The 93726-nt window shown below is 63.9% G+C and carries 70 protein-coding genes and 1 pseudogene; 49 read left to right on the top strand and 22 right to left on the bottom strand.

What is annotated here, in order from left to right:
- Positions 1-167: 167 nt before the first annotated feature.
- Positions 168-13121 carry a non-ribosomal peptide synthetase gene (locus MFF34_RS19935; RefSeq protein WP_238216017.1) on the top strand — a complete coding sequence of 4318 codons (12954 nt, stop codon included), beginning with the start codon at positions 168-170 and terminating at the stop codon, positions 13119-13121.
- A 127-nt stretch (positions 13122-13248) separates the two neighbouring features.
- Here MFF34_RS19935 and dsbG read toward each other — a convergent pair whose 3' ends face one another.
- Genes dsbG through dsbD form a run of 3 tightly spaced genes read right to left on the bottom strand, consistent with a single transcriptional unit; the run spans position 13249 to position 16560 of the window.
- Positions 13249-14010 carry a thiol:disulfide interchange protein DsbG gene (gene dsbG / locus MFF34_RS19930; RefSeq protein WP_099454857.1) on the bottom strand — a complete coding sequence of 254 codons (762 nt, stop codon included), beginning with the start codon at positions 14008-14010 and terminating at the stop codon, positions 13249-13251.
- Between the two features lies 1 nt (position 14011).
- Positions 14012-14848 (bottom strand): TlpA family protein disulfide reductase, encoded by an 837-nt coding sequence (locus MFF34_RS19925; protein WP_238216016.1) that lies wholly within the window; start codon positions 14846-14848, stop codon positions 14012-14014.
- Entirely contained in the window at positions 14848-16560 is a 1713-nt protein-coding gene (dsbD, locus tag MFF34_RS19920; protein ID WP_238216014.1) for a protein-disulfide reductase DsbD, read from the bottom strand. The genes MFF34_RS19925 and dsbD overlap by 1 nt, the downstream gene beginning before the upstream one ends.
- Positions 16561-16725: 165 nt before the next feature.
- On the opposite strand from dsbD, the gene MFF34_RS19915 reads away from it, so the two are divergent.
- The 3 genes from MFF34_RS19915 to MFF34_RS19905 all read left to right on the top strand — a co-directional run bounded on the left by MFF34_RS19915 (position 16726) and on the right by MFF34_RS19905 (position 20276).
- The gene (locus tag MFF34_RS19915; protein WP_027592904.1) at positions 16726-17409 is read left to right on the top strand and encodes a response regulator transcription factor; all 684 of its coding nucleotides are present in this window, start codon (positions 16726-16728) and stop codon (positions 17407-17409) included.
- Positions 17406-18728: an ATP-binding protein gene (locus tag MFF34_RS19910; protein ID WP_099454853.1), complete on the top strand. Its 1323-nt coding sequence runs from the start codon at positions 17406-17408 to the stop codon at positions 18726-18728. Before MFF34_RS19915 ends, MFF34_RS19910 begins: the two co-directional genes overlap by 4 nt.
- Before the next feature lie 156 nt (positions 18729-18884).
- Positions 18885-20276: an aspartate aminotransferase family protein gene (locus MFF34_RS19905; protein ID WP_238216012.1), complete on the top strand. Its 1392-nt coding sequence runs from the start codon at positions 18885-18887 to the stop codon at positions 20274-20276.
- Positions 20277-20316: 40 nt separating this feature from the next.
- On the opposite strand, the gene MFF34_RS19900 is transcribed toward MFF34_RS19905, so the two are convergent.
- Both MFF34_RS19900 and MFF34_RS19895 read right to left on the bottom strand, forming a co-directional pair.
- A complete protein-coding gene (locus MFF34_RS19900; RefSeq protein ID WP_238216010.1) occupies positions 20317-21285 on the bottom strand; it encodes a siderophore-interacting protein in 969 nt (322 codons plus the stop codon).
- Between the two features lie 72 nt (positions 21286-21357).
- Positions 21358-22479, bottom strand: coding sequence for a cupin-like domain-containing protein (locus MFF34_RS19895; RefSeq protein WP_238216008.1), 1122 nt, complete (start codon positions 22477-22479; stop codon positions 21358-21360).
- Positions 22480-22619: 140 nt separating this feature from the next.
- Between MFF34_RS19895 and MFF34_RS19890 the strand changes: the two genes are divergently transcribed.
- Positions 22620-23582 (top strand): alpha/beta hydrolase, encoded by a 963-nt coding sequence (locus MFF34_RS19890; protein WP_238216006.1) that lies wholly within the window; start codon positions 22620-22622, stop codon positions 23580-23582.
- A 158-nt stretch (positions 23583-23740) separates the two neighbouring features.
- On the opposite strand, the gene MFF34_RS19885 is transcribed toward MFF34_RS19890, so the two are convergent.
- Positions 23741-25024 (bottom strand): aminotransferase class V-fold PLP-dependent enzyme, encoded by a 1284-nt coding sequence (locus tag MFF34_RS19885; RefSeq protein ID WP_238216004.1) that lies wholly within the window; start codon positions 25022-25024, stop codon positions 23741-23743.
- A gap of 16 nt (positions 25025-25040) precedes the next feature.
- Entirely contained in the window at positions 25041-26387 is a 1347-nt protein-coding gene (gene pvdM, locus MFF34_RS19880; protein WP_085272556.1) for a pyoverdine-tailoring dipeptidase-like protein PvdM, read from the bottom strand.
- A 198-nt stretch (positions 26388-26585) separates the two neighbouring features.
- On the opposite strand from pvdM, the gene MFF34_RS19875 reads away from it, so the two are divergent.
- Positions 26586-28211, top strand: a complete 1626-nt coding sequence (locus MFF34_RS19875) for a PvdJ/PvdD/PvdP-like protein (protein ID WP_238216002.1) — start codon at positions 26586-26588, stop codon at positions 28209-28211.
- A gap of 106 nt (positions 28212-28317) precedes the next feature.
- On the opposite strand, the gene MFF34_RS19870 is transcribed toward MFF34_RS19875, so the two are convergent.
- The 3 genes from MFF34_RS19870 to MFF34_RS19860 are packed head-to-tail and all read right to left on the bottom strand — an operon-like array spanning position 28318 to position 32862.
- Positions 28318-29721: an efflux transporter outer membrane subunit gene (locus MFF34_RS19870; RefSeq protein ID WP_238216000.1), complete on the bottom strand. Its 1404-nt coding sequence runs from the start codon at positions 29719-29721 to the stop codon at positions 28318-28320.
- A gap of 3 nt (positions 29722-29724) precedes the next feature.
- Entirely contained in the window at positions 29725-31689 is a 1965-nt protein-coding gene (locus MFF34_RS19865) for a MacB family efflux pump subunit (protein ID WP_238215998.1), read from the bottom strand.
- Positions 31690-32862 carry an efflux RND transporter periplasmic adaptor subunit gene (locus MFF34_RS19860; RefSeq protein ID WP_238215996.1) on the bottom strand — a complete coding sequence of 391 codons (1173 nt, stop codon included), beginning with the start codon at positions 32860-32862 and terminating at the stop codon, positions 31690-31692.
- Between the two features lie 228 nt (positions 32863-33090).
- Between MFF34_RS19860 and MFF34_RS19855 the strand changes: the two genes are divergently transcribed.
- The 4 genes and pseudogenes from MFF34_RS19855 to MFF34_RS19840 all read left to right on the top strand — a co-directional run.
- Complete coding sequence (locus MFF34_RS19855) at positions 33091-33567, top strand: sigma-70 family RNA polymerase sigma factor (protein WP_027592893.1); 477 nt, start codon at positions 33091-33093, stop codon at positions 33565-33567.
- A 169-nt stretch (positions 33568-33736) separates the two neighbouring features.
- Positions 33737-34216 carry a histidine kinase gene (locus tag MFF34_RS19850; protein ID WP_238215994.1) on the top strand — a complete coding sequence of 160 codons (480 nt, stop codon included), beginning with the start codon at positions 33737-33739 and terminating at the stop codon, positions 34214-34216.
- Positions 34217-34288: 72 nt separating this feature from the next.
- A complete protein-coding gene (locus MFF34_RS19845) occupies positions 34289-35614 on the top strand; it encodes an MFS transporter (protein ID WP_238215992.1) in 1326 nt (441 codons plus the stop codon).
- 86 nt (positions 35615-35700) lie between these two features.
- Positions 35701-35961 (top strand): annotated as a pseudogene (locus tag MFF34_RS19840) (type II TA system antitoxin MqsA family protein); the annotation flags it as partial.
- Between the two features lie 72 nt (positions 35962-36033).
- Here MFF34_RS19840 and MFF34_RS19835 read toward each other — a convergent pair.
- Positions 36034-37716: an electron transfer flavoprotein-ubiquinone oxidoreductase gene (locus tag MFF34_RS19835; RefSeq protein ID WP_283236626.1), complete on the bottom strand. Its 1683-nt coding sequence runs from the start codon at positions 37714-37716 to the stop codon at positions 36034-36036.
- A 538-nt stretch (positions 37717-38254) separates the two neighbouring features.
- On the opposite strand from MFF34_RS19835, the gene MFF34_RS19830 reads away from it, so the two are divergent.
- The 9 genes from MFF34_RS19830 to MFF34_RS19790 all read left to right on the top strand — a co-directional run bounded on the left by MFF34_RS19830 (position 38255) and on the right by MFF34_RS19790 (position 45495).
- Positions 38255-39004, top strand: a complete 750-nt coding sequence (locus MFF34_RS19830) for an electron transfer flavoprotein subunit beta/FixA family protein (protein WP_027592887.1) — start codon at positions 38255-38257, stop codon at positions 39002-39004.
- Positions 39005-39934: an electron transfer flavoprotein subunit alpha/FixB family protein gene (locus MFF34_RS19825; protein WP_027592886.1), complete on the top strand. Its 930-nt coding sequence runs from the start codon at positions 39005-39007 to the stop codon at positions 39932-39934. It abuts the gene before it with no gap.
- 235 nt (positions 39935-40169) lie between these two features.
- Complete coding sequence (locus MFF34_RS19820) at positions 40170-40991, top strand: ABC transporter substrate-binding protein (RefSeq protein WP_238215988.1); 822 nt, start codon at positions 40170-40172, stop codon at positions 40989-40991.
- A 9-nt stretch (positions 40992-41000) separates the two neighbouring features.
- Positions 41001-41354 carry a DUF4398 domain-containing protein gene (locus MFF34_RS19815; protein ID WP_027592884.1) on the top strand — a complete coding sequence of 118 codons (354 nt, stop codon included), beginning with the start codon at positions 41001-41003 and terminating at the stop codon, positions 41352-41354.
- Entirely contained in the window at positions 41351-42163 is an 813-nt protein-coding gene (locus tag MFF34_RS19810) for an OmpA family protein (RefSeq protein ID WP_027592883.1), read from the top strand. The genes MFF34_RS19815 and MFF34_RS19810 overlap by 4 nt, the downstream gene beginning before the upstream one ends.
- Before the next feature lie 339 nt (positions 42164-42502).
- Complete coding sequence (locus MFF34_RS19805) at positions 42503-43945, top strand: PLP-dependent aminotransferase family protein (RefSeq protein ID WP_238215986.1); 1443 nt, start codon at positions 42503-42505, stop codon at positions 43943-43945.
- A 61-nt stretch (positions 43946-44006) separates the two neighbouring features.
- Entirely contained in the window at positions 44007-44471 is a 465-nt protein-coding gene (locus tag MFF34_RS19800; protein WP_238216018.1) for a hypothetical protein, read from the top strand.
- A gap of 130 nt (positions 44472-44601) precedes the next feature.
- Entirely contained in the window at positions 44602-44856 is a 255-nt protein-coding gene (locus MFF34_RS19795; protein ID WP_027592880.1) for a YkgJ family cysteine cluster protein, read from the top strand.
- A 30-nt stretch (positions 44857-44886) separates the two neighbouring features.
- The gene (locus MFF34_RS19790; protein ID WP_374707413.1) at positions 44887-45495 is read left to right on the top strand and encodes an START domain-containing protein; all 609 of its coding nucleotides are present in this window, start codon (positions 44887-44889) and stop codon (positions 45493-45495) included.
- Between the two features lie 233 nt (positions 45496-45728).
- On the opposite strand, the gene gltA is transcribed toward MFF34_RS19790, so the two are convergent.
- The gene (gltA, locus tag MFF34_RS19785) at positions 45729-47018 is read right to left on the bottom strand and encodes a citrate synthase (protein ID WP_027592878.1); all 1290 of its coding nucleotides are present in this window, start codon (positions 47016-47018) and stop codon (positions 45729-45731) included.
- Positions 47019-47369: 351 nt separating this feature from the next.
- Between gltA and sdhC the strand changes: the two genes are divergently transcribed.
- From sdhC to MFF34_RS19730, 11 genes are all read left to right on the top strand, one after another.
- Positions 47370-47756, top strand: a complete 387-nt coding sequence (gene sdhC / locus MFF34_RS19780; protein WP_077068487.1) for a succinate dehydrogenase, cytochrome b556 subunit — start codon at positions 47370-47372, stop codon at positions 47754-47756.
- On the top strand, positions 47750-48118 hold the full coding sequence (sdhD, locus tag MFF34_RS19775; RefSeq protein WP_027592876.1) for a succinate dehydrogenase, hydrophobic membrane anchor protein: 369 nt from the start codon (positions 47750-47752) through the stop codon (positions 48116-48118). The genes sdhC and sdhD overlap by 7 nt, the downstream gene beginning before the upstream one ends.
- A gap of 3 nt (positions 48119-48121) precedes the next feature.
- A complete protein-coding gene (sdhA, locus tag MFF34_RS19770) occupies positions 48122-49894 on the top strand; it encodes a succinate dehydrogenase flavoprotein subunit (protein WP_027592875.1) in 1773 nt (590 codons plus the stop codon).
- A gap of 11 nt (positions 49895-49905) precedes the next feature.
- Positions 49906-50610 carry a succinate dehydrogenase iron-sulfur subunit gene (locus MFF34_RS19765; RefSeq protein ID WP_008091906.1) on the top strand — a complete coding sequence of 235 codons (705 nt, stop codon included), beginning with the start codon at positions 49906-49908 and terminating at the stop codon, positions 50608-50610.
- A gap of 245 nt (positions 50611-50855) precedes the next feature.
- Positions 50856-53687, top strand: coding sequence for a 2-oxoglutarate dehydrogenase E1 component (locus MFF34_RS19760; RefSeq protein ID WP_027592874.1), 2832 nt, complete (start codon positions 50856-50858; stop codon positions 53685-53687).
- 42 nt (positions 53688-53729) lie between these two features.
- Positions 53730-54950 carry a 2-oxoglutarate dehydrogenase complex dihydrolipoyllysine-residue succinyltransferase gene (gene odhB / locus MFF34_RS19755; protein WP_027592873.1) on the top strand — a complete coding sequence of 407 codons (1221 nt, stop codon included), beginning with the start codon at positions 53730-53732 and terminating at the stop codon, positions 54948-54950.
- A gap of 93 nt (positions 54951-55043) precedes the next feature.
- Positions 55044-56480 carry a dihydrolipoyl dehydrogenase gene (lpdA, locus tag MFF34_RS19750; protein WP_027592872.1) on the top strand — a complete coding sequence of 479 codons (1437 nt, stop codon included), beginning with the start codon at positions 55044-55046 and terminating at the stop codon, positions 56478-56480.
- Between the two features lie 172 nt (positions 56481-56652).
- Positions 56653-57819 carry an ADP-forming succinate--CoA ligase subunit beta gene (gene sucC / locus MFF34_RS19745; protein ID WP_008091914.1) on the top strand — a complete coding sequence of 389 codons (1167 nt, stop codon included), beginning with the start codon at positions 56653-56655 and terminating at the stop codon, positions 57817-57819.
- Entirely contained in the window at positions 57819-58703 is an 885-nt protein-coding gene (gene sucD / locus MFF34_RS19740; protein WP_003254203.1) for a succinate--CoA ligase subunit alpha, read from the top strand. The genes sucC and sucD overlap by 1 nt, the downstream gene beginning before the upstream one ends.
- A 494-nt stretch (positions 58704-59197) precedes the next feature.
- Positions 59198-60511: a branched-chain amino acid transport system II carrier protein gene (gene brnQ / locus MFF34_RS19735; RefSeq protein ID WP_027592871.1), complete on the top strand. Its 1314-nt coding sequence runs from the start codon at positions 59198-59200 to the stop codon at positions 60509-60511.
- Positions 60512-60735: 224 nt separating this feature from the next.
- On the top strand, positions 60736-61485 hold the full coding sequence (locus MFF34_RS19730) for a DUF599 domain-containing protein (protein WP_099428721.1): 750 nt from the start codon (positions 60736-60738) through the stop codon (positions 61483-61485).
- Between the two features lie 67 nt (positions 61486-61552).
- Here MFF34_RS19730 and MFF34_RS19725 read toward each other — a convergent pair whose 3' ends face one another.
- Positions 61553-61828 carry a hypothetical protein gene (locus tag MFF34_RS19725; RefSeq protein WP_027592869.1) on the bottom strand — a complete coding sequence of 92 codons (276 nt, stop codon included), beginning with the start codon at positions 61826-61828 and terminating at the stop codon, positions 61553-61555.
- 153 nt (positions 61829-61981) lie between these two features.
- Here MFF34_RS19725 and MFF34_RS19720 point away from each other — a divergent pair, with 153 nt between their 5' ends.
- The 4 genes from MFF34_RS19720 to MFF34_RS19705 all read left to right on the top strand — a co-directional run bounded on the left by MFF34_RS19720 (position 61982) and on the right by MFF34_RS19705 (position 65702).
- On the top strand, positions 61982-62458 hold the full coding sequence (locus tag MFF34_RS19720) for a PaaI family thioesterase (protein WP_238215982.1): 477 nt from the start codon (positions 61982-61984) through the stop codon (positions 62456-62458).
- Positions 62455-62937, top strand: coding sequence for a PaaI family thioesterase (locus MFF34_RS19715; protein WP_238215980.1), 483 nt, complete (start codon positions 62455-62457; stop codon positions 62935-62937). The genes MFF34_RS19720 and MFF34_RS19715 overlap by 4 nt, the downstream gene beginning before the upstream one ends.
- 70 nt (positions 62938-63007) lie before the next feature.
- Positions 63008-64912: a molecular chaperone HtpG gene (gene htpG / locus MFF34_RS19710; RefSeq protein ID WP_027592866.1), complete on the top strand. Its 1905-nt coding sequence runs from the start codon at positions 63008-63010 to the stop codon at positions 64910-64912.
- 64 nt (positions 64913-64976) lie between these two features.
- Positions 64977-65702: a dienelactone hydrolase family protein gene (locus MFF34_RS19705; RefSeq protein ID WP_099454832.1), complete on the top strand. Its 726-nt coding sequence runs from the start codon at positions 64977-64979 to the stop codon at positions 65700-65702.
- A 133-nt stretch (positions 65703-65835) separates the two neighbouring features.
- Here the strand turns inward: MFF34_RS19705 and MFF34_RS19700 are convergent, their stop codons facing one another.
- Positions 65836-66699 (bottom strand): pirin family protein, encoded by an 864-nt coding sequence (locus MFF34_RS19700; protein ID WP_238215979.1) that lies wholly within the window; start codon positions 66697-66699, stop codon positions 65836-65838.
- Positions 66700-66814: 115 nt separating this feature from the next.
- On the opposite strand from MFF34_RS19700, the gene MFF34_RS19695 reads away from it, so the two are divergent.
- A complete protein-coding gene (locus MFF34_RS19695; RefSeq protein WP_186680723.1) occupies positions 66815-67819 on the top strand; it encodes an amidohydrolase family protein in 1005 nt (334 codons plus the stop codon).
- A 55-nt stretch (positions 67820-67874) separates the two neighbouring features.
- Here the strand turns inward: MFF34_RS19695 and fabB are convergent, their stop codons facing one another.
- The 5 genes from fabB to MFF34_RS19670 form a co-directional block, all read right to left on the bottom strand.
- A complete protein-coding gene (gene fabB / locus MFF34_RS19690; RefSeq protein ID WP_027592862.1) occupies positions 67875-69095 on the bottom strand; it encodes a beta-ketoacyl-ACP synthase I in 1221 nt (406 codons plus the stop codon).
- 11 nt (positions 69096-69106) lie between these two features.
- Positions 69107-69622: a 3-hydroxyacyl-[acyl-carrier-protein] dehydratase FabA gene (gene fabA / locus MFF34_RS19685; protein ID WP_027592861.1), complete on the bottom strand. Its 516-nt coding sequence runs from the start codon at positions 69620-69622 to the stop codon at positions 69107-69109.
- Positions 69623-69829: 207 nt separating this feature from the next.
- The gene (locus MFF34_RS19680) at positions 69830-71761 is read right to left on the bottom strand and encodes an ATP-binding protein (RefSeq protein ID WP_027592860.1); all 1932 of its coding nucleotides are present in this window, start codon (positions 71759-71761) and stop codon (positions 69830-69832) included.
- Positions 71758-72648, bottom strand: coding sequence for an ABC transporter substrate-binding protein (locus MFF34_RS19675; RefSeq protein WP_238215977.1), 891 nt, complete (start codon positions 72646-72648; stop codon positions 71758-71760). The genes MFF34_RS19680 and MFF34_RS19675 overlap by 4 nt, the downstream gene beginning before the upstream one ends.
- Complete coding sequence (locus MFF34_RS19670; protein ID WP_172960343.1) at positions 72648-74795, bottom strand: TonB-dependent siderophore receptor; 2148 nt, start codon at positions 74793-74795, stop codon at positions 72648-72650. Before MFF34_RS19670 ends, MFF34_RS19675 begins: the two co-directional genes overlap by 1 nt.
- Positions 74796-74932: 137 nt before the next feature.
- Here MFF34_RS19670 and MFF34_RS19665 point away from each other — a divergent pair, with 137 nt between their 5' ends.
- From MFF34_RS19665 to MFF34_RS19600, 14 genes are all read left to right on the top strand, one after another.
- Positions 74933-75958: an NAD(P)H-dependent glycerol-3-phosphate dehydrogenase gene (locus MFF34_RS19665; protein WP_238215974.1), complete on the top strand. Its 1026-nt coding sequence runs from the start codon at positions 74933-74935 to the stop codon at positions 75956-75958.
- A 36-nt stretch (positions 75959-75994) separates the two neighbouring features.
- Positions 75995-76342, top strand: coding sequence for a DUF4389 domain-containing protein (locus MFF34_RS19660; RefSeq protein ID WP_085272571.1), 348 nt, complete (start codon positions 75995-75997; stop codon positions 76340-76342).
- Positions 76339-76797, top strand: coding sequence for a phosphohistidine phosphatase SixA (sixA, locus tag MFF34_RS19655; RefSeq protein ID WP_186680727.1), 459 nt, complete (start codon positions 76339-76341; stop codon positions 76795-76797). Before MFF34_RS19660 ends, sixA begins: the two co-directional genes overlap by 4 nt.
- A 110-nt stretch (positions 76798-76907) precedes the next feature.
- Positions 76908-77249 carry a hypothetical protein gene (locus tag MFF34_RS19650; protein WP_374707414.1) on the top strand — a complete coding sequence of 114 codons (342 nt, stop codon included), beginning with the start codon at positions 76908-76910 and terminating at the stop codon, positions 77247-77249.
- A 94-nt stretch (positions 77250-77343) separates the two neighbouring features.
- A complete protein-coding gene (locus tag MFF34_RS19645; RefSeq protein ID WP_099454823.1) occupies positions 77344-78132 on the top strand; it encodes an alpha/beta fold hydrolase in 789 nt (262 codons plus the stop codon).
- Positions 78129-78983 (top strand): alpha/beta hydrolase, encoded by an 855-nt coding sequence (locus MFF34_RS19640; protein ID WP_238215970.1) that lies wholly within the window; start codon positions 78129-78131, stop codon positions 78981-78983. The genes MFF34_RS19645 and MFF34_RS19640 overlap by 4 nt, the downstream gene beginning before the upstream one ends.
- 109 nt (positions 78984-79092) lie before the next feature.
- Complete coding sequence (locus tag MFF34_RS19635; RefSeq protein ID WP_238215968.1) at positions 79093-79887, top strand: DUF4892 domain-containing protein; 795 nt, start codon at positions 79093-79095, stop codon at positions 79885-79887.
- A gap of 12 nt (positions 79888-79899) precedes the next feature.
- Positions 79900-80946, top strand: coding sequence for an AI-2E family transporter (locus MFF34_RS19630; protein ID WP_027592850.1), 1047 nt, complete (start codon positions 79900-79902; stop codon positions 80944-80946).
- 132 nt (positions 80947-81078) lie between these two features.
- Complete coding sequence (gene kdpF, locus MFF34_RS19625; RefSeq protein WP_033693985.1) at positions 81079-81168, top strand: K(+)-transporting ATPase subunit F; 90 nt, start codon at positions 81079-81081, stop codon at positions 81166-81168.
- A 9-nt stretch (positions 81169-81177) separates the two neighbouring features.
- The gene (gene kdpA, locus MFF34_RS19620) at positions 81178-82872 is read left to right on the top strand and encodes a potassium-transporting ATPase subunit KdpA (protein ID WP_238215966.1); all 1695 of its coding nucleotides are present in this window, start codon (positions 81178-81180) and stop codon (positions 82870-82872) included.
- 9 nt (positions 82873-82881) lie between these two features.
- Positions 82882-84936 (top strand): potassium-transporting ATPase subunit KdpB, encoded by a 2055-nt coding sequence (gene kdpB / locus MFF34_RS19615; RefSeq protein ID WP_238215964.1) that lies wholly within the window; start codon positions 82882-82884, stop codon positions 84934-84936.
- Positions 84937-84946: 10 nt separating this feature from the next.
- Positions 84947-85498, top strand: a complete 552-nt coding sequence (gene kdpC / locus MFF34_RS19610) for a potassium-transporting ATPase subunit KdpC (protein WP_238215960.1) — start codon at positions 84947-84949, stop codon at positions 85496-85498.
- Between the two features lie 158 nt (positions 85499-85656).
- Entirely contained in the window at positions 85657-88311 is a 2655-nt protein-coding gene (locus MFF34_RS19605; protein ID WP_238215958.1) for a sensor histidine kinase KdpD, read from the top strand.
- Positions 88308-89000 (top strand): response regulator, encoded by a 693-nt coding sequence (locus tag MFF34_RS19600; protein WP_027592845.1) that lies wholly within the window; start codon positions 88308-88310, stop codon positions 88998-89000. The genes MFF34_RS19605 and MFF34_RS19600 overlap by 4 nt, the downstream gene beginning before the upstream one ends.
- Before the next feature lie 15 nt (positions 89001-89015).
- On the opposite strand, the gene MFF34_RS19595 is transcribed toward MFF34_RS19600, so the two are convergent.
- The 3 genes from MFF34_RS19595 to MFF34_RS19585 all read right to left on the bottom strand — a co-directional run bounded on the left by MFF34_RS19595 (position 89016) and on the right by MFF34_RS19585 (position 93582).
- Positions 89016-89492, bottom strand: coding sequence for an ester cyclase (locus tag MFF34_RS19595; protein ID WP_238215956.1), 477 nt, complete (start codon positions 89490-89492; stop codon positions 89016-89018).
- 58 nt (positions 89493-89550) lie between these two features.
- Positions 89551-90456, bottom strand: coding sequence for a LysR family transcriptional regulator (locus tag MFF34_RS19590; protein WP_027592843.1), 906 nt, complete (start codon positions 90454-90456; stop codon positions 89551-89553).
- A gap of 195 nt (positions 90457-90651) precedes the next feature.
- Complete coding sequence (locus MFF34_RS19585; RefSeq protein ID WP_238215954.1) at positions 90652-93582, bottom strand: aminotransferase; 2931 nt, start codon at positions 93580-93582, stop codon at positions 90652-90654.
- Between the last annotated feature and the right edge of the window lie 144 nt (positions 93583-93726).

Here is a 93726-nt window from a genome sequence, read left to right as displayed (position 1 = left end):
GCGCGGGCGGCGCTCGGTCTCCCAAACGCCACACCTCTCAAGCCATACCCCGCTAATTTCTTCCCCCGCCCATCCGTTCCCCTGTGTACATCCGGCCGCCGAGTGCTGCCCGCCTACGTGCGCGGCGCAGCCGGCCCGACTTCACCAGACACTGGCAGGAACACCCCATGACGGACGCCTTCGAACTCCCGCTCTCGCTGGTCCAGGCCCTGGCGCAACGCGCCGCGCAGACCCCGGACAAGATAGCCCTGCGCTTTCTCGCCGACGCTCCTGGCGAGCAGGCCGTGCTCAGCTACCGGGACCTGGACCGCCGCGCGCGCACCATCGCCGCCGCCCTGCAGGCCCGGGCCGGGTTCGGTGACCGTGCGGTGCTGCTGTTCCCCAGTGGCCCGGACTATGTGGCGGCGTTCTTTGGTTGCCTCTACGCTGGCGTCATCGCCGTGCCAGCGTACCCACCGGAATCTACCCGTCACCATCACCAGGAGCGCCTGCTGTCGATCATCGACGACGCCGAACCGCGCCTGCTGCTGACCGTCGCGGCGCTGCACGACAGCTTGCAGGGCCTGGACGCGCTGGCGGCCCACAACGCCCCTGAACTGCTGGCCGTGGATGGCCTTGACCCGGGCCTGGCCGATGCCTGGCAGGCACCTGCCCTGGCCAGCGATGACATCGCCTTCCTGCAGTACACCTCGGGCTCCACCGCGCTGCCCAAGGGCGTGCAGGTCAGCCACGGCAACCTGGTGGCCAACGAGCAGTTGATCCGTCACGGTTTCGGCATCGATGTGAACCCCGACGATGTCATCGTCAGCTGGTTGCCGCTGTACCACGACATGGGGCTGATCGGCGGCTTGCTGCAGCCGATCTTCAGCGGCGTGCCGTGCGTGCTGATGTCGCCGGGCTACTTCCTCGCCCGGCCGCTGCGCTGGTTGCAGGCGATCAGCGAATACGGCGGCACCATCAGCGGTGGCCCCGACTTCGCCTACCGTTTGTGCAGCGAACGGGTCAGCGAAGCGTCCTTGGCCGGGCTCGACCTGAGCCGTTGGCGCGTGGCCTATTCCGGCTCCGAACCAATTCGCCAGGACAGCCTGGCAACCTTCGCCGACAAGTTCCAGGCCTGTGGCTTTGACCCGCAGAGCTTCTTTGCCAGCTATGGCCTGGCCGAAGCGACCCTGTTCGTCAGCGGCAGCCGCCGTGGTCAGGGCATCGGCGCCCTCGCGCTGGACGCCGAAGCCTTCGCCGCCAACCGCGCCGAAAACGGCAGCGGCGGCGTGCTGATGAGCTGTGGCTACCCGCAACCCGGGCATGCGGTGCGCATCGTCGAGCCGCAGCGCCTCGAAGCGCTGGGCGACAACCAGGTGGGTGAAATCTGGGCCGGTGGCCCGAGCATCGCCCTGGGCTACTGGCGCAACCCTGAGGCCAGCGCGCGCACGTTCGTCGAGCGCGATGGCCAGACCTGGCTGCGCACCGGCGACCTGGGCTTTATGCGCGAGGGTGAAGTCTTTGTCACCGGGCGCTTGAAAGACATGCTCATCGTCCGCGGCCAAAACCTTTACCCGCAAGACCTGGAAAAAACCCTGGAGCGCGAAGTCGACGTGCTGCGCAAAGGCCGCGTGGCGGTGTTTGCCGTGGACCACCAGGGCGAGGAGGGCATCGGCGTGGCGGTGGAGATCAGCCGCAACGTGCAAAAAGCCCTCGAGCCCCAGGCATTGATCAAGACCCTGCGCCAGGTCATCGCCGACGCCTGCCGCCAGGCGCCGGCCGTGGTGCTGTTGCTCAACCCGGGCGCGCTGCCCAAGACTTCCAGCGGCAAGCTGCAACGCTCGGCCTGCCGCCAGCGCATGGACGATGGCAGCCTCGACTGTTACGCGCGCTTCCCGCAGGCCAGCGAGCAACCCGCAAGCGGCGCGGTGGCAGATGATCTGCAGGCCCGTATCGCCGCCGTGTGGCGCGATGTGCTCAAGGTCGAAGCCGTGGCGGCGGACGACCACTTCCTGTTGCTGGGCGGCAACTCCATTGCAGCCACCCAGGCCACCGCGCGCCTGGCGGATGAGCTGGGCATCAACCTGAGCCTACGTACCTTGTTCGAAGCCCCGCTGTTGGGCGAGTACAGCGCTGCGGTCGCCGCGATCCTCGCTGAGGGTGGCGCCCAAGCGCAGGCCATCACCACCCTGGCACGCGACCAGTCGCTGCCGCAATCGCTGGCACAGAACCGCCTGTGGCTGCTGTGGCAACTGGAGCCACAATCGGCGGCCTACAACATTCCGGCCGGCCTGCGCCTGCGCGGTGAGCTGGACGTCGCCGCACTGGAGGCTGCGTTCCAGGCCCTGGTGGCGCGCCATGAATCGCTGCGCACAGTGTTCAGCGAAGTGGATGGCCAAGCCCTGCAGCGAATTCAGGCCCAGCAGCCGTTCAGCCTGCGTCGCCTGGACCTCGAAGGCCAGGCCCCCGAGCAAGTTGCCGCGCGCCGCGAGGAAGAGGCCCAGCAGCCGTTCGACTTGTGCCAAGGCCCACTGCTGCGCGTGACCCTGGCGCGCCTGGACGATGAAGACCACCAGCTGTGGGTGACGCTGCACCACATCGTTGCCGATGGCTGGTCGCTGAACATTTTGCTCGAAGAGTTCGCCAAACTGTACGCCGCGCACTGCCAGGGCCAAACGGCCACGCTGGCGCCGCTGCCCCTGGGTTACGCCGACTACGGCACCTGGCAACGGCAATGGCTGGCCGACGGCGAGGCCGAACGCCAGTTGCAGTACTGGAAAGCCAAGCTGGGTGATGAACTGCCGGTGCTCGACCTGTGCACCGACCAGCCGCGCGCCAGCCAGCGTGACAAACGCGCGGCGCGCTACACCCTGAAGGTGCCGGCCAAGCTGACCGAAGCGCTCAACGCCCTGGCCCGCGAGCAGCAGGCGAGCCTGTTCATGGTGCTGCTGGCCGGCTGGCAAGCGGTGCTGCACCGCTACAGCGGCCAGGCAGACCTGCGCATCGGCGTGCCCAATGCCAACCGCCCGCGCCTGGAAACCCAGGGCCTGGTCGGCTTCTTCATCAACAGCCAGGTGCTGCGTGCGCAACTGCATGGCCGCTTGCCCTTCGATCACCTGCTGGCCCAGGCCCGCCAGGCCACCCTTGAGGCCCAGGCCCACCAGGACCTGCCGTTCGAACAGCTGCTCGAAGCCCTGCCCGAGGCGCGCGAGCAGGGCCTGTTCCAGGTCATGTTCAACCACCAGCAGCGTGACCTTTCGGCGCTGCGCCGCTTGCCAGGTTTACTTGCCGAAGAGTTGCCGTGGCACAGCCGCGAAGCCAAGTTCGACCTGCAGCTGCACAGTGAAGAGGACCATCAAGGCCGCCTGACCTTGGCCTTCGACTATGCCGCCGAACTGTTCGAGGCCAGCACGGTAAAACGCCTGGCCGCGCACCTGTTGGCCTTGCTCGAGCAGGTTTGCGCCCGGCCGCAGCTGGCGCTGGGCGAGGTGCAGTTGCTCGATGAACAGCACCGCGCACAGCTGCTCGGCTGGGGCCAGGCACCGGCGGCGGCGCCCCAGCGCCTGCTGGTCGAACAGCTCAACGAGCAGGCCCGGCTGACCCCACAGCGAACCGCGCTGGCCTGGCAGGGCGGCAGCCTGGATTATGCCGAGTTGCACCAGCAAGCCAACCGCCTGGCCCATTACCTGCGTGACAAAGGCGTCGGTCCCGATACCTGCGTGGCCATCGCCGTCGAGCGTTCGCCGCAGTTGCTGGTTGGCCTGCTGGCCATCCTCAAGGCCGGCGGCGCCTACGTGCCGCTGGACGTGGACTACCCGGCCGAGCGCCTGGCCTACATGCTCGGCGACTGCAATGCCAGCCTGCTGCTGAGCCACAGCGGCCTGCTGGGCAAGCTGCCGCAGGTCGAAGGCGTCAGCGCCATCGCCCTCGACCAGTTGCACCTGGACAGCTGGCCCAGCCATGCCCCCGGCCTGCACCTGCACGGCGACAACCTGGCCTATGTGATCTACACCTCGGGCTCCACTGGCCAGCCCAAGGGCGTGGGCAACACCCATGCGGCCCTGGCCGAACGCCTGCAGTGGATGCAGGCCACCTATGCGCTGAACGACAGCGACGTGCTGATGCAAAAAGCGCCCATCAGTTTCGACGTTTCGGTGTGGGAGTGCTTCTGGCCGCTGGTCACCGGCTGCAAGTTGGTGCTGGCAGGCCCTGGCGAGCATCGCGACCCGCAGCGTATCGCTGCGCTGGTGCAAGCGCATGGCGTGACTACGCTGCACTTCGTGCCGCCGCTGTTGCAGGTGTTCGTGCAAGAGCCGCAGGCCGCCGCCTGCACCAGCCTGCGCCGGTTGTTCTCCGGCGGCGAAGCGTTGTCGGCCAACCTGCGTGACCGTGTGCTGCAACTGCTGCCCCAGGTGCAACTGCACAACCGTTATGGCCCGACCGAAACCGCGATCAACGTCACCCACTGGCACTGCCAGGCCGAAGACGGCGAGCGCTCGCCGATCGGCCGCCCGTTGGGCAACGTGCTGTGCCGCGTGCTGGACGATGAACTGGAACTCACCGCGCCCGGTGTGCCGGGTGAGCTGTACCTGGGCGGCGCAGGCTTGGCCCGAGGTTACCTGGGCCGCCCGGGCCTGACGGCCGAGCGTTTCGTGCCCCAGGCCGACGGCGACGGCCAGCGCCTGTACCGCAGTGGCGACCGTGCCCGCTGGCAAGTCCAGCTGGAAGCGCTGGAATACCTGGGGCGCCTCGACCAGCAGGTGAAGGTGCGCGGCTTCCGCGTCGAACCCGAAGAAGTGCAGGCCTGCCTGTTGGCGCAAGCGGGTGTCGAGCAGGCCCTGGTGCTGATCCACAAGGACGCTGTGGGCGCGCAATTGGTCGGCTACTACAGCGGTGCGGCCGAGCCGGCTGCACTGCTGGCCGCCTTGGCCGAGCAACTGCCGGCGTACATGGTGCCGGCGCAGTTGATCCCACTGGCACACCTGCCGTTGGGCCCAAGTGGCAAGGTCGATCGCAAGGCGCTGCCCGCCCCGGTGTGGCAACAGCGCGAGCATGTCGAGCCGCAAAGTGCCGTGCAGCAGCAGGTCGCGGCGATCTGGCGTGAAGTGCTCAACCTGCCGCGTGTCGGCCTGCAGGACGACTTCTTTGCCCTGGGTGGTCACTCGCTGCTCGCCACCCAGATCGTCTCGCGGGCCCGTCAGGCGTGCGATGTCGAGCTGCCGCTGAAAGTGCTGTTCGACGCCAGCGAGCTGGGCGCGTTCTGTGCCGAGATCACGCGCCTGCGGGAGGCCGGCGCGCATAACCTGCAAGGCGAAATCGCCCGCGTCGACCGCCGCCAGGCCGTGCCGTTGTCGTATTCGCAACAGCGCATGTGGTTCCTCTGGCAGATGGAGCCCGACAGCCCTGCCTACAACGTCGGCGGCATGGCCCGCTTGCGTGGCGCGCTGCACGTGGACGCGTTCGAGCGGGCGCTGCAGGCGCTGATCGTGCGTCACGAAACCCTGCGCACCACGTTCCCCAGCATCGACGGCGTGGCGTACCAGTGCGTGGCCGAAGACAGCGGCGTGCACCTCGACTGGCAAGACTTCAGCACCTTGCCCGCCGAGGCCCGCCAGCAACGCCTGCAACAGCTCGCCGACGACCAGGCGCACCAGCCGTTCGACCTCGAGCGTGGCCCACTGCTGCGCGCCTGCCTGGTCAAGGCCGAGGAACGTGAGCATTACTTCGTCCTGACCTTGCACCACATCGTCACCGAAGGCTGGGCCATGGACATCTTCGCCCGCGAGTTGGGCGAGCTGTACGAAGCCTTTGTCGATGATCGCGAATCACCACTGACGCCGCTGCCGGTGCAATACCTGGACTACAGCGTGTGGCAGCGGCAATGGCTGGAAAGCGGCGAAGGCGCGCGGCAGCTGGCCTACTGGAAAGCCCGCCTGGGCGATGAGCACCCGGTCTTGGCATTGCCGTCCGATCGCCCACGCCCAGCGGTGCAGAGCCACCGTGGCGAGTTGCACCGGTTCGAGCTCGCCCCGGCGTTGGTGGCGCGCGTGCATGCGTTCAACAGCCAGCGCGGGCTGACCCTGTTCATGACCATGACGGCAACCCTGGCGGCCTTGCTGCACCGCTACAGCGGCCAGCGTGACCTGCGCATCGGCGCACCGGTGGCCAACCGCATCCGCCCGGAAAGCGAGGGGCTGATTGGCGCCTTCCTCAACACCCAGGTACTGCGCTGCGAACTGGACGGCCAGATGACCGCCGCCGAGCTGCTGGAGCAGATGCGCCAGGCCGCCATCGAAGGCCAGTCGCACCAGGACCTGCCGTTCGACCAGCTGGTCGAAGCCCTGCAGCCACCGCGCAGCAGCGCCTATAACCCGCTGTTCCAAGTGATGTGCAACGTCCAGCGCTGGGCGTTCCAGCAAAGCCGTGAGCTGGTGGGCATGCAGGTCGACTACCTGGTCAACGACGCCAGCGCCACCAAGTTCGACCTGTACCTCGAAGTCACTGACCTAGATGGCCGCCTGGGCTGCTGCCTGACCTACAGCCGCGACCTGTTCGACGCGCCGCGCATTGCGCGCATGGCCGAACACTGGCAGCAGTTGCTGATCGGCCTGCTGGACGACCCACAACAGCGCCTGTGCGAGCTGCCGATGCTGAGCCCGGGCGAGCAGCACGTGCTGGTTGGGCAATTACAAGGCGAGCAGGATTTTGCACTCGACCAGACCTTGCACGGCCTGTTTGCCGCCCAAGCTTCGCGCACACCACAGGCCCCTGCGCTGACCTTCGCGGGCCAGCACCTGAGCTACGCCGAACTGGACCAGCAGGCCAACCGCCTGGCCCGCGCCCTGCGCGAGCGCGGTGTCGGCCCGCAGGTACGCGTCGGCCTGGCCCTGGAGCGTTCGCTGGAAATGGTCGTCGGCCTGCTGGCCATCCTCAAGGCGGGCGGTGCCTATGTGCCGCTCGATCCCGAGTACCCCCTCGACCGCTTGCGCTACATGATCGAAGACAGCCGCATCGGCTTGCTGCTCAGCCAACGTGCGCTGCTGGAAACCCTTGGCGAACTGCCAGACGGCGTGGCCCGCTGGAGCCTGGAAGACGATGCCGCAGGCTTGTCCGCCTTCAGCGATGCCCCGCTGGATAACCTCAACCTGCCGCAGCACCAGGCTTACCTGATCTACACCTCGGGCTCCACCGGCAAGCCCAAGGGCGTGGTGGTCAGCCATGGTGAAATCGCCATGCATTGCCAGGCTGTGATCGAGGCCTTCGGCATGCGCAGCGACGACTGCGAACTGCACTTCTACTCGATCAACTTCGACGCGGCCAGCGAGCGACTGCTGACCCCGCTGCTGTGTGGTGCCCGCGTGGTGATCCGTGCCCAAGGCCAGTGGGGCGCTGAAGAGATCTGCCAACTGGTGCGCGAGCAACAGGTAAGCATCCTTGGCTTCACCCCAAGCTATGGCAGCCAGTTGGCCCAGTACCTGGCCGGGCAGGGCGAGCAGTTGCCGGTGCGCCTGGTGATCACCGGCGGCGAGGCGCTGACCGGTGAGCACCTGCAGCGCATTCGCCAGGCGTTCACGCCGCAACAGTTCTTCAACGCCTACGGCCCGACCGAAACCGTGGTCATGCCGCTGGCCTGCCTGGCGCCACCCACGCTGCCGGCCGACCTGGGCAGTGTGCCGATCGGCCGCGTGATTGGCGCCCGCAGTGCGTACATCCTCGATGAGGACCTGGCCTTGCTGCCACAAGGCGGCATCGGCGAGCTGTACATCGGCGGTGCCGGCCTGGCCCAGGGGTATCACGACCGCCCGGGGCTGAGCGCCGAGCGCTTCGTTGCCGACCCGTTCAGCACACAGGGCGGGCGCCTGTACCGCACCGGTGACCTGGTGCGCCTGGGCGTCGATGGTTTGGTCGAGTACGTGGGCCGTGCCGACCAGCAGGTGAAAATTCGCGGCTTCCGTATCGAGTTGGGCGAAATCGAAAGCCGCCTGCAGGCGCATGCCGATGTCGACGAGGCGGTGGTCCTGGCCCTCGACTTGCCGGGCGGCAAACAACTGGTGGGTTACCTGGTGTGCAAGCAGGCCGGTGCCAACAGCGAGGCCCAGGCCGCGCTACGCGAATCAGTCAAGGCCGATGCCCGCCAGCATCTGCCGGACTACATGGTGCCCGCGCACCTGGTGCTGCTCGACAGCCTGCCGCTGATGGGCAACGGCAAGCTCGACCGCAAGGCGCTGCCGCTGCCGGACCTGGAGCAGGCGCACCAGCATTACCAGGCCCCAGGCAACGAAGTGGAAGCGCAGCTGGCGCAGATCTGGCGCGACGTGCTCAACGTTGCCCGCGTTGGCGTGCAGGACAACTTCTTCGAACTCGGTGGCGACTCGATTTTGTCGATCCAGGTGGTCAGCCGGGCCCGTCAGGTGGGCCTGCAGTTCACCCCGCGTGACCTGTTCCAGCACCAGACCATCCAGACCCTGGCCACGGTGGTCAGCCTGAGCGCCGCGCCAAGCGGTATCGAGCAGGGCCTGCGCGAGGGGCAAACCGGGCTGACGCCAATCCAGCACTGGTTCTTCGACAGCGAAGTGGCCCAGCCACAGCACTGGAACCAGGCTGTACTGTTGGCGGCGCGCCAGCCGCTGGACAGCGCGGCACTGGAGCAGGCCCTGGCTGCACTGGTGCAGCACCACGACAGCCTGCGCCTGCGTTTCCGCCAGGCCAATGGTCGCTGGCAGGCCGAGTATGCCCAGCCTGCGCCTCAGCAGTTGCTGTGGGCGGCCACGGTTGCCGACTTCGATGAGTGCCAGGCGCTGTACACCGACCTGCAGCGCAGCCTCGACCTGGAGCAAGGCCCGCTGCTACGCGCCTTGTTGGTGACGGACGGGCAGGGCAGCCAACGCCTGCTGCTGGCGATTCACCACCTGGTGGTCGATGGCGTGTCCTGGCGCGTGCTGCTCGAAGACTTGCAGGCGCTGTACCGTGGCCTGCCGCTGGCGGCCAAGACCCACACCCTGGGCGACTGGGCCGCACGCCTGGCCAGTTACGCCGGCAGCGACTCGCTGCGCGACGAGCTGGACTGGTGGCACGCCCAGCTCGGCACTGTGCGCCACGAACTGCCGTGTGATCACCCGCAGGGTGGCAACCTGCACCGCCACGCCCGCACCCTGGCCATCGGCCTCGATGCCGAGCAGACCCGCCAGTTGCTGCAACAGGCACCCGCGGCCTACCACACCCAGGTCAACGACCTGCTGCTGACAGCCCTGGCCCGGGCCTTGTGCCGGTGGAGCGGTGACAGTGAGGTGCTGGTACAGCTCGAAGGCCACGGCCGCGACGGGTTGTTCGAAGACATGGACCTGACCCGCAGCGTCGGCTGGTTCACCAATGCGTACCCGCTGAGCCTTTGCCCGGTGCTGGGTGATGACGATGCTGCGCGCGCCAGCTCGATCAAACGGGTCAAGGAGCAACTGCGTCAGGTGCCGCACAAAGGGCAGGGCTATGGCGTGCTGCGCTACCTGGCCGACGCGGCCGGGCGCGAGCGCATGGCCGCACTGCCACAGGCCCGCATCACCTTCAACTACCTGGGGCAGTTCGACCAGCAGTTTGACGCTGATGCGCTGTTCCAGCCGCTGGACGCACCGGCGGGCCTGGCCCATGACCTGGAGGCGCCGCTGCCCAACTGGCTGAGTGTCGACGGCCAGGTCTATGCCGGCGCCCTGCAATTGCGCTGGACCTACAGCACCGAGCGTTACGACGAGCAGACCATCGCCAACCTGGCCGAAGGCTACCGCCAGGAGCTGCTGGCACTGGTCGGCCACTGCCTGGCCGACGGCAACGGCAGCTTCACGCCGTCCGACTTCCCCTTGGCGCACCTGACCCAGGAGCAGATCGACAACTTGCCGGTCGCTGCCGCCGAGATCGACGATGTCTACCCGCTCACGCCGATGCAGGAAGGCATGCTGCTGCACACCCTGCTGGAGCCGGGCACCGGCATCTACTACATGCAGGACCGCTACCGCATCAACAGCGCGCTCGACGCCGAACGCTTCGCCCAAGCTTGGCAGGCGGTGGTGGCGCGCCATGAGGCCCTGCGGGCGTCGTTCAGTTGGAACGCCGGCGAGGCGATGCTGCAGATCATCCACAAACCCGGCAAGACGGCAGTGGATTATCAAGACTGGCGCGGCCTCGACGACGGTGCCCAGGAAGAGCGCCTGCAAGCCCTGCACAAACAGGAGCGCGAGGCCGGTTTCGAACTGCTGCGTGAAGCGCCGTTCCACCTGCGCCTGGTGCGCGTCGCCGATGAACGCTACTGGTTCATGATGAGCAACCACCACATCCTGATCGATGCCTGGTGCCGCTCGTTGCTGATGAACGACTTCTTCGAGGTCTACCAGGCACTTGGCGAAGGCCGCCCGGCCCAGTTGCCGGTGCCGCCACGCTACCGTGACTACATCGGCTGGCTGCAACGCCAGGACCTGAACGAAGCGCGCCAGTGGTGGCAGGCCAACCTGGCCGGCTTCGAACGGGCCACGGCGATCCCCAGCGACCGCCCGTTGCGCCACGACCATGCCGGTGACGGCATGATCGTCGGCGACTGCTACACCCGCCTGGACGTCACTGACGGTGTTCGTTTGCGCGAACTGGCCCAGGCCCATCAGCTGACCATCAACACCTTTGCCCAGGCGGCCTGGGCCCTGGTGCTGGCGCGCTACAGCGGCGAGCGTGACGTGGCCTTCGGCGTCACCGTGGCCGGGCGCCCGGTGAGCATGCCGCAGATGCAGCGCACCGTTGGCCTGTTCATCAACAGCATCGCCTTGCGCGTGCAACTGCCCGCTGCCGGCGAGCGCTGCAGCGTGCGCCAGTGGCTGCAAGGCGTGCTCGAGCACAATATGGAAGTGCGCGAGTACGAGTACCTGCCGCTGGTGGCGATCCAGGAATGCAGCGAACTGCCCAAGGGCCAGCCGCTGTTCAACAGCCTGTTCGTGTTCGAGAACGCGCCGGTGGAAACCGCAGTGCTGGACCACGCCCAGCACCTCAACGCCAGCTCCGACTCGGGCCGCACCCACACCAACTTCCCGTTGACGGCGGTGTGCTACCCGGGGGATGACCTGGGCCTGCACCTGTCGTTCGACCAACGTTACTTCGACACTTCGACCGTCGAACGCCTGCTGGCCGAGTTCAAGCGCCTGCTGTTGGCGCTGGTGCAGGGCTTCGAGGGCGAGGTAAGCGACTTGCCGCTGCTGGGTGCCGAAGAGCAACGCTTCCTGGTTGAAGACTGCAACCGCACCGAGCACGCCTATGCGCTGCAACAGAGCTATGTCGAGCAGTTCGAGGCGCAGGTCGCCGCGCACCCAGAACGCACGGTGGTGCGTTGCCTGGACGCGTCCTTTGACTACGCGGGCCTGAACCTTGCGGCCAACCGCCTGGGCCATGCCCTGATCGGCGCAGGCGTAACCGTCGATCAGCCGGTTGCGCTGTTGGCCGAGCGCGGTTTGCCATTGCTGGGGATGATCGTCGGCAGCTTCAAGGCCGGTGCCGGTTACCTGCCGCTGGACCCCGGCCTGCCAGGCGCGCGCCTGCAGCGCATCGTCGCGCTCAGCCGCACACCGGTGCTGGTATGCAGCGCGGCCTGTGCCGAGCAGGGGCGGCAGTTGCTGGACGCACTGGAGGGTGTGGCGCGGCCGCAATTGTTGGTGTGGGAAGACATCCAGGCCAGCAACATCGCCAGCCACAACCCGGGTATTCATAGCGGGCCCGACAACCTCGCGTATGTCATCTACACCTCGGGCTCCACCGGTTTGCCCAAAGGGGTGATGGTCGAGCAGCGCGGCATGCTCAACAACCAGCTCAGCAAGGTGCCTTACCTGGCCCTGAGCGAGCAGGACGTAATTGCCCAGACCGCTTCGCAGAGCTTCGATATCTCGGTCTGGCAGTTCCTGGCCGCGCCGTTGTTCGGCGCCAGGCTGGAGATCGTGCCCAATGCCATCGCCCATGATCCGCAAGGCCTGCTGGCGCATGTGCAGGCTACCGGCATCACCGTGCTGGAAAGCGTGCCGTCGCTGATCCAGGGCATGCTGGCCAACGATCACCAGGCCCTCAACGGCCTGCGCTGGATGCTGCCGACCGGCGAGGCGATGCCGCCAGAGCTGGCCGCGCAATGGCTGCAGCGTTACCCAGGCATTGGCCTGGTCAATGCCTACGGCCCGGCGGAGTGCTCGGACGATGTGGCGTTCTTCCGTGTCGATGTCGAGTCCACGCGCGGCAGTTACCTGCCGATTGGAACCCCGACCGACAACAACCGCCTGTACCTGTTCGGCGAGGACCAGGCCCTGGTGCCGTTGGGCGCGGTTGGCGAGCTGTGCGTTGCCGGTACCGGCGTCGGCCGTGGCTATGTTGGCGACCCCGTGCGTACCGCCCTGGCCTTTATCCCGCACCCCCATGGCGCGCCGGGTGAACGCCTGTACCGCACCGGCGACCTGGCGCGCCAGCGCCTGGACGGGGTGCTGGAGTATGTGGGCCGCATCGATCACCAGGTGAAGATTCGCGGGTATCGCATCGAACTGGGTGAGATCGAAGCGCGCCTGCACGAACAGGCCGAAATCCGTGATGCCGCGGTGGGCGTGCAGGAAGGCGCCAACGGCAAGCACCTGGTCGGCTACCTGGTGGCCCATCAGGGCGTAACCCCTGATGGGGCGTTGCTCGAACAGATCAAGCAGCACCTGCGCGCGGCATTGCCGGAGTACATGGTGCCGCTGCATTGGGGTTGGTTCGACAGCCTGCCGCACAACGCCAACGGCAAGCTCGACCGCAAGGCACTGCCGGCCATCGACATCGGCAGCCAGCACAGCCAGGCCTACCTGGCGCCGCGCAACGAGCTGGAAACGGTGTTGGCCGGTATCTGGGCCGATGTGCTCAAGGCCGAACGGGTGGGGGTACACGACAACTTCTTTGAGTTGGGCGGGCATTCGCTGCTGGCCACGCAGATCGCTTCGCGGGTGCAGAAGCAGTTGCAGTTGGATGTGCCGCTGCGGGCGATGTTCGAGTGCAGCACGGTGGAGGAACTGGCGGTGTATGTGGAGGGGTTGCAGGGGCGTGTGCTGGATGACGACAAGGTTGACCGGCTGAGTGACCTGATGGCGGAGCTTGAGGGGCTGTAGGGCGAAGGGGCTTCTCGGGGCTTTAGGGTATGCCGAGAGTTTTGCGGGGCGGCGGACATCGAGCGCCGCCCGCGCGGCGCTCGCGCGGCGCTCGATTTCTGCTCCATTGCAAAATTCAAGACATGCGCTAGCGTTTACCCAAAATCTTCCCCAGCAGCTCCGGCCGCGGCGCCCCTTGCTGGCTCTGCAAGTTGCCCTGCTCATCCTGATAGAAAATCGCCGGGGTTGCCTGCAGCCCCATTTCTTCCATCAACGCCATGTTCGCCGCCAGCTTCTGCTGCACGGCCTCTGGCACCTTCTCCAGCGGCTTGAGCGTACTGGCCTTGCCGGCCTTCTCGTGCTCTGCCAATGCTTTGGCCGGGTCTTTGGCCGCCAGCAATGCCGCCGACTTGGCGGGGCTGTCCTCGCGAATGATGCCAACCATGATGTGGCGCAGCTGCACCTTGCCCGACTCGACCCACGGCCGCGCCTGTTCCCAGAACATGTTGCAGTACGGGCAGTTGGGGTCGCTGAACAGGTACACCTTGCGCGGGGCGTCGGCCTTGCCGTCGGCGATCCAGGCGGTTTTCTCCATCTTCGCCCAGATTTCCTTGCTCATCGGCCCATACACCAGCTTGTCCAGCGGTGCGGCGCTGAGGTCTTGGCCTTGTTCGTCGAACAAGCTGCCGACCAGCACATGCTTGCCATCAGGCGTCAAGTACAGGGCGATGCCGTTGTTCTGGTATTCGGCGGCGTAGCCGCGCAGGCCGTCGGGGGCGTCGAAGCTGCCCTTGATCACGGCGCCCTTGGCTTGTAGTTGCTGGATCGCCTTGGGCAGCGCGTCTTCGGCGTGCAAGGGCGGGGCGGCCAGCAGGGCCAGGGACAGGGGCAGTAGTGCAGTCAATCGCATGTCAGTTTCCTTGTGCGGCAGGGGTGGGCGCGATGGCCCGGTCGAAAGGTTCCAGGGCATGGCGCAGGCTGGCCCGGGACAGCTCGCCAAGGTGGCTGCCGATCAGCCGCCCATCACTGTCGTAGAACAGCGTGGTGGGCAGGGCCATCGAGCCGACGCGCTGGGCCAGTTGCCCGGCGCCGTCGAACAGCACGTGGGTCAGGCTCAAGCCAGTGGTGGCGAGGAAGGTGCTGACGTTCTCGGGTGTTTCACCTTGGTTGACGAACAAGAAAGTCACGTGGGGATAGTCGCCCTGGGCCTGTTGCAGCACCGGCATCTCACGGCGGCACGGCGGGCACCAGGTGGCCCAGATGTTGATGACCAGTGGCTTGCCGCGGTAACTGTGCAACGCCACGGTCTGCCCGCCGGCGTTGCGCAGGCTCAGCTCAGGCAGCTCGGTGCCTTTGCTGTACAGGTGGCTGCCCAGGCTGCTCAGGCCCCAGAACAACGCGCCGCTGAACAATGCCCAGCCCAGCGGGCGGCGCAGGCCTGGTTGACGCCAGCCTTGCCAGAGCGCGGCCAGCACGATGCCGGCAAGGCCAGACCAGAACAGGAAGCCGCCGTCGCGAATGTCGATGACCTGCACCAGGTCATCCTGGTACATCGGCCAGTAGGCCACGACGAAGCCCAGGCGCGCGCACAGCACACCGATCAGAAACAGGTTGAACAGGGCCGACTCCGGGCTTTCGCCACCGCGTCGGGCGACCCACCAGCCGACCACGCTGGCGATCACCAAGGCGGTGAGTATCAGCAGGTGGTTCAGGGCCATGGTCAGTGGCCCGAGGGTTACGGTCAGCATCAGCCTTGGCTCCTGGTCTGGGTCCAGTGTTGCAGGAACGCGGCGGCATCCACTTCACCGGTGATGCGCCGTGCGCGGCGTTCGTCGCCTTCCGGGCCGACCCAGATGATGCTGGGCGGGCCGGGTACCTGGTAGCGTTGCAACAATGCCTTGCTCGCCGGGGTGTCGGCGGTCACGTCCAGGCGCAGCAGGTGCACGCCGGCCAGGCTGGCTTGCACGTCGGCGCGGGTGAAGACGTTTTTTTCCATGACCTTGCACGACACGCACCAGTCGGCATAGTAGTCGACCATCACCCACTGGCCACGGGCTTTGGCGGCCTCCAGTTCGCGTTGCAGGTCCTCGGGGCGGTTGACGGTGACAAAGGCATCCTCGGCGTGCTGCCCGGCCGCAGGCGCGGCACCCCCGGCGAACGGGCGCAGGGGTTGCCAGAGGTCATCCCCCCCGGCGGCCGCGCCGACCAGCAACAGGGCACCCCAGAGCGCGCCCAGCAACGGCACCGCGCGCAGTGCCGGCAACCGTTGCAGGGCCGGCCAGGCGGCCCAGGCCAAGGCGATCACCCAGGCGCCGCTCAGGGCCAGCAGCAGGCTTTCTGGCAGCAGGCTGCGCACGGTGTACAAGGCCATGGCCAGGAACACGAAGCCGAACACGCCCTTGACCCGATTCATCCATGCGCCGGGGCGTGGCAGGTAGCGATTGCCCAGGGTCACCAGCAACAGCAGCGGCACGCCCATGCCCAGGCCCAGGCTGAACAGCACCAGCGCACCCTGCAGCACGTCGCCGCTCTGGGCGATATACAACAGCGCGCCGGCCAGCGGTGCGGTCATGCACGGGCCGAGCAGCAAGCCAGAAAGCGCCCCGAGCAACGCCGCGCCGTAAAGGTTGCCGCCGCGGGTGCCTTGGCCGGCGCGGTCGAGGCGATCGCGCAGGGCAGCGGGCAACTGCAGCTCGAAGGCGCCGAACATCGGCAGCGCCAGCAACACGAACAGTACCGCCAGGCTGCCCAGCAGCCAGGGTTGCTGCAACCAGGCCTGCAGGCTGGCGCCGAGCAGCGCGGCCACTACCCCCAGGGCGGCGTACACCAACGCCATGCTCAGCACGTAGACCCCGGCCAGCAGCCAGCCGCGCCGGGCACTGGCGCCATTGCCCAGCACCAGCCCGGCAAGGATCGGCAGCATCGGCAGCGAGCAAGGGGTAAAGGCCAGCAGCAAACCGAGGCCGAAGAAGGCCAGCAGGCCCCAAGCCAGGTTGCCCTGTTGCAGGTTGCTGGCCAGGGCCTGGTCGCTGGCCTGATCGGCGGCGGGGGCCACGCTACCACCCAAGTCGATGGCGGTGGTCTGCGGTGGGTAGCACAGGCCGGCGTCGGCACAGCCTTGCCAGCCCAGGCGCAGTTGGCCTTGCGCACTGGCCGGAATCAGCAGTTCGAGCTGGTCGCGGTACACCGCGCTGTCGCCGAAAAATTCGTCATGGTGGTTGAGCGCGGGGGGCAGCTGTGGCTGCTGCTCGGGGCTCAGGCCGTCGAACTTCAGGCGCTTCTGGTACAGGTAGTAGCCTTGCTTGATCTGGAAGAACAGGCGCATCTGGCCGTCGGGTTGGCGGTCGTGGCTCAGGACAAAGGCCTGGTCGACCGGCAGGAAGTCGGATTTGACCTCGAACGGGTTGGCTTGCAGGGGGCCGGCCAGCAGAAGGGCCAGGAACAGAAAGAGGGCGCGCATGTCTTCGCCTTGGCTATACGATGAAGTGGGCCATGCTGGCCTGGGTCGATTAACCCAAGGTTAACCCGGTCCTACATCCCCCCTAAACGCACGCTCAAGGTCCATAATCCCCACTTAATCCACCCGTGGTGCAGTATCTGCCTCACTTACCCCGGAGCCCCCACCATGCACGTTCTGCTCTGCGAGGACGATGACCTGATCGCCAGCGGCATCTGCGCCGGCCTCACCGCCCAGGGCCTGACCGTGGACCGGGTAGCCAATGCCGCAGGTGCGCGGGCGATGCTCCAGGCCGCGCAGTTCGATGTGATGATCCTCGACCTCGGCCTGCCCGACGAGGATGGCCTCAAGCTGTTGCGGCGCTTGCGTCAGCAGGGCGAGACTCTGCCTGTGCTGGTGCTCACCGCCCGCGATGCGGTCACCGACCGGGTCGATGGCTTGCAAGCCGGTGCCGACGACTACCTGCTCAAGCCGTTCGACCTGCGCGAGCTGGCAGCGCGCCTGCACACCCTGCTGCGCCGGGTGGCCGGGCGCGCGGTGAATGTCATCGAGCATGGGCCGCTGCGTTATGACCCTAGCAGCTGCGAAGCCTTTCTGGCCGGGCAGCCGGTCGATCTGTCCCGTCGTGAGCAGGCGCTGCTCCAGGCATTGCTGCAGAACCCTGGGCGGGTGCTGTCCAGCGAGCAGTTGAAGGACTGCGTGTACGGCTTCAGCGATGAGGTCGAAAGCAACGCCCTCAACGTGCATATCCACCACCTGCGCCGCAAACTTGGCAACGGTATCGTCGAGACCGTGCGCGGCCTGGGCTACCGGCTCGGCCCGGCGCAAGCACCGGAAGAGGCTGCTTCATGAGCCTGCGGGTACGCCTGAGCCTGATCCTGGGCAGCGCCTTCGTGATTATCTGGGTACTGGCTGCCGCGTGGATGCTGCGCGACCTGCGCCAGCAGATGATGTTCTCCCTCGACCAGCGTCTAGTGGCCTCGGCACGCATGGTGGCCGGGTTGATCGACCAGTTGCCGCAGCCGCTGGCGGCGAAGGGCGAGGACGCGCACTTTTCCGCCGACCAGTTCAGCGTGCCGGATGGCATGGCGTGCCAGGTAAGCTCGCTGCGCGGCGAGATCCTGGCCAGCAACCACAAGCATGATGGCGCCATGGATGACCAGCGCAGCGGCTTCCGTGACCAGACCATCGACGGCGCGTTGTGGCGTACGTTCACCTACAACCACGGCGATGTGCGCATCACCACCGCCGACCGCCACATGGAGCGCGAGGCCCTCAACCAGTCGATCCTGCTGGCCGCCTCGGCGCCGGTGCTGATGGCTTTGCTCGGCAGCCTCGGCCTGTTGTGGATCGGCTTGGGCAAGGGCCTGGAGCCGCTCAACCGGATGCGCGACGCCTTGCGTCGAAGGCGCGCCGACAGCGTCGAGCCCCTGCAGGTGGCGGGCCTGCCCAGCGAGCTGCAGCCGCTGTTGGACACGCAGAACCAGTTGTTCCTGCGGATCGCCCAGACCATCGAGCGCGAACGGCGCCTGACCGATGACGCCGCCCACGAGCTGCGCAGCCCGCTGACGGCGATCAAGACTCACCTGCAGGTGGCGCGGATGACCGACGGCGCGGTGCGTGAACAGGCATTGGAGCATGCCGAGCAAGGTACCGACCGCATGCACCGCACGCTTGAGCAACTGCTGATGCTGGCGCGTGTGGAAGGCAGCCTGTCGTTCGAGGATGGCGTGCAGTGCAGTGCCGAGCAGGTCGCCCGGCAGGCGGTGCAGGATGCCGGCGGTGGCGATAACCGTCGCATCGTATTGCGCCTGCCCGAGGAGGCCACGCAAATCTACCTGGGCATGCCCGCGCCGCTGGCAGTTGCGGCCTTGCGCAACCTGCTGGACAACGCCCTGCGCCATGGTGGCGAAAGCGCGGTGGAGCTGGAGGTGCAGATGACTGACGGCCAGGTGGGGTTCATGGTGCGCGACCACGGGCCGGGCATTGCCGAGGCAGACCTGCAGCACCTGACCGAGCGTTTCTGGCGCAACGGCCAGAGTGGCGGGTGTGGGTTGGGCTTGGCGATCGTCCAGGCAATCGTGCAACGCTGTGCCGGCAGCCTGCGTTTCGACAGCCGTAGCGATGGCTTGCGGGTGCTGTTGCAGGTACCAGCGCGTTCGGGACGTTGATCTGGGCCGGTCTATTGGCCGGCCCAGGCTGTAAAAATCCCACAACAACCGCTAAATCCTCCTTGCGCTGAAGCGTTCTCCAAGCGACAACTACCCGCACACATCTGCTTACAGGGGCGTGGCGGGGCAATTTCGCTTGCTTGCGAGGATCTACCCATGTCGACCGCTTCCAGCCTTGCCCAGGTCTTGCCGGCCAGTGCGCCGCAACCCCTGTACGCGTTCACCGATTCGCCCTTGCTGCAACGCCAGCAGCAACAGGAATCCAACGCCCGCAGCTACCCGCGGCGCATCCCGCTGGCGCTCAAGCGCGCCCGTGGCATCCATGTCGAAGATGTCGAAGGCCGTCAGTTCATCGACTGCCTGGCCGGTGCCGGCACCTTGGCCCTGGGCCATAACCACCCGGTGGTGATCGAGGCGATCCAGCGTGTACTGGCCGACGAACTGCCGCTGCACACCCTCGACCTGACCACGCCGGTCAAGGACCGCTTTGTTCAGGACCTGTTCGGCGTGCTGCCCGAGGCGCTGCGCCGGGAAGCCAAGGTGCAGTTTTGCGGCCCGACCGGGACCGATGCCGTTGAGGCGGCGCTGAAACTGGTGCGCGGCGCCACGGGGCGCAGCACCGTGCTGGCCTTCCAAGGTGCCTACCATGGCATGAGCCAAGGTGCGCTGAGCCTGATGGGCAGCCACGGGCCCAAGCAGCCGTTGGGTGCCTTGTTGGGCAACGGTGTGCAGTTCATGCCGTACCCGTACGACTACCGTTGCCCGTTCGGCCTGGGTGGCGAAGCGGGGGTGAAGGCTAACCTGCATTACCTGGAAAACCTGCTGCTCGACCCAGAAAGCGGTGTGCCGCTGCCGGCTGCAGTGATTCTTGAAGTGGTGCAGGGCGAGGGCGGGGTGATCCCGGCCGATATCGAGTGGCTCAAGGGCGTGCGGCGGATCACCGAGCAAGCCGGGGTGGCGCTGATCGTCGACGAGATCCAGAGCGGCTTCGCCCGCACCGGGCGGATGTTCGCCTTCGAACATGCCGGAATCGTGCCGGACGTGGTGACCTTGTCCAAGGCAATCGGCGGCAGCCTGCCGCTGGCAGTGGTGGTGTACCGCGACTGGCTGGACACCTGGAAGCCGGGCGCCCATGCCGGTACCTTCCGTGGTAACCAGATGGCTATGGCCGCAGGTTCCGCAGTGATTAATTACCTGGTCGAACATCGCCTGGCCGAGCATGCCGAGGCCATGGGCCAGCGCCTGCGCCAGCATTTGCTTCACCTGCAGCGGGATTACCCACAACTGGGTGATATCCGTGGGCGTGGGCTGATGCTTGGGGTGGAGCTGGTCGACCCGCAGGGCCAGCGTGATGCCCTAGGTCACCCTGTGGCCAACCGTGAGCTTGCGCCGAAGGTGCAGCGTGAGTGCCTCAAGCGTGGCCTGATCCTGGAGCTGGGTGGGCGCCATGGCGCGGTGGTGCGCTTCCTGCCGCCGTTGATCATCAGTGGCGAGCAGATCGACGACGTGGCGCAGCGGTTTGCCGAAGCCCTCAGGGCAGCTGTCTGATCATTACCGGGGGCGCACAGCGCCCCCCGGCATTACTGCATCAGTCGAAAGTGCGCCCAGCCCGCCAATACCCCATCAGCGTCAGGCTGTCTCGCGGCAATCCGCGTTCCTTGATCAAGTACCGGCGAATATCCATCACCGTCGCCGACTCGCCCGCCACCCAGGCATGGAATGCGCTGTGGCGTGTGCTGGCCTGTTCCCACAAGATGCGCGTGTCGATGTCCACCTCTTCCAGTTTCAGCTGGGGTGCGGCGCTGCCATTGGGCAGGTCGGCCAGCTCGCGCACGGCATGCTGCATGGCCTGGCCATGCTCGCAATGCAGCAGCTCGCGGGGCAGCCAGTGCACGTGGGCGGCGGCGCTGTGGCGCAGCGCCAGGCAGTCGGCCTCCAAGGGCACCTCGATAAAGGCTTGCACCGCGAGCTCGGGCTGCAGGTTGACCAATTGTTCAAGTATGCCGGCGATGGCCGGTAGCGCCGTTTCATCGCCTACCAGCAAGACCTTACGTACGCCTTGGGGCGGCTTCCATTCATAACCGCCCGGGTCACCGGCATAGGCCAGATTGGGGGCAACCATTTGCAGGCCATCGCCCACCTGGGCGTGGGTGGCCCAGGCCGAGGCAGGCCCGTTGACGCCGTGCAACACGAAATCGACATCGACCTCCAGGGCTTCCCGGCGCAAGTCTCGAATGGTGTAGGTACGCATCGGCGGGCGTTGGGCTGGCGGCAGGGCGCTGTGCGCGGCCTTCCAGTGCAGCTCGTTCGGCAGGCTCGGCAGCGAGCCATCGGGGGCCGGGAAGAACAGCTTCACGCGCTGGTCAGGGGCCAAGGTGCACATTTGCGCAACATCGGGGCCAGTGAAGACCAGGCGCGTCAGCGACGGGCTGAGGCTGATGCGTCGGGCCAGCACCAGGTCGAACACACGGTAGGCGCTGGTGCTCGGCGAGCGGCCCTTGACTAGCCGGCGCAAGCCTTGCTGCAGCGCCTGGGACAGGCGGGTGGGGTTGGCCATGCGGGAGTCCTCTTGCAAGCGGTTTCTCTAGGAACGAGCCGACGCCACTGCAAATTAACCCCGCAGGTGCGGCTACCAGCCGCGCCCGGAATTCACCCAGAAGTTCACCGACAACGACGTGGACACAGACTGCACCTGGTGGAACCACCCTTCAGGCAGGAACAACAGGTCACCGGCCTGCAGCACCACGCGCAGGAACGGCACGTCACGCGCTGCTGGGAAGCGCTGGTAGTCCGGTGCGTCGGGGTTGAAATCGCAGCCGTCCAGGCCGCCCTTGGGGCTGGTCGACCAGGTGCCCAGCGCCGCACGGTGGTGGGGCGCAGCCAGGATGAACGACTTCTGCCCCCACACCTGGGCGAACAGGTTGTCAGTGTCGTCGCGGTGCAGGGGCGTCAGGGTGCCCTTGGGGCCGATCCAGATGCGTGGCGAGATGAAGCGCTGGCGCTCGAAGTAGTCCGGAAAGCGGATCAGCGTCAGGAGTTTCTCCGGGACGATGTTGTTGCCCATGTAGGCCGGCGTTTCGCCAGGCTTGGCCGGGGTGTCCAGCGAGGCGATGAAATCGGCCATGGAGGTCGAACGGAAGTCGCGGTCGGTGGAGAAGGTTTTCTTGACGTAGTCACCGTGCCGGGTAATGCCTTGCAGCTCGGCGAAATGCTCAAGTGACGCTTCGCGGCCCATGGTGAACAGCGGCCAGTCCTGCAGGGCATCGCTGAGCACCACCGGTATGCCGTGCGCCAGGTAGTCGCTTTGAAACCGTTGCAGGGGCATGTCTGCCCGGGCAATGCGCTGCACCTCGCGCTGCGCCGGCAGCGCGGCCGAGACCCGCTCGCTGAGGCGTGGCGGCGTTGGGTAGCGTTGGTTCATCGCCACTTTGGTTGCTGCGGCGCCTTTGCGGGCGTTGTTGATGATTTGCGGCAGCAAGGTGGCCAGGCCCATGTTGCCGGTGATCTTCAGGCGTGCGCTGGCGAACAGCTCCTCGACGTTGGCCGTGCCGCCCATGATGCCGAGGAAGTCGCGCTCGGCCACTTCGATGGTGACATCCGGGGTGCTGTGCCGGCCTGCGCCGGTGCGGCTGGTGTCGCGCACTTCCGACCAGAAGGCCCGGTCCTGGCCGAAGACGAACTGGAACACGCCTTCGATGCCGACGGCATGGGCGTTGGCGAACAGTTTGCTGAGGATGCTCTGAAGGTCCACGGTTAGCCTCTGACGGGATTTCGTTGTGCAGGGATAACGAGTGTGTCCGCCATCGATTTAGCGGCGCTTACGGCTAATTTTCGGTGCGCCTTCTACGTCCCGTAGGGACAGCAGTCATATTGTTCAAGCAAGGATCCGACATGGCATTGCACCCTGATCTGGCGGGATTTCTGGAACTGGTCGAATTTGGCCGGTTGACGGGCAGAAGCCTGCCCATGCACGCGATGGACGTGGCTCAGGCCCGGGCCGAGTTCGAGGGCAGTTCGCAGGTGCTCGACCCAAGCCCGCCCGGCAGCGTGGCGGTGAGCGAGCTGCAGGTCCCGGCGCGCGATGGCGCCAGCCTGCCAGCGCGTCTGTACCGCACGGGTGACGCAGGCGATGCCTTGCAGCCGGTGATCTTCTACCTGCACGGTGGTGGCTATGTGGTGGGCAGCCTCGACTCGCATGATTCGGTGTGCCGCCGCCTGGCAGCCATGGGTGAGTTTGCGGTGCTGGCGCCGGACTACCGATTGGCGCCGGAGCAGCAGTTTCCGGTGGCGCTGCATGATGTGCTGGATGCCGCCAACTGGCTGGCCGAGCAGGCTGGGGCGTTGGGCTTGGACAACCGCCGGGTGGTGGTGGCCGGGGACAGCGTCGGTGCCAGCCTGGCCGCCGTGCTGGCCATCACGGCCGTCGAGCAGCCCGAAGCGCTGGCGTTCAAGCCGCTGGCGCAGTTGCTGTTCTACCCGGTGACAGACATTTCCTGCCAGCGCGACTCTCACCGCGAGCATGCCGAGGGGTACCTGCTGGAAACGCCTACCCTGGAGTGGTTCTACCAGCACTATACGCCGCAGCCGGAGCAGCGTCTGGACTGGCGTGTGTCGCCCTTGCTGTCGACGGTGCGTGAGCCATTGGCGCCGGCGTACCTGTTCGTGGCCGAGTACGATCCGTTGCATGACGAAGGGCTTGCCTACCGAGACTGGCTGGTGGCGGGTGGGACCGAGGTGACGTTTGCCCGGGTCGAGGGGCTGACCCATGACTTCTTGCGCATGTCCGGGATCGTGGGGCAGGTGGGGGAGATTTATCAGGATGTGGGGGGCTGGCTGAAGAAGGTTGGGGGGTGAGTTAACGTTGGAATCACTGGGGCCGCTTCGCGCCCCTTTCGCGACGCAAGGCCGCTCCCACTGGTAAAGCGTCCCACCCTGGGGAGCCAACCAACTTGTGGGAGCGGCCTTGCGTCGCGAAAGGGGTGCGAAGCGCCCCCCCCCCGCATGCTTCAAGATCAACTCACCCGCCGCCCCAGCACATCGACCAAGCGGTCGATCTGGGCCTCGGTGTTCAGCAGCCCAGGCGCGGTACGCACCACCGGCCCAGCATCACGCGACACGGCATCGACGACAATGCGCTGGCTGTTGAGATACCCGGCCACGTCATCCGCATCCTGGCCCTTGACCCTGAAAAAGGTAAACCCAGCCGAGTACTGGGCACTGCGCGGCGTCACCAGTTCGACCGCTTCAACCGCCTCAAGACGCTGCTTGAGGTAGTCATTGAGCTCATGAATACGCGCCTGGATGTTCGCCTTGCCCTGCTGCAGGTGCAGTTCGAATGCCTTGCCCAGCGCCCAGCGGTGCTCAAAGGCGTGGTAGCCTCCTGGAGTCATGACGGTGGCGAAGTCTTCATTCTCGGAAAACGTGGCAATGGTCGGGTTCAGCTGCTTGAGCTCGGTGGAGGCCGCGCAGATGATCCCGGTGCCACGTGGCCCGAACATCCACTTGTGGGTGCCGGCGATGAAGTAGTCGCAGTTCAGGTCGGCAAAGCGCATGTCCTCGACGCCAAAGCCATGTACCCCGTCGATCACGTAAATAATGTGGTCCTTCTCGTCGCGCTGGCGATTGACCTCGCGCACCAGTGCGCCAATCTCGCCCACCGGCAGCTTCACACCACTGCCGGAATGGACCCAGGTCATGCCCAGTACCCGCGTCTTGGCGCTGATGGCCGCAGCCAGGGTGCCGAGTACCTGGTCGGTGCTGACCTGTGACGGGTTCTCGAACAGGCGCAAGCGGCGCACCGGCGTGCCATCGCGTGCAGTGCGGAAACTCATCGTCTGGCGCGCCGCCGAATGCTCGTGCACGGTGGTAAGAATTTCCTGCCCAGGTGCAAGCTTCAGGCCGCCATATATCAGGCCCAGGCCTTCCGTGGTACTGCCGGTCAGGGCGATCTGTCGGGGGTTTACCTCAAGGTAGCGACCGGCCCATTCACGCACTGCGGCCTCGTGCTTCCACTCCGCCTGGCTGTCCCAGTCAACCCTGCGCGCCGGGTGGCGGTCGAAGCTCGCCCGCAGGGCCTCGATGGCCTCGCGCACCGGCTTTGGGTGTGACGTGATCAGGAAGTTGGCGAAGTGCGCGTAGGCGGGGTCCAGGTCGAACAGGCCGCGAAAGGCGGCCCAGGCGTCGCTGCCAGCGGGTGGCAATGGCGCGGCCTGAGCGCCCGGCAGCAACTGGCTGGCCAAGGGCAGGGCCGCGGCCAGCAAGCCTGCTTGCCTGAGGAAGGTACGGCGGTCGTTCATGAAGGCGCTCGCAGGGTTATCGGGACGAAGTGGTGGCGGGTTGCGCGGCGTGCTGCACCTGCTCCCACACCCGCAGGAAGTTGCCGCCCCAGAGCTTGGCGATATCGGCCTCGGAGTAGCCGCGGGTGATCAGTTCGGCGGTGACGTTGCGCGCTTCGCTTGCGTCGTGCCAACCGTCGATGCCGCCGCCTTCATTGAAGTCCGAGCTCAGCCCCACATGGTCGATGCCGACCTTGCGCACCGTGTAGTCGATGGCGTCGCCGAAGTCCTTGAGCGTGGCCGGTGGCTCTTCGTCGAGGATGCCGTACAGCGCGTTGGCGTACTGGCCCACCTTCTGCTCCGGCCAGCCGGCGATGACCGGGTCACCCGGCATCAGCGCGTAGTTGAGGTTGGCCAGCGGCGGCAAGTCGTAGCGGGCGCGCAGGGCGTTGAGTTTGTCCTGGGTTTTCGCGCTCAGTGGCTTGAGGTAGGTGGAGAAGGCCACCAGTTGAATCACGCCGCCGCTGTCCTTGATCAGTTGCATTTCCTTGTCGGACAGGTTGCGGGCAATGTCGACCATGGCGCGTGGCGCAGAGTGCGACGCCACCACCGGCGCGCGGCTGAGGCTGACCGCCTGGGTCAGTGCCTTGCTCGACATCTGCGACACATCGATGATCACACCCAGGTCGTTAAGCCGCTGTACGGCGCGTTTGCCGACCGGCGAAAGGCCGTCCAAAGCATCGGCGGTGTCATTGAAGAACGGCAACGGGCGCGAAGAGTCGGCCCAGCTGTTGTTGCCCACGTAGCTGAAGCCGAACATGCGCACGCCGCGGGCGGCCCAGCGGTCGAGCTGGTCGATATCGTCGCCCAGGGCATAGGCATTGAGCATGCTGAGGAACACCGCGAACTTGCCTTCGCCGTGCAGGCGTCGCATGTCTTGCGGGGTGTAGGCGATACCGACCTGTTCGGGGAAGTCGCGGACCATGGCGTCGATGGCGTTGTAGCGCACGTCCTGGGTGTGGCGTGCGGCTTCGACGAAGCCTGCGGTCGGCCGGTGCGGGCCATCGTCGCCGGTCCACGATTCGGGCCAGGCGAAGATCGTCAGCGCGGCGCCAGACAGCCGCCCGCGGGCGGCCTTGGCCAGGTCGAAGCGGCCATTGCCATCCTTGTCGGCCTCGCTGCCTTCAGTGCCGAAAGTCAGCGGCAGGGTGACATGGCTGTCGAACGAGATGATGCGTTCCTGCAGGTCGTTGGCCTGGCGCACCACCTCTCTGGAGTAGCCAGCCGGTGTAGTGAAATAGTGCCAGGCGGCAAACCCAGCACCTGCGGTCACGGCCGCGGCCAGGCTGATAAACAGGGCTTTTTTCCAGCGTGGAGTCGTCATCTTGGTCTCAGTAGGTTCACCGTCGAGGGATGGGCATAGAGGCCGCCGCTACCTGCATTGAACGAGCCCACCCTGTGGAAATTTACCCAGCCGTGGCGGCGGCACTGCGTCGGTGCCGTTAAATTTCGAGGTGTGTACAACGTTCTAGCCTTGGACGGGCTGTGCTCCACGGCCGCAATAAATGCACAGGTAGTTGCAATGACGATTTCTCGACGCGGGTTCATCGCCGGTGTGGCATTGACGGGCGTGGTGGTGCCCGGTGCGTTGTATGTACAGCGCCAGGGGGCCGCCGAGGCGTTTCCGGAAACCCCCGGTGAGGCGGTCGTCGAATTGGCTGATACGCACCTGCAGCAGTTGGGTGACACCTTGCGCGGGATCTGGCGCTGGACCCTGCATGGCAAGGACGCTGGCCTGCAAGGGTTGCCTGAAGGTGAGCTGGAGCTGTTCCTGGATGTTGCGCCCAGTGGGCGGGCGTTGCGCGGCTACCTGGACACCCCCGAGCGCCTACGCAGTGACGAACAACCGCGCTACCGTGTGGTGGGCGACCTGCTGGCAGACAAACCGGGCACTTTACGCTGGCGCTTGTTCTCGAACTGGCCAGGTGAGGTGCAGGCCCGCTACGAATGCCATATCGTCATCGACGAGGTCTGGGGCCGCTTCGGCAACGCCGGGCCTGCGACCCTCAACGGGCGCATTGCGCCATTGGACCGAGCGTTGTCGTTGCCGGTGCAAGACAACCACTTTCTGGCGCTGAAACACACCTTCCCCGAGGCGCGCGAGCGCACGCCGTTAAGCCCGCAACTGCTGGCCTGGCTGATCACCCCGGAGCACCGACTGTTCCACCAGTTGTGGCATTCCTCGCGTGACAAATGGCACAAGCTGGACAAAGACAAGCAAGCAGCCCTGCGCGGCTTGGGCTGGCAGCCGGGGCCGCGTGATCGGGAGCGTGACGCGCGCGGCCGGCACAAGGACCGCAATGGTTCGGGTGAGGATTTCTTTTTCATGCACCGGCACATGCTTGGCAGTGCCCGCGCCTTGCAGGACCTGCCTTCATGGACGCGGTTTCCGCAGCCACAACCGGAGCTTGAGCGCGACCGTGCCGGGTTCGCCCGCTATTGGGACAACCATGACGGCAACGCCTTGCCACCCACCTGGTTGGCGAGTGGTGATGCGGAATACACCCAGTGGGTGCGCGACATCAAGAAACCGGATACCTACCATGGCAACTTCCAGGTCTGGGAGTCGCGTTACAGCGACCCGGACTACCTGAGCACGCTGACCCTGGGCCAATTCGGTTCGGAGGTGGAGCTGGGCCTGCATGACTGGCTGCACATGCGCTGGGCCTCGGTGCCGCGTGACCCGGCCAACGGCATGCCGGTGCCGACGGCGCGCACGCCTGACGACTTTGCAGCGCGTTGGTTTGCGGCCGAAAACGACTTCCTGGGTGACCCGTTTTCATCCCATGTGAACCCGGTGTTCTGGCACTTTCATGGCTGGATCGATGACCGCATCGAGGACTGGTTCCGCGCCCATGAGCGGGTTCACCCCGGCGAGGTGCGGCGCCTGGAAATCAACGGCGTGCCTTGGTTTGCGCCAGGGCGCTGGGTCGACGTGGCGGACCCTTGGCTAGGGCCTGACACCCATGGTTGCTCGACGGTGCCGGGCTTGCGACCGGGGCGCAGCGTCGAGATGGACCCGGAGACGATGAAGCTGGCTTTGCGCATCATCTACAGCGATGAAGACCTGTTCGGCAAGTTGCGACCGAAGGTGCCCCAGCGGCCTTGGTATGCGCGCAATCTGAAGGTGGCGCAGCGGTCGCTTTGAGGGGGGGGGATCGGGGTGTAGGGCGAGGGATTTTCGGTGGGTTTTAGATCGAGCGCCGCCCGCGCGGCGCTCGATCTAAAACCCGCAGCAAATCCATCGCCCTACACTACCGCTCAACCTTCCACCCACCCCCCAACGCTTTGTACAGCGCCACACTCCCTTGCAGCCGTGCCAAGCGCAGCTGCGCCTGCTGATCCTGAGCCAGGTACAGGGTGCGCTGGGTTTCAAGCACGCTGAGCAGGGTCTCGGCGCCCGCGCCATAGCGCTGCTGGGCCAGCTCGAAAGCCAGGCGCGCCTCCTGTACCTCCTCGTCCTGCCACCGGCGTTGGCGGTCCACGCCGTGAATCGCATTGAGCGCTTTCTCGACATCGGCGAAACCGGCCAGGATGCTGCCCCGGTACGTCTCCAACAACTCAGCTTGCTGGGCCTCGGCCAGGTCGCGAGAAGCGCGCAGCCGGCCGTTGTTGAAGATCGGCGCGACCAGCCCGGCGCTGAGGGTATAAAAAGAGCTGTCGAGCACATGAGCAAAGGTATTGGCGCCACTGCCCAGGTTGGCCCCTAGGGTCAACTTGGGCAGCATCGCTGCCCTGGCCACCTGTACGTTGGCGCTGGCCGCTGCCAGCCGCGCTTCGGCGGCGGCGATGTCGGGGCGACGGGCCAGCAGTTCGCTGGGGACGCCGCTGCCAATGGACGGCCACTGCAGCGCATCGAACGCTTCACGGCTGGCCGGCAGAGCTTGGACCGGGTCGCCGAGCAGCGTCGCCAAGGTGACCCGGCTGTCTCGCCACTGCTGTTCGAGCAACGGCACTTGCCGCTCCTGGGCGGCCACCAGGCTGCGCTGCTGGGCCAGCTCCAGGCGTGTGGCCGAGCCGGTGCGCTGGCGGGCTTCGACCAGGCCCAGCACGTCACGTGCATTGCGCAGGTTGAGCCGGGCGATGTTCAGTTGCGCTTCCAGGGCCAGGCCTTGCAGGTAGCTGTCGGCCACGGCGCTGACCAAGGTCAGCTCGACCGTCTGCCGGTCGAAGCGGCTGGCATCGAGGCTGCGCAAGGCACTGGCCCGTGCTGCGCGCAGGCCACCCCAGAAGTCGATTTCGTAGCTGGCGCTGAGTTTCAGGTCGAACGCGGTGCTGGTGCGTTCGCTGCTGCTGACGTCCAGTTGGTCGTTGCCTTCACCCTTCAACAGCCGCTGACGGCTGCCATCCAGGCCCAGGTTCAGTTCGGGCAGCAATGGCGCGCCAGCGATGACGGCCTGGGCCTGGGCCTGCCGCACACGCGCCGTGGCGGCCGCGAGGTCATAGGCGTTGAGCCGGGCACGCTCGACCAGGCGGTCCAGCTCGCTGCTGGCAAACGCGTGCCACCACTGTGCTGACGGCAGCTGGGTGGATGACGGTGCGGCCTCGCCTTGCCAGGCGTGCGGCGCGGCAATCCCGCTGTCAGGCGTGGGCGGCGTGTTGCAGGCGGCAAGGCTCAGGCACAAGGTCAATAGGCTGATTCGGCTTGGCAAGGTCATGGATTATTCGCTGGTAAGGGCTTTGACCGGGTCGAGTCGGGCGGCTTTGCGGGCCGGCATGAAGCCGAACACGATGCCGGTGACGACAGCGCAGGCGAACGCGCCGAATATGGCAGGCAGGGCGAAGGCTACGGCAACCTCGGCCAGCATCAGGCCACCGCCGATGGCCAGGGCCAGGACGATGCCAGCCACGCCGCCGACCATCGAAAGCATCACGGCCTCACTGAGAAACTGCCGCAGGATGTCGCGCTGGCGGGCGCCGGTGGCCATGCGGATGCCAATCTCACGAGTACGCTCGCGCACGGTCATGAGCATGATGTTCATCACCCCGATGCCGCCCACCAACAATGAAATCGCGGCAATCGCCCCCAGCATCAGCGACAGGCTATTCTGCGTGCGTGCTTCGGCCTGGATCATCGCCGCAGCGTTTGTCAGCTCGAAATCCTGTCGGCCCTGGTGGCGTTGGCGCAGCAAATGATCAATCGCCACTTCGGCTTCGTTGACCAGGGTAGAGTCGTAGGCGGCGACGGCGATGTAGTCTGGGTCGCGCTGGCCGAACAGGCGGATAGCCGCGGCGGAGTAGGGCACCGCGATGCGCCCGTCGCTGTCTTGGTCGCCGGAACTGGCGCCTTTACCGGCGAGAACGCCGACGACCTGGAACGGTACATTGCCGATCAGGATGTACTGCCCCAGCGGGTCGCGCGCAGGGTCCAGCATCTTTTCCCGCACCTTCTGGCCGATCACCGCGACAGGCGCGGCACTGGCTTCGTCGGCCTCGGTGTAGAAGGTGCCCTCGACCGCCGGCCAGTTGAAGATCTCCGGGAACCAGATGTTGTTGCCGCCGACATAAAACCGTTGGCTGTTGTTGCCGTGGCGCACCATCAGCTTGTCGCCGATCACCGGCATGACATGCTTGACTTGGGGCAGTTCGCCGATGGCCGCGACGTCGTCGAGGGTGATGGTGCCGGCCTGCTCACCCAGGGTTGCCGGCTTGCCATTGAGGTAGAGCACGCTCGAGCCAAACGCCGCCATTTGCGCCATGACCTGGCGCTTGCTGCCTTCGCCGACGGCGAGCATGACCACCACTGAGGCTACCCCGATGATGATGCCGAGCAGGGTCAGGGCGGTGCGAAAACGGTTGACCCACATCACTCGCCAGGCGGCCTGCAGGGCGTCGATCAGTTCACCTTTCCAGGCCCCGCGCAGGGTGGCACCGCGGCCCAGGCGCTGGCGCAGGTCGTCGGCCTGCAGCCCTTGACGTGTGGGGGGCGGTGGCTGCTCGGAGGCCGAATCGCTGATGATCAGGCCATCGCGGATTTCAATGACCCGCTGCGCCCGCGCCGCCACGTCGCGGTCGTGGGTGATCAGGATGATCACATGGCCCTGGCTGGCCAGTTCGTCGAGCAGCGCCATGACTTCGGTGCCGCTGTGGCTGTCGAGCGCGCCGGTGGGTTCGTCGGCGAGGATGATGTGGCCACCGTTCATCAGTGCCCGGGCAATCGATACGCGTTGTTGCTGGCCGCCGGACAACTGGTGCGGGCGGTTGCCCGTGCGGCTGGCCAGGCCCAGGCGGGTAAGCAGGGCGGTGGCGCGCGCGTGCCGCTCGCTGGCGGCGATACCGGCGTAGATGGCCGGCATCTCGACGTTCTCCTGGGCCGAGCCCGAAGGGATCAGGTGGTAGCCCTGGAAGACGAAGCCAAAGGCTTCACGGCGTAACCAGGCCAGTTCGTCGCTGTCCAGCTCGGCCACGTCCTTGCCCGCAAAATGGTAGCTGCCAGCGGTTGGCCGGTCGAGGCAGCCGAGGATGTTCATCAGCGTCGATTTGCCGGAGCCGGAGGCGCCGACGATGGCGACGAACTCGCCGGGGTGGATGCTCAGGCTGATGCCCTGGAGGATGTCGACCTTGGGGGTATCGACGCCGCCGTAGGATTTACGGATGTCGATCAGTTCGATCAGGGGCGTAGTCATTCAACCTCCGCTGATGCTTGGGGCGCCGATCACCAGGCGCTCGCCTTCGCTGAGGCCGTCAAGTACCTGCACCCGCAGTCGGTCGCTCAGGCCGGTTTGGACCCGGCGCTGTTCCACTTCGCCTTTGCTGTTGAGTACCCGGGCGAGGCGCAAGCCATTGTTGTCGTCCAGTGCGGCAAGCGGCACGGTCAGCACTTGGCTGGCCTGGCCGGCGACAAAGAACACCTGCGTGGTCATCTCGGCCATCAGGGCGCCATCCGGGTTGTCGACATCCAGCAGCACGGTGTACTGCACCACCTGGCTGCCGGTGGTGCCATTGGTGGCGCTGGTCGGGCTGCCGCCGCCCCGGCTGCTCTGGTCCAGCGGTTTGGGCGGGATCGGCAGGATCTGCCGGACCGTGCTGGTCCAGCGGCGCTTGCCGCCGGCCAAAGTGGTGAAGTAGGCGGTCATGCCGGGCTTGACCTTGCCGATGTCGGCTTCCGACACCTGGGCCCAGACGGTCATTGGCGAAAGCCTGGCGATGCGCAGGATCAGAGGGGTCTGCTGTTGGGCATTGAGGGTCTGGCCTTCCCGGGCATCGACCGCTACCACGGTGCCGTCCATGGGGGCATAAATGCGCGTGTAGCCCAGTTCCGCCTCGTCGCTGCGCAGGTTGGCCTGGGCCTGACGAATCTGCGCCTGGAACATGTCGATGCGGGCCTGAGTCACCTTGAGCTGGGCATCGGCCGTCTGCACGTCTTCGTCACGGGTCGCACCGGCGGCCGCCAGGTCACGCTGGCGTTTGAGCTGCTGTTGGGCCAGTTGAAACTGTGCACGTTGCTCGGCCAGTTGCGCCTTGAGGTTGTCGATCGAGTAACGCCCGGCATCGAGCCTGGCTTGCTGGGTGGACGGGTCGATCTCTACCAGCAGTTGGCCTTTGCGTACCTGGTCACCGGCTTCAACGTGCAGCTTGTGGATCTGCCCGGAAGCTTGTGCGCCCACGTCGACGTAGCGCCGCGGCTGCAGGGTGCCCAGGGCCGTCACGCTGCTTTCGATATCGGCGCGGGTGACGGCGACTGTGCTGATCGGCTGCGCGCCAAAAGGCAGGGTCTTCCAGGCCAGCAAACTGCCCAGGCTCAGCAGGGCCAAGGCACCGAGCAGTAGCCGACGGCGGGTGTGGGGTAAACGTCGCATGCAGACTTCCAGCCAGGGGTGAAGGCCACGCGCAGCGCAAAAGCGGCGCGCACTGAGGTCCCAGATAGACGAAGGCTAGCGGGAGGGATTTAGCGTACAGGGCAGGAGGATGTCGTGTTGCTGAGAATAATTATAATTTGTAAGATCGCACGTTGACATCACTTCGGTCCTGCACAGCTTTGGGAAAAGGCTTTCAGAAAAAGCAGCAGGGCCCTCTCAGGTAACGTCGTGGAACATTACTATCGCGAACTGGTGGGCTTCCTTTCCGCGCGCCTGGGCAGCCGTCAGGCGGCCGAAGACGTTGCGCACGATGCTTATCTGCGGGTGCTGGAGCGTACCGATGCGGAACGGATCGAGCACCCGCGTGCCTTTCTGTACCGTACCGCGCTCAACCTGGTGGTCGACCGTCACCGACGGCATCAGGTTCGCCAGGCCGAGCCACTGGAGGTGCTCGACAGCGACGAGCGTTGGCACAGCCCTGCGCCCACCCATGACATGCAGCTCGATCAGCGCCTGGCGCTGATGCAGCGCGCCCTGGATGAACTGGGCAAGGTCTGCCGCGACTGCTTCCTGTTGCGCAAGCTCGATGGCCTGTCGCATCAGCAGATTGCCGAGCACCTGGGGGTGTCCCGCAGCGTGGTGGAAAAGCACATCGTCAATGCCATGAAGCACTGCCGTGTGCGCATGCGCGAGTGGGAATCCTGAAAGTCTGGTGAAAGAGGAATGAAAATTCCGTCAAGCATCGACTTGATTTATGCGGGTTTCCCGACAACTATCAAGGTAGACCCCAGCCAGGCAAAGCTTTGGCGCTTGCCGTTACTGGCGCAGTATGGTCAGGGAGTGTCCCTTTTTACCTAACTGCCCAGGTCCGAAAATGGCAAACAAGACCCTGCGCATCCTCATCGCCGACGAGCACCCCAGCCAGCGCTTGCAGCTGGAAAAGTTGCTCAATGGCCTGGGCTATTACCGGATTGCGCCCGTGGACAGCTTCGAGGAGCTGCAACGCCTGGTGCAATCTGCCTTGCAGCCTTTTCATCTGTTGCTTGGCAACATCGAACTGGCCAGCCACGTCGGCGTCGATCTGGCACGCTTCTGCCGGGTCAGTACGCAAATCCAGCACGCCCTGCTTTACCACTCCCAGCAGTTGCAAGTGCCTTCGGTGCCGCAAACCGAGCGCCAATCCGTGAGCGTGAGCCTGCCGCAAGCGCCCGATAACGAGGCACTGGAATCGTTCATGGCGATCATCGATGCGCCGCTTTTGGTCGGCAAGCTGCCCCTGCCAGCTGCCGTGCCCGCCAGCGCGCTGCACCCGCGCCCGCGGGCGAACTTCGCGCACACGGTCTTCAGCCGCTAGCGCCGATGTGGGCGGGGCAAGGGGGCAGCTATTTGCTATCCTCTTGCCCTTTGCCGATCTGCGGACTCTGCCATGACTGCCATCGATACCGCTCGCCCGCCACGATTCAGCCGTGGCGACCACCGGACCTTGGGCCTGGCGGCACTGGGTGGCGCGCTGGAAATCTACGATTTCATCATCTTCGTGTTCTTCGCCCTGACCCTCAGCAAGCTATTTTTCCCGCCAGAAATGCCTGAATGGCTGCGCCTGCTGCAAAGCTTCGGGATCTTCGTCACCGGTTACCTGGCGCGGCCACTGGGCGGCATCCTGATGGCGCATTTCGCCGATCATCTGGGGCGCAAGCGGGTGTTCAGCCTGAGCATCCTGATGATGGCCCTGCCGTGCCTGCTGATCGGTGTGATGCCGACGTACGCCGACATCGGCTACGCCGCGCCGTTGATTCTGCTGGCGCTGCGCATTCTGCAGGGGGCGGCCGTCGGCGGCGAAGTGCCCAGTGCCTGGACGTTCGTTGCCGAGCATGCGCCACCTGGGCGACGGGGCTATGCCCTGGGCTTCTTGCAGGCTGGGCTTACCTTCGGTTACTTGCTGGGCGCACTGACGGCCACGCTGCTGGCGCAGGTGTTTACCCCCGAAGAAATTCTCGACCATGCCTGGCGCTACCCCTTCCTGCTGGGTGGGGTGTTTGGCGTGATAGGCGTGTGGCTGCGCCGGTGGCTCAGCGAAACGCCCGTGTTCCTGGCCCTGCGCGAGCGCCAGGAGCAGCCGGTGGCGTTTCCGCTGCGGCGCGTGCTGGGCGAGCATCGCCGGGCGCTGATCCCAGCGGCGCTGCTGACCTGTGTGCTGACGTCGGCGGTGGTGGTGCTGGTGGTGATCACACCGACGGTGATGCAACAGCGATTTGGCATGACTGCCGGGCACACCTTTGCCCTCAGCAGTGCGGGCATTGTCTTTCTTAATATCGGTTGTGTGCTGGCCGGCCTACTGGTCGATCGCCTGGGTGCCTGGCGAGCGCTGATGATCTACAGCCTGCTGCTGCCGCTGGGCATCGGTGTGTTGTATGCAAGCCTGGTGGGCCAGTGGGGCGCAACCTGGCTGGCTTATGCCGTGGCAGGGCTGTGCTGTGGCGTGGTGGGCGTGGTGCCGTCGGTGATGGTCGGGCTGTTCCCGGCGCAGATCCGAGTGTCGGGCATTTCCTTCACCTATAACGTCGCCTATGCCCTGTGGGCCAGCACCACGCCGCTGGCGCTGATCGCCTTGATGCCGTGGAGCCCATGGGTGTGTGTCGGGTTTTGTCTGATCATGGGCATGGTGGGGCTGCTCACTGCCCTGTACTTCGGGCGTCGCGAGCCTTTGGTGTTTGCGGCGGAGCCTATGCCAATCATGTGCGGTGACAAATGAGCCACTAGCGGCGGGCAGGTGGTGAGGCAGACTTCCGGGTGGGAGCTATTGGAATAACCTATTAGCCAAATTTAACCTGGAAGGTTAATGAAGCTCAGCGCATCAGTGACCTGATGTCGGCGTTCAATCGCCAGGTCAACGCTGCGGCGGTCGACCCGGGCTTCATCGTCTCAGTGCGCAAGAAATTCGATCTCGACCAGCGTGAAGCAGGGGAGATCTTCGGGGGTGGCGTCAATGCGTTCTCCCGTTACGAAAACGGTAAAACCAGGCCACCCGTGGCGTTGGTCAAACTGTTCAAACTGCTGGATCGCCACCCGGAACTGTTCGAAGAAGTACGCACTGCCTGATGCAGGTAGGCAGCAAAAAGCCCCCGGCTCTGACGAGGCGGGGGCTTTTTAGTGCCGCAAGGGCAGGGGGCCTTACATGTTCGGGTAGTTCGGCCCGCCGGCGCCTTCAGGGGTTACCCAGGTGATGTTCTGGGCGGGGTCCTTGATGTCGCAGGTCTTGCAGTGCACGCAGTTTTGCGCGTTGATCTGGAAGCGCTTGCTGCCGTCATCCTGGCTGACCACTTCGTACACGCCGGCAGGGCAGTAACGCTGGGCCGGCTCGTCGTACAGCGGCAGGTTGCTGGCGATCGGGATGTTCGGGTCGGTCAGCTTCAGGTGGCAGGGTTGTTCCTCTTCATGGTTGGTGCTGGAGAGGAATACCGAGCTGAGCTTGTCGAAGCTGAGCTTGCCGTCCGGTTTCGGGTAGTCGATCTTTTTCGAGTCGGCCGCGAGCTTGAGGCAGGCGTAGTCGGGCTTGGTGTCATGCAGGGTGAATGGCAGCTTGCCGCCGAACCAGTTCTGGTCGACATAGTTGAATGCCGCACCGAGCAGTGGGCCGAACTTGTGCATGGCTGGGCCAAAGTTACGGCTGGCGAACAATTCTTCGTGGAGCCAGCTGGCCTTGAACGCGGTGACGTAGCCATTGAGCTGGTCGCCGCCCTCGCTACCGGCGATCAAGGCGTCGGCAACGGCTTCAGCGGCAAGCATGCCGGACTTCATCGCCGTGTGGCTGCCCTTGATCTTGGCCACGTTCATGGTGCCCAAATCGCAACCGATCAGCGCACCGCCGTTGAAGACCATCTTCGGCAGTGAGTTGATGCCGCCTTTGGCCAAGGCGCGGGCGCCGTAGCTGATGCGCTTGCCGCCTTCAAGGTACTGGCTGATCACCGGGTGGTGCTTCAGGCGCTGGAACTCATCGAACGGCGACAGGTAGGCGTTGCTGTAGGACAAGTCGACGATCAGGCCTACCACCACCTGATTGTTTTCCAGGTGATACAGGAACGAACCACCGGTGTTTTCGGTGCTCACTACATCCAACGGCCAGCCTGCGGTGTGCACCACCAGGCCCTGCTCGTGCTTGCTTGGGTCGATTTCCCAGATTTCCTTGAGGCCGATGCCGTAGTGCTGGACGTCGGACTCGCTGTCGAGGTTGAAGCGCTTGATCAGCTGCTTGCCGATATGGCCGCGGCAACCTTCGGCGAACAGGGTGTATTTGGCACGCAGTTCCATGCCAGGGGTGTACAGGCCGTCTTTCGGGTTGCCTTCGCGGTCGACACCCAGGTCGCCGGTGACGATACCGCGCACCACGCCGTTTTCATCGAACAGCGCTTCCTGGGCAGCGAAGCCTGGGTAGATTTCAACGCCCAGGTTTTCGGCCTGCTGGGCCAGCCAGCGGCACAAGTTGCCCAGGGAGATGATGTAGTTGCCGTGGTTGTGCATGGTCTTGGGCACGAACAGGTCGGGGACCTTGGTCGAGCTGCCTGCATCCTTCAGCACATAGATATCGTCGCGCTTGACCTCGGTGTTCAGCGGCGCGCCGAGTGCCTTCCAGTCAGGGAACAGTTCGTTCAGTGCGCGCGGCTCGAACACCGCACCGGAGAGGATGTGCGCACCGACTTCGGAGCCTTTTTCGACCACGCAGACGCTGATCTCGCTACCGGCTTCGGCGGCCTTCTGCTTCAGGCGGCAGGCGGCGGACAGCCCCGCCGGGCCGGCGCCGACGATGACCACGTCGAATTCCATGTATTCGCGTTCCACTGGTTCTCTCCTACTCATCAAGGCTCGTGCTGTTGCTTTGTCTTATGGGTGTGGGGTGATCATGCGCACCGCGCTTCACGGGAGCGGAGCTGTAGCAGCGCAGAGGATGGACTACACCGTTTTGTCTTGGCCGCGCATTATATCTACACCACTTGGTGGGTCCAATACAAACGTTTGTTTGAATTTGCCGCAGGCCAGTAAAATCACAGGAGTACGGCTGGAGGGTGACCGATTTGCCGTATTGACCGGATTGGGTGTTGCGGTCAAGATACGAGCGGTTTTACGTTCGCCGTAGGCTTACCGCCGGGCGCAGGTACACCTCTAAAGACCAGGTGTGGAGTACGGCTTTCGGGCCAATTCACGGTATGTAGTGGAGTTTACACGCCACCACAGAAAATGACCCGCGGGTATTTGCCGCAAGCGTCGCGACAAGACTGCTCGGTCACCTTGAAGTTTGCTTCTCCCGGTACGTTTTTAGAGGTGCCCTTGTACCCACGCGCATCGCCGGGCATGTCCCCAGGCGACTTTCTATTCACCGGAGAGTAACGAGGAATCCATGAAGGTTCTTGTAGCTGTCAAACGAGTGGTCGACTACAACGTCAAGGTTCGCGTCAAAGCGGACAACTCCGGCGTCGACCTTGCAAACGTCAAGATGTCCATGAACCCCTTCTGCGAAATCGCCGTTGAGGAAGCCGTACGCCTGAAAGAGAAGGGCGTTGCGACCGAGATCGTCGTCGTTTCCGTCGGCCCGACCACTGCCCAGGAGCAGCTGCGTACTGCGCTGGCACTGGGTGCCGATCGTGCCATTCTGGTCGAAGCCGCTGATGAGCTGAATTCGCTGGCCGTGGCCAAGGCGCTGAAAGCCGTTGTCGACAAAGAGCAGCCACAGCTGGTCATTCTCGGCAAGCAGGCCATCGACAGCGACAACAACCAGACCGGCCAGATGCTGGCTGCGCTGACCGGCTACGCCCAAGGCACCTTCGCCTCCAAGGTCGAAGTCGCTGGCGACAAGCTGAACGTCACCCGTGAAATCGATGGCGGCTTGCAGACCGTATCGCTGAGCCTGCCAGCGATCGTCACCACCGACCTGCGCCTGAACGAGCCGCGCTACGCGTCGCTGCCGAACATCATGAAGGCCAAGAAGAAGCCGCTGGAGACCGTTACGCCAGACGCGCTGGGCGTATCGCTCGCTTCCACCAACAAGACCCTGAAAGTCGAAGCGCCGGCTGCACGCAGCGCAGGTATCAAGGTCAAGTCGGTGGCCGAACTGGTCGAGAAGCTGAAGAACGAAGCGAAGGTAATCTAAATGACTATCCTGGTTGTCGCTGAATACGAGAACGGTGCTGTAGCCCCGTCCACCCTGAACACTGTCGCCGCAGCCGCCAAGATCGGTGGTGATGTGCACGTGCTGGTCGCTGGCCAGAACGTCGGCGGCGTTGCCGAATCTGCTGCCAAGATCGCGGGTGTTGCCAAGGTACTGGTTGCTGACAACGCAGCCTACGCCCACGTCCTGCCAGAAAACGTCGCGCCGCTGATCGTCGAGCTGGCAAAGGGCTACAGCCACGTGCTGGCCCCGGCCACCACCAACGGCAAGAACATCCTGCCACGCGTCGCCGCACTGCTGGACGTCGACCAGATCTCCGAGATCATCTCGGTTGAATCGGCCGACACCTTCAAGCGCCCGATCTATGCCGGTAACGCCATTGCCACCGTGCAATCGAGCGCTGCGGTCAAGGTCATCACCGTGCGTACCACCGGTTTTGACGCCGTTGCTGCCGAAGGCGGTTCCGCTGCTGTCGAAACTGTTGGCGCTGCGCACAACGCCGGTATCTCCACCTTCGTCGGTGAAGAGCTGGCCAAGTCCGACCGCCCAGAACTGACCGCTGCCAAGATCGTCGTTTCCGGCGGCCGTGGCATGGGCAACGGTGACAACTTCAAGCACCTGTACAGCCTGGCCGACAAGCTCGGCGCCGCCGTCGGTGCCTCGCGCGCCGCAGTCGACGCAGGCTTTGTGCCGAACGACATGCAGGTCGGCCAGACCGGCAAGATCGTCGCACCGCAGCTGTACATCGCCGTCGGTATCTCCGGCGCGATCCAACACCTGGCCGGCATGAAAGACTCCAAAGTGATCGTTGCGATCAACAAGGACGAAGAAGCGCCGATCTTCCAGGTGGCCGACTACGGCCTGGTCGCTGACCTGTTCGAAGCGGTTCCGGAGCTGGAAAAGCTGGTCTGATCCGCCTGCTTCACTTATAAAGAAGCCCGGCCCTCGTATTGAGGGCCGGGTTTTTTTATGGCCTTTTCCGATGCAGTGCTTGTCGCGGTTCCTGTAGGAGCAGCCTTGTGCTGCGAAGAGGCAGTCACAGCCACAAAAATTTGTTGGTCATGCCGGCCCTTTCGCAGCACAAGGCTGCTCCTACAGGTGCGGCGTGTACCTGATGGGCCGGGCCAAGCAATACAAGGAGTGAGCAATGGTGCTGCGTAAAGCAGGCGGGGTACTGGCATGCATGGCGGCGCTGCTGGCGCCCGTCGCGATGGCGGCAGGCAAGTGCGAACGTTTGGTCGCAACCGGCAGCCCCGATGCGCCCCCGTATTCCTGGCAGGACCCGAAAGACCCCCAGCACCTGATCGGCGCCAATGTCGACCTGTTGCAGCAGGTGGCCAGTGAGCTGGGTGTGAAAGTGGACGTGCTGAGTGCAGGGCGACGCGACCAGGCGCTGGAAGAAGTGCGCAGTGGGCGAATGGACCTGCTGCTCGATACGCCCCTGCAGGTCGGCCAGCTGACCGCACTGGACTATATCCACCCGCCGTTGCAGTTGAACGAATACCTGGTCTGGACGCGGCATGACGCCGAGCTGGCCTTCGAGGGGCCGGCAGACCTGGCCAAGTACCAGGGCAGTTTGTCTGAGCGCGCGCGTCTCACGCCGGCCTTTGAAGCGTTCGCCAAAGCCCACCTGAAGTTGCAGCCTGCGCAAAACCTGACCCAGGCATTCCAGAAACTGGTGCTGGGGCAGGTGGACTATGTGCTCGCCGGGCGCTATTCCGGCATGGCCATGACCCAGAGCCTGGGCATGAGCAATGACCTGATTGCCCGCGGCCTGCCAGTCGATCGCCCAGGGCTGTACCTGGCCGTGTCGCACAACTCGGCGTGCAATGACAGCTGGTTACGTGGGCAATTGGCGAAAAAACTGACAGAATTGCCGATCTCCGGTGCGTCCGAGGCTGTGCTGCAACGAAATGTCGAGCGCTGGAAGGCGCAGATGCAGGTGCCGCTGGACGCCCCCAAACATTAGGAAGATTGCGTGAGAATCCAACCACTATTCCTTGCTCTGGCCATGCTCGGCCTGGCGGGTTGCGCCAACGACCCGGCGCCGAACGAGCAACTGCGCATTTCCGAGCAGGCGCTGGAACAGGCCAAGGCCGTTGGCGCCACCGAGCAGGTCGAGGCGCTGAAGCTGGCCGAAGACAAGCTGGCCCGGGCCAAGACCAACATGCTTACCGAAGATTTTCGCGATGCGCGCATGCGTGCCGAGCAGGCCGAGCTGGATGCACGCCTGGCCGAGGCCCAGGTGCTGAACCAGAAGAGTGAAGAGCAGCTGCAAGTGCTGCAATCGCGGGTTACGCGTCTGCGCAAACAGCTGGAGGTGCAGCCATGATGCGCCATACACCCATGACGGCGCTGGTGTTGCTGGCGTTGACGGCAGGCTTGCACGGGTGCGCCAGCCATCGCAGCGAGGCGGCGCTGGATGAAGCCAGTGCCACCTTCCAGAAGGTAAAAGACGACTCCGACGTGCTGCGCAGTGCGCCGCGCGATGTGATTCGCGCCGGTGAATCGCTGGCGCGGGCCGAGCGCCTGTCGAGTTATATCGGCACCGGTACCGATGTGCGCCACTACGCCTACCTGAGTCAGCGCTACAGCGAAATTGCCAGCGAACATGCCAAGCTTGCGCTAAACCAGGAGCGCCTGGCCAAGCTCGACCTGGAGCGCCAACGTCTGCAATTGGCGCTGCGTGAAGCGAAGCTTGCCAGCGTGCAGCAGCAAGGCAAGTGGGTCGAGTCGCAGATTGCCGCATTGGCTTCGGAGCAGACGGACCGTGGCCTGGTGATGACCTTGGGCGATGTGCTGTTCGATACCGGGCGTGCCGACCTGAAGAATTCGGCCAGCCGTACGGTGCTCAAACTGGTGCAGTTCCTCCAGCTCAACCCGCGCCGTGTGGTGCGTATCGAGGGTTACACCGACAGCACCGGCGCCCCGGAAGACAACTTGAAGCTCTCGCGTGATCGTGCGCAGGCGGTGGCTGACATGCTGGTGGACCTGGGCATCGACGAAAAGCGTCTGCAGGTTGAAGGCTATGGTGACCAATACCCGATCGAAGCCAATGCCTCGGAGCGGGGCAGGGCGCAGAATCGCCGGGTAGAAATCGTCTTTTCAGACGACAAGGGCAAGCTCGCCCCAGCGCGTTGATCTCGCTGGCGGATGGTCCTTCTTGTAGATGATTGAGCCTGGTCATTGTGGGAGCGGGCTTGCCCCGCGAAGGGGGCGATGCGATGCATGCCACCGGCTTTGCCGGTGTTCGCGGGGCAAGCCCGCTCCCACAGGTTGGCCCGCTCACCAGCCCAGCCCCCTTGGTTGTCTGCCAATTACCGGTGAGCGGGCCGGCTCGCTTGTCTGGATGCTGTCCTGGCATTGTAATGTTGGCTATTCTGCAATCTGTCCCAGTACACTTCGCAACTGTTACGGTATTCTCTACCGTCAGTGAGTCGCACAACAATAACGAGCCCGTCCGCGCGTCGAGATATCGCCATGACCAACCTGCTGCTATACCAGCGTATCGCCCAGCAACTGGCCGAGGACATCCGCCGCGGTGTCTACCAGCCGGGTGAGCGCGTGCCCTCCGTGCGCAAGATGAGCGCCCAGCTCAATGTCAGCCACGCCACGGTGCTGCAGGCCTATGCCAACCTTGAAGACCAGGGGTTGATCCGCGCGCGCCCGCAGTCGGGCTACTACGTTCACCAGACCCCAGCCTTGACCGCGCAAACACCGGATATCGCCCGGGTCGAGCGCCCTGGCCTGGTGACCCGGGCCAGCATCATTCAGCAGGTGTTGACCGAAGCGCGCCGCGACGGCGTGTTTCCGTTCGGTGCTGCGGTGCCTCATGTGGATTACCTGCCGGTGCGCGCCCTGCACCAGCAGATTGCCAAGGTGACCCGCTTCCATAGCCCACGTGCGTTCAGTTACATGTTCAGCCCAGGCTTCGAGCCGCTGCGCCGGCAGATCGCCATCCGCATGCGCGATGCCGGTGTGCTGGTCGACCCGCGTGAAATCATCGTGACCCATGGCTGCGTCGATGCCTTGCAGATGTCGCTGCGCGTGCTGACCCGCCCGGGGGACTTGATCGCCGCCGAGTCGCCGACTTACTACGGTTTGCTGCAGTTGGCTGACCTGCTGGGCCTGAAAGTGATCGAAATTCCAAGCGACCCGTCCACCGGGATCAGCCTGGAAGCCTTGCAGTTGGCCGCCAACCAGTGGTCGATCAAGGCGTTGGTGCTGACGTCGCGCCTGAGCAACCCGCTGGGCGGCACCATCCCTGAGGAGCGGCAAAAACAGTTGCTGCGCCTGGCTTCGGACTTCGATATCCAGATCATCGAAGACGACATCTATGGCGAATTGATGTTCGAACAAGGCAAGACCAAGGCGCTGAAGGCGTTCGACCGGCTAGACCGGGTGATCTATTGCTCGAGTTTTTCCAAGACCTTGTCGCCGGGGGTGCGGGTCGGCTGGATGGTGGCGGGGCGGTACCAGGACGAAATCCAGCGCCTGCAGACCTTCACCACCCATTCGGCCTGCAGCGTGACGCAGATGGGGGTGGCCGCTTACCTGGAAAACGGCGGCTATGACCGGCACCTGCGCTACATCCGCCAGGAGTACCGCAAGAACCTCAGTGCTTACCAGTTGGCGGTGCAGCAGCACTTCCCAGAAGGCACGCAGATGACCCGGCCTACCGGCGGTTTCATTCTCTGGGTGAGCCTGCCGGGGCGGGTCAATACCCAGGATCTGCATGTGCGGGCGCTGGAGCAGGGCATCAGTATCGCGCCGGGGTTGATCTTCAGTAACACCGAGCAATTCAACCACTGCATCCGGCTTAACTGCGGCATCCCGTGGAACAAAGAGGCCGAGCGGGCGGTGATTACCCTGGGGCTTTTGGCCCAGCAATTGTGCAGAGAGACTACAGGTTCACTTTTGTAGGCTTGTCAGGCGCAGGCGGAACAGGGAGCATATGCATTTTCCAGCCTGACTGCCGATGTCCATGAAACTGTTGCGCTGTATCGCTTTGAGTTTTTGCCTGGTACCGGTCTGCTGTTTCAGTGGTGTCGCCCAGGCTGCGCAGCCTGCCGGCCAGGCGCAAGCCTCCCAAGCCAAGCCCGTGGCCAAGCCTGCGTCGAAGCAGGCCGCTAGCAAGGCTGCCAAACCTGTCAAAAAGCGTACGGCGCACAAGTCGGTCAGCAAGGCGGTGGCTACACCGTTGCCCAAGCCCGCGCTGGATCTGAGTTTGCCTGTCGACATGGTCAACGACCTTGAACCGAATGTGGGCAGTTCGGCCACGCGACGCAAACCTTTGCTGCCGGCCATGTTCACTGAAAAGCCACAGAGCGATGAAAGCCCGTTCCAGCTCAATGGCCGCTTGATCAGCAACGAAATGCAGCTGCAACTGCGCAATGAAAGCCGCCACGATGTGGAAGGGGCGGCAATCGAGTTCGAATACCGCCAATAGCCACGCAACTGACTGCTGGGTCATGGCATATTTCATCGGGCCAGCAATTTCAAACGCATGTTTGAGCGGTTACTATCCGTGGACGTTCGTCCCGTTTTGCTCCAGGGAGACCTGATTTTGGTGAATAACCATGAATTGCCGTGAGGGTTGCGGTGCCTGCTGCATCGCCCCGTCCATCAGCTCTGCAATGCCGCGCATGCCCCAAGGCAAGCCGGCCGGCGAGCGCTGCCTGCACCTGACCGTCGACAACCTCTGCGACCTGTTCGGCAAGCCCGAGCGGCCGGCGGTGTGCGGTGGGTTCAAGGCAGACATCGAGGTGTGCGGCAGTGATCGCGATGAGGCAATCAGGATTCTCGGTTGGTGGGAGCAGATGACGGCGGCGTGACAGGCTGGATCTTCGACAATAAGGATAAAGATGATGAGATCGTTCAAGCGTATTGCACTGGTGTGTGGCATGGGTGTGTTGTTGGCGCCCGCTGCCTGGGCCGAGAACTGGCAGGTGGCCAAGGACGAGGAGGGGATCAAGGTTTCCACCAGTGAAGTGGCGGGCTCCAAGTACAAGGCCTACCGCGGCGTCACCGTGATCAAGGCGCCGCTGGCCAAGGTCGAGGCGCTGCAAGAGGACGTAGCCGGGGCGTGTGCCTGGATTCATGAGTGCAAGTCGCAGAAGCTGCTCAAGCACGAAGGTGACCAGAGCTGGACCTACACCCAGTTCAACACGCCATGGCCGGTCACCCCGCGGGACTCGGTGCTGCACATCACCACGGTCAAGGAGGCGGACGGTAGCCTGACGCGTAACCTGAAGGAAGAGCCGACCTATCTCCCGGAGGAGAAGGGGTTCGTGCGGGTGGCGAAAGTCGAGGGCTTCTGGAAGTTGGTGCCCATGGGTGACACGACAGAAGTGACCTACCAGGTGCACACCGAGCCGGGCGGCAGTGTGCCGGCGATGGTGGCTAACAAGTTCGTGGTCGATGCGCCGTTCAATACCCTGAAAGGGTTGCGTGAGCGGGCTGAAAAAAACTGAAGTTCAGGCGGGCTTCGGCCTTTGTGGGAGCGGGCTTGCCCCGCGAATGGGGCCGCGCGGTGCATGGCACCGGCTTTGCCGGTGTTCGCGGGGCGAGCCCGCTCCCACAGTAATCGCGCAAACTTTCAAAATTTAGGCAAGACAATTGCTCCCGCGACGCCGCATCGGTTCGAGCAAGATGGAAATAAAAAAGGCTGCCCGAGGGCAGCCTTTTTGCGTTCGGCTCGAGGAGCTTACTTGCGGTCGGTCAGGGCGACGATATCGCGCTTCTGCTCGCCAGTGTACAGCTGGCGCGGGCGGCCAATCTTGTACGGGCTGGAGAGCATTTCTTTCCAGTGCGAGATCCAGCCCACGGTACGCGCCAGGGCGAAGATCACGGTGAACATGCTGGTCGGAATGCCGATCGCCTTGAGGATGATCCCCGAGTAGAAGTCGACGTTCGGGTACAGCGAGCGCTCGATGAAGTAAGGATCGGTGAGGGCGATCTCTTCCAGGCGCATGGCCAGTTCCAGCTGCGGGTCGTTCTTGATGCCCAGCTCGCGCAGGACTTCGTCGCAGGTCTGCTTCATCACGGTGGCGCGTGGGTCGCGGTTTTTATAAACGCGGTGACCGAAGCCCATGAGCTTGAACGGATCGTTCTTGTCCTTGGCCTTGGCGATGAAGGTGTCGATGTTCGAGACATCGCCGATTTCATCGAGCATGGTCAGTACGGCTTCGTTCGCACCGCCGTGGGCAGGGCCCCACAGTGCGGCGATACCGGCGGCGATACAGGCGAACGGGTTGGCACCCGAGGAGCCTGCCAGGCGTACGGTGGAGGTGGAGGCGTTCTGCTCGTGGTCGGCGTGGAGGATGAAGATCCGGTCCATTGCCTTGGCCAGCACCGGGCTGATCGGTTTGATCTCGCACGGGGTGTTGAACATCATGTGCAGGAAGTTTTCCGCGTACGACAGGTCGTTGCGCGGGTACATCATCGGCTGACCCATGGAGTACTTGTAAACCATCGCGGCCAGGGTCGGCATCTTGGCGACCAGGCGCACCGCGGAAATTTCGCGGTGTTGCGGGTTATTGATGTCCAGGGAGTCATGGTAGAACGCCGACAGGGCGCCGACCACACCGCACATCACCGCCATTGGGTGAGCGTCGCGGCGGAAACCGTTGAAGAAGGACTTCAGCTGCTCGTGAACCATGGTGTGGTTTTTCACGGTGCTGACGAACTGGGCCTTCTGCTCGGCATTCGGCAGTTCGCCGTTGAGCAGCAGGTAGCAGGTTTCGAGGTAGTCCGATTGTTCGGCGAGCTGTTCGATCGGGTAGCCGCGGTGCAGCAGAATACCCTTGTCGCCGTCGATGTAGGTGATCTTCGACTCGCACGAGGCAGTCGCCATGAAACCAGGGTCGAAGGTGAAGTGACCAGTGGCCCCCAACCCGCGGACGTCGATTACATCAGGACCAACGGTGCCGGTTAAAATGGGCAGCTCGACGGGGGCAGCGCCCTCGATGACCAACTGCGCTTTTTTGTCAGCCATGTGGCCTCCTATTAATGCTTGAAATCATCAGACAGACCCCCCACGCAGGGCCCGCACCACTATAGAGGGATAAATTCAGATGTCAATTTGCCTAAAGGCTGGTTGAAACGGGGCCTGAGGCCTGATTTTTCTCGAAATTGTCGCCCATTTACGCCTTTTGCTCGCTAAAGGCAATGCGCTATTTGGGCTACCCCATCACGTTGTCATAAGCAGCCTAACTGTCTATACTCGGCACCCGACCGCCAGGGGCTTGCAAGCCCGAACTGCTGGGGGTCGCCGTTCCCTGGGTGGTGGGTACCTGACCAGTACACTTACCAACAACTTTGCCCTGTTCGCTAGGGGCTCTTCAGTGTGAAAAAAGCCGTGAAAAGCCAACGACCTGTAAACCTAGACCTAAGGACCATCAAGCTCCCGATCACCGCGTACACGTCCATTCTGCACCGTATCTCCGGCGTCATCCTGTTCCTCGGCCTGGCCATCATGCTTTATGCATTGGGCAAGTCCCTGGGTTCCGAGGAAGGCTTCGGTGAGGTGAAGGCGTGTCTGACCAGTCCGCTGGCCAAACTGGTGACCTGGGCCCTGCTGTCCGCCCTGCTGTATCACCTGGTGGCAGGTGTTCGCCACCTGATCATGGACATGGGCATCGGTGAGACGCTGGAAGGCGGCAAACTGGGCTCGAAAATCGTGATTGTCATCTCCGTGGTGGTGATCGTTCTGGTGGGAGTTTGGGTATGGTAACCAATGTCACGAACCTGTCGCGTTCGGGCCTCTATGACTGGATGGCACAGCGCGTCTCTGCGGTCGTTCTCGCGGCTTACTTCCTCTTCCTGATCGGTTACGTCGTAGCCCACCCAGGTATCGACTATGCCCAGTGGCACGGTCTGTTCTCCAACAACGCGATGCGGATCTTCAGTCTGCTGGCCCTCGTTGCCCTGGGCGCTCACGCCTGGGTCGGCATGTGGACCATTGCCACCGACTACCTGACGCCAATGGCGTTCGGCAAGTCGGCAACTGCGATTCGTTTCCTGTTCCAGGCGGTATGCGGCGTTGCGATGTTCGCTTACTTCGTCTGGGGTGTGCAGATTCTCTGGGGTATCTGATCCATGGCTAGCATTCCAACTATTTCCTTCGACGCCATCATTATTGGTGGCGGCGGCGCCGGCATGCGCGCAGCGCTGCAGCTGGCTCAAGGTGGTCACAAGACTGCCGTAGTGACCAAGGTCTTCCCGACCCGTTCGCACACTGTATCCGCCCAGGGCGGCATCACCTGCGCCATCGCTTCGGCCGACCCGAACGATGACTGGCGCTGGCACATGTACGATACCGTCAAAGGTTCCGACTACATTGGTGACCAGGACGCTATCGAATACATGTGTCAGGAAGGCCCGGCTGCGGTCTTCGAGCTGGACCACATGGGCCTGCCGTTCTCGCGTACCGAAACCGGCCGTATCTACCAGCGTCCGTTCGGTGGCCAGTCCAAGGACTTCGGCAAGGGTGGCCAGGCTGCCCGTACCTGCGCCGCTTCCGACCGTACCGGTCACGCGCTGCTGCACACCCTGTACCAGGGCAACCTGAAAGCCGGCACCACCTTCCTCAACGAGTACTACGCCGTTGACCTGGTGAAGAACCAGGACGGTGCGTTCGTTGGTGTGATCGCCATCTGCATCGAAACCGGCGAAACCCTGTACATCAAGTCCAAGGCCACCGTTCTGGCTACTGGCGGTGCAGGCCGTATCTACGCCTCGACCACCAACGCCCTGATCAACACCGGTGACGGTGTCGGCATGGCCCTGCGTGCCGGTGTGCCGGTGCAGGACATCGAAATGTGGCAGTTCCACCCAACCGGCATCGCCGGCGCCGGTGTACTGGTCACCGAGGGTTGCCGCGGTGAGGGTGGCTACCTGATCAACGCCCACGGCGAGCGCTTCATGGAGCGTTACGCGCCGAACGCGAAAGACCTGGCCGGCCGCGACGTCGTTGCCCGTTCCATGGTCAAAGAAATCATCGCCGGCAACGGTGTGGGCCCGAACAAGGACCACGTACTGCTGAAGCTGGACCACCTGGGCGAGGAAGTGCTGCACAGCCGCCTGCCAGGTATCTGCGAACTGTCCAAGACCTTCGCCCACGTCGACCCAGTGGTCGCGCCGGTGCCGGTCGTGCCGACCTGCCACTACATGATGGGTGGTGTTGCCACCAACATTCATGGCCAGGCCATCACCATGGACGCCGAAGGCAAGGACCACATCATTCCGGGTCTGTTCGCCGTAGGTGAAGTGGCATGCGTATCGGTCCACGGCGCCAACCGCCTGGGCGGTAACTCGCTGCTCGACCTGGTCGTGTTCGGCCGTGCTGCCGGCCTGCACCTGGAAAAGGCGCTGACCGAAGGCGTCGAGTACCGCGATGCCAGCGACACCGACGTCGATGTTGCCCTGAACCGCCTGAACAAGCTCAACGAGCGTACCACTGGCGAAGACGTGGCAAGCCTGAAGCGCGAGCTGCAAAGCTGCATGCAGAACTACTTCGGTGTATTCCGTACTGGCGAATACATGCAGAAGGGTATCGAGCAGCTGGCTGGCCTGCGTGACCGCATCGCCAACGTGAAGATCAACGACAAGTCCCAGGCCTTCAACACTGCGCGTATCGAAGCGCTGGAGCTGCAGAACCTGCTGGAAGTTGCCGAAGCTACCGCCATTGCGGCCGAAGCCCGTAAAGAGTCGCGCGGTGCTCACGCCCGTGAAGACTTCGAAGACCGTGACGACGAAAACTGGCTGTGCCACACCCTGTACTACCCGGGTGAGAAGCGCGTTGCCAAGCGCGGCGTCAACTTTGCGCCGAAGACCGTGCCGGCCTTCGAGCCTAAAATCCGGACTTACTAAGGGTGGCTGCTATGTTGAAAGTCGAAGTTTATCGTTACAACCCCGACACCGACTCGGCGCCCAAGATGGAGTCGTTCGACGTCGATACCGGCGGCAAGGACCTGATGGTCCTGGACGTACTGGCACTGATCAAGGAAAAGGACGAGGGCTTCTCGTACCGTCGCTCCTGCCGTGAAGGCGTGTGCGGTTCCGATGGCATGAACATGAACGGCAAGAACGGCCTGGCCTGCATCACCCCGCTGTCGGGTGTGGTCAAGGGCAACAAGCTGGTGCTGCGCCCGCTGCCGGGCCTGCCGGTCATTCGTGACCTGGTCGTCGACATGAGCATCTTCTACAAGCAGTACGAGAAGGTGAAGCCGTTCCTGCAGAACGACACCCCGGCTCCGGCCATCGAGCGTCTGCAGTCGCCAGAAGAGCGTGACAAGCTGGACGGTCTGTACGAGTGCATCCTGTGCGCTTGCTGCTCGACCTCTTGCCCGTCGTTCTGGTGGAACCCAGACAAGTTCCTGGGCCCCGCTGCTTTGCTGCAGGCCTATCGCTTCCTGGCCGACAGCCGTGACACCAAGACCCAGGAGCGCCTGGCGTCCCTGGATGACCCGTTCAGCGTCTTCCGCTGCCGTGGGATCATGAACTGCGTAAACGTTTGCCCTAAGGGTCTGAACCCAACCAAGGCAATCGGTCACGTACGTAACATGCTGCTGCAAAGCGGTACCTGATTCAAAACGTTGTACCTGCAGTAAGCCGAGGTGCGGGTGGTGAGCCCGCACTGAGGTAAAACTCGAGCAAGGGCCCACAAAGCCCGCGCTCATTACCTATGAAGATATGAGACCAGCAGGGGCTTTCCGGGCTGGTACCCGGAAAATCAGCAAGATCCAAGTGGCGTGGTTCAGTCGCTGTGTTCGGACTTTTCCAGGTTTGCTGTGGCTCTCGCCGATCGTCCCCTAACCGAGGGTGACCAAGCATGCAAGAAAGCGTGATGCAGCGCATGTGGGAAAGCGCCCACCTTTCAGGTGGTAACGCTGCATATGTGGAAGAGCTCTACGAGCTTTACCTGCACGACCCTAACGCTGTGCCAGAAGAGTGGCGCACTTACTTCCAGAAGTTGCCAGCCGACGGCAGCACCGCTACCGATGTATCGCACTCGACAATCCGCGACCATTTCGTACTGCTGGCAAAGAACCAGCGCCGCGCCCAACCGGTATCCGCCGGGAGCGTGAGCAGTGAACACGAGAAGAAGCAGGTTGAAGTTCTGCGACTGATCCAGGCCTATCGTATGCGCGGCCATCAGGCTGCCAAGCTCGACCCGTTGGGGTTGTGGCAGCGCCCTGCGCCCGTAGACCTGTCGATCAATCACTACGGCTTGACCAATGCCGATCTTGATACGACCTTCCGTGCCGGCGACCTGTTCATCGGCAAAGAGGAAGCGAGCCTACGCGAGATCTCCGAGGCGCTCCAGAAGACATATTGTCGCACCATTGGCGCCGAGTTCACCCACATCGTCGATTCCGAGCAGCGCAGCTGGTTCCAGCAGCGCCTTGAAAGCGTGCGCGGCCGTCCGGAATTTTCCGCTGACGTGCAGGCTCACCTGCTCGAGCGCGTCACGGCCGGTGAGGGCCTTGAGAAGTACCTGGGCACCAAATACCCAGGCACCAAGCGTTTCGGCCTGGAAGGCGGCGAAAGCCTGATTCCGATGCTGGACGAGATGATCCAGCGCTCCGGCTCCTACGGTACCAAGGAAGTCGTGATCGGCATGGCCCACCGTGGCCGTCTGAACGTGCTGGTCAACACCTTCGGCAAGAACCCGCGCGAGCTGTTCGACGAGTTCGAAGGCAAGAAGATGAACGAGTTGGGCTCCGGTGACGTGAAATATCACCAGGGCTTCTCCTCCAACGTGATGACCACCGGTGGCGAAGTTCACCTGGCCATGGCGTTCAACCCGTCCCACCTGGAGATCGTTTCGCCAGTGGTCGAGGGTTCGGTGCGCGCCCGTCAGGACCGCCGCAACGACACCGTTGGCGACAAAGTGCTGCCGATCTCGATCCACGGCGATGCTGCGTTCGCAGGCCAGGGCGTGGTGATGGAAACCTTCCAGATGTCGCAGACCCGCGGTTTCAAGACCGGCGGTACCGTGCACATCGTGATCAACAACCAGGTTGGTTTCACCATCAGCAACCCGCTGGACTCGCGTTCCACCGAGTACGCCACCGACGTTGCCAAGATGATTCAGGCGCCGATCCTGCACGTCAATGGTGATGACCCGGAAGCCGTGCTGTTCGTGACCCAGCTGGCCATCGATTACCGCATGCAGTTCAAGCGTGATGTGGTCATCGACCTGGTTTGCTACCGTCGCCGCGGCCACAACGAGGCCGACGAGCCGAACGGTACCCAGCCGCTGATGTATCAGCAGATCAGCAAGCAGCGCACCACCCGTGAGCTGTATGCCGAAGCGCTGATCCAGGCAGGTCGCATCGATGCCGAGCGTGCTCAGGCCAAGATCGACGAGTACCGTAACGCCCTGGACAACGGCCTGCACGTGGTCAAGAGCCTGGTCAAGGAGCCGAACCGCGAGCTGTTCGTCGACTGGCGTCCGTACCTGGGCCATGCCTGGACCGCGCGTCACGACACCCGCTTCGACCTCAAGACCCTGCAAGACCTGTCGGCCAAGCTGCTCGAGCTGCCAGAAGGTTTCGTGGTTCAGCGTCAGGTGTCGAAGATCTACGAAGATCGCCAGAAGATGCAGGCCGGTGGCTTGCCGATCAACTGGGGTTATGCAGAGACCATGGCATACGCCACCCTGCAGTTCGAAGGTCACCCGATCCGCATGACCGGCCAGGACATCGGCCGTGGCACCTTCTCGCACCGCCACGCGGTGTTGCACAACCAGAAGGACGCCAGCACCTACGTGCCGCTGCAGAACCTGTTCCCAGGCCAGCCGCGCTTCGACCTGTACGACTCCTTCCTGTCGGAAGAAGCGGTGCTGGCGTTCGAATACGGCTACTCGACCACCACGCCGAACGCGCTGGTGATCTGGGAAGCCCAGTTCGGCGACTTCGCCAACGGCGCGCAAGTGGTGATCGACCAGTTCATCACCAGCGGCGAGCACAAGTGGGGCCGTCTGTGCGGTCTGACCATGCTGCTGCCGCACGGCTATGAAGGGCAGGGCCCGGAGCACTCCTCCGCGCGTCTGGAGCGTTACCTGCAGCTGTGCGCCGAGCACAACATTCAGGTCTGCGTACCGACCACCCCAGCTCAGATCTACCACCTGCTGCGTCGCCAGGTCATCCGTCCGCTGCGCAAGCCGCTGATCGTCCTGACGCCGAAGTCGCTGCTGCGCCACAAGTTGGCCGTTTCGACCTTGGAAGACCTGGCAGAAGGCTCGTTCCAGACCGTGATCCCGGAAATCGACACCCAGGATCCAGCCAAGGTCGAGCGCCTGGTGCTGTGTGGCGGCAAGGTCTACTACGACCTGCTGGAAAAACGCCGTGCCGAAGGCCGCGAAGACATCGCCATTGTGCGTATCGAGCAGCTGTACCCGTTCCCGGAAGACGACCTGGTCGAAATCCTGGCGCCGTACACCAACCTCAAGCATGCAGTCTGGTGTCAGGAAGAGCCGATGAACCAGGGCGCCTGGTACAGCAGCCAGCACCACATGCGCCGTATCCTGGGCCGCCACAACAAGGCACTGGTCCTGGAATACGCCGGCCGCGACGCATCTGCCGCGCCAGCCTGTGGTTACGCTTCGAAGCACGCCGAACAGCAGGAAAAACTGCTGCAAGACGCCTTCACTGTTTAACGCCTTCGCGCACCTGAAACCGAATTTAAGGAAACACTGATAATGGCTATCGAGATCAAAGCCCCAACCTTCCCGGAATCGGTCGCCGACGGCACCGTTGCCACCTGGCACAAGAAGCCGGGCGACGCCGTCAAGCGTGACGAGCTGATCGTCGACATCGAGACTGACAAAGTCGTCCTGGAAGTCCTGGCCACCGCCGATGGCGTGCTGGGTGACATCGTCAAGGGCGAGGGCGACACCGTCCTGTCCGACGAGCTGCTGGGTTCGATCGTTGAAGGTGGCGCTGCCGCTGCGCCTGCTGCTGCTCCGGCCGCTGCTGCCCCGGCTGCCGCTGCCGCCGATGCTGGCGAAGACGACCCGGTTGCCGCGCCTGCCGCACGCAAGCTGGCTGAAGAGAACGGCATCGACCTGGCTACCGTTGCCGGCACCGGCAAAGGCGGTCGCGTCACCAAGGAAGACGTTGTCGCTGCAGTCGCCAACAAAAAGTCTGCACCTGCTGCTGCCCCGGCTGCCAAGCCTGCCGCTGCCGCTGCTGCCCCGGTTGTGACCGCCGCTGGCGATCGCACCGAGAAGCGCGTGCCGATGACCCGTCTGCGTGCCAAGATCGCCGAGCGTCTGGTCGAAGCTCAGTCCAACATGGCGATGCTGACCACCTTCAACGAAGTCGACATGACCGAAGTCATGGCCCTGCGTTCGAAGTACAAGGACCTGTTCGAGAAGACCCACAACGGCGTACGCCTGGGCTTCATGTCGTTCTTCGTCAAGGCTGCCACCGAAGCGCTGAAGCGCTTCCCGGCTGTGAACGCCTCGATCGACGGCAACGACATCGTCTACCACGGTTTCGCCGACGTCGGCGTTGCCGTCTCCAGCGACCGTGGCCTGGTAGTACCGGTGCTGCGTAACGCCGAGTCGATGAGCCTGGCTGAAATCGAGAACGGCATCGCCACCTTCGGCAAGAAGGCCCGTGATGGCAAACTGTCGATCGAAGAAATGACCGGCGGCACCTTCACCATCACCAACGGTGGTACCTTCGGTTCGATGATGTCGACCCCGATCGTCAACCCGCCGCAGGCTGCCATTCTCGGCATGCACAACATCATCCAGCGCCCGATGGCCATCAATGGTCAAGTGGTCATCCGCCCGATGATGTACCTGGCGCTGTCGTACGATCACCGCCTGATCGACGGCAAGGAAGCGGTAACCTTCCTGGTCACCATCAAGAACCTGCTGGAAGATCCGTCTCGCCTGCTGCTGGACATCTAACCCTCTGGCTGCGTACCGTTCGGCCCCTGGCTTCGAAAGAGGCGGGGCCGCGCGGTTCGCGGCTTGTAGCTTGTAGCTGATAAGGAATCTTTTATGACCCAGAAATTCGACGTAGTGGTGATTGGTGCAGGTCCTGGCGGCTATGTGGCTGCCATCAAGGCTGCCCAACTTGGTCTGAAGACTGCCTGTATCGAGAAATACACCGACGCCGAGGGCAAGCTGGCCCTGGGCGGCACCTGCCTGAACGTAGGTTGCATTCCGTCCAAGGCGCTGCTGGACAGCTCCTGGAAGTACAAGGAAGCCAAAGAGAGCTTCAACGTCCACGGTATCTCCACTGGCGAAGTGAAGATGGACGTCGCCGCGATGGTTGGCCGCAAGGCTGGCATCGTCAAGAACCTGACCGGTGGCGTTGCTACCCTGTTCAAGGCTAACGGCGTTACTTCGATCCAGGGCCACGGCAAACTGCTGGCCGGCAAGAAAGTCGAAGTCACCAAAGCTGACGGCACCACCGAAATCATCGAAGCCGACAACGTGATCCTGGCCTCCGGCTCGCGTCCGATCGACATTCCGCCGGCTCCGGTCGACCAGAACGTCATCGTCGACTCCACCGGCGCCCTGGAATTCCAATCGGTTCCAAAGCGTCTGGGTGTGATCGGTGCTGGCGTGATCGGCCTGGAGCTGGGCTCTGTATGGGCTCGCCTGGGTGCTGAAGTCACCGTCCTGGAAGCCCTGGACACCTTCCTGATGGCTGCCGACACCGCCGTGTCGAAAGAAGCCCAGAAGACCCTGACCAAGCAAGGCCTGGACATCAAGCTGGGCGCTCGCGTCACCGGCTCGAAAGTCAACGGCAACGAAGTCGAAGTGACTTACACCAATGCCGAAGGCGAACAGAAGATCACCTTCGACAAGCTGATCGTTGCGGTCGGCCGTCGTCCAGTGACCACTGATCTGCTGGCTTCCGACAGCGGCGTCACCATCGACGAACGTGGCTACATCTTCGTCGACGATCACTGCGCTACCAGCGTTCCGGGCGTGTTCGCCATCGGTGACGTGGTACGTGGCATGATGCTGGCGCACAAGGCCTCGGAAGAGGGCATCATGGTTGTCGAGCGCATCAAAGGCCACAAGGCCCAGATGAACTACGACCTGATCCCATCGGTTATCTACACCCACCCGGAAATCGCGTGGGTCGGCAAGACCGAACAGTCCTTGAAGGCCGAGGGTGTTGAGGTTAACGTAGGCACCTTCCCGTTCGCGGCCAGCGGCCGTGCGATGGCAGCCAACGACACCGGTGGTTTCGTCAAGGTTATCGCTGACGCCAAGACCGACCGCGTACTGGGTGTGCATGTGATTGGCCCATCGGCTGCCGAACTGGTACAGCAGGGCGCAATCGCAATGGAATTCGGCACCAGTGCCGAGGATCTGGGCATGATGGTCTTCAGCCATCCAACCCTGTCCGAAGCGTTGCATGAAGCAGCGCTGGCAGTGAATGGCGGCGCCATTCACGTGGCCAACCGTAAGAAGCGTTAATTATAAGAAACCACGGCGGGCTGCCCGTCGTGAGTCTTGCGTGCATGACTCACCGCGGAAAGTCCGCCGGATCGGACTACACGGGATAACCCGGGGTTAACGGTCACAGGTGGTGCGGCGCCAGCAATGGCGCAGCGCCGAAGCGCAGTACCTAACGAAGACGGTAAAAAGCATGAATCTTCACGAGTATCAGGGTAAGCAGCTGTTCGCTGAATACGGCCTGCCAGTTTCCAAGGGTTTCGCTGTCGATACCCCTGAAGCTGCAGCAGAAGCTTGCGACAAGATCGGCGGTTCCGAGTGGGTTGTTAAAGCCCAGGTTCACGCAGGTGGTCGCGGTAAAGCGGGCGGCGTCAAGCTGGTTCGCAGCAAGGAAGACGCCAAGGCGTTCGCTGCGCAATGGTTGGGCAAGCGCCTGGTAACCTACCAGACCGACGCCAACGGTCAGCCAGTGACCAAGATCCTGGTCGAATCCTGCACTGACATCGCCAAAGAGCTGTACCTGGGCGCTGTAGTCGATCGCTCGAGCCGCCGCATCGTGTTCATGGCTTCCACCGAAGGTGGCGTGGACATCGAGAAAGTCGCTCACGAAACTCCTGAGAAGATCATCAAGGCTACTATCGATCCGCTGGTCGGCGCTCAGCCGTTCCAGGGTCGTGAACTGGCATTCCAGCTGGGTCTGGAAGGCAAGCAAGTTGCACAGTTCGCCAAGATTTTCGTAGGCCTGGCCAAGCTGTTCAAAGAACACGACCTGGCCCTGCTGGAAGTCAACCCGCTGGTCATCAAGGCCGACGGCGACCTGCACTGCCTGGATGCGAAGATCAACATCGACGCAAACGCCATGTACCGTCAGCCTAAGCTGAAAACCTTCCACGACCCGTCGCAGGACGATCCTCGTGAAGCCCACGCTGCCAGCTTCGAGCTGAACTACGTGGCCCTGGAAGGCAACATCGGCTGCATGGTCAACGGTGCCGGCCTGGCCATGGGTACCATGGACATCGTCAACCTGCACGGCGGCAAGCCAGCCAACTTCCTCGACGTAGGTGGTGGTGCTACCAAAGAGCGCGTTACCGAAGCCTTCAAGATCATTCTGTCCGACAGCAATGTCGCGGCCGTTCTGGTCAACATCTTCGGCGGCATCGTTCGCTGCGACATGATTGCCGAAGGCATCATCGGTGCAGTGAAAGAAGTCGGCGTTAAAGTTCCGGTTGTCGTTCGCCTCGAAGGCAACAACGCCGAACTGGGCGCTAAAGTACTGGCAGAAAGCGGTTTGAACATCATTGCGGCAACCAGCCTGACCGACGCTGCTCAACAAGTTGTCAAAGCTGCGGAGGGCAAGTAATGAGCGTCCTGATCAATAAAGACACCAAAGTCATCTGCCAGGGCTTCACCGGCTCGCAGGGTACTTTCCACTCCGAACAAGCCATCGCCTACGGCACCAAGATGGTCGGCGGCGTTACCCCAGGCAAGGGTGGCACCACCCACCTGGGCCTGCCGGTGTTCAACACCGTCAAGGAAGCTGTGGAAGCGACCGGCGCTGATGCTTCGGTCATCTACGTTCCGGCTCCGTTCTGCAAAGACTCGATCCTGGAAGCGGCCTTCGGCGGCATCAAGCTGATCGTCTGCATCACCGAAGGCATTCCTACCCTGGACATGCTGGATGCCAAGGTCAAGTGCGACGAGCTGGGCGTTACCCTGATCGGCCCTAACTGCCCAGGCGTCATCACCCCAGGCGAGTGCAAGATCGGCATCATGCCAGGTCACATTCACTTGCCAGGCAAGGTCGGTATCGTTTCGCGTTCCGGCACCCTGACCTATGAAGCCGTTAAACAGACCACCGACGCCGGCTTCGGCCAGTCGACCTGCGTCGGCATCGGCGGTGACCCGATCCCAGGCTCCAACTTCATCGACATCCTGAAGCTGTTCCAGGAAGACCCGAAGACCGAAGCGATCGTCATGATCGGTGAGATCGGCGGTTCGGCTGAAGAAGAAGCCGCGGCCTACATCAAGGCCCACGTCACCAAGCCTGTCGTTTCCTACATCGCTGGTGTTACCGCACCTGCGGGCAAGCGCATGGGCCACGCTGGCGCCATCATCTCTGGCGGCAAAGGCACTGCGGACGAGAAGTTCGCTGCGCTGCAGGACGCAGGTGTTAAAACCGTGCGTTCGCTGGCCGACATCGGCAAGGCCCTGGCCGAGCTGACTGGCTGGGAAGCCAAGAAGTAATACGCTTCACCCCCCACGCGCACAGAGGCCACCTTCGGGTGGCCTTTGTCGTTTACGGGTTGCGGCAATCCACAGCTAGCCGATTCTGTAGGAGCAGCCTTGTGCTGCGAAGAGGCCTGTGTGGGCAATAAAGATTAGTGATAGCTGCACTGGCCCCTTCGCAGCACAAGGCTGCTCCTACAAGGGGAGAGGCATGAAGTGGGTTTTTCGATGGGTTTGATAGGGATTTTCACACAGACACTTTCCGCCCCGCTGCGATAATTACCCCGTCCCCGGTCGCACAGACGACAAACACATACGCACATCGGACAAGCAGCACTGTGCCAGTGCGTTTAACTGCTAAAACAGTTAATCTACGCGTTCACTTTGTGCCCGTCCCCCAAAAGGGAACGACACGCTAAACGGGTCTGGCTCACCAAGCCGGGCAGCATTTCCCTCATCCATAGGGAAATCCCCTCTCGAATCCCGATTTCAGCAGTGTGGTACTACCTTAAATGAAAGTTCTAAAAGGCCAGGATATCCTGGCGCTTGGCTTTATGACGTTTGCGCTTTTCGTGGGCGCCGGCAATATCATCTTCCCGCCTATCGTCGGTCTGCAGTCTGGCCCGCACGTGTGGATGGCGGCCCTTGGCTTCCTGGTGACCGCCGTGGGCCTACCCGTCATCACCGTGGTCGCGCTGGCCAAGGTCGGTGGCGGCATGGATGCCCTGAGCAGCCCGATCGGCAAGTTCTTCGGTGGCCTGCTGGCCGCCGTGTGCTACCTGTCGGTTGGCCCGCTGTTCGCGACGCCGCGTACCGCGACCGTGTCGTTCGAGGTCGGTGTGGCGCCGTTGACCGGTGAAAGCCCGTTGGCGTTGTTCATCTACAGCCTGGTGTATTTCATCGTGGTGCTGGCGGTGTCCATGTATCCGGGCAAACTGCTCGATACCGTGGGGCGTTTCCTTGCACCGCTGAAGATCATCGCCTTGGCCGTGCTGGGCATCGCAGCGTTCGCGTTGCCTGCCGGTACCATTGGTGAAGCGCAACCGGCCTATGCCGCCGCGGCGTTTTCCAAGGGCTTCTCCGATGGTTACCTGACCATGGACACCCTGGGCGCGCTGGTGTTCGGTATCGTCATCGTCAATGCCATCCGCTCGCGCGGTGTCGAATCACCGAAGCTGATCACCCGTTATGCCATCATCGCCGGCCTGATCGCGGGTGTGGGCCTGGCACTGGTGTACATCAGCCTGTTCCGCCTGGGTGCCGGCAGCCACGAAATCGCGGCTGACGCTACTAACGGCGCTGCAGTACTGCATGCCTATGTACAGCACACCTTCGGTTCGCTGGGCAGCGGCTTCCTGGCCGTATTGATCGCGCTGGCGTGCCTGGTGACCGCGGTTGGCCTGACCTGCGCGTGCGCCGAGTACTTCAGCCAGATTCTGCCGCTGTCGTACCGCGCACTGGTGGTGATCCTGGCAGGCTTCTCGCTGCTGATTTCCAACCTGGGCCTGACCAAGCTGATCATGTTCTCGATCCCGGTGCTTACCGCAATCTACCCGCCGTGCATCGTGGTGGTGGGCCTGAGCTTCGTGAAGGACCTGTGGAACTCGCCAACGCGCATTCTTGCGCCAGTCATGTTGGTGTCGCTGGTGTTCGGTATTGTCGACGCGATCAAAGGCAGCAGCCTGGCGCATGTCCTGCCGGACGCCGCTGCACACCTGCCGCTGAGCGATCAAGGCCTGGCCTGGCTGGTGCCGTCGGTGGTCACCCTGGCCGCTGCCGTGGTCTGCGACCGCATGCTGGGCAAGCCGCGCGAAGCGCTGGCTTGATAGGTTGAAGCCTGAGGGCGGCACCGGCCACAAGCCGTAGGGTGCCTGCCAGCGGTTCTCACCTGAAAAACCCCGCGTCCGAAAGGGCGCGGGGTTTTTGTTTGTGTGCACCGGCGATGGGCTGGGCAGGCAAAAACAATTTGTGACAGCGGTGTGTCTTTCCGGGCTTGCGGGCGTCGAAATGCGGTCTCTACTCTTGTGCACCTGGCTTTCGGGAAACCTGCATGAACTTCATTCAAAGCAATCTCAACAACCTGCTGGCAATCGCCTGGTTTGTCGCCTGCTGGGGCGGTTATACCCGCTATGCCATCTGGAAAGGCCGCGATACCGCCTGCCTGGCCAGCGTGCTGCACTTGTACCGTGAAGACTGGATGCGCCGCATGTTGCTGCGCGACAACCGCATCGCTGACGCCAGCGTGATCGGCAACCTGGAGCGCAATGCCTCGTTTTTTGCCTCCAGCACCCTGATCATTCTTGCTGGCATTCTGACTGTGCTCGGCGCTTCGGACCGGGCGTTGTCGCTGCTGGCTGACCTGCCCTTGGTGCAGCAGGCGTCCCAGGGCATGTCGGAAATCAAGCTGCTGTGCTTGGCGACCGTGTTCGTCTATGCCTTTTTCACCTTTAGCTGGTGCATGCGCCAGTACAACTTTGCAGCCGTGCTGGTCGGCTCTGCGCCAATGATTGGTGAGCGCCTGGTCAATGAACTGGAGCGCAAGGCATTTGCCTCACGGGCGGCGAGGGTGCTGTCGCTGGCGGCCAACCAGTTCAACTTCGGGTTGCGCGCTTATTACTTTGGCATGGCCATGTTGAGCTGGTTTATCAGCCCGTGGTTATTTATGGGCATGAGTGTCGGCGTAGTGCTGATTCTGTACCGCCGCGAGTTCCATTCCGATGTGCTGGATGTGATGGTGTACACGCCCACGGAAAGTGCGCCGATTGATGCCGCTAAAGAAAGTTCCGTTTCCGGTGCCTGAAACGTTTAATCTTTAAACTGCAGGTACAAAAAAACCCGACATTGTCGGGTTTTTTTGTACGCGCCGATTACTGCTTGGCAGGTTCGGCCGGAGTAGCAGGTGCTGCTTCCGTCGACGGAGCGGCTTCTTCAGCTGCCTTCTGCTGCGCTTCGGCCTGATCTTTGGCGGCTTCGGCGTTTTCCTTGGCGGCTTCGTTCATCTTATCCTGAGCTTCGCCCATCTTTTCCTGGGCTTGCTCAGCGTGTTGCTGCGCGTCCTGGGCTTTATCTTCGCTCGCTTTATCGCAAGCGGCCAGGCCCATGGTAGCAGCCAGCATGAGAGCAAAAGCAAAAGGTTTACGCATGGGGGTGTATCTCCTTGGTGGAATAAGTGACTTGTTCCTTCGAGTGCAACTACGCGGAAGAAGTTCCGCGAAGGTTACAGATATATAACCCCCCGTTCTATATAGACTTTTTAACGTTTTTATGTCGTTGCATCAGCGGCCCGGGAACTTGCGATGAGCGATTCAAGCTTGATGGCCATGGCCGAACGTTTTCTGTCGGCCTTGAAGCATTGTCAGTTGTTGCACATGCGCGTGGCACATGCCGACGCCGACGGCATGACGTTGATCCTGCCGTGGTCGCCTGCGATCGTCGGCAACCCGCAAACCGGCGCGGTGCACGGCGGGGCGCTGACCACGTTACTGGACACCACCTGCGGCATGGCCACCCTGTGTGCACTGCCACGATTCGAGGTGTGCCCGACCTTGGACCTGCGCATCGACTACATGCACGCGGCCGAATCCGGCAAGGACATCTTTGGCCACGCCCAGTGTTATCGGGTTACCCGGGATGTGATCTTCACCCGTGGCAGCGCCTACCAGGACGACCCCGACCGGCCGATCTGCCAGGTGGTGGGCACGTTCATGCGCCTGGGGTCGCAAGTCAAGGGCGGCCTCGGCTTTGGTAGCCGGCTCAAGGAAGGTGACGCATGATCCCGCTCGAGGTCCGTCAACAGCTCAATGCGGCCCATGCGGTCGGTGACTACCGGCCACTGCTGGCGTTGATTCCCTATGCCGGCTTGATCGGCATCGAATGCGAGCGCGAGGGCGAGGATCTGTTGTTTCGCCTGCCCGCGAGTGCGGACAACATTGGTAACCCTTTACTGCCCGCGATCCACGGCGGGGTGATCGCAGGCTTCATGGAGCTTTCCGCAGCGCTGTATCTGCTGATCTTCAGCGAGAGTGCGAGCATTCCCAAGGTCATCGACTTCTCCATCGATTACCTGCGCGCCGGGCATTTTCGCGACACGTATGCCCAGTGCCAACTGTGGCGCCAGGGGCGGCGGGTGACCAATGTCGCCATCACCGCCTGGCAGGGTGATCGGCAGTCGCCAATCGCCACTGCGCGGGCGCATTTCAAGATCGAACCGGAAAAGCCCTTGAAATCGTCTGGGCAGCCCCCATCTGCATGACATCCGCCATTAACGCAGGCCGAACCGGCTGCCAGGCGCCCACTGTCATCTGATCGGAGTTTTGAAGACCATGAGTGTGGAAACACAAAAGGAAACCCTGGGCTTCCAGACCGAGGTAAAGCAGCTGCTGCACCTCATGATTCACTCGCTGTATTCCAACAAGGAAATCTTCCTGCGTGAGCTGGTTTCCAACGCCTCCGACGCCGCTGACAAGCTGCGCTTCGAGGCCTTGGCCAAGCCGGAACTGCTCGAAGGCGGCGCGGATCTGCGCATTCGGCTGAGCTTCGACAAGGACGCCGGTACGATCACACTCGACGACAACGGCATCGGCATGAGCCGCGAAGACGTCATCACCCACCTGGGTACCATCGCCAAGTCCGGCACTGCCGACTTCATGAAGAACCTCACCGGTGACCAGAAGAAGGATTCGCACCTGATCGGTCAGTTCGGTGTGGGCTTCTATTCGGCCTTCATCGTGGCTGACAAGGTCGACGTCTACAGCCGTCGTGCTGGCCAGCCAGCCTCCGAGGGTGTGCACTGGTCGTCGAAAGGCGAGGGCGAGTTCGAAGTCGCAACCGTCGACAAGCCAGAGCGCGGTACCCGCATCGTCCTGCACCTGAAGAAGGACGAGCAGGAGTTTGCTGATGGCTGGCGCCTGCGCAACCTGGTCAAGAAGTACTCCGACCATATTGCCCTGCCGATCCAGTTGCCGAAGGAGCAAGCCGCTGCCGAAGGCGAAGAACAGCCCGCCGAGGAATGGGAAACCGTCAACCGCGCCAGCGCCCTGTGGACCCGTCCGCGTACCGAGATCAAGGACGAGGAGTACCAGGAGTTCTACAAGCATATCGGCCATGACTTCGAAAACCCGCTGGCCTGGAGCCACAACAAGGTTGAAGGCAAGCTCGAATACAACTCGCTGCTGTACGTGCCGGCCCGCGCGCCGTTCGACCTGTACCAGCGTGAAGCACCGCGTGGCCTGAAGCTGTATGTGCAGCGCGTGTTCATCATGGACCAGGCCGAGTCGTTCCTGCCGCTGTACCTGCGCTTTATCAAGGGCGTGGTCGACTCCAACGACCTGTCGCTGAACGTGTCGCGCGAGATCCTGCAGAAAGACCCGATCATCGATTCGATGAAGACCGCGTTGACCAAGCGCGTGTTGGACATGCTGGAGAAGCTGGCGAAGAACGAGCCTGAGCAGTACAAGGGCTTCTGGAAAAACTTCGGCCAGGTGCTGAAGGAAGGCCCGGCCGAGGACTTCGCCAACAAAGAGAAGATCGCAGGCCTGCTGCGCTTCGCTTCCACCCATGACGACAGCGGTGAGCAGAGCGTCGCCCTGGCCGACTACCTGGCCCGCGCCAAGGAAGGCCAGGACAAGATCTACTTCCTCACCGGCGAGACCTACGCGCAGGTCAAGAACAGCCCGCACCTGGAAGTCTTCCGCAAGAAAGGCATCGAGGTCCTGCTGCTGACCGACCGTATTGACGAGTGGCTGATGAGCTACCTCAACGAGTTCGACGGCAAGAGCTTCGTCGACGTTGCCCGCGGCGACCTGGACCTGGGCAAGCTGGACTCCGAGGAAGACAAGAAGGCCCAGGAAGAAGTCGCCAAGGACAAAGAAGGCCTGGTCGAGCGCCTGAAAGGCGCGTTGGGTGAGAGTGTTGCCGAGGTGCGTGTTTCCCACCGCCTGACCGACTCGCCGGCCATCCTCGCCATCGGCGAACAGGACCTGGGCCTGCAGATGCGTCAGATCCTCGAAGCCAGCGGGCAGAAGGTGCCGGATTCCAAGCCGATCTTCGAGTTCAACCCGACCCACCCGCTGATCGAGAAGCTGGATAACGAGCAGAGCGAAGACCGCTTCGCCGAGCTGTCGCACATCCTGTTCGATCAGGCGGCCCTGGCGGCCGGTGACAGCTTGAAAGACCCGGCGGCCTACGTTCGTCGCCTGAACAAGCTGCTGGTCGAGCTATCTGCTTGAGTTGATGCAAAGGAAAGCCCGCTTCGGCGGGCTTTTTTCATGGTGAAGCCTTAAGGAGTGCTTGATGAGCAAGGTAATCGTCGAATCGCTGGTTTATCACCTGTCCGGCAAAACGTATGAAAGCCGTCTGGTCCATGAGCCCGGTGCGCTACCTAAGCCTGGCCTGGTGATGGCGCCGAACTGGATGGGTATTGGCGAAGGTGCCGAGCGCATTGCCAAGGAAGTGGCCGAGAAGGGCTATGTGGTGCTGATTGCCGACCTCTATGGGCAGTCGGTGCGACCGTCCAATGCCGACGAGGCAGGGGCGGCGATGATGCCACTGAAGAACGACCGCGCCGAACTGCGCAAGCGCATGAATGAAGCGCTGTCGCAGTTGCTGGCGCAGTCGAAGGCATTGCTGGAGCCTGGCAAGGTGGCCACCTTCGGCTTCTGCTTCGGTGGTTGCTGTGCCTTGGAGCTGGCGCGTACGGGCGCCGACCTGAAGGCGGCGGTGTCGTTCCATGGCACGCTGGACACCCCGAATCCTGAAGATGCCAAGCGTATCAAGGGCTCGGTGCTGGTGTTGCACGGCGCAGCGGACCCGCTGGTGCCGAAGGAGCAACTGCCGGCGTTCGAGGAGGAGATGAACGCGGCCAAGGTCGATTGGCAGCTGCTTAGCTATGGTGGTGCGGTGCACTCGTTCACTGACCCGAATGCCAATGTACCGGGCAAGATGCAGTACGACCGCAAGACATCGGAGCGGGCGTTCCGCTCGATGCACAATCTGCTGACTGAAGTGTTCCAGCGCTGACAGTGCATGGGGGCTGCTGCGCGGCCCTTTCGCCGGCAAGCCGGCTCCCACCCGAACTGTGTAGCCTCCAAGTCTAGCGCCGCACCTGTGGGAGCTGGCTTGCCAGCGATTGGGCCGCAAAGCGGCCCCCCATTTATCTTGGTAACTCGATCCGCGAGGTCTCCCCCGGTACCTTTGGCCAATCCCCCGCAGCCCACCTCACCCTGGCCTGCTCGATCAAGGTCGGATCGCTCGCCACGAAATTCCAGTTCATCCGCCGCGGCCCATCCAGTGGCTCGCCGCCGATCAACACCAACTGGCATTCACCCTCTGCATACAACGTCATCTGCTCACCCTCGGGCAGTACCACCAGGCTGCATGGCTCAACCTCCTCCTCATTGAGCATCAACTCGCCATCCAGCAGGTAGAGCGCCCGTTGCACTGGCTCATCAGGTACCCGCAATGCAGTGGCGGGCTGCATCTGCACATGCGCGTAAAGGGTAGGGGAGAGCACGGGCACCGGCGATTCCAGGCAGAAGCCACTGCCCGCAATCATGCAGATGCGCACACCAAGGCTATCGCTCACCGGCAGGCTAGCCGCCGGGTGGTGGCTGTAATGGGGCGTGCCTTGTTCGAGCGCGCGGGGTGACGCCAGCCACACCTGCAGGCCATGCAGGCGCGAGCCGCGGGCAAGCGCACTGGCAGGGGTGCGCTCGACATGCGCCACGCCGCTGCCTGCCGTCATCCAGCTGACATCGCCCGGCTTCACGTGCTGTTCGGAGCCAAGGCTGTCCTTGTGCAGGATCTCGCCTTCGAACAGGTACGTCAGCGTCGACAGGCCGATATGCGGGTGCTGGCGTATGTCCATGCCATGGCCTGGGGCGTAGTCCGTTTCGAGCATATGGTCGAAGAACACAAACGGGCCGACACTGCGGCATCGCGCCGAGGGCAGCGGCCGCAAAATCGGCTGGCCCTCGACCGACTCGGCACGTGGGCGGATGACCAGGGGGCTGCTCATGAGGGGCTCCAGGCAGGTTGCAAGTGCTCCAAGCATAGCGGTTTGCCGGGCATGGCTGAACTGCTGCGCTTGGCGGTCGGTCTACCCTGTTCGAACCAGGAGAAGGAAGCTGCCCATGATCGCCAGAATGCTGGCTGGCGCGTTGTTGTGCGCAGGGGTGTGCCTGTCGGCGCAGGCGCGTGATTACCGCTACAGTGACGCCCACCTGCACTACGTCGACTTTTTCCAGGAGACGGAGGGCATGCCGGCCTTGATCAAGGCCATGGATGAAGCCGGCATCGAGCAGTCGATGATTTCTGGTATTCCGGTGGCCAAGAAATGGCATGAGGACGAACCCAAGCGCCCGCGCTACTACGCCGGGGACGACGCCGATGCCTATTGGTACAGCGCGACCGATACCTACGTGGCGGCAGCGGTGCAAGAACTGCCCGCAGCGCAGCGCAAGCGCTTTCATCCGTTTCTGACCGGCTTCAACCCAGTGGACAAGAACGCGGTCAGCCATATCGAGCGCATGCTCGATCTCTACCCAGGGCTCTGGCAGGGCATTGGTGAGGTTTTCACCCGCCACGACGACCTGACGGCGTTGACCAGCGGTGACACCCCGCGCGCCAACAACGAGGCCATGACCCGCATCTATCACCTGGCGGCCGAACGGGACTTGCCAGTGCTGCTGCACTCCAACATCACCTCCAAGCGTGAACGCAACCCACTGTACCTGGCCGAAATCGAAGAGCCGCTGCGCAATCACCCGCACACGCGTTTCATTTGGGCGCATGCTGGCAGCAGCATGGAAATTCATCGGCATCAGACGCAGATGGACTTTCTGCTGCCGGTGCTGACGCGCTTGCTGGAGGATTACCCGAACCTGTATGTCGACCTGTCGTGGAGCGTGCTCGAGCCTTATCTGCTGGATGACAAGGGTGTGCCGCGCAAGGCTTGGGTGGCGTTGGTAGAACGTTACCCGGAGCGGTTCATGCTCGGGTCGGATGTGGTGGGCAAGTTTGGGAGCCTTGGCGAGCAGATGCACGGGTTCAAGCCGTTTCTGGATGCGTTGCCGGAGGCGGTGGCGCACAAGGTGGCCAAGGATAATTTTCTGGCTGTGTTGCCCAAGGCTAGGTAACACAAAAGAAAACGCCCCGAACCAGTCGGGGCGTTTTCATTACTGCTTCAAGGCCTTACTTGCCTTCCCAGCGCTTGAGCACCAGGGTAGCGTTGGTGCCGCCGAAGCCGAAGCTGTTGCTCATGACCGTATCGATCTTGGCGTTTTCTTCGGTTTGACGCAGGATCGGCAGGTCGGCGACCTCCGGGTCCAGCTCGTCAATGTTGGCGGAGCCGGCGATGAAGTTATTTTCCATCATCAGCAGGCAGTAGATCGCCTCGTGCACGCCAGCGGCGCCCAGCGAGTGGCCCGACAGGCTCTTGGTCGAGCTGATCTTCGGTGCCTTGTCGCCGAACACGGCGCGAACACCTTTGATCTCGGCAACATCACCGACCGGGGTCGAGGTGCCGTGGGTGTTCAGGTAGTCGATCGGGGTGTCGACGGTGGACAGCGCCTGCTGCATGCAGCGGATGGCGCCTTCGCCGCTTGGGGCAACCATGTCGTAGCCGTCGGAGGTCGCGCCGTAGCCGACGATTTCGGCGTAGATCTTGGCGCCACGGGCCAGAGCGTGCTCCAGCTCCTCGACCACCACCATGCCGCCACCGCCCGCGATGACGAAGCCATCACGGTCGTTGTCGTAGGCGCGCGAGGCCAGTTCCGGGGTTTCGTTGCGCTTGGTCGACAGGGCGCCCATGGCATCGAACAGGAACGACTGGCTCCAATGCTCTTCTTCACCACCACCGGCGAAGACGATGTCTTGCTTGCCCCACTGGATTTGCTCCAGCGCGGTGCCGATGCAGTGTGCACTGGTGGCGCAGGCGGAGGAGATCGAGTAGTTCAGGCCCTTGATCTTGAACGGCGTGGCCAGGCAAGCCGAAACGGTGCTGCCCATGGTGCGGGTAACACGGTATGGGCCGACGCGCTTGACGCCTTTCTCGCGCAGGGTGTCCAGCGCTTCCATCTGGTTCAGGGTCGAGGCGCCGCCGGAGCCGGCAACCAGGCCGGTACGCGGGTTGGAAACCTGCTCTTCAGTCAGGCCGGCGTCCTTGATCGCGTCCTGCATCGCCAGGTAGGCGTAGGCCGCGGCGTGGCCGACGAAGCGGTAGACCTTGCGGTCGATCAGTTCTTCGAGGTTGAGGTCGATCGACCCGGAAACCTGGCTGCGCAGCCCCATTTCCTTGTATTCCGGGTTGAAACGGATACCCGGACGGCTGTTACGCAGGTTTTCGGTGACGGTCTCTTTGTCATTGCCCAGGCACGATACGATGCCCAGACCAGTGATAACGACGCGGCGCATGCGAATAACCCTTAGAAATTGTCAGTGGAGGTGAACACGCCGACCCGCAGGGCTTCGGCGGTGTAGATCTCGCGGCCGTCGACGCTGACCGAGCCATCGGCGATGGCCATGTTCAGCTTGCCCTTCAGGACGCGCTTGATATGAATGTTGTAAGTGACTTTCTTGGCGGTAGGCAATACCTGGCCGAAGAACTTCACTTCACCCGAACCCAGCGCACGGCCGCGGCCCGGCAGGCCTTGCCAGCCGAGGAAGAAACCGACCAGCTGCCACATGGCGTCAAGGCCCAGGCAGCCCGGCATCACCGGGTCGCCTTCGAAGTGGCAGGCGAAGAACCACAGGTCCGGATTGATATCCAGCTCGGCGACCAATTCACCTTTGCCGTACTTGCCGCCTTCTTCGCTGATATGGGTGATGCGATCGACCATCAGCATGTTCGGCGCGGGCAGTTGCGCATTACCTGGGCCGAACAGCTCACCGCGACTGCAGCGCAGCAGGTCTTCCCGAGTAAAGGCGTGTTGTTTGGTCATGCGAGCTCCTCAATAACCCCCTGCGGCAGGGGATGAATCTTCCCGGCCGGCCCGAAAAGCGATGACTCCGGGGCGGCAGCCTACAGGTAGACTATTGCGTTGTGGTGAAAGTCACAGTGCACCTGGCGAAAGAAGTACAGGTGTTCACTGAAACGTCTATTTTCAGGTCCGAAGAACGTCCTGTCCAGTCCTTAAGACTGCCGCACTTTAGCATTTATCGCCAGTCGCGGTTGTCTGACCGGGTAACCAGCGTTGCAGCGCCCGCTGCAGCTCGGTGCGGCGCAAGGGTTTGCTCAGGTAGTCGTCCATGCCCGCGGCCATGCAACGCTCACGGTCGCCCTGCAAGGCGTTAGCGGTCAAGGCGATGATCGGCACGTGGATGCCGTTTGGCAGCAGGCGGATGCGCTGGGTGGCTTCATAGCCATCCAGGTTCGGCAACCGGCAGTCCATCAGAATGGCGGCGAACGGTTGCTGGCTGACCTGTTCGACCGCCTGGATACCGTCTGCCGCCACGCTCACCTCAAGCCCCAGGCTCCGCAGCATGGCTTCGATGACGTTCTGGTTGACCGGGTTGTCCTCCACCAGCAGCACCCGCTCGCTGCCGGTAAGCGGGCGCTGTTCACGCACCGCCCCGGGCAGTGGCGCCTGGGCCGGTGCGGCCAGGGCCAAGGGCATTTCCAGGGTAAAGGTCGAGCCCAGGCCTTCGCGGCTCTCACCGCGCAGCTTGCCGCCCATGCGTTCGGCCAGCGTACGTGCGATCGACAGGCCCAGGCCAGTGCCGCCATAGCGCCGGGAAATCGAGCTGTCGGCCTGCTGGAAGGCGACGAACATCATTTCCAGGCGGTCGCTGTCGATGCCGATACCGGTATCGCGCACGCTGCAGGTGAACCACAGCAGTTGACGGTCCAGCACCTGGCAGCGCGCTTCGACCTGCACCTGGCCCTGCTCGGTAAATTTCAGGGCATTGCCGACAAGGTTCAGCAGAATCTGCCGAATACGCGTGGGGTCGCCGTTCACGTTCAGGTGCTCGATGCCCGTTGGCATGTTCAGGTGCAAGCCAAGGCCACGTTGCTGGGCACTGTGCTGGAACGACTGGACACTGCTGGCGATCAGCTCGCCGAGGTTGAAGTCGATGCGCTCCAGCTCCAGTGCAGTGCGTTCGATGCGCGAGAAATCGAGAATGTCGTTGATCACCTTGAGCAGGTGCCCGGTGGACTCGCTGGCAACGGCGGTGTACTCGGCCTGCTCGCTGGTCAGCGGTGTGGTTTCGAGCAATTGCAGCATGCCCAGCACGCCATTCATGGGGGTGCGCAATTCATGGCTCATCATCGCCAGGAAGTCCGACTTGGCCCGGTTGGCCTGTTCGGCTTCCTCACGCGCCTGGGTCAACTGGGCGATGGCGCGCTTCTGCTCGTCACTGGCTTGCTCCAGGGCATTGGCCAGGTTGTTGATGTGGTGCGCCAGATGGCCCAGTTCACTGTCATCCACCACGGGCAGCGGCGTGTTGTACTCGCCTTGCTGAATGGCCTTGACCGCGTGGCCCATGTCGCTGATCGGCTTGGCCAGGCTCATGGCCAGGCGGCGGGCCAGCAGGAAGGTGAACAGCAGGGCGAACAAGGCCAGGATGCCCGCCTTGATGACGATTTCCTGCTGGCGCTGGCTGAAGGCGTCATCGGACATGCCGACGATCACCCGCCCCAGGTAGTCGTCGCCAATGGCCGGCGTGGAGGTGTTGCCGGGCTGCAGGAAGTCGGTGTCCAGGCGAATTTGCTGCAGGCGGATCGGCGCCTGGAACACTTCCACCTGCTGTGCGCGGTTGGCGCTTTCGTCGGACTGCTCGACGTAGACCAGGATGTGGTTGCGGCTGTCCTGCACCTCGAGAAAGCGCACGTGCGGAATGCTCAGGGTGGCGCGCATCAGCCCTTCGAGCACCTCGTTGTTGCCCGAGATAACCCCGTATTCGGAGGCGGGCGCCAGTTGGTTGGCGATCAGCTGGCCGGTGTGGTTGAGTTCCTGGCGCAAGTCCTGGATACGCACGAAGGTAAAGAAGCTGATCAGCAGCAGGGTCAGCAGCAGGGCCGGGCCAAGGCTGATGATCTGGGTGCGGGTGTGGATGTCCCAGCTCAGGCGTCTGCTCATGGGGTGGATTCTCCTTCGGCCAGGGCCTTGGCTGCGGCGTTCGGGTCGATCGGTTCAAGGCCCAGGGCGCGTGCCACCTGCTGGTTGCCACTGACGCCGTAGCGCGCCGGGTAAAGGCTTCGCGGCCAGCGCGCGGGTGGCTGGTCGAGCAAATGGTCGAGCACGGCCAGCCAGTCGTCCTGGTCGCTGTAGGTGCTGGCCAGGGCGCCTGCGCGAACGAAGCCGGCATTTGGGCCAATCAACGCCATTTGCCGGCCGTAGCTGCTGAGCAGCAGGTTTTTCGCCGTCTTGGGGTTGTACAGGGCGGGGTCGTCGAGGCCCAGCAGGACATCGCTGTTGCCTAACAGCTGTTGCAGGGGCCGGCTGTCACGTTGGTCGGGCCAGTCCTGGGCAATGATCTCCAGGCCCAGCGGGCGGGCGGCATGGCGCAGTTCATCAAGCAAAAAGGCACTTTGCCTACCGTAAAGCACACCGATGCGTTGCGCCTGTGGCAGCAGGTAGCGCGCCAGGCGCAGTTGCCGGGCCAGGGGCGGGTCGCTCCACAGCAGTGTAAGGAAGGGGGGGCGCGACTTTCCCAGGCGCTGTTCAGCCTGTACTCGGCTGACCCGCATGGCCAGTGCAGGCGGCCCGGCGTTTTCACTCAGGCGCCAGTCCAGCGCGGCACTGTCAAGCAGCACCAGGCGTTGATCGCCCTTGAGCTGGCTTGGGCGTGGCAAGTCTGCAGTGGTTTGGAAACGCACCCGATCATGCGGGCGATGGCTTTCGAATGCTTCGACAAAGCTGCGAATGCCGGGCTGATCCTCGCCACCGACCAGCAAGATTTCACCGGCGGACAGCGGCCCCAGGGGCCACAGGCAAAGCAGCAGCACGCGCAGCAGGCGGGCCATCAGAACTCCAGCTCCGCGCTGACACTTAGCCGGTGGCGGCTGTCGTAGCGGTTCTGCAGCGCGGTGGTGGGCTCATCGTCCAGGCGTTGTTGCCACAGCGCCGCCAGCTCAAGGTTACTGCCCTGCACCCGAAAGCGCTTGGCCAGGCGCAGGTCCAGGCGCTCGTAGCGGTATTGGTTGAGGGCATCGTCACCGTAGTAGAACAGCGCACTCGACCAGCCGTCGCCCCACTCGCGCATCCAGCCCGCCGAGCCGCTGTTGCGGGCGCTGAGGCGGCGGTCGTCGGGGTTGCTGGCCCAGGCGTCGACGTAGGCGTAGGTCACGCGCAGGCGGTCACGCAGAGTGGGGCGCCAGTCCAGTTGCGCCTCGCTGCCGGTGAAGCGCGCCTTGTTGCTGTTGCTGGCGATGTACTGGTTGTTCTTCAAAGGCTCGCTGATCATTCCGGTGATCTCGTCGTAGAACAGCTTCACATCCATGCTCAGGTCGATGTCGCTGAAATAGCCGTTGTAGCCCAGCTCGCGCGAGCGCATGCGCTCTTGCTCGAGGTCGCCCGGGCCGCGGGTCTTGACGAAATACTCACCGTGCGGCTGGCCAAACGCACTGGGGTTGAGGTTTTTGACCGTGTAGCTCCAGTTGACGTTGTTCTCGAACATGTCGGGGGAGCGAACCGCTTCGGAATAGACCGCACGCAGGCCATGGCGCGGGGTGATCAGGTAGTTGACCGCCACCCGTGGGGTCAGCGAACTGCCAGACAGGCGCGCGTCTTCGAACATTGCCCCGCCCTGGATGATCCAGTGTTCGTCGGCGCGCCATTCCAGCTGGCCGAACAGGCGCCAGGTCTGGTCGACGAGGCTGCCATTGAAGTACGTCTGCGAGTCGGCACGATCATAGCGGTAGTTCATGCCGCTGAGCAGGCGCAGGCTGTCGGTCAGGCTCAGGGTGTCCTGGATTTCCAGGTCGTAGCGGGTTTCGCGGGTGCTCTGGTCGACATCGCCGCAGACCACATCGCGGCCACCTTGGTTGTTCCACTGGTCCTTGATGGCATCGACCAGCGCCTGTTCTTCGGGGTTGCTGCTGCGCGGTGGAGCGTTTGCGCCGCGCGCCACCAGCTCGGCAAAGTTCGGGTTCAACTGCCACAGGCGGGTCAGCTCTGGGCTGAACGACAGCGCCGCATCGCAGGCGCGCCAGACTTGCTGGCGGTCGAAGTGCTGGGCCGAACCCTGGACGTACAGGCTGTGCTCGGGGTTGAAGTCGATGTTCCAGCGTACCGAACCCGCGTAATCCTTGGCGTTGGCGTCGGTGTTGTCGCCGCGCTCGGTGACGTAGGGGAACACCGGCTGGTAGGTATAGGGGCGCTGGTTGCTGCCTTCCTTGGCCGCCAGTTGCCATTCCAGGGTCTGGTCGGGGGCCAGGGTGTGGCTGGCGCTGAGGTTGAAGCGGGTGAGGCGGCGGCTGTCACGGTAGTCCTGGCCGTACTGGTCCTGATCGAAGCCATCGTCTTGCTGGCCGGACACCGACAGGCGCATGTCGCCGCCGTCCCAGCCAAAACCATGGCTGGCGTAGAAATCGTTGATGCCATCCTCGCCGCGGGTGACCTTGAGGCGCGTGCCATGGCTGTCGGCCGGGTTGCGGGTGAGGATGTTGACCACGGCCATCAAGGCGTTGGCGCCATAGCTGACCGTGTTGGGGCCGCGGAACACCTCGATGCGCTCGATGTCTTCCATGGCCAGGGGGATGTCACTCCAGTCCACCGTCGCCAGGCCCGCACGGTACACCGAGCGGCCATCGATCAGCACCTGCATACGCCGCGCATCGTTGACGTTGCTGCCATGGTAGTTGACCGTCGGCTGGTTGCCAGCGCCATAGCCGATCATCATGCCCGGCACCAGGCGCAGCAGTTCGGGGATATCGCGGGCGCCGCTGGCGCGGATCAGCTCACTGTCGAGCACGGTCATGCTGCCGGGGACCGCCGCCGGGGATTGTTTGAGCCTGGTGGCGGTCAGAACCTGCGGCAGGTCGGTGTTGTCGATGAACAGATCGTCGGCCATGGCCGGGCCGCCGAGCAGGGCAGTCAGAAGCAGAAGACGCGGGTAAGGAGGCGTGCCTGGGAACACGGTACGACCTTGTTTCAGGGATGAAACAGGCATGTTAACCGACCGCAGGGCTTTTGCCAGTGATCAGGGCTTCCTGGCCGGCCCTTTCGTAGGCGCTGGCACTGGCCCTGTCGAATACGCACCGTATAATGCAGCGTCGCCACTTAACTTTTGGCTTTAACGGATTAGATATGACTGAACAGCAGCCTGTTGCAGTTCTGGGAGGCGGCAGCTTCGGCACCGCCGTGGCGAACCTGCTGGCGGAAAACGGTGTGCCGGTGCGCCAATGGATGCGCGACCCCGAGCAGGCCGAGGCCATGCGTGTCAACCGCGAGAACCCACGCTACCTCAAAGGCATTCGCCTGCACGACGGCGTAGAGCCGGTCAACAACCTGCTGGGCACCTTGCAGGCCTGCGACCTGGTGTTCGTCGCTTTGCCGTCGAGTGCCTTGCGCAGCGTGCTGGCGCCCCATGCCGAGTTGTTGCGCGGCAAGGGCCTGGTCAGCCTGACCAAGGGCATTGAGGCGCAAAGCTTCAAGCTGATGAGCCAGATCATCGAAGAAATCGCACCTCAAGCCCGCATCGGCGTCCTGTCGGGGCCAAACCTGGCCCGCGAGATCGCCGAACATGCGCTGACCGCAACCGTGGTCGCCAGCGAAGATGAGCAACTCTGCCAACAGGTGCAGGCCGTATTGCACGGGCGTACCTTCCGCGTCTACGCAAGTGCCGACCGCTTCGGGGTCGAACTGGGCGGGGCACTGAAAAACGTCTACGCCATTATTGCCGGCATGGCCGTAGCCCTGGGCATGGGCGAGAACACCAAGAGCATGCTGATCACCCGTGCCCTGGCCGAGATGACCCGCTTCGCCGTGAGCCAGGGTGCCAACCCCATGACCTTCCTGGGCCTGGCCGGTGTCGGTGACCTGATCGTTACCTGTTCCTCGCCCAAGAGCCGCAACTATCAGGTCGGCCACGCCCTGGGCCAAGGCCTGAGCCTGGAGCAGGCCGTCAATCGGCTGGGCGAAGTGGCCGAAGGGGTGAACACCCTCAAGGTGCTCAAGGCCAAGGCGCAGGAAGTTCAGGTGTACATGCCGCTGGTGGCGGGCCTGCACGCCATCCTGTTCGAGGGCCGTACCTTGAACCAGGTGATCGAGCACCTGATGCGCGCCGAGCCCAAGACCGACGTCGATTTCATTTCCATCAGTGGTTTTAATTAAGCCGTCAGCGGCTTCGACCGGAACAAGGAGCGACACATGAACGATACGCCCGAACGCGCCCAGCGCGAGTCGATCATCCTGCGGGTGCTGTGGATGTTGGTGTTCCTGGTGGTCTGGCAATTGGCCGAGCTGCTGTTGGGCGGCCTGGTGCTGGTACAGCTGATCTACCGCCTGATCTACGGCGCCCCCAGCGCCAGCCTGATGAACTTCGGCGATAGCCTCAGCCAGTACCTGGCGCAGATCGGCCGCTTCGGCAGCTTCCACAGCGACCAGAAGCCTTGGCCATTCGCCGACTGGCCAGCCCCGCGCGCCCCGGAAGGTGAGGCGCCCCATGCTGTGGCACCCGCGCCGCACCCGGTGCGTGACGAAGAGCCCAAGCTGTGAAGCTGTGGGTGCTACGCCACGGTGAGGCAGAGCCTCGGGCCAACAGCGACGCCGAACGCCGCCTGACCAGCCATGGCCGCGAGCAGGTGCTGCACAGTGCCGCGCGCCTGCTTGGGCAGCCGTTGCAGGCCATCATCGCCAGCCCTTATGTCCGTGCCCAGCAAACGGCAGCGCTGGTGCATGACACCTTGGATTTCCCCGAGCCAGTGCGCACCGTGGCTTGGCTGACGCCGGACAGTAATGTGCAGCAGGTGATCGGTGAAATCGAAAAGCTCGGCCTGGAGCACGTGCTGTTGGTTAGCCACCAACCGCTGGTGGGGGCCTTGGTCTGTGCCCTGGAGCATGGCCATGTGCAGCAACCGGCGCCCATGAGCACCGCCAGCCTGGCGGAGCTGGAAGGGGAGTGGCCGTTGGCAGGCCTGATGACCTTGCGCGCAATCAGTTCGCCAGCCTGATGCCTCTTGGCAACTGGCATTTCTGCCAGTTGCCGCTTCACTCGACCGCTTGCTAGCGTGGCGCCACATCGAATGAGTGGCCAGGCAGGGAGCAGTTGATGAAGGGTGATATGCAAGCGCTGTTACGTTCACTGGACTTGCAACCCACAGTAGACAAAGTGCAGGAAGGTGCAGTGCTGGACTTTGCCCAGTACAGCGTGTTGCGCGACTCGGCCGACGCCAAGCTTTACCACCTGATGGGCAAGGTGAGCGGTGCTAAAGACGACCTGGGCGAGCTGCAGGAAGCCTGCCTGCGGGTGTCCCGCTTGCTGCAGACCAGTTGCCTGGCGCTGCGTAGATTGCAGCTCGACTATGAGGACCAGTGCCTGGCGCGTGAAGTGCTCGAGAGCCAGCTGGCCTATATGCAGGCCTGCCTGCAGCGTTCGCTGGCCAGTTTTGTGCGTACCCGATGACCTGATAGCCCTCGCCGATGACCTTTCCGGACATTGCCGAGCGGCCCCGCGATGCCGACAATGGGCCATCCTCCCACCGTCCGGACCAGGCGCCATGTCGCAGCACATCTTCTTTGCCCACGCCAATGGTTTCCCGTCTGCCACCTACGGCAAGCTGTTCGCTGCCCTGGCGCCGGACTATCACGTTCGCCACCTGCCCCAGCATGCCCACGACCCGCGCTTCCCGGTGAATGAAAACTGGCAGAACCTGGTCGATGAATTGCTGCACCACCTGGCGCAGCAGGACGCGCCGGTCTGGGGGGTTGGCCATTCGTTGGGCGGGGTACTGCACTTGCATGCCGCCTTGCGTTGCCCCGAGTATTACCGCGGGGTGGTGATGCTCGACTCGCCGGTGCTGACCCGCGCCGATCAATGGCTGCTGCGCACTGCCAAGCGTTTTGGCTTTATCGACCGCATCACCCCCGCCGGCCGCACCTTGGGGCGGCGCGAGGCGTTTGCCGATCGCGACAGCGCACGGGACTATTTCGCCAGCAAACGCTTGTTCCGCCACTTTGACCCCGACTGCCTGGAAGCCTACCTGGAGCATGGCTTGGAGCCCGCGCAAGAAGGGCTGCGCCTGCGTTTCGACCCGGCTACCGAGATCAGTATCTACCGCAGCATCCCCCACGCCAGCCCAGCACCTGCCCGGCAACTGCAGGTACCACTGGCGATGGTGCGCGGCGAGCGCAGCAACGTGATCCGCCGGCACCACACGCTGGCCGTGCGCGGCATGGCCAAGGGCGAATACCACAGCGTGCCGGGCGGGCACATGTTCCCCCTGGAACGCCCGACCGACACCGCCAGCCTGATCAAGGGCCTGTTCGACCGTTGGAGCCACGAATGAGCGCGCACATGGAAGAAATCCGCTTGAGCCTGGGCCATATCGAGCTGGCTGCGCACCTGTTCGGCCCTGAGGATGGGCTGCCGGTGATTGCCCTGCACGGCTGGCTGGACAACGCCAACAGCTTCGCCCTGCTGGCGCCGCGGCTGCAGGGCCTGCGCATCGTCGCCCTGGACCTGGCGGGCCATGGTTACTCGGAGCATCGCCCGCCTGGCGCCAGTTATGCCCTGGCCGACTACGCCCACGATGTGTTGCGGGTGGCCGAGCAGTTGGGTTGGCAGCGCTTTGCCTTGCTGGGCCATTCACTGGGGGCGATCATCTCGGTGCAACTGGCGGGCGCCTTGCCGGAGCGGGTCAGCCACCTGGCGCTGATCGATGGCGTCATTCCGCCCACCGGGGCCGAGCAGGACGCCGGTGAACGCCTGGGCATGGCATTGCAGGCGCAGCTGCGCCTGGATGGCAAACGTAAATCTGTCTACCCGGCGTTGGAGCAGGGCGTGCAGGCGCGCATGAAGGGTATGGTCGCCGTCAGCCGCGAGGCAGCCGAACTGTTGGCCCAGCGTGGGCTGATGCCGGTAGCGGGAGGGTACAGCTGGCGCAGCGACAGCCGCCTGACCTTGCCGTCCCCTGTTCGCCTGAGCCACGCGCAAGCCATGGCCTTTGTCAGGCGGGTGAGTTGCCCGGCCTGCCTGGTGGTGGCCGCCGATGGCATGCTGGCGCGCCACACTGAGTTGCTGGAGCAGCTACCCTTTGAACAGGTGACGCTGCCTGGGGGGCATCACCTGCACCTGAACGATGAGCAGGGCGCGGCCCTTGTCGCAGACTGTTTCAATCGCTTCTTTGGCTTTGCTTGACTTGCACCGGACAAGTGCCGAGGCTTGGCGGGTTGAACAGGGAGACAACCATGCACATGCCAGACACGCTAGACCTTAGCTTCGGCGCCCCGCGCCGACTGGGCTGCCGATGAGCGCGCCCGTAACCTTCCGTACTACCCTCGCTGCCTGCTTCGTGCTCGCCAGCCCCTTGCTGTGGGCAGGTAGCCTGCCCGTTCCCGTGGATGCCAAAGTGGTCGACCAACGCCCAGCGGTTGAGCAGGAGCGCGTGTACCCCATGGGGCCTTTGCGCAAGATCAGCGGCCGCCTGCGGGTCGACGACAAGGTCGAAAGCCGTGGCCAGGTCAGCTCGGTCACCTATGAACTGCCGGTGGAGCGCACGGCCCGCGAAGCGTTCACCAGCGCCCGCGAAGCACTGCAACAGGACGGGGGTTACCCGTTGTTCTGGTGCCAGGGCCGCGACTGCGGCGAAGCCAGCCTTTGGGCCAATGATGTATTTGCCAGTGCACGGCTCAATGGCGGTGACGAGCAGCAGGCGTTTATCCTCCTGCGCCGTTCTGCAGAAGAGGCCGACACACTGGTGGCGTTGTACAGCGTCACCCGCGGCAACCGCCGCGCCTACCTGCACGTGGAAGAGTTCGTCGCCGCCAGCCCGCTGGGTGAACTGCTGCCCACGGCCGCCACGGTGCTGCGCGAAATGCGCGACACCGGCAAGCTCGACTACCCTGACCTGAGCACGCCGCAACCTGCCTGGGTGGCGTTGTTGGGGCGTAGCCTCAACCTGGACAGCACCTTGCGCGCCAGCCTCAGCGGCAAAGAGGCCGAAGCGTGGCGTGAGCAACTGGTCAAAGCGGGCGTGCGCAGCAACCGGCTCGAGGTCGGCAACGCCCCCACCGATGGCCTGCACCTGGAACTGATCCGTTGAACGAGCACCGCCATGGCCAATAATGACCGCCTGCTGATCCAGATCGTCCTGTTGACGCTGCTCGGCGCTGCCTTGTGGGTCATGGCACCGTTCATTTCGGCGCTGCTGTGGGGCGCCATTCTGGCCTTTGCCAGCTGGCCGCTGATGCGCTTGCTGACGCGTGCGCTGGGCGGGCGCGAAACGTTGGCCGCCAGCCTGCTGACGGCGGCCTGGATCCTTATCGTGGCGTTGCCGCTGGTATGGCTGGGTTTCAACCTGGCGGACCACATCCGTGATGCCACGGCGTTTGTCCGTGATGTGCAGGTGGATGGCCTGCCCGAGGCGCCGGCCTGGCTGGGCAGCATTCCCCTGGTGGGTGAGCGCATGGTCAATTGGTGGCAATCGCTCGACCAGCAAGGTGCGGCCTTGATCGCTTCGATCAAGCCTTACCTGGGCCAGGTGGGCAACTGGTTGCTGGCGCGCAGTGCGCAGATTGGCAGCGGCATGCTCGAACTGAGCTTGAGCCTGGTCTTCGTGTTCTTCTTCTACCGTGACGGCCCGCGCCTGTCGGCGTTCGTGCTGCGCCTGTTGCAGCGCTTGACCGGTGACCGCGCCGAGTACTACCTGGACCTGGTGGCGGGCACCGTGCAACGCGTGGTCAACGGTGTCATCGGCACGGCAGCGGCCCAGGCCTTGCTTGCGCTGATCGGCTTCCTGATTGCCGGCGTCCCCGGGGCCATCGTGCTGGGCCTGGTGACCTTCATGCTTAGCCTGATCCCCATGGGGCCACCCCTTGCGTGGATCCCCGCGACTGCTTGGTTGGCGTGGAAAGGGGAGTACGGCATGGCGGTGTTTCTTGGTATCTGGGGCACCTTCGTCATCAGCGGCGTGGACAACGTGCTCAAGCCCTACCTGATCAGCCGGGGCGGCAACCTGCCGCTGGTCATCGTGCTGCTGGGTGTGTTCGGCGGGTTGATCGCCTTTGGCTTCATTGGCCTGTTCATCGGGCCGACTTTGCTGGCAGTGGGGTATAGCCTGCTGCTGGACTGGAGCCGCAACGCCGGGCAGCAAACACCGTAGCGCCTTTGAACGGGGCGCGTTTTTACGCATTCTTTATGCGTTGATCCATCCCTCGGTCTCGCCCCTTTACGCCCCTCCCTCGGACAATTTCCCCAAAGCGGCCCAAGCGCCGCACCACGGGGAGCTCCACACATGAACATGCTCGACGGGCTGTCACTGCTGCTGGCAGTGGCATTGGCGATTTACCTGCTGATGGCGCTGCTGCGCGCCGATCGCAGCTAGGGAGTGGCCATGCACAGTTACGACTTTGCCTTGTTACTGGCGCTTTTCGCCATCGTGCTGCTACCGGCACCCTGGCTCGGGCGGTTCTACTACAAGGTGATGGAAGGCCAGCGCACCTGGCTGTCACCGGTGGTGGGCCCGGTTGAGCAGGCCTGTTATCGACTGGCAGGCGTACGCGCCGACCAGGAGCAGAACTGGAAGCAATACACCCTGGCGTTGCTGGCCTTCAACCTGGCCGGGTTCCTGTTGTTGTTTGCCGTGCTGTTGTTGCAGGGCTACTTGCCGCTCAACCCACAGCAACTGCCCGGGCAGGAATGGTCGCTGGCGTTCAACACCGCCGTAAGCTTCGTCACCAACACCAACTGGCAGGCTTACAGCGGCGAGTCATCGGTCAGCTACCTGAGCCAGATGCTGGGCCTGACGGTGCAGAACTTCGTCAGTGCTGCCACTGGCCTGGCAGTACTTGTGGCCCTGTGCCGCGGCATTGCCCGCCGTTCGGCCGCCACCCTGGGCAACTTTTGGGTCGACATGACCCGGGCCACGCTCTATGGGTTGTTGCCCCTGTGCCTGGTGCTGGCGCTGCTGCTGGTGTGGCAGGGTGTGCCGCAGACCTTTGCCGACTATGCGCACGCACTGACCCTGCAAGGCACTGACCAGACCATCCCGCTCGGTCCGGCCGCCAGCCAGATCGCCATCAAGCAGCTGGGCACCAACGGCGGCGGCTTCTTCGGCGTCAACGCGGCACACCCGTTCGAAAACCCCACGGCGTGGAGCAACCTGTTCGAGGTGGCGTCGATCATTCTCATCCCGGCGGCGCTGGTGTTCACCTTCGGCCATTACGTGAAAGACCTGCGCCAGAGCCGGGCGATTCTTGCCTGCATGCTGAGCCTGTTCCTTATCGGTGGGGCTACAGCGCTGTGGTCCGAATACCAGCCCAACCCGGCCTTGCAGAGCGCGCAGGTGCAGCAAAGCGCGCCGCTGGAAGGCAAGGAAAGCCGCTTCGGCACCACCGGATCGGTGCTGTGGACAGTGACCACCACGGCAGCCTCCAATGGCTCGGTCAATGCCATGCACGACAGCCTCAACCCGCTGACCGGCATGGTTGCGATGGTCAACATGATGGTCGGCGAGGTGATCTTCGGCGGCGTCGGTGCGGGGCTCTACGGCATGCTGTTATTCGTGCTGATCGCCGTGTTCCTGGCCGGCCTGATGATTGGCCGTACCCCGGAATACCTGGGCAAGAAGCTGCAAGCGCGTGAGGTGCAACTGCTGGTGGCGACCTTGCTGGTGATGCCGGTCGGCGTGCTGGTGCTGGGCGCCATCGCCGCCAGCCTGCCGGGCCCGGCGGCGGCGGTGAGCAACCCCGGTGCCCATGGCTTTAGCCAACTGCTGTACGCCTACACCTCCGGCACCGCCAACAACGGTTCGGCCTTTGCTGGTTTTGGCGCCAACACGGTGTACCACAACCTGATGATCGGCCTGGCCATGCTGGTCGGCCGCTTCGGCTACATCCTGCCGATATTGGCCTTGGCCGGCAGCCTGGCGGCGAAAAAGAGCGCACCCCAGGGGCTGAACAGCTTCCCCACCCACGGCCCGCTGTTCACCGGCCTGTTGCTGGTGACCATCCTGCTGGTGGGTGGCCTGACCTTCCTGCCGACCTTGGCCCTCGGGCCAATTGCCGAACACCTGAGCCTGGGCTTCTGAGGAACCACCATGAACATGCCCATTCCTGAAGTAAAAGCCCCCCACAGCGCCAAAGACCAGACCCGCTTCGCCGCGCTCTGGCTCCCGGCCCTGATCCAGGCCTTCGTTAAACTGGACCCTCGGCAGCTTAGGCGCTCGCCGGTGATGCTGGTGGTGGCGCTGACTGCCGCGCTGACCACTGTGTTGTGTTTTTCCCCCGGCAGTGGCGTGAGCACAACAGTAGCGGTGCAAATTGCCCTGTGGCTGTGGTTTACCGTGCTGTTCGCCAACTTCGCCGAAGCCCTCGCCGAAGGCCGTGGCAAGGCCCGCGCCGACAGCCTCAAGGCTGGGAGCCAGGGGCTGAGTGCCCAGCGTCGCGACAGCGCTGGCGCTTTCGAAACGGTTGCCGCGACCGCGCTGCGCAAGGGCGATGTGGTCAAGGTGATCGCGGGTGAACTGATCCCGGGTGATGGTGAGGTAATCGAAGGTATCGCGGCGGTCAACGAGGCGGCCATCACCGGTGAGTCGGCCCCGGTGATCCGCGAGTCCGGCGGCGACCGTTCGGCGGTCACCGGCAACACGCGGCTGGTGTCTGACTGGTTGCTGATCCGCATCACCAGCAACCCTGGCGAATCGACCCTGGACCGCATGATCGCCTTGGTCGAAGGGGCCAAACGCCAGAAAACGCCCAATGAGATTGCCCTGGATATCCTGCTGATTGGCCTGACCCTGATCTTCCTGATCGTGGTCGTGACCCTGCAGCCGTTCGCCCACTTTGCCGGCGGTAGCCTGCCGTTGATCTTCCTGGCCGCACTGTTGGTGACGTTGATCCCCACCACCATCGGCGGCTTACTGTCGGCCATTGGCATTGCCGGCATGGACCGCCTGGTCCGGCTCAACGTCATTGCCCGTTCCGGCCGCGCGGTGGAAGCTGCGGGCGACGTGCACACCCTGATGCTCGACAAGACCGGCACCATCACCTTCGGCAACCGCCGCTGCAGCGCGCTGCATGCCGCGCCGGGCGTCACCGCCAAGGAGCTGGGGGAGGGCGCCTTGTTCGCCTCGCTGGCCGATGACACGGCCGAGGGCAAATCGATCGTCGAGTACCTGCGGCAGTTGCACGACTTCGTCGAACCCTCCGGGCAGCAGCTCGTACCGATCGCCTTCAGCGCCGAGACACGGTTGTCGGGTGTCGACTTCCAGCAGCACCGCTACCGCAAGGGTGCTGTCGATGCGGTGCTGGCATTCGTTGGCCTGCAACGGCTGGAAATGCCGCCGGCATTGGCCCGCGAGGTCGAGCGCATTGCCCAGAGTGGCGGCACGCCGCTGCTGGTGTGTGTCGACCAGCGCTTGCTTGGGGTGATCCACCTCAAGGACGTGGTCAAGCCCGGTATTCGCGAGCGCTTTGCCGAGCTGCGCAAGCTGGGCATCCGCACCGTGATGGTGACCGGTGACAACCCGCTGACGGCCGCTGCCATTGCCGCCGAGGCCGGGGTCGATGACGTGCTGGCCGAGGCCACCCCAGAGAAGAAGCTGGCGCGCATCCGTCAGGAGCAAAACGACGGCCGCCTGGTCGCCATGTGCGGCGACGGCGCCAACGACGCCCCGGCGCTGGCCCAGGCCGATGTGGGCATGGCCATGAACGACGGCACCCAGGCAGCCCGTGAGGCGGCCAACATGGTCGACCTGGACAGCGACCCGACCAAGCTGCTCGACGTGGTCCAAGTGGGCAAGGAACTGCTGGTGACCCGTGGCGCCTTGACCACCTTCTCGATTGCCAACGACGTGGCCAAGTACTTCGCCATCCTGCCGGCGTTGTTCGCGGCCATCTACCCGCAGCTGGGCGTGCTCAACCTGATGCACCTGGCCAGCCCGCAGAGCGCGATCTTGTCGGCGATCGTGTTCAACGCGCTGATCATCATCGTGTTGATCCCGCTGGCGCTGCGCGGTGTGCGGGTGCATGCGGCGAGCGCGGCCCACCTGCTGCGGCGCAACCTGCTGATCTACGGGCTGGGCGGGATCATCGTGCCGTTCGCCGGGATCAAGCTGATCGACATGCTGCTCAATGCCTTGCACCTGGTCTGAGGAGGCCGCCATGAACACTTATGTACGCCCGGCCTTGAGCCTGGCCTTGTTGATGACGCTGGTCACCGGCGCGTTGTACCCGCTGGCGGTGACCGGTATTGCCCAGGTCGCCTTCCCTGAACAGGCCAATGGCAGCCTGGTGCGTGACGCGCGCGGCGAGGTGCGCGGCTCGGCACTGATCGCCCAGGATTTCCAAGGCGATGGCTGGTTCCATTCGCGGCCCTCGGCTGGGGCTTATGCCACGGTTGCCAGCAGTGCCAGCAACCTGTCGCCGAGCAACCCGGCGCTGGCCGAGCGGGTAGGCAGCGAGGCCGCAAGGCTGTACCGGGCTGAGCAAGGGCCTGTGCCGCAAGCCTTGCTGACTACCTCAGGCAGTGGCCTGGACCCGCATTTGCCGCCGGAGGCGGTGACTTATCAGGTAGCGCGTGTGGCAGCGGCCCGCAAGGTGCCCGTTGAGCGCTTGCAAGCCCTGGTGGAAGAGGCCACCCTCCACCCATTGATCGGGCCGCCTGTGGTCAATGTCCTGGCGCTGAACCAGGCCCTGGAGAGGTTGGGCCGCTGACAGTTGGGCCGCGTTGCGGCCCTTCGCGGGTAAACCCGCTCCCACAGTAATAGCGCAGTTGCAGAATGTGGCGCGTTACCTGTAGGAGCGGGCTTGCCCGCGAAGGCCTGCAAAGCAGGCCCAGATTCACCGATCGCCGCACAATCTAAGGATGAAACATGAGTGATTCCGCCCGCGCAGACGCGCTGTTGGCCAACCTCCCGCGCGAAGGCCGCGGCAGGCTGAAGGTGTTCCTTGGCGCCGCACCGGGTGTGGGCAAGACCTACGCCATGCTGCAAGCCGCCCACAGCCAGCAACGCCAGGGCGTACACCTGCTGGCCGGGGTCGTCGAAACCCATGGCCGCGCCGAAACCGAGTCGCTGCTTGGTGGCCTGCCCCAGCAGCCCCTGCTGCGCAGCGAGTACCGCGGTGTCACCCTTGAGGAAATGGACCTCGACGGCCTGCTCAAGGCCGCACCAGCGTTGGCCCTGGTCGACGAACTGGCCCACACCAACGCCCCCGGCAGCCGCCACGCCAAACGCTGGCAGGACGTTCAGGAACTGCTCGCCGCCGGCATCGACGTGTACACCACGGTCAACGTCCAGCACCTGGAAAGCCTCAACGACAAGGTCCGCGACATCACCGGCGTGCAGGTGCGCGAAACCCTGCCGGACTGGGTACTGCAGGAAGCGTTCGAATTGGTCTTGATCGACCTGCCACCGCGCGAATTACTGGAGCGCCTGCGCGAAGGCAAGGTGTACGTGCCCGAGCAGGCGCGGGCTGCGATCGATGCCTATTTTTCCCAGACCAACCTCACCGCATTGCGCGAGCTGGCCATGCAGACCGCCGCCGCCCAGGTCGACGCCGACCTGGCCCACGGCTACCGCCAGCGCGGGCAGGAGGCTCCGGCCCTGCGCGGGCGCCTGCTGGTGGGCATCGATGGCGACGACCAGGCCGAACGCCTGGTGCGCCACGCCAGCCGCGTAGCGCAACGCCGGCACTTGCCCTGGAGCCTGGTGCACGTCGACAACGGTAAGCTGCGCGACGAAGCCGCACGCCAACGGCTGCAAGCCGCGCAGCAACTGGCTGAGCGCCTGGGCGGCGAAGTGGTGCTGCTGCGCGCCGGTGAAGTGGCGCGCACGCTGATCCAGCATGCCGGCGAGCGGCGTGCCAGCCTGGTGCTGGTGGGGCAGTCGCGTGATCGCCTGCGCCGTCGCTTCTTCGGCGCCGGTGTAGCGGCGCGGCTGTTGCGCGAAAGCCACGGCCTGGAGATTAACGTGCTCGACCGCGATGCCCAGCCGGCCCCGGCCAGTGCGGCGGTGCAACGGGTATGGGTGTGGCGGCACTACCTGCTGGCCCTGCTTGCCACACTGCTGGCGGCCGGTTTGTCGTGGGCCGTGTCCAGCGTGCTGGCGCTGCCCAATATCTCCCTGGTGTTCCTTGCCGCCGTGCTGCTGGTAGCGGTGCGCAGCAGCCTGGGGCCGGCCTTGGCCTGCGCCGCGCTGTCGTTTCTGACCTACGACTTCCTGTTCATCCCGCCCAATTTCTCGTTCAGCATCCAGCGCGAGGAAGACGTGCTGACCCTGGTGTTCTTCCTGCTGATGGCGGCCCTCACCGGCAACCTTGCGGCCCGCCAGCGCCGCCAGTTGCAGGCGCTGCGCGAGACGCAGGCGCAGACCAATCAGTTGTTAGATTTATCCCGCCGCCTGACCGTTGCCGCCGACCGCCAAGCGGTGTTCAACGCCGCCGGCCAACACCTTGACGGCTGGCAGGATGTGCAAGTCTGCCTGCTCGAACGTAACCCCGAAGGCCAGCTGCACCTGGCCAGCGGCGAGGCCCACGGCCTCAGCGACAACGAGCGCGCCGCCGCCGAGTGGGCCTGGCAGCACGGGCAGGCGGCGGGCCATGGCAGCGACACCTTGCCCAATGGCCGCTGGTGGTGGTGGCCGCTGGCGGTCGATGACCATCCGCTGGCCTTGCTCGGCGTGCGCCCGCGCTCTGGCGACCCGCTCAGCGCCCAGCGCCGGCGCCTGCTCATGGCCCTCGGCCAACCCCTGGCCCAAGCTCTGGCCCGCGCCCGCCTGGCCGAACAATTGGAAGCGGCGCGCCTGCATGGCGAAACCGAGCAACTGCGCAGTGCCTTGTTAGCCTCGGTCTCCCACGACCTGCGCACGCCCTTGACCGCCATGCGCGGCAGCATCGACAGCTTGCTGGCGCTGGGTGAGGCAATCCCCGAGGACGACCGCCGCGAGTTGCTGGAAGGCACCCGCAACGAGGCCGAGCGCCTGGACCGCTACATCCAGAACCTGCTCGACATGACCCGCCTGGGCCATGGCGGCCTCAAGCTGGCCCGCGACTGGGTGGCCCCCGCAGACATCGTCGGCAGTGCGCTGAACCGCCTGCGGGTGGTGCTTGCGCCCCTGCGCGTGCACACCGATGTGCCGGCCGAGCTGCCGTTGCTGTTCGTGCATGCGGCGCTGATCGAGCAGGCCTTGGTCAACGTGCTGGAGAACGCTGCACGCTTCTCGCCGGCCCAGGGGCGGCTGGACCTGCAGGTGGCGGTGCAGGGTGAACAACTGCGCATTGCCGTCAGCGACCAGGGCCCCGGCATTCCGGTGGCCGAGCGGGAGAAGATTTTCGACATGTTCTACACCGCCGCCCGCGGTGACCGGGGCGGACAGGGCACTGGCCTCGGCCTGGCGATCTGCCAGGGCATGATCGGCGCCCATGGCGGGCAGATCCTGGTGGGTGAAGGGATCGATGGCCAGGGCACCGGCATCACTTTATGCTTGCCGCTGCCCCCTCAACCTGAAGCCGAAAGCGAAGCCCCATGAGCCAGTCCGCCACCCTCCTGGTCATCGACGACGAACCGCAGATCCGCAAGTTTTTGCGCATCAGCCTGACGTCACAGGGCTACAAGGTGATCGAGGCCGCCACCGGCAGCGAGGGCCTGGCGCAGGCTGCCTTGGGCAAGCCCGACCTGGTGGTGCTCGACCTCGGCCTGCCGGACATGGACGGCCAGCAAGTGCTGCGCGAACTGCGTGAGTGGAGCGCAGTGCCAGTGCTGGTGCTGTCAGTGCGGGCCAGTGAGGTGCAGAAGGTCGATGCGCTGGACGGCGGCGCGAATGACTACGTGACCAAGCCGTTTGGTATTCAGGAGTTTCTGGCGCGGGTGCGCGCCTTGCTGCGCCAGGTGCCGCAGGCCGGCGGGGGCGAGGTGGCGGCCAGTTTTGGGCCGTTGACCGTGGACTTTGCCTTCCGCCGTGTGACCCTGGAGGGCGTGGAGGTGGCGCTGACCCGCAAGGAGTATGCGTTGCTGGCCCAGCTGGCCGGGCACCCGGGCCGGGTGATTACCCAGCAGCAGTTGCTCAAGGATATTTGGGGGCCGACCCATGTGGACGATACCCACTACCTGCGGATCGTGGTCGGGCACCTGCGGCAAAAACTCGGGGATGACCCCATGGCGCCGCGTTTCATCATCACCGAGGCGGGCGTCGGCTACCGGTTGGTCGCGCCCGCCTGATGATGCCGGCCGCTGTTACCACCCTAACTGCTTGTGCAAGCCCAGGGCGTCGTAGTAGTCCCCTTGGTAGATGATCTTGCCGTCTTTGACCTTCACATAGCTCACCCCATCGAACGACAGCGCTTTGTGGGTGGCGGGCGTTTGCGCGTCCCAGGCGCCAGTGTTGGTGCCGCTGAAGGTCCACTGGAAGGCGATGCCGTCTTTGTCGACGATCGGCGTGCCGTTGATCTTCCATTTGAGGTCTGGCACGGCGCCCACGAACACCTTGATCACGTTGTCGCGTGCGGCTTCGCGGCCCTTTTGCGGGGTGCCGACGGTGACGTCGAAGTACTCGGCGTCCTTGGCCAGGTAGCTGGCGGCCTTTTCGGTGTCATGGGCGTTCCAGGCTGCCATGTAGGCGTCGACGATCTGCCTGGGGGTTTCGGCCGCCTGGGCGAGGCTGGCGAAGGTGAACAGCGACAGCAGGTAGAACGCTCTAATCAAAGGACGCATGTTTGCCTCGCTTGCGGGCGTGCCCGCGGGTTGTCGGCCAGACGGCCATTGCGCGTGGTCAGGCCCTTGGCGGCTCCTTTTCGAACAGTTGCCGTACGACTTCCAGGTAGCGCCGCGCGCCCAGGCCCAGGGGCCGCGGTTTGACCCAGATGATGTCGACCCACAGCCGTAAGCGGCTGGCCATGTTGTCGAAGCGCACCTCGGCCAAGGCGCCCGAGGCAATCAACGGTTCGACCAGCGGCTGCGGCAGGTAGGCCCACCCCAGGCCGGATTGCACCAGATCCAGCGTAGCCAGATAACTGTCGGTCAGCCAGATGCGCCGCGACAACACCATGCGCGGGTCGGAGCCGGTGGCTTTGCCGGAGGCCACGATGATTTGCCGTTGCTCGGCGAAGGCTTCTTCGGGCAGTGGCGTGCCGCTGTTGCGCCCGGCGGGGTGGCGGGGGGACGCGACGGCGACCAGCAACTGGCTACCTGCTTCAAGAAACGACTCACGTTCATCGATGCCGGGCCGTTCGAAAACCAGCGCCAGCTGCACGCTGCCGTCATGCAGCAAACGAATCGCTTCGGCTTGCGTGGCCGAACGCACTTCGATCTCAAGGCTTGGGAATTCTTGCGCGAGGGTTTCCAGCGGCTGGCTCCAGCGGCCGGTTTGCAGCTCGGGGGCCATGGCGATGGTCAAGCGCTTTTCCAGCCCCTTGTGCAGCTGCAGGGCCTGGGCGTCGAGCAGGTTGAGCTGGCAGATCACCTGCCGGGCCTGGGGTTCGAGGGCCAAGGCGGCGCTGGTTGGCAAGGCTTTGCGCGTGGCCCGGTCGAACAGGGCCAGGTCCAGCTCGGCTTCCAGCTGGGCGATGGCCATGCTCACGGCCGAAGGCACGCGGCCCAGCTTGCGCGCTGCTGCGGAAAACGACCCTGCCTCCAGTACGGCCAGAAAAACTGCAAGTGAGTCGCTGGTGAAGGCCATTGTCAGAAAACCTGATTGATCGGTTGAGCCGCGTAGCGTGTAGGAGCAGCCTTGTGCTGCGAAGAGGCCGGTGACAGCAGCAAGATTCACTGTGCGGTCCTATGGCCTCTTCGCAGCACAAGGCTGCTCCTACAGGGGATCGGGATAGTGCGAAGGCACTGGCCTCACAGCCTATAACAATCCCTCACGGGCAGGTTACAGATCTTCCGACAGGATACGGTCCACGCTGTCGACAAAGTAGTCCACGCTCGCCCGTGTGGTGCACATCGGGGGCTTGATCTTGAGGATGTTCAGGTAGTCGCCGGTCGGCTGCATGAAGATGCCCAGGTCACGCAAGCGGTCGCACAGCAGCAAGGTCTCCTCGGTCGCCGGCTCCAGCGTCTGCCGGTCGCGCACCAACTCAAGCCCCAGGTAGAAGCCCGAGCCATGCGCCGCACCTGCGAGCGGGTGCTTGTCGACCAGCGCCTGCAAGCGCGCCTTGAAGTAGCGGCCGGTGTCACGGGCGTTGTCCCACAGCCCTTCCTCTTGCATCACGTCCAGCACCGCCATGCCGATGCGGCAACTGACCGGGCTGCCCCCCGCCGATGAGAAGAAGTAACCCTGCGCCTCCAGCGCCTCGGCGATTTCGCGCCGGGTGATCACTACCCCCAGCGGCTGGCCGTTGCCCATGCCCTTGGCCATGGTGATGATGTCGGGCACCACCCCTTGCTCCTCGAAGCCCCAGAAGTACTCGCCCAGTCGGCCATAACCCACCTGCACCTCGTCGGCGATGCACACGCCACCGCGGGCGCGCACCTTGGCGTAGGCGTCCTGCAGGTAGCCCGCTGGCAGCGAGATGCCCCCGGCGTTGCCGTACACCGGCTCGCAAATGAACCCGGCCAGTTGGCGGCCACGGGCATCGAGGTCTGCCAGCTTGGCGTCGACGTCGCGCAGGTAGTCGGCGGCGCTGTCGGCGCCACGGAAGCGCCCACGGAACGTGTTCGGTGCCTCGACCGGGTGCACCCAGTCTGGCCGGGTTTCCAGGGCTTGCGGGTTGTCGGCGATAGAGGTGGAAATGGCGTCTGTAGCCACCGACCAGCCGTGGTAGGCCTCCAGCACGCTGAGCAGGTCGCGCCCGCCGCTGTAGGCCCAGGCCAGGCGGATGGCCAGGTCGTTGGCCTCGGTGCCGCTATTGACCAGAAAGACCCGGTCGAACCCTGCTGGTGCCAGCTTCAGCAGGCGCTCGGAGAACTCGGCGATGGCCGCGTAGTGGAAGCGCGAGTTGGTGTTCAGCAGCGACCATTGCCGCGCCGATTCCGCCACCATGCGTGGGTGCCCGTGGCCAAGCACGGCCACGTTGTTGAGCATGTCCAGGTAAGACCGGCCCTGCATGTCGATCAAGTAATTGCGCCAGCCGCGTTCGATATGGGGCGGTTGCGCGTAGTAGTGCTTTTGCGAACGGGCGAAGCTGGCATCACGACGTGCCAGCAGCGCCTGTGCATCGGGAAGCGGTTCGGCGTCGCAATCAAAGCCCAGCAGCGCGGCAGGCGACGGGCACAGCGCCAGCCAGGCTGCAGCCTGGGAGGGGGTGGCGAAAAACGGCGGGCGGGCGTCGTTATCCAGGCACAGCTGAATGCTGAGCAAGCCACCGCTGCTGCCCAATTTTTGACCTTTTGCCAGGGCCTGCCCATCTGCCGGAGCATCCTCCAGTCCACCTAGCCACAGGCTCCAGTGGAGTGTGCGCAGGCAGCCGCGGCCATCGCCATGGCGCTGCCAGGTACCGGCCTGCGGCGCCTGCACGGTGCTGGCGTTGGGCACATGCAATTCGACACCCAGCGCGCAGGTGGCAGGTTCTTCAGCGCGGTCGATATGGGTTTGTGACAGGCGATACTGGCCATGCAGCGTGCACGCCGGGGCCGGTTGTGCAGCCAGCAGGCGTTGGTCGAAGCCTGGCTGTTCCCAGTTGCCTGCTTCGCAGTGCGGGCTGAGCACGCCCAGGTCAAGGCGAGCCACCGGCTGGCCGACCCGTTCAGGCAGCAGGGGCGCGCAACTGGCCAGGTCGGGCCGGCTAGGTTGAACACCGGCCGCCTGCAGAATAGCCGCCTCCATCAGCGCGAATGGCACAGCAGTAGCCGTGTCGAAAATTTCCCATTCGTGGGCGATGTTGTTGCGGATGTACTGGTTGCCCGGGTCTACAGCCAGCTGTTGCTCGCTGCTCAGCACCAATACCGCGGCGCGGTTGAGCACCAGCGGCCACAGGGCGCGCAGCTCGGCTTCGCTCAGCGGGTTGAGGGCCTGGTAGGCCCGCACCGCCGGCAGAATGCGCAGTGGGTCGCCTTCGGCATGGTGCAGCAGCGCCGCGCAGGTCACCGAGAGGTCGGCAATGCGCCAGGTGCGCAGCAGGTCGCCAAAATCGATGACGCCCTGCACCTGCCACTGGCGCTCGTCATCGCGGGCCCACACGGCGTTGTCATCGGTGATGTCCAGGTGCACGGCTTGGCTTGGCAGCTGCTCCACCAGCGGCGCCAGGCGCTCGGCAGCCAGTTGAGTGGTTTGCTCGACACGGGCGCGTTGCCCGGCGTCTTGCAGCACCGGCAGCAGGTGCTGGATCAACGCCTGCGCGTGCTGCGGGTCCCATTGCAGGGTGCGGTTCAAACCGGGGTGGTCAAACTCGGCCAAGGCTTGATCCACTTTCGCGCAGAGCCCGCCCAGCTCGGCAATCAGGCGCGGCGCCATGTGCTTGAGGCGGGTCAGCGGTTGGCCGTCGATGTAGTCAAGCAGGCGCACCCGCAGCGGTTGCCCGTCGATGTCTAGGGCCAGCAATGCCTGCCCGTTTTGCGCCGGGCGCACTGCGGGTACCGGCAAGCCCTGTTCGCGCAGGTACGCCAGCGCGGCATGCTGCGCCTCCAGTTCGACCTGGGCATAGCTGCCGTGGCAGGCCTTGAGCACGAAACGGCCCTGGGCGGCATCCACGCGGAAGTTCAAGTCTTGCTGGCTGCCCAGCGATGACAGGTTGCCCGCCAGGCCGTAGTGCGCCTTCAGCAAGGCGTGTGCCTGGGCCTCGCTGAGCGCAGGGCTGGGCAGGGCGGAGCGCTGGATCAGGATGTCCAGGGCAGGGGAGGCGGGCGTTTGGTGGTGGCTGGGCATTGGGCTCTACCGTTGGTGCTGGGGGTTGACGGTAGAGAATTTATGCCCGTTTTGGCTGATGATGGAAGACGATTGTTGTCAGAATTTTTGATGATTAGTGTGGGTTGTGGGTGCATGTCTTGAGTTTTGCAGCGCCTATGAGAT

This window comes from Pseudomonas sp. PAGU 2196, assembly GCF_022179005.1.
Taxonomy (GTDB): domain Bacteria; phylum Pseudomonadota; class Gammaproteobacteria; order Pseudomonadales; family Pseudomonadaceae; genus Aquipseudomonas; species Aquipseudomonas kermanshahensis.
The sequence above is the reverse complement of the archived record's forward strand: the minus strand, read 5'-3'. Positions and strand labels throughout refer to the sequence as shown.

What these genes read in the sequence shown, in the direction of transcription:
- MFF34_RS19935 (WP_238216017.1), top strand. Translation starts at nt 168, where the DNA reads ATGACGGACGCCTTCGAACTCCCGCTCTCGCTGGTCCAGGCCCTGGCG.
- dsbG (WP_099454857.1), bottom strand. Translation starts at nt 14,010, where the DNA reads ATGCGATTGACTGCACTACTGCCCCTGTCCCTGGCCCTGCTGGCCGCC.
- MFF34_RS19925 (WP_238216016.1), bottom strand. Translation starts at nt 14,848, where the DNA reads ATGCTGACCGTAACCCTCGGGCCACTGACCATGGCCCTGAACCACCTG.
- dsbD (WP_238216014.1), bottom strand. Translation starts at nt 16,560, where the DNA reads ATGCGCGCCCTCTTTCTGTTCCTGGCCCTTCTGCTGGCCGGCCCCCTG.
- MFF34_RS19915 (WP_027592904.1), top strand. Translation starts at nt 16,726, where the DNA reads ATGCACGTTCTGCTCTGCGAGGACGATGACCTGATCGCCAGCGGCATC.
- MFF34_RS19910 (WP_099454853.1), top strand. Translation starts at nt 17,406, where the DNA reads ATGAGCCTGCGGGTACGCCTGAGCCTGATCCTGGGCAGCGCCTTCGTG.
- MFF34_RS19905 (WP_238216012.1), top strand. Translation starts at nt 18,885, where the DNA reads ATGTCGACCGCTTCCAGCCTTGCCCAGGTCTTGCCGGCCAGTGCGCCG.
- MFF34_RS19900 (WP_238216010.1), bottom strand. Translation starts at nt 21,285, where the DNA reads ATGGCCAACCCCACCCGCCTGTCCCAGGCGCTGCAGCAAGGCTTGCGC.
- MFF34_RS19890 (WP_238216006.1), top strand. Translation starts at nt 22,620, where the DNA reads ATGGCATTGCACCCTGATCTGGCGGGATTTCTGGAACTGGTCGAATTT.
- MFF34_RS19885 (WP_238216004.1), bottom strand. Translation starts at nt 25,024, where the DNA reads ATGAACGACCGCCGTACCTTCCTCAGGCAAGCAGGCTTGCTGGCCGCG.
- pvdM (WP_085272556.1), bottom strand. Translation starts at nt 26,387, where the DNA reads ATGACGACTCCACGCTGGAAAAAAGCCCTGTTTATCAGCCTGGCCGCG.
- MFF34_RS19875 (WP_238216002.1), top strand. Translation starts at nt 26,586, where the DNA reads ATGACGATTTCTCGACGCGGGTTCATCGCCGGTGTGGCATTGACGGGC.
- MFF34_RS19870 (WP_238216000.1), bottom strand. Translation starts at nt 29,721, where the DNA reads ATGACCTTGCCAAGCCGAATCAGCCTATTGACCTTGTGCCTGAGCCTT.
- MFF34_RS19865 (WP_238215998.1), bottom strand. Translation starts at nt 31,689, where the DNA reads ATGACTACGCCCCTGATCGAACTGATCGACATCCGTAAATCCTACGGC.
- MFF34_RS19860 (WP_238215996.1), bottom strand. Translation starts at nt 32,862, where the DNA reads ATGCGACGTTTACCCCACACCCGCCGTCGGCTACTGCTCGGTGCCTTG.
- MFF34_RS19850 (WP_238215994.1), top strand. Translation starts at nt 33,737, where the DNA reads ATGGCAAACAAGACCCTGCGCATCCTCATCGCCGACGAGCACCCCAGC.
- MFF34_RS19845 (WP_238215992.1), top strand. Translation starts at nt 34,289, where the DNA reads ATGACTGCCATCGATACCGCTCGCCCGCCACGATTCAGCCGTGGCGAC.
- MFF34_RS19835 (WP_283236626.1), bottom strand. Translation starts at nt 37,716, where the DNA reads ATGAGTAGGAGAGAACCAGTGGAACGCGAATACATGGAATTCGACGTG.
- MFF34_RS19830 (WP_027592887.1), top strand. Translation starts at nt 38,255, where the DNA reads ATGAAGGTTCTTGTAGCTGTCAAACGAGTGGTCGACTACAACGTCAAG.
- MFF34_RS19825 (WP_027592886.1), top strand. Translation starts at nt 39,005, where the DNA reads ATGACTATCCTGGTTGTCGCTGAATACGAGAACGGTGCTGTAGCCCCG.
- MFF34_RS19820 (WP_238215988.1), top strand. Translation starts at nt 40,170, where the DNA reads ATGGTGCTGCGTAAAGCAGGCGGGGTACTGGCATGCATGGCGGCGCTG.
- MFF34_RS19810 (WP_027592883.1), top strand. Translation starts at nt 41,351, where the DNA reads ATGATGCGCCATACACCCATGACGGCGCTGGTGTTGCTGGCGTTGACG.
- MFF34_RS19805 (WP_238215986.1), top strand. Translation starts at nt 42,503, where the DNA reads ATGACCAACCTGCTGCTATACCAGCGTATCGCCCAGCAACTGGCCGAG.
- MFF34_RS19800 (WP_238216018.1), top strand. Translation starts at nt 44,007, where the DNA reads ATGAAACTGTTGCGCTGTATCGCTTTGAGTTTTTGCCTGGTACCGGTC.
- MFF34_RS19795 (WP_027592880.1), top strand. Translation starts at nt 44,602, where the DNA reads ATGAATTGCCGTGAGGGTTGCGGTGCCTGCTGCATCGCCCCGTCCATC.
- MFF34_RS19790 (WP_374707413.1), top strand. Translation starts at nt 44,887, where the DNA reads ATGATGAGATCGTTCAAGCGTATTGCACTGGTGTGTGGCATGGGTGTG.
- gltA (WP_027592878.1), bottom strand. Translation starts at nt 47,018, where the DNA reads ATGGCTGACAAAAAAGCGCAGTTGGTCATCGAGGGCGCTGCCCCCGTC.
- sdhD (WP_027592876.1), top strand. Translation starts at nt 47,750, where the DNA reads ATGGTAACCAATGTCACGAACCTGTCGCGTTCGGGCCTCTATGACTGG.
- sdhA (WP_027592875.1), top strand. Translation starts at nt 48,122, where the DNA reads ATGGCTAGCATTCCAACTATTTCCTTCGACGCCATCATTATTGGTGGC.
- MFF34_RS19765 (WP_008091906.1), top strand. Translation starts at nt 49,906, where the DNA reads ATGTTGAAAGTCGAAGTTTATCGTTACAACCCCGACACCGACTCGGCG.
- MFF34_RS19760 (WP_027592874.1), top strand. Translation starts at nt 50,856, where the DNA reads ATGCAAGAAAGCGTGATGCAGCGCATGTGGGAAAGCGCCCACCTTTCA.
- odhB (WP_027592873.1), top strand. Translation starts at nt 53,730, where the DNA reads ATGGCTATCGAGATCAAAGCCCCAACCTTCCCGGAATCGGTCGCCGAC.
- lpdA (WP_027592872.1), top strand. Translation starts at nt 55,044, where the DNA reads ATGACCCAGAAATTCGACGTAGTGGTGATTGGTGCAGGTCCTGGCGGC.
- sucC (WP_008091914.1), top strand. Translation starts at nt 56,653, where the DNA reads ATGAATCTTCACGAGTATCAGGGTAAGCAGCTGTTCGCTGAATACGGC.
- sucD (WP_003254203.1), top strand. Translation starts at nt 57,819, where the DNA reads ATGAGCGTCCTGATCAATAAAGACACCAAAGTCATCTGCCAGGGCTTC.
- brnQ (WP_027592871.1), top strand. Translation starts at nt 59,198, where the DNA reads ATGAAAGTTCTAAAAGGCCAGGATATCCTGGCGCTTGGCTTTATGACG.
- MFF34_RS19730 (WP_099428721.1), top strand. Translation starts at nt 60,736, where the DNA reads ATGAACTTCATTCAAAGCAATCTCAACAACCTGCTGGCAATCGCCTGG.
- MFF34_RS19725 (WP_027592869.1), bottom strand. Translation starts at nt 61,828, where the DNA reads ATGCGTAAACCTTTTGCTTTTGCTCTCATGCTGGCTGCTACCATGGGC.
- MFF34_RS19720 (WP_238215982.1), top strand. Translation starts at nt 61,982, where the DNA reads ATGAGCGATTCAAGCTTGATGGCCATGGCCGAACGTTTTCTGTCGGCC.
- MFF34_RS19715 (WP_238215980.1), top strand. Translation starts at nt 62,455, where the DNA reads ATGATCCCGCTCGAGGTCCGTCAACAGCTCAATGCGGCCCATGCGGTC.
- htpG (WP_027592866.1), top strand. Translation starts at nt 63,008, where the DNA reads ATGAGTGTGGAAACACAAAAGGAAACCCTGGGCTTCCAGACCGAGGTA.
- MFF34_RS19705 (WP_099454832.1), top strand. Translation starts at nt 64,977, where the DNA reads ATGAGCAAGGTAATCGTCGAATCGCTGGTTTATCACCTGTCCGGCAAA.
- MFF34_RS19700 (WP_238215979.1), bottom strand. Translation starts at nt 66,699, where the DNA reads ATGAGCAGCCCCCTGGTCATCCGCCCACGTGCCGAGTCGGTCGAGGGC.
- MFF34_RS19695 (WP_186680723.1), top strand. Translation starts at nt 66,815, where the DNA reads ATGATCGCCAGAATGCTGGCTGGCGCGTTGTTGTGCGCAGGGGTGTGC.
- fabB (WP_027592862.1), bottom strand. Translation starts at nt 69,095, where the DNA reads ATGCGCCGCGTCGTTATCACTGGTCTGGGCATCGTATCGTGCCTGGGC.
- fabA (WP_027592861.1), bottom strand. Translation starts at nt 69,622, where the DNA reads ATGACCAAACAACACGCCTTTACTCGGGAAGACCTGCTGCGCTGCAGT.
- MFF34_RS19680 (WP_027592860.1), bottom strand. Translation starts at nt 71,761, where the DNA reads ATGAGCAGACGCCTGAGCTGGGACATCCACACCCGCACCCAGATCATC.
- MFF34_RS19675 (WP_238215977.1), bottom strand. Translation starts at nt 72,648, where the DNA reads ATGGCCCGCCTGCTGCGCGTGCTGCTGCTTTGCCTGTGGCCCCTGGGG.
- MFF34_RS19670 (WP_172960343.1), bottom strand. Translation starts at nt 74,795, where the DNA reads ATGCCTGTTTCATCCCTGAAACAAGGTCGTACCGTGTTCCCAGGCACG.
- MFF34_RS19665 (WP_238215974.1), top strand. Translation starts at nt 74,933, where the DNA reads ATGACTGAACAGCAGCCTGTTGCAGTTCTGGGAGGCGGCAGCTTCGGC.
- MFF34_RS19660 (WP_085272571.1), top strand. Translation starts at nt 75,995, where the DNA reads ATGAACGATACGCCCGAACGCGCCCAGCGCGAGTCGATCATCCTGCGG.
- MFF34_RS19650 (WP_374707414.1), top strand. Translation starts at nt 76,908, where the DNA reads ATGCAAGCGCTGTTACGTTCACTGGACTTGCAACCCACAGTAGACAAA.
- MFF34_RS19645 (WP_099454823.1), top strand. Translation starts at nt 77,344, where the DNA reads ATGTCGCAGCACATCTTCTTTGCCCACGCCAATGGTTTCCCGTCTGCC.
- MFF34_RS19640 (WP_238215970.1), top strand. Translation starts at nt 78,129, where the DNA reads ATGAGCGCGCACATGGAAGAAATCCGCTTGAGCCTGGGCCATATCGAG.
- MFF34_RS19635 (WP_238215968.1), top strand. Translation starts at nt 79,093, where the DNA reads ATGAGCGCGCCCGTAACCTTCCGTACTACCCTCGCTGCCTGCTTCGTG.
- MFF34_RS19630 (WP_027592850.1), top strand. Translation starts at nt 79,900, where the DNA reads ATGGCCAATAATGACCGCCTGCTGATCCAGATCGTCCTGTTGACGCTG.
- kdpF (WP_033693985.1), top strand. Translation starts at nt 81,079, where the DNA reads ATGAACATGCTCGACGGGCTGTCACTGCTGCTGGCAGTGGCATTGGCG.
- kdpA (WP_238215966.1), top strand. Translation starts at nt 81,178, where the DNA reads ATGCACAGTTACGACTTTGCCTTGTTACTGGCGCTTTTCGCCATCGTG.
- kdpB (WP_238215964.1), top strand. Translation starts at nt 82,882, where the DNA reads ATGAACATGCCCATTCCTGAAGTAAAAGCCCCCCACAGCGCCAAAGAC.
- kdpC (WP_238215960.1), top strand. Translation starts at nt 84,947, where the DNA reads ATGAACACTTATGTACGCCCGGCCTTGAGCCTGGCCTTGTTGATGACG.
- MFF34_RS19605 (WP_238215958.1), top strand. Translation starts at nt 85,657, where the DNA reads ATGAGTGATTCCGCCCGCGCAGACGCGCTGTTGGCCAACCTCCCGCGC.
- MFF34_RS19600 (WP_027592845.1), top strand. Translation starts at nt 88,308, where the DNA reads ATGAGCCAGTCCGCCACCCTCCTGGTCATCGACGACGAACCGCAGATC.
- MFF34_RS19595 (WP_238215956.1), bottom strand. Translation starts at nt 89,492, where the DNA reads ATGCGTCCTTTGATTAGAGCGTTCTACCTGCTGTCGCTGTTCACCTTC.
- MFF34_RS19590 (WP_027592843.1), bottom strand. Translation starts at nt 90,456, where the DNA reads ATGGCCTTCACCAGCGACTCACTTGCAGTTTTTCTGGCCGTACTGGAG.
- MFF34_RS19585 (WP_238215954.1), bottom strand. Translation starts at nt 93,582, where the DNA reads ATGCCCAGCCACCACCAAACGCCCGCCTCCCCTGCCCTGGACATCCTG.